The sequence below is a fragment of the Leptotrichia sp. oral taxon 417 genome (genome assembly GCF_013394865.1).
Lineage (GTDB): Bacteria > Fusobacteriota > Fusobacteriia > Fusobacteriales > Leptotrichiaceae > Leptotrichia > Leptotrichia wadei_A.
Genome location: NZ_JABXYV010000001.1, coordinates 980,416 through 1,095,758, shown reverse-complemented (window position 1 = coordinate 1,095,758; position 115,343 = coordinate 980,416). Strand labels below are relative to the sequence as shown.

Below are 115,343 nucleotides of genomic sequence, written 5' to 3'. Positions count from 1 at the left end.
CAACACATCAATATCTATTTTTTCACGAGTATCTTCCTTTTCCACATAAGTTGAAACTGACAAATTATAGTCATTCTCAGCTATTTCACTATTATCAACCAATCTTGCAAAATATTCTACATCAGTTTTTTCTCTAAATTCACTTACTATTTTTTCAATATTTTCAGGTTGCAAAATATTATTATTCGTTTCTTTTTTAAATTCCTTACTTGCATCAATAAATAACGTTTTATTTTCTGTCTTATTCTTTGCCATTACTAAAACACAAGTCGCTATTGATGTTCCAAAAAACAGGTTTTCTGGAAGCTGTATTACACAATCTACAAAATTGTTGTCTATTAAATATTTACGAATAATTTTTTCTGCGCCTTTTCTATAAAAAATACCTGGAAAACATACTATTGCTGCTCTTCCTTTGCTTGACAAATAACTTAATGAATGCATTATAAACGCATAATCTGCATAAGATTTTGGTGCAAGTTTTCCTGCTGGTGCAAATCGTTCATCATTAATAAGTGTCGGATCTCCGTCTCCTATCCATTTAATCGAATACGGCGGATTTGAAACAATCGCATCAAAAGGCTTTTCATCATTATGCAACGGATTAAGTAAAGTATCTCCACGTTTTATTGAAAAATTATTGTAGTTTACATTGTGTAAAAACATATTCATACGAGCCAGGTTAAAGTTAGTCATGTTTATTTCCTGCCCAAAAAATCCCTCATCAATAATATGTTCCTCAAACTGCTTTTTCATTTGTAGTAGCAACGAACCACTTCCACATGTCGGATCATAAACTTTATTTATGTTTTCTTTTCCTTCCATCACAAGCCGTGCTAAAAGTTTTGAAACAGTTTGTGGAGTAAAAAATTCTCCTCCTGACTTACCAGCATTGCTGGCATAATTTGAAATCAGATATTCATACGCATCTCCAAAAGCATCTATATCATTATGCCGAAAACTCCCAAAATTAATTTCAGAAATTCCTGTTAAAATATCTGCTAATCTTATATTTTTTTCAGCAACCGTTCCACCTAAACGATTACTCGTAGTATCGACATCTTCAAATAATCCTTTAATATCATCTTCCGACTCAAATCCAACAGCACTTGCTTCAATAGCTTTAAAAATATTTGCTAAATCTGTATTCAAATTTTCATTAACTAAATCCCTGTCAATAAAGACTTCTAGCGGTTTAACTTCAATCGCATCAATTATTTCTTTCGTAATTTCAACAGATTTTAAGTCGTAAGAAGGAAAATTCAATTCAAATAATTCTCCTTTTTTATGAACAGTTAAATCGCCACTCAATGTGTCAAATACGATTTTATCAATATTTTTTTCATAAAAATTAGTTATCACAAAAGCTGTCGCCAAAGTAGCATGTCCACAAAGGTCGATTTCTCCGCCAGGCGTGAACCAACGCAATCTATATTTTTTATTTTCCTTTACAGCAAAAGCCGTCTCTGACAAATTATTTTCTCTCGTAATCGAAAGCATTAAGTCGTCATCTATCCAAGAATCCATAATACACACAGCAGCAGGATTCCCTTTGAAAACAGTATCTGTAAAGGCATCTACAACATATTGTTTCATATTTTTCCTTTCTGTTTATTTTGAAATAAAATTTAAAAAATTAGTTTTGAATACTTCAGAATATTGTATAGTAAAATGGGAAAAAATTCAAGGTTTAAATGAATTTTCGCTTATAATATTGAATATAATAATTTATAGATAAAATATTTTAAAATAAAAATAAAATTCACTTGACAATATCACTAATTAGTTATAAAATAAATTGTTACTAATTAGTGATAAATTAGGAGGAGAAAACTATGAATACTGACTGGGAAAGGAATTCAGATATCCATTTGCAGATTGTATTGCAGAGGGCTGTGAAAAAAATTGATGGTAAAATTGGAAAGGATTTTCGGGAAAAAGGTATTACAAGTTCGCAGTTTAGCGTTTTAGATGTACTTTATACTAAAGGTGAGATGCGTATTTGTGAATTGATTGAAAAGGTGCTTTCTACTTCGGGGAATATGACGGTTGTTGTGAAAAATATGGAGCAAAAAGGCTGGTTATACCGAAAATCTTGTCCGAAAGATAAACGTGCATTTTTGGTAGGGCTGACAGATGAAGGGAAAAAATTATTTGAGAATCTTTTACCAGAGCATCGTAAGGAAATAGAGGAAACTTACGGGATTCTTTCAGATGAGGAAAGGCGAGAGTTAATTAGAATTTTGAAAAAATTTAAAGATATTTAGAATTAATAACTTAATGGAAAAGTGAAAGTAGTTCGTTATAAAAAGAGTATAAAAAAAATAAAAATTGGAGGAAAATAAAATGTCAAAAAAAACAGTATTATTAATCGTAGGATCATTTAGAAAAAATTCATTTAATCAAACAGTTGCAGATTATATTGCGGAGGAATTGAAAAAAGATGTGAATGTGGAATTCTTAAATTATAGAGATGTGCCATTATTGGAGCAAGATACAGAATTTCCAGCACCTCAATCAATTAAAGATGTTCGTGAACAAGTTGGAAAAGTAGATGCTGTGTGGGTAGTTTCGCCAGAATATAACGGTTCTTACCCAGCTGTATTAAAAAATTTATTGGATTGGCTATCTCGTCCATTAGTGGCTTTTGATAGGGAAACACCAACAGTAATAGCAGGAAAACCAGTAACTGTAAGTAGTATCGCAGGTTCAACTGAAGGAAAATTTGTAAGACAAAATCTTTCAACATTATTTTCATATATCCGTATGAATCCAATGGAAGGAACTGGAACAGGTTTAATCGCACCAGCAGAAGCATGGGAAACAGGAATATTGAACTTAACTGATGAGCATAAAGAAGCCTTGAAAAAACAAGTAAAAGAATTTTTGGAATTTATTAAATAGACTTGAATTTTAAGAAAATTAAATATTCAAATTTAGAAATTAAAATTAATAGAAAACTCCACTATGAAATGAATGGAGTTTTTTTGTTTTCTTTATTTTAAATTTATAATACAAAATGTTTCTATTAGATATCAAATTCTAAAATACCTCTATTTATCTTATCTCGATTTACAATACAAAATGTTTCTATTAAATGACAATACAAAAAAATAAATGTTACAGAACTTTACGAATTTACAATACAAAATGTTCCTATTAAATAATACAGCAAACTCAGCAAGGCTCAAAGCTATATGGATTTACAATACAAAATGTTCCTATTAAATAGGAATAACAGTTGTTTGTATTTTATTGTTTATATAATTTACAATACAAAATGTTCCTATTAAATGTGGTCTGCTTCTATTACGTGTACTTTAAATGGTACATTTACAATACAAAATGTTCCTATTAAATGAAGTTAAATGTAGTAGCTTTCTTAACTACAAATGCATTTACAATACAAAATGTTCCTATTAAATTCGGATTTTTTTTAAATTCCTCTGCTGTTGTAACTGTATTTACAATACAAAATGTTCCTATTAAATTAGAAGATTTCTACATCGAAGAAGAATCTGAAGATTATTTACAATACAAAATGTTCCTATTAAATCAATCAATCAAGGAAAGTTTGGAAGTAACTAAAAAATTTACAATACAAAATGTTCCTATTAAATCTAAAATATTCAATTAAAATTGCAAATAAATTAAGAGATTTACAATACAAAATGTTCCTATTAAATCAAGATATAATTGAAATTGCTGACATGGCAGAGCAAAATTTACAATACAAAATGTTCCTATTAAATACATAAATGAAACAGATACTAGCTTATCTGAGATGAATTTACAATACAAAATGTTCCTATTAAATTTTTCTTTCGGAATGTATTCTAACGTAGATATTACAATTTACAATACAAAATGTTCCTATTAAATACATAAATGAAACAGATACTAGCTTATCTGAGATGAATTTACAATACAAAATGTTCCTATTAAATGATGAAAATGGTATGTTTATTTTAGATACAATAAATATTTACAATACAAAATGTTCCTATTAAATGATTAAGTTAGGGCATTGCAACCGTGCCATATTTAATTTACAATACAAAATGTTCCTATTAAATTGCATCAGATGAATTTAAAAAAATAGAAGAATAGAGATTTACAATACAAAATGTTCCTATTAAATCTTAAAAAATAAAATGGTTGCAATGTATGATAAGACATTTACAATACAAAATGTTCCTATTAAATCGTTCAAAATTATTTGATACCCACTCTTATTAACTGCATTTACAATACAAAATGTTCCTATTAAATAGCAATCAATAAATGTTAGTGCTAACAAAATATAAATTTACAATACAAAATGTTCCTATTAAATCATAAGCACCATTTCTACATCTTACATCAAATGTTATTTACAATACAAAATGTTCCTATTAAATTATAAAATCTTAGTCCAAATATGAACGCAATATTTGGATTTACAATACAAAATGTTCCTATTAAATCTTATCTTCCTCAAACTACCTATATAGTATACCATTTTTCCTCATTTTTGTCGATACCAATATTTATATATATTTTTATCAAGAATTTCTTTTTATCTTTTTATAAAGCAATCAAAAAAACCAATAAAAATCGATATTACAAGAAATCTGTCGGTGTTCCAACTTTTTAGTGTTATTACAGGTCGACAGATTTTGTTTAAAAGAAGTTTGAAGTTTTATTATCTTCGATTTCCTAAAATTCTTTTTTTAGTTATTTTTCTTGGCCTAATTTAAAAATTATTAAAAAATCTTGTTTTTGAAGATAAATTTTCCTGACTTTATATTTAATTTTTTAATAATAATGGTGTTACCTAGTCTTGAAATAATAAGTTTTGAATATTTATTAAATATCTTTTAATTTTAAAATATGTTTTTTATATGGTATAATTAAAATATAGAAATATGAGTTTTAAAGAGTATGTTTCACTTAAATAAAATAAAAATTGTTGTTGAAAAATAAGATTTTAGAAAAGATGCTAGAAAAGAGGTGAGAAATAATAAGTTTTTGATGGAAAGTATCAGTATCTTATTGAATAAATAAAATTTTGAAAAGAAGTTGGATGAGGAGAGCAGTATGAAAGATATTTATAATATAAGTTCTGTTGAAGATTTGAAAAAAGAATTTAAAATATTTAAAGAAGCTAAAGAGAATGTTGCGAAGATTTTAAATAAAAAAAAAGTAACTGCACGTTCTTGGAAAATTTTGTATGAAAAATATATTTTACCAAAGGTACAGGAGGATATGTATTTTAAAGATGAAATTTCAAAATATATTTTTTATCTTGTAGAATTGAATGGGAAATTACAGATGGATTTTTTAGAGGTGTCTTATGATCTTTATACTAATGAAAAAAAAGCTAACAAATGGTATAAACAAATTGTAAAAAAAATACATCCTGATATTTGTAGACACCCTAAAGCAGCAGAAGCAATGCAATCGTTAGAAAATTTATACAAAGGGATGACTAGAAAATGAAATATGAAATTAGTAAAAGTTTAATAAAACTTGATGAATTAGAATATATTATAAGAGAAATTAATTATGGAGAATTGAATAAAACATGGGTTAATTCTATTGAAAATGCTTGGATTAGAGGTGCTTTTCTTGATAAGAGAGGAATAGTTTGGATTAAATATCAATATTTACCTAAATTAGCACGTATAAAAAAAGAATTGGTAAATTATTATCTTGCTTTGATAGGTCTTCCTGTTTCAGATTATATATCAGGAACTGATTTTGTCAATCTTATATCCGTTGTTTTTAATGCTACTCCGACATTTAGAAAAAGGGATTATATTAGATATTCTGAGAAGTTGTATTGTTTTATTAGAGATTCAAATAAAGCTGAAGTATTAAGAGCAAGATATTATGAAAATATTGAAGATCAAAGAAAAAAATTGAAAAAACGAAGAATAAAAAAATACAATATAACAGTTGATGAATTAACTCGAAAACCATTAAATTTAAAGACTGCAGAATTTTCACATATCCGAAGTGTTGCTATTTATCCAGATTTACAGCTAGAAGAAGATAACGGACTTATTATAAATAAAGAAACTCATGACATTATTACAAAAAATAATATTCAGGATGAAGAAGATTTAGTTAGATTATGTGTACAAAAAAGATGGGAAACTGGATGGTTTGTGTATTATAAAAAAATAATTGAAAAAGATCTTGAAAATATTTGAAAAATTAAAAAAAATTATAATAAATATAAGAGAAAACTACAACAATATTGACAATAGAAAAAATAACCTAGATCATACAGAGCTCTACCCCCACATATCTCAGCAACAATATTGACAATAGAAAAAATAACGGTATACTTTTAATAAATAATATAAAAGATTAGTAAACGAAGGTGATACAAAATGAAAATAACAGGATTAATGATAAACTATTATTTTGTTTGCAAACGAAAGTTGTGGTATAACTCACGAAATATTAATCTTGAAGAAGACAATGAAAATGTTCAAATGGGGAAATTGATTGATGAAAATAGTTATAACTTGGAAACGAAACAAATAATGATAGAAGAAACTGTAAATATCGATTTTATTAGGCATTGGAAAGTTATTCATGAGGTTAAAAAAAGTAAATCTATTGAAGAAGCAGCTATTTGGCAAGTAAAGTATTATATTTATTTTTTAAAGCAGAGAGGAATTGATATTGAAAAAGGAATCATTGATTATCCTGTGGTTAAAGAGCGTAAAGAGGTGTTTTTGACATCAGAAGATGAAAAAATATTAAAGGATATTTTAAAAGATATTGAAAAAATTTGTTTAGATGAAAAAATTCCTCCTGTAATTAATGAAAAAATGTGTAAACAATGTTCCTATTATGAGTTTTGCTATATTTGATAATTCTTTAAAAATAAAATTTATTTAAAAATATTTTTAAAATTGTTTAAAGACATATATAAATTGCTTAAGATTATAAGTTATTGCAATATTATTAACAATATTTTTAGTATTTGGCTATATAAAAATTACTTAAAATTATAAGTCACCAAAAAAATCAAATTATAAATATTAGTGGAAAGGAGGATTCATAATGTCAGAAAGTTATTTCATTTTTTCAAATGGAGAATTAAAACGAAAAGATAATGTTATTAGAATTACTGCAGCGGATGGAAGATTTAAAGATATAAAAATTGAAGTTACTCGTGATATTTATCTATTTGGAGAAATTTCATTGAATACAAAAGCTCTAAATTATTTGGCGCAAAATAAGATTCCAGTTCATATTTTTAATTACTATGGCTTTTATACAGGAACATTTTATCCAAAAGAATCAAATGTTTCTGGAAAACTTTTTGTAAAACAAGTTGAAAATTATACGGATAATAAAAAAAGAATTGAATTGGCACAATTAATAATTGATGCAGCAAGTACAAACATTTTGCGAAATTTGAGATATTATCAAGAGCGTGGAAAAGAATTGGAATCAGAAATAACAGATATTAAAGCACTTAGAAAAGGGATTTTTCGAACAGAAAATGTTGAAGAATTAATGGGAATAGAAGGAAGTATTCGCCGTATTTACTATACTGCATGGAATACTATTGTGAATCAAGAAATAAATTTTGAAAAAAGAGTAAAAAGACCGCCTGATAATATGATTAATACAATGATTTCTTTTTTGAATACATTGGTTTATACAGCTTGTTTGTCAGAAATTTATGTGAGCCAACTGAATCCAACAATAAGTTATTTACATAGCGTTGGTGAAAGGAGATTTTCTTTATCACTTGATATTTCCGAAGTGTTTAAACCACTTCTAGCAGATAGAATTATTTTTTCATTATTGAATAAAAAAATGATAACAGAAAAAGATTTTGTAAAAGATTCAAACTATTTCTACATGAAAAAAAATGCTCAAAAATTAATTTTGAAAACTTTTAACGAAAGATTAGAAACAACGATAAAACACAGAGATTTGAATCGAAAAGTTTCTTATCGTCATTTAATGAGGTTGGAAGCATACAAATTAGTAAAACATTTATTAGAAGATAAAAAATATGAAGGATTCAAAATATGGTGGTAATATGTATATAATTTTAGTTTATGATATTCTTTCTGATGAAAATGGAGCCAGAATTTCCAGAAATATATTTAAAACTTGTAAAAAATATTTAACAAATGTTCAAAAATCAGTATTTGAAGGCGAAATAACACCAGTATTATTAAAAAAATTAAATATAGAACTAGGAAAATTTATTCGCAAAGATAAGGACTCCCTAATAATTTTTAAATCTCGTCAAGAAAAATGGTTAGAAAAAGAATTTTGGGGGATCGAAGATGATAAAACTTCAAATTTCTTTTAAACAAAATCTGTCGACCTGTAATAACACTAAAAAGCTAATACATCGACAGATTTTCGGTAATATCGATTTTTATTGGATTTTTTGATTGTTTTATAAAAATATAAAAAGAAATTCTTTATAAAAATATATAAAAATATTGGTATCGACAAAAATGAGGAAAAGTGGTATACTATATTGGTAGTTTGAGGAAGATAAGATTTAATAGAAACATTTTGTATTGTAAATCCTGCTGGAATTCTGTTTTCAATTTTTTTAATTGTTATTTAATAGAAACATTTTGTATTGTAAATACTCAAGTCTAATATTTAAATTATCAAAATAGTTTTATTTAATAGAAACATTTTGTATTGTAAATTAAATTTAGTATGCACATCCATAAGGGATTTAGTCAATTTAATAGAAACATTTTGTATTGTAAATATAAGACTACACGAACAGCAAAATGCTATATCAGTTATTTAATAGAAACATTTTGTATTGTAAATTTTTATAATCATACTGTTATAAGATTGAAATACTTTAATTTAATAGAAACATTTTGTATTGTAAATTTTAATGCTTCTGCACTTTTTTTACCAAATACATTGATTTAATAGAAACATTTTGTATTGTAAATATTCTTTCATTTGTGTTAAAGTTTTTCTTAGCATGTATTTAATAGAAACATTTTGTATTGTAAATAAAAAAAAAGACTCTCCCTTATTCGGGGAGAGTTAAATTTAATAGAAACATTTTGTATTGTAAATAGTAAACAGTTTTGTACCTAATTCTGGAAAGGCTTATTTAATAGAAACATTTTGTATTGTAAATCCACTTCCTTATCTATTTTATACCTATTTTGGATATAATTTAATAGAAACATTTTGTATTGTAAATATATACACTCCATAAGCCATTCGTTGAGCCATTTTTATTTAATAGAAACATTTTGTATTGTAAATTAGTTTGCATTAGAGAATTAAAAACTAAACTGATTCATTTAATAGAAACATTTTGTATTGTAAATAAAAAACAGACTAAAAAAACTGAAAAGAAAGTTAGATTTAATAGAAACATTTTGTATTGTAAATACCTAATGTCTTTTTAATTTCGTTACCGTTTTCTTCATTTAATAGAAACATTTTGTATTGTAAATCTCTATGAGTGCATACTACATTATTCCAGACCCATCAATTTAATAGAAACATTTTGTATTGTAAATGAAATTAAAAAGACATTAGGTTGGATACTTCCAGAATTTAATAGAAACATTTTGTATTGTAAATTACTTATAGGGATGACTTATTTGTAATTGTTACAATATTTAATAGAAACATTTTGTATTGTAAATATCTTTTTTATAATTCAATTTTTAATTTATATACTTATTTAATAGAAACATTTTGTATTGTAAATATTTCTTTTGATGGCTCATCACGGTATTTTAATAAAATTTAATAGAAACATTTTGTATTGTAAATTTTAAAAATTTGTTTAAAATGGCAGAACCTTCAACATTTAATAGAAACATTTTGTATTGTAAATTAATTTTTCTTTATTTTCTTTAATAGTTTTATAAATATTTAATAGAAACATTTTGTATTGTAAATTTATCTTTTATTTACAAAAAAATTATACAAAAGTTGATTTAATAGAAACATTTTGTATTGTAAATTTTGAAATATAACTAGCTGTCTGCACTTTATATTTAATTTAATAGAAACATTTTGTATTGTAAATTTAAGTCCGGTTTTTGGATTTTTCGGTGAGGCTTTATTTAATAGAAACATTTTGTATTGTAAATGACTACTCAAAAGGATTTGATGACTGGAATTAGTGCATTTAATAGGAACATTTTGTATTGTAAATGTTATTATTCCATTTTCCAAGTCAATATTCCCCAATATTTAATAGGAACATTTTGTATTGTAAATGACTACTCAAAAGGATTTGATGACTGGAATTAGTGCATTTAATAGGAACATTTTGTATTGTAAATTTCAGAAATATGGAAAGCAAGCTGAAAGACAGAATCATTTAATAGGAACATTTTGTATTGTAAATAGCGAAATGTGTTTTTAATTTTGCAGTAAAATATTAATTTAATAGGAACATTTTGTATTGTAAATACGATAGAGCTATTTACAGTACCAATATTAAAAGTATATTTAATAGGAACATTTTGTATTGTAAATCTAAAAAAGATTTTAAAAGATTTTCCTAGTGAAATTGATTTAATAGGAACATTTTGTATTGTAAATGCCTTTCGTTCAAGTAAACAGGCTCTAAATGAAAAGTCCTGACTTTTAATATTAAAGTATAGTATACTTATATCAAGAAAGGAGTTGAAAAGGTTGTAATGGCAAAGAAAAATAAAAAAATGCTGGAAATAAAAGAAGTAACAATTACAATCAACTTGTTTATTTTCAGCATTATAATAAAGTTTTCCAAATAGAAAACAGGTTTGAGGGATAGTCACCCTCCACCCACAACCATTATAACATAAAAATATGAAAAAAGAAATAAAAATCGGGAAATCAAAAATAAGTTTTGAAATCAGAAAAACGACCTTAAAAGAAAAAATATCAGCTTTGATTGTAATTTTAATTATCGTACTGCTGATATACATATTTAAAAAATAAAATTTAGAGGAAATAAAAATGATGAAAAAATTAAATTATTGGAATATGAAAGAATATGAGTCAGAATGAAGATAAAAAAGCGTGTGAGGATGCTTGGGATAAAGATATTGAATTGAGAGAGTTGACGAGTATGGAAGAGTTTATAATGAAGCTGATACATACATTGCAGATGTAATGTATCAAGAAAGTTCAGAATATTAAAAATAACAGTTTTAAATTTAAAAAATTGAAAAATAAAGGGCAGACCAAAAATCTTTTTCTTTATTATCAATTTCAATTTTAATTTTTAGAACTCTAAGATCTTGAATTTTCAATTCTTTAAGTTCTGAGATTTTAATTTCTCTTAAATTTTCAATATTTTTTTATATAAATTTTTGATTTTTATTTCTTTTATTTTGCTCCATTGGGTTTTAAGAATAATTGTGCAAAATATCTCACAGATTGTTAAAAATCGCTTGCGTAATTTACACATAATACATAAGCGATTAATGGAAGTGTTGTATTTATTGCAATTTACAAAAACAAACATAATATATTGTAAAGCTGTGATTAGCAAATGCACTCGCTAAATCAATTTCAGATTTAATAGAAACATTTTTTTTAATATATTTTTGTAACAAATGTTTGACATCTATCATTATTCATTTAAAAAATAAATAACTGATATTGACAAATTTAAAGTGTGGGTTATACTAATATTAATACAAAAAAGGAATTCTAAAAATGAGATTTGGAAATACAAAAATAAAATTTAAATTTAGAATTGGTTGGAAGGAAGCAACTAGAAAAGAAAAGTTTTATGGGATTTTAACTTGGATTGTCATTTTGATTGCAGTGATATATTTTTTTAGATAGTTGTAAATTAATAAAAAAGGGTGAATGAAATATGAGATTTAGAATTAATGTTGAATTAATTGAAGGAAACACATTTCCAGTTAATTTTAGGGTTAAAATTTTGCATATGTTGAAAGTTGGGTTGAAAGAATATGATAGGGAGATTTTTGAAGAACTTTTTGACTCAACGAAGCAAAAAAATTATACTTGGGCTGTTTATTTTCATGCGATTAAGTTTGAGAAAGAACGAATTTTATTTTTAAATGAGAATGATAAAAGATTTATAATTAATTTTTCTATTTTTGATAATGTAGATAGCTTAAATATTTATAATGCTTTTTCTAGTATTAGATTTAAAGAATTTAAAATATCAGATGAAACTAAAGTTAGAATTACTAATATTTCAGTTGTTCAAAGAAAATTTGTAAAAAATAATGTGTTGAATGTGAAAACATTGTCACCAGTGGTTTGTAGGGATCATAATAGAGAAACTGGGAAAGATAAGTATTATGTGGGTACTGATAAGGAATTTCCTGTGATTATAAAAAGAAATCTTTATTTGAGATTGAAAGAAATAATGGGGGAATATGTAGAAAAAGATATTGAAGATTTAGTGATAGATGCGAGTAAAACTAAAAAAGTAGTTGTTAAGCATTATGACAAAAGAAGTGCTGCTCAGAAGGAAAGTTCAGAAAAAGAATTTAAGGGAATACTTATTGATGCTTCAGTAGGAACAATAAAATTTGAAGGGAAAAGTTATCTTTTAGATTATATTTATAGTGCAGGACTTGGAAGTGTGACTGGAAGTGGATTTGGGATGCTTGAAATAATTTAGTGTGAGAAGGAAGAGAAATGAGTGACGGGAAAATAGAATTAAAATTAAAAGATTGGGCATATAACGCAGGGTTATTGGGATTTATTAATATACTTGAAACATCGGATGGAGAAGAAAAAGTAAGAAAATTTATTGATGATCAAAATAGATGTTTAAAATTTTCAAAAGAAGAATTGTTGGAACTTTTAGAAGATTTTGAATATAAATATTTTGATTTTTTTATAAAAAGATATGGGAAAACTTTAACTTATGGGAAAATTTTAGAGTTTGAGGAGTATATTGATAATTTTGAAAATGAGAATCGAAAGATTGAAGAAATTGAAGAATTGAAAAGAATAAACGAAAAAATTGGGTTTTTTAAAGAAAAATTAAAATCAAATAGTTATAAAGCGGCGTATGATTTTATAAAAAAAGATGGTAAAAGTGAGATTGAAAAACTTGAAAAAGCGTTGAAGAAAGTAAAAGAACCGAAGAAAAATGAAGAAATAAGCGATAGCATAAATCAAGATATAAAAGATAATTTTAAAATTATGAAGGAAATTATTAATTTTTTTAAATTAAAGATTTCAAATAAAAGAGGTTATAGCAAAAATTATTTGGCTGCAAAAAATATTGCGTATATTTTAGTAAATAATGCTTGGAATAGTGTTTCATTTTTGAATAGAGGAAATGCTGCTAAAGATATTTATGAAGAATATAAATCATATTTTGTTGATACTGCGAAAGAATATATTGAAATGGATAAATCAAAATTTAAATATAAATGTGCAGTTACAAATATGCTGATGAAAGATTTTAAAAATACTTTAGGATTTTTGAATAATACAGGATTTGATGTGAATAGGAAACCTTCGCATGTTTGGAATTTTGTAAATGATATTGCAGTTACTCCGTTGGCTATATTAATTTATTCGTGTGTTCCAGCAGGATTTGTGTATGGAGCAAGTAAGGGAATGTTTGTTAATGCTAATCACAGTATAGAACAGTTGGAGAGTATTAATAATGGTATGGCTAGTGAAATTTATAATGAAAATTTTAATGAAAAGAATATTAGTTTGTATAAAAATTTATTGAGAGAAATGCAAAAGAGAACGAATGAATCTAAATATGAATTATCTGATATACAGGTTGTTAAGTATGAAAATGAAACATATAGATTTACTTTACTGTCAAAAAATATTTTGCAGTTGTTAAATAAAAATAAGTTAAGATTGGATAGATTGCTAGATAAATGGTATATTTTAGATAGAAGATATTTTTATTTATATGATGTTACAATTTCGGAATTATTAAATAATGAAAATTTGTTTTCTTTAATTAATAAATTGTGTCATTATAAAATTTCTAAAGTTAAAAGAAATTATAATTTAAGAAATCTTGAGGATTTGTTGCTGGTGAATCTTGAATATATTAGGAGGTTGAAAGAAATGGAGAAGGCTGAAAAAGAAGTCAAGAATAAAAAAGTTTCGCAAGAATTGGAAGAAAAGGATGTTTATTCTATTAGAAGAGATGGGATAGAATTTAGAAAAGCGTATCTTGGAAAAAGTGGAAACGATAAGAAATTAGGAAGTTTGTTATATAGATTACAAAATTCATTGAGAATAAAAGATGTGAATATGTTTATGGATACTTTGATTTCAGGACATTCTTATGCAGGAAGAAATGTTCACTATTTATTTGGGAAAATTTTTACTGATGATGAAAATTTTCAAACATTGGGTCATGCTTTTTTGATAGGACTTTTGGGTGAAGATAAATTTGAAAAAACAGGTGAAGAAAAAAATACGACAAAGGGAGATGAATAAATCATGGATAAAAAAGGATTGACATTTACAGCGATTTTTTTAGCGGAAAGTGCGAATTATGGTGAAGGAATTGGAAATGTTGCTACATTGAAGAAAATATCGAGAAATAGAGGAGAACAGTATACATATATTTCGAGACAGGCTATTAGATATAATATTGTTGAACAATTGGGTGAAAATAAAGCGAATGTGAAAGCTGAAGGTAGTGGAGATAAAAAAGTTGTTCAGTTTTCTGCAGAAACTACGATAAAAGATTATCCAGAATTGGATTTTTTTGGGTATATGAAAACTGTTAAAGGTGATAATTCTAAAAATAGATCAGCGATAGTGAGACTTTCTAACGCAGTTTCGTTGGAAACATTTAAGGGAGATTTGGAATTTTTGACTAATAAAGGATTAGTGGATAGAATTGATAGAAATGAAAAGGTTTTTCCGAATATTGCACAGGCGGAAATTCATAAGTCGTATTATAAATATACTGTTACGATTGATTTAGACAAAATAGGTATTGATGAATTGGATGAAATTGAAATAAAAAAAGAAGAAAAAGCTAGAAGAGTAAATAAATTATTGGATACAATTTCATTACTTTATAGAGATATTCGTGGAAGAAGAGAAGACCTAAAGCCATTATTTATAATTGGTGGAGTTTATGATATAAAAAATCCATTTTTTGAAAATGTGGTTGATGTGAGAAATAATAAAATTTTGGTTGAAAAATTGACAAGTGGAATTTATGATTTTATTGAAAATGATACGGCTATTGGAATTGTGAAAGAACAATTTGAAAATGATACAGAAATTGAAACAGAATTAGCTAAAAGAAATATCAAAGTTTTAAATGTTCCAGAATTTTTTAAACAGTTGAAAAATAAAATTGGCGAATATTATACAAAATAGGAAAAAAGGAGGGAAAGTGTTTGAAATTTTAAAAAATAAATTAAAATTGTCATGCACTAAAAATCTTTATGAAAGCAATAAAATTAAGACTATATCAAAATATGGCAAATTACAAAGTTGCAACCAGTTTTCAGCTAAAAGAAACTTATCCTCTTCCTCCTTATTCGACAGTTATCGGTATGGTTCATTCGCTTTGTGATTTTAAAGAGTATCATCCAATGAAAATAAGTATTAGTGGAAATTATTTTTCAAAAGTGAATGATTTATACACAAGATATGAGTTTAAAAATGGGAATTCTTTTGAAAAAGGAAGACATCAGATTGATGTGAATGGATTGGGTGTGAATAGAGGAGTTGCAACAGCAGAATTATTAGTGGATGTAAATTTAATAATTCATATTATTCCAGAAAATCAATCTGAAGAATTTTTAAATTTAATTTTTGAGGCTTTTAAATATCCTAGAGAGTATCCAAGTTTGGGGAGAAGAGAGGATATTGTTGTAATTGATGAAGTTAAAATTGTAGAAATTGAAAAAAAGGAATTGGAAGAGGATATTGAGCTTAAAAAGGATATTTTTGCATATATTCCAGTAAATTTTATTTCTAATTCTTCAGTAGAAGTAGGAAATTCAAGAATCTTCGGAACAAGATATGAATTAACTAAAAATTATGTTTCTGAAAATATTGGAAATAAGAAATCACCTAAAATGGTAAGAATTTGGAATAAGGAAGAAGTAATTTATTCTTCAAATATTACGGCTTTAGAAGGAGAAATAGTTCCTGTTGATGAAGAAAATGATGTTGTATTTTGTGAAATGTGATTTAAATGTCAGAAGAGAGGGAATTTTTAGATGGGAAATATTTTTTTAGCTAAGTCTAATGGGGAAAGAGTAGTTGAGCATACAAAAAAATTAATACAGAATTTTGAAAAATTAATAGAGTTGTATCCGAATATAGAAGTTAATAAAAGATTGTTACTTTTAGCTTGTATTTATCACGATTTAGGAAAAATCAATGCAAAATTTCAATATAAAGTTTCAAATGAAAAACGAAAGAATCTTTTAAAAGAAAAATATGAGATAGATTTAAAAAAGAATGAAATTCCACATGGTATCTTGAGCACAGCATTCATTAATAGTAACGAATTGTTGAAAGAAAATTTTGATAAAGAGGATATAAAGATTTTGGCATATTCTGTTGCATTGCATCACGAAAGAGATATTTCTGAAATAGAAGATGAAGATTTTAAGGAAGAAATAAAAAAAATGGAGTTTGAACTTAATGATTTTGAAACAGAATTGACTAGTTTGGAAAATATTTATTTTGATATTATTAAAGAAATTTATGGAGAAATAAAAAAATATTCGATTTTTAAAAGAGAAGATGATAATTTTAAAATAAAAAAATTGAGTAAGAAATATTATAAATTAAATGACAGAATTTATTCAGAAAAAATGTATATGAAAAAAGAGGAAGCTCTTGAAATTTTTAAGAAATATGTTTTGTTAAAAGGATTGTTAAATAAAATAGATTACGCAGCAAGTTCGTATACGACTATTGAAGAAAAAAATGATTTTTTAGAAATTGAGATGGAAAAATTTTTGGAAGATGTGTTGAGAAAAGACAATCCTAAAAATGACTGGAATGCTTTGCAGAAATTTATGAAACAGCATAAAGATGAGAATGTGGTAGTTGTGGCGCAGACGGGATATGGAAAAACAGAGGCTGGATTACTTTGGATAGGAAATAATAAGGGATTTTTTACATTGCCTTTGAGAGTGGCAATTAATGCAATTTATGACAGGGTTGTGAAAAATATTGTAAGAGAAAATGTAGAAAAGAGAATTGGTTTGCTTCATTCTGATTTTAGAGAATATTATACAGAAAAAAATTCTAAAGAAAATAAATTACTAAAAAATGAAGAATTATCAGAATATATAAATAAAACGAAGCAATTTTCACTTCCACTTACAATTTGTACAATAGACCAATTATTTGATTTTGTGTTTAGAGCTCCAGGATTTGAGTTGAAGGTAGCGACATTGTCTTATTCTAAGGTAGTTATTGATGAAATTCAAATGTATTCAGCTGATTTGTTGGCTTATTTGATTTATGGATTGAAGTATATTACTGATTTTGGAGGGAAATTTGCGATAATGACTGCGACTCTTCCTGGGATTGTTACTTATTTGCTTGAAAAAGAAGGTGTAAAATTTGTTACGACAGAACCGTTTACGAATGATAAGAAGAGACATAGTTTAAAAGTGATGGAAGAAAGTATAAATGCAGAATTTATAAAAGGAAAATATAGAAATAATAAAATTTTGGTTATTTGTAATACAGTTAAAAAAGCAAAAGAGATTTATGAAAATTTGAATATTCCAAAAGAGGAATTGAATTTGATACATAGTAGATTTATAAAAAGAGATCGAACAAATAAAGAAAAGGAAATCACTGAATTTGCGAATCCAAAGAGATTTAGAGGAGATGTTAAAAATAAAAGAGAAAAAGAGGGATTTCAAGAAAATGGAGTTTGGATTGGAACTCAAGTTTTAGAAGCTTCTCTTGATTTAGATTTTGATATTTTGATTACAGAATTGTCAGATTTGAATGGACTTTTTCAGAGAATGGGGAGATGTTTTCGTAATAGGGAAAAAGTTGATGAAGGATATAATTGCTTTGTTTTTACAAAAGAATGTTCTGGAATTAAAGGAGCGAAAGCTATTATAGATAAAGAAATTCACGAAAAATCTAAAAGTGTACTATTAAAAGTTGATGGAATTATTTCTGAAGTTCAAAAATTAGATTTGATTAATAGTGTTTATTCTTATGAAAGTTTAAAAGATACAAAATATTTTAATAAAGTGACGGATAATATAAAATATTTAAAAGAGTATGTTGTTGAGTATGAAAAAACAAAATCTGAAGTTCAAAGAATATTTAGAAATATTGCTTCATATGATGTGATTCCAAGAATAATTTACGAAGAGAATTTTGAAGAAATAAATAGAAATATTGAAATTTTAAGAGAAAAAATGAAAGGATTATCAGAAGACGACAGGAAAAAATTGCGAATAAGGAAAATAGAAGCTAGGGGAGAATTGAATAAATTTAAAGTGACGATTCCTGATTTTGAATATAGAAAATTGGAGAAAAGTAAAAAGAATGAGATTGAAAAGATTAAAGTAAATGATTATGAGGAATTGGTAGTTGTGAATTGTGGATATTCTTATGAAAAGGGATTTGAAGTTGTTCGGGGGAAGAAGAAGATAATTTCTTTTAAGAGAGTGTCCATGATTTTGTATAAATATTCAAAATACAATATATGATGTAGGCATCTTATTTACACATTTTATCATATCTAAATTTTCATAAAAAGATGTATTTAGTTAATTCTTCTGAAGATATGGTTAAATTGTTTGTCTAATACTATTCTTCGTTTAAAAAGCGAATATTTATTTAATTATTTGAAAGTAAATATTAGGTTTAATCTACTAAAAAGATTTATAATGTATTCGTTATTCAAATAGGGTTTAGTATAATTAGTAAATAGACTTGAATTTTGAGAAAATTAAATATTTAAATTCGGAATTAATATGAATAGAAAACTCCACTCTAAAACGAATGGAGTTTTTTTGTAAATTACAACAATTTTTTATAAAGTTCTTTTATTTCTTCCAAGTTTGTATCTCGTGGATTTCCGCCAGTACAAACATCATTCAAAGCTGATTCAGCGATAAAATCTAAATCTTTTATATCCATTATTCCCTTTAAATTTTCAGGAATATTTACGTCATGTGCCAATTGTCTTACAGCCTCTACTGCTGCTTTTCTATATTCTTCGGGAGCCATTTTTTTAGTATGTTTTATTCCAAAAGCTTTTGCTATTTCTCTAAATTTTTCCCCTGTATATTCAGCATTGTATTCCATTACAGTTGGTAAAATTATAGCGTTTGCAACACCGTGCGGAGTTCCGTAAAATGCTCCTAGAGGATGAGCCATTGAGTGTACAATTCCAAGTCCTACATTTGAGAATCCCATTCCTGCTAAATATGAGGCAAGAGCCATTTTTTCTTTAGCTTCTTCGTCATTTTCCACAGCTTTTCTCAAATATTTTGCTATTAATTCAATTGCTTTTAAATGGAACATGTCAGTCATTTCCCAAGCAGCTTTTGTTGTAAATCCTTCGATTGCGTGAGTTAGTGCATCAAGTCCAGTTGCAGCTGTCAATTCTTTTGGCATTGTCATCATCATTCCTGGATCAACTATCGCAACTATTGGCATATCGTGTGGGTCAACACAGACAAATTTTCTATTTTTTTCAACATCAGTTATAACATAATTTATTGTAACTTCGGCAGCTGTTCCAGCTGTAGTTGCAACTGCGATTATTGGAATGCATTTATTTTTTGTATCTGCAACTCCTTCAAGACTTCGAACATCAGAAAATTCAGGATTATTTATAATAATTGCTACAGCTTTGGCACAATCCATAGCAGAACCTCCACCAATTGCAATAATATAATCTGCACCACTTTCTTTAAATTTTTCAACTCCAGCTTTTACATTTTCAATCGTAGGATTTTGTTGAACATCAGAAAATATTAAATATTCCAAATTAGCTTTATCAAGTATATCAGTAATTTTTTTAGCTGCTCCAGCTTTAATTAATCCAGGATCTGTACAAATAAAAGCCTTTTTGAATTTATTTTTTTCCACTTCACCTGGAATAGATTCAATTGCTCCAAATCCATGATAAGATACTTCATTTAAAATGATACGGTTTACCATAATAAGTCACTTCCTTTTATTATAGAAATATTAATTATTTTTTTCTCTTTCTGATATAATTGTATCTCGAAAATTGTTGTTGTCAAGATGAAAAAATGTTGCATTTGATATTGTAGTTATAAAATTTTAAAAAAATAAATTTTTATTCTAAAGGGACAAAATATGTCTCATATAAAAAGTATAATTAGATAACAAAAATAAAGTTGAGGAGATGGGGAAAATGAGTAATGTAAAATTAGTTAAAAATGATGCTTTTTATAACGCTGAGTTTGATACCGATATTTTTTTATATTGGATGATAAAATGGTTAAATGTTGAGACTACAAATAATAGCAGTAAGGTGGCTTTAAAAAATATGGCAAAAAAATTTATTGAGGAAATTTTAGGAGAAAAGTTAACTACAGAAGATATTGAGATACATTTTTCAAATAAAAATTATTATTCTGAAAATAGAACTTTTATTGATAGAATTTTAGATAATTGTCCGATTTTATTAATTTTAAATAGGAATCAAAATGGAAACAGAAAATATATATATTTCAGAGATTTTAGTTATTACGAATATTCAAAAGATTTTAATGAATACAATGGGAAATTAATTAAATTATTAAAAAAATATGAGAATTTAAAAGAAAACGAAGAGAATAATGTAAAAATTGTTCATTTTTCATCTGATTTAATTTCTAGGTATGAAAAGGAAGAAGTAGAAGAAATAAGTATTTTATACGATAAAGAAAAATTTTTAACTTTATTTGAAAATTCAAAAAAATATATAGATGACAGTATTTTTGACAGTTATTACAATCAAATTAATCAGGAAAATAAGAAAAATTTTGGTGTAAGTATTAACGAAAATTTATCTTTATATTTAGTTTTAGAAAGTTATATAAATAAAAAATTTGAAGATTATGATGTATATCGTTGTTTTGATTATATAAAATGGTTGAAACATGAATTTTTTATAGAATGTTTTTGTGTAAATTTAATTGCAGAAGATAAAAAAACAAATAATTATTTTTTGTTAAAATGGTTTAATGATAATAAAATCGAAGAAAAGACAATAAAATTAATTCAGAAAGAATTAAAAGATATATTTCCTAATTTTAAGGAAGTTAATTATGAAGATATTGATTGTGAAAATAATGAAATTCCATTAATGTGTTTTACAGTAAATCTAGATAGTTCATTAAAAGATATAAAAAAAATGGTTGATAAAATAACGGAAAAAATTGAGAAATTTAATAAAATGAAAAATTGTAGAGACATAAGAGAGGAATATGTAGAATATTTTGAAGAAAAGAGATTAAAGAAAAGATTTCGAAGTAATAGAAAAATTAGGAAAAAGTTTTAAATTTTGAAAAAGTGATAAATCAAGGTATAATTAAAACGTTGAGAAGAATTTTTTAGAAAGGCTTAATCTTAATCATGAAAAATGAAAATTCTGAGGAAAAATCGATTAGAATATTAAAAATAATGAAAAGGTTGAATCAAAAAGAGATAGTGAATAGAAGTGATTTAGCTAATGAATTTAAAGTTGATAAAAAAACGATACAACGAGATATAGCTACTTTGAGGAATTATTTTTTTGAAGAAGGTGAATCGGATATAAAATATTCTAGTTCAAAAAAAGGTTATTATCTTGAAAAGAATGACAAGATAGCTTTTACAAACGAAGAACTTTTGGCTATAAGTAAAATTATCCTTGAAAGTCGGGCTTTTAATAAAGAAGAAACTGAAAAATTAATAACGAAACTAGTTAACAATTCCTCAATAAACGATAGGGAGATAATAAAAAATTTGATAAATAGTGAAAAGGTGAATTATATTCCTTTACAACATGGACAGAAACTACTCGAAAGCATTTGGAAATTAGCGCAATGTATAAAAAACCAAGAATGGGTGCATTTAAATTATACAAAAAAAGATAAACAATACAAGGAATATAAAATAAAACCACTGTCAATAATGTTTTCTGAATATTATTTTTATTTAATTGGATATATTGAAAATAAAGAAGAATATCCTGCAATTTTTAGAATTGATAGAATGAAAAAGATAGAAAATACAGGCAAGAAGTTTAAAATCCTAAATTATTCTGACAAATTTAAAGATGGAGAATTTAGAAAATACATACACTTTATGCATTCTGGACCTCTTACAAGAATAGAATTTAAATACAGAGGCTATATCGAGTATGTGCTTGATAAATTTCCAACTGCAGAAATATTGGATGAAAAAATAGTTAAAGAAAATAATCGGGAAACTACAGTTTATACTGTAAAAATCGAAGTTTATGGAAGTTTTGGAGCGGAAATGTGGCTACGAAGTCAGGGAGATTACATTATTGAATACAAAATTTTAAAATAAATTTCTATAAAAAGGAGAAAATTTATGGAAAAAATGCCAAAAATAAAAATTATAAGTTTAGGAGAAACAGCTCTAAGCACTATTGAGAAAGAAATAATTACACATGAAAATATAAGCATTATTACAATTAAAAATGACTACAAAGATTTAAAAATAAATTTTCAAGATACAGATGTAATTTTGATAATTTTAAATACATATTTTGAAAATGATAAAAATTTTGCCTTAGAAATAATCAGAAACACTGAAAAAAACGACATTTTTACTGGCATTTACGATATTGAAAATGGCTATACTGACCTATTTGATTCAAAAACAGACTTTATCATAAAATGCAAATCTTCAGAAGATTTAAAAAATGGAATCAACGGAATAACAAAAACTTTAACAGCAAAAGGAATGGTTACTCTTGATTTAGCGGACTTAAAAACTGTATTTCAAAAAACCTCAAAATCTTTCGTAATTTTTGAAAAAGGAAATTTAGAAACTTTTGATGATTTCTTGCAAAACCTAAAACTAAAGCTGGAAACTTTTGATAAAAATAAAACTTATAAAATATTTTTGAATATAACAGCAGGAAAAAATATTGAATTGACTCAGATAAAAGATATTGCTAAAATAATGACTAATATTCTTAATGAGTGGGCATTTCTTTGGGGACTGCAAATATATCCAGAAAATGAAAATTTCATAAATATTATTGCTTACATTGTGGAAGATTCAGTTAAATAAATAAATTAATTAATATTATAGAAAGAAGGGATTTAAAATGGAAAGAAACAATATTTTTAATTTTGCAACGTCAGAGCTGTCACAGGATGCTTTTATATGTTGGTTATGTAACTGGGTAAATTTTGATGACAATATTTTATCAGAAGATGAAAAAAAATTAAAATTACTTGCAACTGAATTTATTGAAAAAATGTTAGGTGAAAAGCTCGAAGATAGGAAAGTAAATATAAAAAGACAATATCAGAAAATAGACGTACTATTGGAAATTCAGAATAAAACAGAATTTATAACTAATGAAAACGAGAAAAATCCTGTAGTAGATATATATGTAATAATAGAAGATAAAGTTGGAACAGGTTTACATAGCAATCAGATTGAAATATATACAAAATTAATATCTGAAAAAAATAAAAATATAAACAAAGGGAAGGCTCTAATAAAAACAGTATATTATAAAATATATGATGAAGATAATATGGAAAGATTAAAAGAGAATGGTGTGAATGTAATATTAGGAAGAGAAAACATCCTAGAATTATTAAAAGAATACAAGGATAAGATTAATAATTCAATATTTGAAAATTATCATAATTATTTGAGCAATATAGAAACAGATGTAAATTCATATGAAAAAAAGAACTTGGAAGACTGGAATTCAAACTGTTATATCGGATTTTTTAAAGAATTAAAAAACGAAAAAAATTTATTAGAACATGCTATTGGAAGACAAAAAGATTGTAGTTGGGGTTATGTGAATAACTCATCAGGTGGATTTATGGGAATGTGGTGGTTTCCTTTAAGTGAAGAAAAAATTAATAAATTAACAGAAACTTCTGATGAAGATATTTATTTACAAATAGAACAATATAATCAGAAAAATATAATTGCAATAAAATATTCAGTTCCTAAAAAAAATAAAAATAATAAAGAACTTTCAAAAGAAGATTTCGAAAAGAAAGTAACAATTGCTTCCGAAAAACGTAAGGAACTTTTTTCTAAATTAAAAAATAAATTAGAAAATGAGTTGAAAGATATACTAAAATGCGAAAATAAACCAGAAAATATAAAAAAATTCGAAAATATACTAAAAAATGAAAAGTTTCAGAAAAAATATTTTAGAGCAGGTCAGTATATGACAGTAGGATATTTAGAATTTGAAAATATTGATGATTGTAAAGATAAAATAAAAATCCTTCAATATGCTTTAAATCTTTTGTTAAAAGGGTGTGTAAAAATTTTTGTGTAAATCTCTAAATAATATATGATAAAATAACTATATAATATTTGGAGGTTTTTGTTATGGCTAAAAAGAAAATTGACAATAAAATTTTGACTTCTTTTCTTAACAGCAAATGAATAAAATTTAGTTTCTGTTTTTTAAAAGAAAGTTTACCTTTTACAAGTAAAAAATAAATAATAAAACCTGCTTTAGAATTTTTTTTAATAAAAGCAGGCTTTTTATTTTTGATATATCTAAATGTTTAGAAGAATGTTGCTAACAAATAGTTCCACCAGTTTCTTTAATATCTTTATCATTTTTTACGATAGCTTCAATTGCGGCAATTAAACCTTTTACAATAGCATTTAATTCCATTGATGGTGTATTTTTTTTATTAATAACTTGTTCTGGTAAAAATGGAATATGAATAAATCCAGATTTTTTGTTTTTGTATTTTTTATTTATTAAATAAAGTGTACCGTAAAGAACGTGATTACAGATGAAAGTTCCTGCAGTGTATGAAACTGAAGCTGGAATTTTATTTTTTTGTATGTTTTTTACCATAGCTTTTACAGGAAGATCTACAAAATATGCATTTTCTCCATCTGGAAAAATTGGCTCATCAATAGTTTGGTTTCCTTCGTTGTCAGGTATTCGGAAATCATCAAGATTTATTCCAACACGTTCAACGGAAATATCAAATCTTCCGCCTGCTTGTCCAATTGACAAGATGACATCTGGATTGTGCTCTTCAATAGCTTTTTCAATTTTTTTAATAGATTTTCCTTTTACTGTCGGAATTTCCAATTTGATAATTTGTGCTCCTGCAATATTATCAGGCAATTTTTTAACTGATTCGATGGCAGGATTTATGGGCTCACCTCCAAAAGGGTCAAAGCCAGTAACTAATATTTTCATAGTATTTTTTATATGATTTTATAAAAATAGATTTAATTTATAATTTCATACTCTCCTTTCTAGATTTTTTTTTAATTTACTTGTTTGTAAAAATTTAGAAATCTCAATAAACATAGTATTTTCAGTTTTATTTTACTCCAAATAACAGCAGCATAAGTATAATATGTGTTACAAGCAGTAATAAAGCCATTGGAGCTTGGACTTTTATAATTCCATATTTATCTTTTATTTCCAGAATTGAAGCAGGGACAATATTAAAGTTTGCTGCCATTGGAGTCATAAGAGTTCCGCAATAGCCAGCGGTCATTCCCAAAGCACCAATAACAGCTGGATTTCCACCGTTTTTGATAATAAATGGGATTCCAATTCCTGCAGTTATTACTGAAAATGCAGCAAAGGCATTTCCCATAATCATAGTGAATATAACCATTCCAATAGCATAAATAACGATTCCTATAAAGATATTTCCAGTTGGAACAACAGATGAAATGCTGGCAGCTATTACTTTTCCAACTCCAGCTTTAGTAAATACAGCACCTAATGCAGCAAGAAGCTGTGGCAAAATGGCAGTTGCACCAATTTGCATAAGGAGTTTTGAAGTATCTTCGTTTGTTTCGCTGAATTTTGGTTTTATGATAATTGCAGCTGCCAGAAGGGCGACAAGCGAACCTCCACCGATACCTAATGCAGGTGGTATAGCAGTTTTTCCAATTTTAAATTGAAGTATCAGAAAAGCGGCAATTCCAATTAATACAGCTGGGATGAAAATTTTATTTTTTAATTTTTCACTTTGTGCGATTTTGAATTGTGAAGAAATATTTTCAAATTTTCCAATATGTAATTGTTTTGTTACAGTAATTATGGCAAGAATTACAAGAAGTCCGCCAGTAACCTTATATGGAATAGCTTCTCCAAAAATAAATATTATCCCAAGAATAGTCCAAAACAAAAATGTTCCTATTTTTGCCTTTTCATTTTTCAATCCTCTAATTCCAGTACTTATACTGACAAGTCCGCAAAGAATATAAATAATTTGTGTCAAAAGTTTTAAAAGAGCTTTTATTTCCATTATTTTTTACCTCCTTTGCTCAAAATTATTTTTTTATCATAAATATATACTTGAATAAAAGTAAAAATTATTGCAATTATCCCAATTGGTATTGAAGATAGCGCCAATTGCTTCAAAGATACAGCATATCCATTTTCCTTCAGTGTAGTCTGAATCAAAAGAAGTCCCGATGCACCGACAAATATGTTTTGTGAAAAGAAATTTCCATAATTTTCAATTGCGGCACTTAAACTTTTTAACTCTTCAGTTTGCTTTTCTGTTAAATCCTTATTTTTATGAGTTTTTGCAGCAGCTTCAGACATTGGGTAAATAAGAGGACGTATAAACTGAATGTGTCCACCAATTCTAATTGACAATGCACTCGCAATCGAACGGATTACCATATAAAGTCCTAAGATTCTACCAGCAGTTGCATTTTTTAATTTTTCAATTAAAGCTGCACTTCTTTCTCTAAGTCCATATCTTTCAAGGACTGCAATAACTGGCAAGCTAATCAAAAAAATTGACATAAGCCTATTATCCACAAAAGCCTTTCCAATAATTCCAAGAATTTCAAAAAAATTCATTTTTGCAGCAATTCCAGTAGCTATACCAGCAGTAAGTACCACAGCCAGCACATCTAGCTTCAAAGAAAATCCCACTACAATAATAACAATACCAATAAGTATCCATAAATTCATAAGTATTCCTCCTAATAAAGTTTATTATTTTTTTAAAATTATCATATAATCCTAATATGATTTTACCTTGAAATAGTGAAAATGCAATAGTTTTAGAGAAAAAATAGATTTCTAATTTTATACTGCTTTTTAAGTTTTGAAAAATAGACAATAAAATTAGTTTTAAATATTTTAAAGGATTGCATAGTAAAATGGGGAAAAAAATCAATATTTAAAAAAAGTTTTGTACTGAAAATAAATTTTATGTGAAACTATGGTATAATATTAACAAAAAATAAATTATGAATAGATATAAGGAGAAAGAAGTGGCAAATACAAAAGAATCAAATGAAACGGTACAAAGAGCAGAATTGCATCGTAAAATTTGGGCAATTGCAGATAATGTGCGTGGAGCGGTGGATGGTTGGGATTTTAAGCAATATATTTTGGGAATATTATTTTATAGATTTATTTCAGAAAATATGACAGAATTTTTCAATAAAGCAGAACATGAAGCTGGAGATTTGAAATTTAATTATGCGGATATTTCTGATGAAGAAGCCAAAGAAGATTTTAGAGCTGGTACCGTGGAAGATAAAGGATTTTTTATTTTACCAAGTCAACTTTTTGAAAATGTAGTAAAAACAGCGAGAACCTGTGTTTTGGAAAATTCGGAACTTGTGGAAAAGTTTGAACCAAATTTGGAAAAAATTAAATTGCTTGATGGACTTCTTTTACACATTACGGCTAAAGCTGATGAAAACTCAGAATTTGATTGTATTTCTCGTTCCTTTGCACCAAAATTGGATGTTGCCGAAGATCCTGTTTGTGGCTCTGGACATTGTCATCTTGTACCACTTTGGTCAGATAAATTGGGAAAAAATGAAATTGTCGCATTTCAAGCTTCCAAACGGACAGGAATTCTTTATTGCAAATTAGATAAAGAAAAAAATCGAGTTTCATTGAGTGGAAAAGCTGTTTTATTTGCAGTTTCAGAAATTTTTATTTAAAAAATTTTATTTTTCAAAACTTAAAAAGGCAATATAAAATTAAAGATCTATTTTTTCTCTAAAACTATTGCATTTTCACTATTTCAAGGTAAAATCATATTAGGATTATATGATAATTAAAAAAAATAATAAACTTTATTAGGAGGAATACTTATGAATTTATGGATACTTATTGGTATTGTTATTATTGTAGTGGGATTTTCTTTGAAGCTAGATGTGCTGGCTGTGGTACTTACTGCTGGTATAGCTACTGGAATTGCTGCAAAAATGAATTTTTTTGAAATTCTTGGAATTATTGGAAAGGCTTTTGTGGATAATAGGCTTATGTCAATTTTTTTGATTAGCTTGCCAGTTATTGCAGTCCTTGAAAGATATGGACTTAGAGAAAGAAGTGCAGCTTTAATTGAAAAATTAAAAAATGCAACTGCTGGTAGAATCTTAGGACTTTATATGGTAATCCGTTCGATTGCGAGTGCATTGTCAATTAGAATTGGTGGACACATTCAGTTTATACGTCCTCTTATTTACCCAATGTCTGAAGCTGCTGCAAAAACTCATAAAAATAAGGATTTAACAGAAAAGCAAACTGAAGAGTTAAAAAGTTTAAGTGCCGCAATTGAAAATTATGGAAATTTCTTTTCACAAAACATATTTGTCGGTGCATCGGGACTTCTTTTGATTCAGACTACACTGAAGGAAAATGGATATGCTGTATCTTTGAAGCAATTGGCGCTATCTTCAATACCAATTGGGATAATTGCAATAATTTTTACTTTTATTCAAGTATATATTTATGATAAAAAAATAATTTTGAGCAAAGGAGGTAAAAAATAATGGAAATAAAAGCTCTTTTAAAACTTTTGACACAAATTATTTATATTCTTTGCGGACTTGTCAGTATAAGTACTGGAATTAGAGGATTGAAAAATGAAAAGGCAAAAATAGGAACATTTTTGTTTTGGACTATTCTTGGGATAATATTTATTTTTGGAGAAGCTATTCCATATAAGGTTACTGGCGGACTTCTTGTAATTCTTGCCATAATTACTGTAACAAAACAATTACATATTGGAAAATTTGAAAATATTTCTTCACAATTCAAAATCGCACAAAGTGAAAAATTAAAAAATAAAATTTTCATCCCAGCTGTATTAATTGGAATTGCCGCTTTTCTGATACTTCAATTTAAAATTGGAAAAACTGCTATACCACCTGCATTAGGTATCGGTGGAGGTTCGCTTGTCGCCCTTCTGGCAGCTGCAATTATCATAAAACCAAAATTCAGCGAAACAAACGAAGATACTTCAAAACTCCTTATGCAAATTGGTGCAACTGCCATTTTGCCACAGCTTCTTGCTGCATTAGGTGCTGTATTTACTAAAGCTGGAGTTGGAAAAGTAATAGCTGCCAGCATTTCATCGGTTGTCCCAACTGGAAATATCTTTATAGGAATCGTTATTTATGCTATTGGAATGGTTATATTCACTATGATTATGGGGAATGCCTTTGCTGCATTTTCAGTAATAACTGCAGGAATTGGAATCCCATTTATTATCAAAAACGGTGGAAATCCAGCTGTTATTGGTGCTTTGGGAATGACCGCCGGCTATTGCGGAACTCTTATGACTCCAATGGCAGCAAACTTTAATATTGTCCCTGCTTCAATTCTGGAAATAAAAGATAAATATGGAATTATAAAAGTCCAAGCTCCAATGGCTTTATTACTGCTTGTAACACATATTATACTTATGCTGCTGTTATTTGGAGTAAAATAAAACTGAAAATACTATATTTCTAAATTTTTACAAACAAGTAAATTAAAAAAAATCTAGAAAGGAGAGTATGAAATTATAAATTAAATCTATTTTTATAAAATCATACAAAAAATACTATGAAAATATTAGTTACTGGCTTTGACCCTTTTGGAGGTGAGCCCATAAATCCTGCCATCGAATCAGTTAAAAAATTGCCTGATAATATTGCAGGAGCACAAATTATCAAATTGGAAATTCCGACAGTAAAAGGAAAATCTATTAAAAAAATTGAAAAAGCTATTGAAGAGCATAATCCAGATGTTATCTTGTCAATCGGACAAGCAGGCGGAAGATTTGATATTTCCGTTGAACGTGTTGGAATAAATCTTGATGATTTCCGAATACCTGACAACGAAGGAAACCAAACTATTGATGAGCCAATTTTTCCAGATGGAGAAAATGCATATTTTGTAGATCTTCCTGTAAAAGCTATGGTAAAAAACATACAAAAAAATAAAATTCCAGCTTCAGTTTCATACACTGCAGGAACTTTCATCTGTAATCACGTTCTTTACGGTACACTTTATTTAATAAATAAAAAATACAAAAACAAAAAATCTGGATTTATTCATATTCCATTTTTACCAGAACAAGTTATTAATAAAAAAAATACACCATCAATGGAATTAAATACTATTGTAAAAGGTTTAATTGCCGCAATTGAAGCTATTGTAAAAAATGATAAAGATATTAAAGAAACTGGTGGAACTATTTGCTAGTAACATTTTTCTAAACATTTAGATATATCAAAAATAAAAAGCCTGCTTTTATTAAAAAAAATTCTAAAGCAGGTTTTATTATTTATTTTTTACTTGTAAAAGGTAAACTTTCTTTTAAAAAATAAAAACTAGATTTTATTTATTTGTACCATTTAAATAAAAATTCTATTTAATCTCTTCCATTAACAAATCAACAATTGTACCATTCACAATTCCAACTAATTTTTCAGTTTCCACTTCCATCTGCAATCCTCTTCTGCCAGCTGAAACCATTATTTTTTCAAATTTCTCCACTTCCTTATCAAAAAAAGTTCTATACAGCTTTTTCATTCCTACAGGAGAACATCCTCCACGAATATATCCTGTTTCCTTCTCAAGCTCTGAAAGCGGCAGCAAATCAATATTTTTTTCCCCGCAAGCCTTCGCCACCTTTTTCAAATCCAAATGAGCTGCTCCATGAATAACACAGACATACAAATTTTTACTTTTCCCCTTCAACACAATTGTCTTAAAGACTCTCTCTGCAAGTTCAGGAAATTTTTCAGCAACTCCAAGCCCTCCGCTTTTATCTTCACTCCATTCATAAGTATGAATAATGTATGGAATTTTTTGTTTATCCAGCTGTCTTAAAGCATTTGTTTTTGCTATTTTATCTTTCTTATGTTTCATAATTACCCCTTCGCTTTACAAATCATTTGATAATACCCAATCACATACTCTGCGCATTTTATCCCATCAACCGCCGCCGACATAATCCCGCCAGCATATCCTGCACCTTCTCCACAAGGCATAAGACCTTCAATATTCGAGAAAAATTTTTCATTTCTAGGAATTTTCACTGGAGATGAACTGCGGCTTTCCACTCCTGATAAAACTGCATCATAACTGGCAAATCCCTTTATTTTTCTATCCATCAAATTAATTCCCTCTTTTAGAGAATCATTTATGTATTGCGGAAAAATTTCATTTAAATTTGCAAATTTATAGCCTGCCAAATAACTTGGTTTTACTTTTCCTAATTCTGTCGAAATTTTATTATTTACAAAATCCCCAAACAGCTGGACTGGAGCCTTATAATTCTTTCCGCCAAGTTCAAAAGCCTTTTCCTCCAATCTTCTTTGAAATTCCACTCCAGCCAGAACGCTTTCTCCAGGAAAATCTTCAGGAAATACATTTACTAAAATCGCCGAATTTGCATTTTCCAAATCCCTTTGAGAATAACTCATCCCATTTACAACAAGACGGCCTTCCTCGCTTGAAGACGGCACAACAACTCCGCCTGGACACATGCAAAACGTATAAACTCCCCGCCCATTGCTTGTCTTAACATTCAATTTATATTCTGCAGCCGGCAATTTATTGGCAAATTTTCCATATTGAGAATGGTTTATCATACTTTGAAGATGCTCAATCCTAACTCCAACTGAAAAAATTTTTCGTTCCATCGCAACATTTTCTTCATTTAACATAAAGAAAGTATCTCTCGCACTGTGCCCAATTGCAAGAACTACAATATTAGCTGGAATTTCATAAGTTTTATTTTCATCGGAACTTTCAACATTCTCAACTAAGATACTTTTTATTTTTTTCTTTTCTGAATCAGATTTTTCATAATTTACTTTTATTAATTTTGTACTAAATCTATATTCTCCACCAAGACTCTCAATCTTATGTCTGATTTTACGCATTATTTCAATTAATTTATCAGTTCCAATATGCGGCTTTGACATATAGTTAATTTTTGGATCAGCTCCAGCAAGAATTAATTCATCATAAACCTTTTGAATCCTAAAATTATTTGTATTCGTATTCAATTTTCCATCTGAAAACGTTCCAGCACCGCCTTCCCCAAACTGCACATTTGAATACTTATCTAATTTCCCGGTTTTAAAAAAATTATAGACATCCTTTTCCCGTTCATCCACACTTTTCCCCTGCTCAATAATAATTGGCTTTAATCCCGCTTCAGCAAGCACAAGCCCAGCAAAAATTCCCGCAGGCCCGCTTCCAACGACAACAGGACGCTTTACACTTTCATTTTCTGTAAAATTCTCAATTTTCTCTGTAAAATAAGGCTTTTTCTCAATTTTTCTAACATTCTTTACATTTTCAAATCTTTTCTTTTCCTTCTCTTCATCAAATTTAAAGGAAATATCCACTGCATAAACAAATACAACATTATCCTTTTTTCTCGCATCAATTGCCTGTCCTGCAATTTCAAAGGACTTTACTTCTTTTTCATTAATTCTGTAAAGTTTATAGACTGTTTTTTTTAAATCATTCTCGGTATGTTTCACAGGCATTTTTATATTATTTATTCTAATCATTTTTTCTCCTTTATATCTCCTGTTAAATAAAAATTTTGTAAAAAAGAATATTTGGTTAAATATTTTTCCCTAAAAAATATCCAGATGTCCAAGCCCACTGCAAGTTAAATCCTCCACATTCACCATAAACATCCAGTATTTCCCCAGCAAAGTAAAGATTTTTAACTTTTTTAGACTCTAACTTTTCTAAATTTACTTCACTTAACGGAATTCCGCCAGCAGTAACTTGAGCCGCCTTAAAGCCATTTGTATCAATAATTTTTATTTTATATTTTTTCAAAGCCGTACAAATTTTACGAATTTCATTATCTGTCAAATCATTTATGCTTTTCGACAATTTCTCTATTCCAGCCGATTTTGTCAAAAACTGCCCCAATTTCTTATTAACAGCTCCATTAAAAAACTGCTCCATTGTAAAATTCTTCAATATTTTTCTACGTTTTTTCAATATTTCAAATATTTCATTATATGTAAACTTAGGCATAAAATCAATTTCAAATTCTACATTTTTATAAATTGGAAAAACATAGGAAATATTAAAAACAACATTTCCAGAAATCCCAAAATCTGTAAACAGCAGTTCTCCATCATAAGTACATATTTTTATTTTCTCTCCATCTTCATTTTCTCCAAAAGCCGTAACTTCCACATCCGACTTAATCCCCTTCAATCCCCTTATTTTCTCCTTTTCCGCCTTCAACTGCACAATAACAGGCGTTAATTTTGTAACAGTATGCCCAAACTTTTTCGCCAGTTCATACCCACTTCCATTAGATCCCAGCTCAGGATAAGATTTACCGCCAGTGGCAAGTACAATCTTTTTTGCAGTAATTTGCCTTTTATCTTCTGAAATTATCTTAAAATCAAACATTTCCTTTTCAATTTTCACAACATAAAAATCTGTAATTATCTCTATCCCAAGGCTTTGTGCATAAAATCTAAGCCCATCCACAATCGAAGTTGCCTGTCCGCTAAGCGGATAAACCTTTCCTCGATTCTCCTCGTTGCAAATAATTCCAACTTCATCTTCAAAAAATCTCATTGCATCCTGCGAAGTAAAACTTCCTAAAATTTCCTCAATCGGCTGCTTCATTTTCTCGATCCCAAAATAATTTTGATTAGAAGCATTCACATTTGTCAAATTGCACCGACCATTCCCAGTAGTCAAAACTTTTTTTAAAACCCTGTCCTTTCTTTCCAAAATGACAACATCTTTTCCATTCTTCTTGGCAGTAATCGCTGTTAAAAATCCCGAAGCGCCGCCACCAATTATTGCTATTTCTCTTTTCATCTTATAATCTCATTCTCCTAAATTTTATCCCAGTAATAACATTTCAACAATATTTTTCATTTTTTCATTTATCTAAACCATAAAATAAAAACGAGCCGTGTGCTCGTCTTTTTGTATGAAAGAAGTCTAAACACAGAGATGGGGCATCTCTATTAGACAATTTATTTATATCATATAAATACATTTTTGTCAAGATAGAGTAAATTTAAAATATTCAAAATAAAAATTTATCCCCTCTCTCCACTTTAACAGTTAGAATTTTTTTAACGAGCATCCATGATTAAGCAAGCAAAAAATAATTTCCCTTCATCAATCTTCCTTAATTTCCATCGCCTGCGGATAAATTTCCTTAATTTCATCTGCAATTTTATCAATTTCGGCAGTCAAATAGTCTAAACTTCCACGATCCCCCTTCATTGCGATTCTAACTTGAACACACCCTTCCTTCGCATAAGGAGCAACAGTCGGATTCGACATTTCAAAATAATCCTTTAACCTGTCATCAATTCTTCCTTCTGGGACTCCCTTTATTTCAAGAGTCTTCATTAATAAAACATCATTTGAATATTGCTTCAAAAGTGGCAAAACTTGATTGTCAACCATCCATGTCATTTCTCTTGGAGGTCCTGGCAAAACTATTATTTTTTTATTATCCTTTTCATAAAAAAATCCAGGTGCAAGCCCAACTTCATTTTCTAATAATTTTGAATTTTTTAAAATTGAAGCCTCCTTTCTTCCGCCAGAAGCCACTTCTCCAAAACCTCTCTCATTATATCTTTTCACAATCAAATCATAATATCTCTCAATAACTTCCAGCTCTTCTCCAAAATAATCAGCCACAACTTCCTTCGTAATATCATCAACCGTAGGTCCAAGCCCTCCAGTAGTAATTACCAGATTAACCCTTTTAAAAGCATTTTCCAAACATTCCTTAAGCCTTCCGTAATTATCTCCAACAGTAGTTTGATAATACAAATCAATCCCAATATTTGTAAACTTTGCTGAGATATATTGCGCATTTGTATTTACAATATCTCCAACCAGCAATTCTGTTCCAATGCATATAATTTCTGTTTTCATCTCAGTTTCCTTTCTTTTTTGTTTTTCTGCTTTTTTTATTTAAAATACCGCCAAATAAGTTTTAAAGCTAAAAATCCTATTCAACGGTAAATTTATATTTTCAATATTTAACTATTTTTTAAAAATAATACTTTCATAAGGTTTTAAAATAATTTTATCATTTGAAATTTTAGGCCCTTCAATGTAATTTGACAATAAAATTGACGCATTTTCTAAATTCAATTCTTTAACATCAAACTCACAAGTTTCATCATAGAAATTAGAAATTACTATTAATTCAGCATTTTCTCCAACTCTCTTATAAGCATAAACCTTTTCATTTTCAATATCAAAATCTTCATATCTTCCAGTTATCAACAATTCTTCATTTCTTCTCAATTTAATCAAATTTTGATAATGATAGAATACAGAATTTGAATCTTCCAATGCTTTTTTCACATTAATTTCTTTGTAATTTTCTGGAACTGAAATCCAAGGTGTTCCTTCCGTAAATCCTGCATTTTTAGAGTCATCCCATTGAACAGGCGTTCTTGAGTTATCTCTTGATTTCTGCATTAAAATTTCAATAGCTTCTTCTTCAGAACATCCTCTATCCAACAAAATTTTATAAATGTTAGTCGATTCAACATCACGATATTTCTCAATTTTATCAAAATATGGATTTGTCATTCCAAACTCTTCACCTTGATAAACATAAGGTGTTCCTTGTAATCCATGAAGAACTGTCGCTAACATTTTTGCTGATTCATCGTGGTATTCCTTATCATTTCCAAATCTTGACAATGCTCTTGGCTGATCGTGATTATTCCAGAAAGTTGCATTCCATCCGTTCCCTTCATACATCCCAATTTGCCATTTAGATAATATTTTCTTCAATTGTACAAAATCAAACGGTGCTTTTACCCATTTTTCACCATTTGGATAATCAACTTTTAAATGATGGAATGAAAATGTCATAGTAAGTTCTTTTTCATCAGGATTTGAGTATTTTATACAATTTTCAATGGCAGTAGATGACATTTCTCCAACTGTCAATAAATCACTTTCTCCAAATGCCTCTTTATGTAATTCTTTCAAGAACTCATGAATTCTAGGTCCATCTGTGTAATATCTTCTTCCATCAGGCACAAATCTAGTATCAGTTCCATCATCATCCAAGAATCTTTGGTCTTTTGAAATCAAGTTAATTACATCAAATCTGAATCCATCTACTCCTTTATTTAACCAATATCTAATCATTTCATACAATTTTTTTCTAACATTTTCATTTTCCCAATTCAAGTCAGCTTGAGTAACATCGAATAGATGTAAATAATACTGTCCTCTCTTTTCACTCCATTGCCAAGCATTTCCACCGAATTTTGATTCCCAATTTGTAGGTTCTTTTCCATCAACTGGATCTTTCCAAATGTAAAAATCTTCGAATTCTGGATCTCTAGCTTCAGATTTTTTAAACCATTCATTTTCAGTCGAAGAATGATTTATAACAATATCCATCACTATTTTCAATCCTCTTTTGTGAGCTTCGTTCAACATTTCCTCAAAATCTTCCATTGTCCCATAACTCTCATCAATATTGTAATAATCACTAATATCGTATCCGTTATCATTTTGAGGCGATTTATACATCGGTGTTAGCCATAAAACTTCCACTCCAAGTTTCTTCAAATAATCTAATTTTTGTGTAATTCCTTTTATATCTCCTTGACCGGTCCCAGTCGTATCTTTAAAACTCTTTGGATAAATCTGGTACACCACCGATTTATGCCACCATTTTTGCTCAAAATCTTTTTTCATAAATGCACCTCTCCTAAATATTTGTTTATTTTCTATTTTTTTTATAACTTCAACTTTATTATACCCTATTATTTTCGTATATACAAAAAAATTTTTATTTTTAAAATTTTTAAATATTTCTAAACTTCTATTTAACGTTAAGATTTAACATCTCTCTAAAATTTGCTATTAGATACGTTTGATAACCTAAATTTTTTTTACTTCTACAAAAGGTAAGACCTTTGCTTCAAGATATTTATTTTATAAAAATTAAGAACAGCTAATAACTGTTCTAACATTTATTTATCTTTATTTACATTACCGCCTGTATATCCAAAAACATAATCCAAATTTATATTTCTCATTGAATTGAACACACTTTGCTTTACTCCTGGATTCTTTTCTTCAAGTTCAGCCAGCAGATTTTTCACTTCCCTACGTTTGCTTGAAGTTTTTCCGGCTTCAATTGTACATCCGCAGTTCATTGCACGAATCCCGTTTGTTTTTGTATAATCAATTATATCTGCTTCCTTTACGTAAATTAACGGACGAATCAATTCTAATTTTCCAGAAGTTGAGGGAACTTTTGGAGTCATTGTTTTCATTGTCCCAGCATAAAGCATATTTATAAGAGTCGTTTCAATTACGTCATCAAAATGATGCCCAAGCGTCAGTTTATTAAATCCAAGTTCTTCCACTTGCGTATACAAAATTCCACGTCGCATTTTAGCGCACAAAAAGCACGGATAATCTTTAGCCTTTTCATTTGCAATTTCCCAAATATTTGTATCAATAATATCACAGTCAATATTTAACTTATCCAAATTATTTTTAAAATTATCTAAATCAGAATTTCTAAATCCCGGATTCAGACTAACTGCCTTAAATTCAAAATTTTTCCGCCTGTCTTTTTTTAATTCCTGAAATAATTTTACCAAAAGTAAACTGTCCTTCCCTCCAGAAACACCAATCGCAATTTTATCCCCATCTTGGATCATATCAAAATCACTGATTGCCTTCAAGAATTTTGACCAGATACTTTTTTTATAAGTTGTCACTATACTTTTTTCAATTTCCTCCACATCCTTCATTGGACAATCTGGAAGTATCGCTTCACATACTAAATTTACCACTTTCCTTCTCCTTATACTTTTTTTATTTTTAAATAATAAACCAGAATCCTCGTCAAATTTTTATATTTTCAATTTTAAGCAAAAATAATAAAAAGCTGTCATAGATAAGAATTTCACTCCTTATTTTAAGACAACTTTTATACTAAAGATTTCATTTCTTATTCACTTAAATTCCCAAACTAATTTTTATATGTTTTACTGGCTACATATTCAATTTTTACTATTTTATCTAATGACCTGTTTGATGACTGCAAATATAATTAAATAATCATTATATAACAAAAGGGGGAAAATTTCTTGTAAAAAATAAAAATATTAAATTGCCAAACATATCTAAATTATTTATTTAATACTAAATAACTTCTGCATTTGTAGCTTTAAGATTTAATTTTTTATTTTCTTCCTTGATTATATTTCCATATTTATCTTCTATATAATGTATTTTTTCAATAAGTCCTTCATCTCGTGAATCAATTCTAAATGCCGCCTTATATTCTTCCAAAGCCTTTTTGTGCCGCCCCATGTGCTCATACTTTCTAGCAAAGTCAATATGTGCAATATACATATCAAAATCAAGGAATATCGCAAGGTCATAACAGTCAACCGCCTCCGATATTTTACCCTTTCTTGAATAAATATTTCCCAAAAGGAACAAAATAAACGGTTCATCCTTTGTACTTACATCAAGTGCCCTGTTAAAGTTTTCTTCAGCCTTGTCAAGCTCTTCATTTTCATAGTACAAATAACCCAAAAAAGCTCGTATTTCAATTTCATTTGGCTGCAACTTTGTTAATTTTTCATAAATTTCAATTGCCTTGTCATTTTCCCTTAGTGCATGATAAATAGAAGCCAATGTTTTTAATACTTCCACATCATCTGGATTATTTTTTATTTTTCCTAAATTTTCTTTAAGAAGCTGTTCATTATTTTCGTTGTATCTTATCTCTCTAAAAATCAATGTTTCTAACATTATTTCCCATTGCTACCATATCTACTTTTAATTAAAATGCCAGTTTTTCTTAATTAAATAGTCTGTTAATGTAGCATCTCCTTTCTTTTTCTTAATTTTATAAAAATTTCAAAAATTATCTAAAATCTAATAAAAAATCTATAATTTGGAGAATTTATAATTTTAGGTTATCTCTGGGATGAATATTGTAGTTATAATTTATGAAGTATTTAAAATTATAAAATTAATAATTAAATTTTTAAAACTATAGAATTTAGATTTAATTAAAATAAAAATTATAGAATTGCATAAATATATTTAAATTTCTTAACTTATTTTATCACAAATAATGATTTTAGTAAATAACATTATTCATAAATTTTTTTCAATTCTTTTAAAATTAAGATTAGAAAGTCAGACAAAATGGGAATTTCAAACATTATTTCAATTTAGCCAATTTATTTGTCGCCTCTTGACTTCCAGATTTTACAGCCTTTTCATAATATTCCTTAGCTTCCTTCGTACTTTTTTCTACACCTTTTCCATCTGCATACAGATCTCCAAGCGCTTCATACATTGGGGCCGTAGTCTTATCCATTCTGCCTTCGGCTTTTTTATAAAACTCTATTGATTTTGCATAATCTCCAACTTTTTCATAAAGTTTTCCAAGTTTATAACTTGAAACTAAATCTCCGCTGCTATCCCCAATTTCATAATAAAATTCTGCATCATCCAGGCTTTTTTTCACTCCAAGCCCATTTTCAGACATTATTCCCAAATATCTAGGCCCTTGGGCATCTCCGCCATCAACAGAACTTGAAAATGATGCAAATGCCTTTTTATAATCTTTTTTTACCCCCAAGCCTTCCAAATAAAGAATTCCAATATTTCTCATTGCGCGATAATTCTTATTTTCAGCGGCTTTTTTACTCCATTCCATAGATTTTTTATAATCTGCCTTAATTCCATCTCCCTGAAGATATATTTCCCCAAGTTCCGCCTGCGCCTCCACATCCCCCTTTTTAGCCTTTTCTGTCAATTCCTTAATTTTATCATTCATTTTATTTTCCACAGTTACATTATTTTTGGAATTCCTTGTTCCTTTATTTTTTTTCCCGCAACTAAACACCAGAATTAATATTAATATTGCAATAATATATATTTTTTTCATAATTTCCTTCTTTCTATTTCTATTATTACTTCTTTGCTAAACTTTTTAATTTTTAATTCAATAACTTGTTTTTTTACTTTAACAAAAAATTTTAATAAATTATAATTCCCACAATAGCCGCAATTACTGTCAGCAATATTGGACTCATCTTCCACTTTAGCACAAGTGCCATTGACACAACAAATATCACAACACTTTTCCAGTCAATGAAATTATTTTTATCGATCAATAGCATTGCAGCCGCCAAAATTAGTCCAACAACAACAATTTTTAAACCAGCAAATGCATTGTCTATATATTTATTATCTTGAAATTTTAAATAAAATTTACTGAAAAAGGACATTACAATAACTGACGGAAGAATCAGCCCTATTGTTGCAACTGTTCCAGTCAGAACTCCGTGCCAAATTCCTGCTTTGTTCCCAACTAAATATCCAACATAAGTTGCCGAATTTAGTGAAATTGGACCTGGAGTAACTTGAGAAATTGCTACAATATCTGTAAACTGCTGTACATTTACCCATTTATGAAAATCTACAACATCAGCCTGAATAAGCGGTAAAATCGCATATCCTCCACCAAAACTGAATAATCCTATCTTAAAAAATATAGAAAATAATAGTATCAATAACATCATTTATTTTTCCTCCAAATCATCCAAACATTACCTAAAACAGCACCTAAAACAATCATCGCAATAGGCGGAAATTTCAAAAATGCAACCATTACCGCTACTAAAAGCACAATCCACAATGTCTTACGGTTAATTTTAGCTGACTTTCCAATTGTATAAACACTCGCTGCAATTAATGCAACTACCATTGGTCTTATAGCTTTAAAAGCCTTTATCACATAAACATTATCCTGTATATTGCTAAACAATGAAGCTATAAGGAGAATTACTATAAATGACGGTAACGTCGAAGCTATAACTGTAACTGCCACGCCTAACATCTTTTTTATTTTATATCCCACAAAAACTGATATATTTACTGCCAACGCTCCTGGCGAAGACTGTGCAAGAGCCAAAAGCTTTATAAATTCCTCTTCTTCAATCCACTTCTTCTTAGCCACAATCTCATCTTGAATAAGCGGAACCATAGCATATCCACCACCAAGAGTGAAAGCGCCAATTTTAAAGAAAATCCAGAATAATTCCAAATAAACTTTCATTTTACCTACTACCTTTCTAAATCATTTATTTTTTATTTTATCACAAATATCATAATATTACAAATTTAGATATTTTTAAATAACTGAATACAAAAAAAGACAGCCAGATTCTGACTATCTCCTTAAAAATGACATATCCTACTCTTTTGAAAAAAATTCCTTTGCCAATTCCTTTAAATAAAACACATCAAAAATTCCACATAATTCCCGTACCGAATGCATTGCAAGCATCGGAACTCCCAGATCCACTCCATCTATATCCAGATGCGTCGATGAAATCGGACCAATCGTGCTTCCACCAAGTTCATTTGATTCATTTACAAATGGCTGAATTTGTATTTCAGTGCCTTCAATAAGCTGTTTAATTACTGCAATCGAATATCCGTCAGAAGTATATTTTTGCTTTGCACTTATTTTTATAGAAATCCCTTCGTTTATTTTCCCACGATTTGTAGGATCTGTTTTGCCTAAATGTGCAGGATGTGCCGCATGTGCCGCATCAGCTGATAAAATATATGAACTTTCCAGCATTTGCAAAAAATCCCCTCGGCTAAGCCCAAGAGCCAGCGAAATTCTTTCCAGCGTATTTAACAAATAATTAGAATCTGCCCCTTGCTTTGTAGCACTTCCTATTTCTTCATTATCAAACGCCACAAAAATATTAATTCTATCCTGATTTTCTTCGGCTTCCAAAAGTCCAATCAGCCCTGTATAAACAGAAGCAAGATTATCAATTTTTGGTGATGACATAAATTCTTCATTTGCCCCCAAAAGACATCCTTTTTCAGTCGCATACAAATACAAGTCAAAATCAATTATATCTTCCTTTTTTATTCCAGTTTTCTCTAAAATAACTCTTTCAAGATAACCTTCCCTTTCAAAATTTTTGTTAATAAGTGAAATTACAGGCAAAACATCATTCTGCTTATCAATTTTTACACCATTATTTACTTCCCTGTTTTGATGAATTGCCAGATTTGGTATTGTCAAAAGTGGCTCATCTATCTTAATTTTCACAGTTCTTGGAAAAAATGAATTTTCCCCCTTCACAATAACACGTCCAGCAATAGAAAGCGGTCTATCAAACCAAGTGCTTAAAATAGGCCCTCCATAAACTTCCGTATTCAATCTCACTACATTTTCTGTGACTATTTCAGGACTAGGCTTTATTCTAAAACAAGGAGAATCTGTATGTGCCCCAAATATTTTAAATCCATTTTTCACATCAAAATCCTCTCCAACCGTAAAGGCAATTATAGTGGAACTAGATTTTTTTAAAAAATACTTTCCACCCTTTTTAATTTCCCATTTTTCACGTGGCATAATTCTTTCAAACCCATTTTCATCCAAAATATCCGAACAGTTTTTCACAACGTGATAAGTACTTGGACTTTCATCGATAAATTCGATAACTTCCCTTGCAAAACTTTTCACTTCCATCTCAATAAAATTTTTCTGTATCTCTTCCAGCTCTCTCGTTGTGTGTATCATCTCTATTCATTCCTCTCAAATACAAATTTAAATTATTTAAAAATATTTCCCTATTAACAATATTGTACCCCATAATTTCAGATAATCAAAAAAAATTTTGATATTTTTTTAAATTTTTTTCTTTTTGCGTTATACTATTTCCCATTAAAATAATATAATTGGTGTACCTTCTGTTACTCAAAGGGTCAAGACCCCTTGCTTCAAGATATTTATTTTATTAAATTCTAAGTTTGTATAATTATCGAACAGGTCTAATGTATTCTCACTTTATCCTATTATTAAAACAATAAATTTGATATATCTTCTACAAGGAATTAAGACTCCTTGTCAGAAACTGTAAAATATAATTTCTATTTTTCAAATGGATTTAGCATTATTTCACTTTTGAAGAATTTCTTTTCTGTCTGAATAGCCATTCCATAGCAGGCTTCATATCATATGCATGTTGCCAAGTATAACGGTGATTCCCATTTTTGTAAACTGTATAATAAATATTATATCCTTCTTCTATTTTACTTTGAACTTCTTTATTTACTTCATCTTGATTTTGTTCAGCATCAACTGTCATTCTTTGAACTTTTGCACCATTTTTTTCCAAATAATCTGATATTTCAGTCAAACTTGGATAAGCTCCAGGATCTCCTTCTGACGCAACAAACCATATATTTTGATTTTTCATTGGTTCTGTTACATTTACATCCCATTTACTCGCAACAATATACGAACCGCCAAATAAATCAGGATATCTTGAATCCAATGAAATAGAAGACATTCCGCCCATTGATTGTCCTGTATTATAAATTCTATCTTTATCTATTGAATATTTTTCAGTTAGACTGTTTATCAATTCAACCGTTCTGTCCAGTTCAGGACCATATTCATAATTATCATTTACCGTTACTACTTCATATTGCGGTGCTAGCACAAAACTAGGATGGTTTTTCTGCCATTCAGGACTTGCCCAAACTGTAGCACCATTTCCTTGACTTAATGTGTACTTAGTTTCAGAAGATACAGCTCCTGCATCATGCATAAATACTACCATCAGATATTTTTTAGATGGATCATAATTTTTAGGCATATACAAATTATATTTCAAAGTCTTCCCATCTTTTCCAGTAAATACAAATTGCTTGAAATCTTCTATTATTAATTGTCTTGTTTTTGTTGAAACTTGTTTTTCCTCAGAATTGTAAACTTTTCCATTTACAGTTTTTACACTTCCTGTTTGAGTTACTTCCGCTGTAATTGTTTTTAAAGGTTTTGCATCACCTTTCCCACCCAACGTCGGTCCTTTTTGTCCTGTTGCTTTTTTCTTTTCCATTTCTTCTTTAGAGTGGTCACTTGCCTGAGCTACCATCGGTAGTCTTTTCAATTCCAAAATTACATATTTCCCATTTTTTGATTTTTCTCCATTTTTTTCATTCTGCTTACTTACATATGCTTTTTCAATTTCTCTGCCTTCTACTTTATAATCTGAAACAGAAACTGAATTCCCTGCAATTTCTTTGTCATATGTTAGCACAACTGCCGATAAATTTTCTCCATCTCCAAACACTTCTGTTATCGCTTCCACATTTTTAATATTCCCTGCAAAAGACAAACTTGCAATTCCTAATAATCCTATTACTATATTTTTTATCATTGCTTTCCTCCAATTTATTTTTTTGTTAAATTAATTTTATCAATTTAATGTGTCATATTTGCGACTATTTCCTTTAATTTTTCTTTGTCTATCTTTTTTTTAAAGTTTAGCAGAAAAAGCAAATATTAATAAAAAAAACTGGATTTTACTCCAGCTCTTTTCATAATTCAAAATTTTCCAGCAAATAAAAAATTAAAAAATCCCTTTTTCCTTAAATACTTTAGTTAATTTCCCGTAGGTATCCGCTTCAGCTGCAACCAATGGCAATCGCACTATATCATTATCCAATTTTCCAAGTATTTTCATAGCTGCCTTTACAGTTACAGGATTTCCTTCAACAAACATATTTCTGCTTACATCGTATAATTTCGTATGAAGTTCAAATGCCTTATCAAAATTTTTGTTTAAGAATGAACTAATCAAGTCGCTCATTTCCTGTGGCATTATATTAGCAACTACTGAAACTACTCCTTTTGCTCCAATCGAAAGCATTGGCAAGATTAGATGATCTTCTCCTGACAAGATTTCAATTTTATCTCCACATAAATCTTGGATTTTTATCATTTGTTCCAAACTTCCTGTTGCTTCCTTTACAGCCACAATTTCAGGCAGTTCAGCCAATTTTGCAATAGTTTCCGCTTCAATGTTTGTTCCTGTTCTTCCTGGCACATTATAAAGCATTACGGGAAATTTTGCCTCTTTTGCAATTGTTTTATAATGTTCGTAAAGTCCTCTTTGGCTAGGTTTGTTATAATATGGACAAGTACTTAATGCCGCATCTGCTCCCAGCTCTTTTGCATACTTTGTCAATTCTACTGCTCTTGCTGTATTATTTGAACCTGCTCCTGCAATTACTTGTATTCTTCCCTTCACTTCTTCCACAACTATTTTTATCACTTTTTCATGTTCCGCAAATGTTAGTGTTGGAGCTTCTCCAGTTGTTCCACAAGGCACAATTCCAGCTGTTCCATTTTCAATGTGATAATTTACCAGTTCTCTCAATTTATCTTCATCTAATTCCGTTCCATTATTTTTAAACGGCGTAATTAAAGCTACGTAAGATCCTTCAAATTTCATTTTTTCCTTCTTTCCTTAATTTTTACTTTAATTTTATATTCTTTTATTTTTTCAAAAATTTTAATTAATACTAAATTTAAAAAAATTATCTTTGAAATTTATACAATCCTTCAGCAATTTTTTCACTAGGCCCAGTCATAAAAGCGTTATTTTCTCCACCTTCATATTCAATAACAAGCTGTCCGCCAGGTACTTTTACATTTACCTTATTATCTACAAAACCAAAAGTTCTAGCAAGCACTGCTGAAGCTGTTGCACCTGTTCCACAAGCCAATGTTCTTCCTGCTCCACGTTCCCAAGTAATTACTTCCATTCGCTTTCTGTCATACACTTTCACAAAATTTACATTAACTTTTTTAGGAAATAAATCAGTATAATTTTCAATTTTTTTCCCAATTTCATCAATATCATAATCACTAAAGTCATTTACAAATATTACAGAATGGTCAGTTCCCATAAAGATATACGAAATTTCAATTTCTTTTCCATCAATGTTTATTTTTTCTCGCAAAAACTGCTCTTTTTCTGTATTTATCAATTCTTTTATGTTAAAAATAGGTTTTCCCATATTTACTCTTGCAGAAAAATCATCCTTTTCCTCATCATAATTCACCCTTATTGTCAAATCTCCAGGAACTGTCTTCACAACAAATTCATTTCCATCGACTAAATGATTATTTACAAGATAATGTGAAAAACATCTTATTCCATTTCCACACATAGGCGCCTGACTTCCATCTGCATTAAAGAAAAACATAAACGGCATACTTGCCACATATTTTAAAATAATCAGTCCATCTGCACCTATTCCAAAATGTCTATTGCAAACTTGGCTTGCAAACTCTCCATATTCAGGTATTCCCTTTTCAATCAGCTCTTTTTCGCTAACAATAACAAAATCATTCCCTGCACCCTGATATTTCTCAAATTTTAACATTTCAAACCTCCATTAATTTTTATTTTTCTTCTCCTGCAACTTTCCAGCCGTTTTTACAACAAATTTTCTTGATAGGAATCTAGTCCCAAAAACTGCAATCCTATTGAAAATTCCAGGAATTATAACCACTTTTCCCTTCTGAAACTCTTTATACCCAATTTCAGCCACTTTCTTCGCAGTCATAACTTTCAATCTCTCAAACAGCGAACTTTCCTCCAAATTGCTGCTCTTCTCAAAGCCAGTATCTGTCGGTCCAGGACAAAGTGCCGATATTCTAATATTTTTTCCTCGAACATCATTTCTCACTTCTTCCCTAACTGCTTCCGTAAACGACTGCACAAAGGCTTTACTTGCATAATACGTACTCATTAAAGGCCCTGGCATAAAAGCTGCAATTGAAGACACATTTAATATCCCGCCATTTCCATCCTTTAGCATATCATTTAAAAACAGTCTTGTCAATTCTACAACTGCCTTTATATTCAAGTTTATCATCGCATCATTTCTTTTCATTGTTTCTTCATCAAATTCAGAAAATTTCCCATAAATCCCAACTCCAGCATTATTCACGAGTACATTTATTTTCAATTTTTCAGATTTCACTTGATTATAAAGCCCTTTAGCCGCATTTTCCAACGACAAATCATTTTCAATTACAGTTATTTTGATATTTTTAGAAATTTCCTCAAAAATCTCTTTTTTTAAAATTTCCAGCTTATCTTTATTTCGTGCCACAACAACCAGATTATGCCCGTTTTTTGCATAAATTTTAGCAAGTTCATAGCCAATTCCGCTGCTTGCTCCTGTTATTAAAACCGTTTCCATAAAAATTCCCTTTTTTATATTAAACCCAATCCTGTAAAAAGATATTTCAGCAGACCTGCTCGACAACTAAATTTTTTCCATAAGAGTTCAAGAATCCTTGCTTCAGAATATTTATTTTATCAAATTCTAAATGCACTTAGTTTCCGAATAAGTCCAATAATTTTTATATATCAAATTCTCTAGCAAATAATTCTGCAACTTTTTTACCCATAACTTCATCCACAACCAACGAAATGCTAATTTCTGAAGTCGAAATTTGGTGAAAACTTATATCATTTTCAGATAAGATTTTAAACATTTTTGCAGCTACACCAACATTACTAATTAATCCAATTCCTACAATTGAAACTTTTGTAACATATTGGTTTATTATAAATGATGTCTTTGAAAATTCAGCTTCTATTTCTTTACCAATTTTTTCAAGTGCTACTATATCAGTTTTTGGACAAGTAAACGCAAAACTTCCATGATGGCTAGTTACATCATTTTGACTTATCATATCAATATTTATTCCATTTGCTTCAGCTTTTTCAAAAATCTCATATACATTTTGTGCATTTGTAGGAATTTCTTCCACGTTTACCATTAATATATTTTCATTTATCGACACTCCAGTTATTACTTTTTCTTCCATTTCTTTAATCTCCTTTATTTTTTGAATTGAAGTTATAATCGTTCCATTTTTTTCACCAAGTGATTTTCCAACATAGATTTCTACTCCATATTTCCCACCAAGTTCAACAGCTCTAGGCTCCATTACTCCAGCCCCTAAATAAGCCAATTCCATCATTTCATCATAAGAAATATATGGCAATTTTTTCGCATCGCTATACACTCTCGGATCAATTGAATAAATTCCGTCAACATCCGTATAAATCTCACATTTTCCTCCCAAAGCTGCCGCAAGTGCAACTGCAGAAGTATCAGAACCTCCACGCCCCAAAGTAGTTACATCTCCATCTTTATTAACTCCTTGGAATCCAGCTACAACAACAATTTTTCCTTCATTCAAGTGACCTTTTATAACATCACCATTTATATCATCTATTTTATTTTTCATATAATGCCCACTCGTTCTTATTCCTGCTTGAGCCCCTGTCAATGAAATCGCTTCATATCCCAATGTTTTCAACGCAATACTTAAAAGCGAAATTGTTTGTTGCTCTCCAGTCGACATCAATCTATCCATTTCCCTAGAATCTGGATTTTCAGTAATTTCATGAGCCAATTTAATCAACGCATCAGTTGTTTTCCCCATAGCCGAAACTACTACAACTACATCATTTCCTGAATCCTTTACGCTACCTAAATATTTAGCGATATTCATAATTTTTTCAGTTGTGGCAACCGAAGTTCCACCATATTTATGTACAATAATCACAATAAATACACCTCTATCCTTTCAATCTGTCTTTTCTTTTTATCATTACAAATTATCATTACAAAAAGAAACAAAATTATAATTCAAAAATTTCATCATTTCTCAATAAATCTTCATAAGATTCTCTTCTAACAGCAACTTTTGCTTTACCGTCTTTTACAAATACAACTCCTGGCGTAACCATTCTATTGTAGTGGCTTGACATTGTATAACAATAAGCTCCTGTCGTACCAACTGCAACTATATCCCCAACTTTAGTCGATTTTGGCAATTTACCATTTTGAATAATAATATCTCCTGATTCACACAATTTCCCAGCTAATGTAACATCTCTTGTGTCAGTATCTTCCATTTTATTAACAACACCAGCCTCATATTCAGCTTGATAAAGTGCAGTTCTTATATTATCTGACATTCCTCCATCAATAAATACATAAGTTTTTCCACCAACAGTTTCTTTAATTCCACCAACTTCATACAAAGTAGTTCCCGCATTTCCGACAATACTTCTTCCTGGCTCAATGCAAAGTTCTTTAAATCCAATTTGATATTTAATTTCCATTGCTTCAGTATAAGTTATAATTTCGCTAAGCACTTCTTCAATTGGTTTAGGATCATCTCCATTTTTGTAATAAACTCCGAATCCTCCACCCATATTTACTGTGTGAACTACAATTCCCAATTCTTTTTTCAATCTATCCAAATATTTGAAAATTTCATCTAACGCAAAAATAAAGAATGCAGATTGGAATATTTGCGAACCAATATGCGTATGGAACCCTTTAAATTCAATATATGGACTATCATTCAATCTTTTTACAATATCAATCAAATTTTCTTGGAAAAGTGAAATCCCAAATTTTGATGTAAGTCCTGAAGTTTTTATATAATGATGTGTATGTGCCTCAATCCCTGGATCAATTCTCACTAAAACCGCTTGTTTCTTACCTTTTTCCTTACAAACTTTTTCAATCTTAGCAATTTCATCTTCATTATCTACAACAATCGTATCAATCCCATATTCAACAGCCATTTCAATCTCATTCACCAATTTATTATTCCCATGCAAATGCACTCTTTTCATTGGAAATCCTGCCTTATGTGCCGTATACAATTCTCCACCAGACACAACATCTAAATCCAATCCTTTAGATTCAACCAATTTAATCATTCCAGTTGTCAAAAATGCTTTCCCTGCATAAGCTATTCTCGTTTTAAATCTTGTAGACTGAAAAGCCTCTTTCATTTTATCAATAGTCGTTTCAATCAATTCCTGATCCATTACATAAAGTGGCGTTTTAAACTCTTTTGCCAATTCAATCGTATCAACTCCTCCTATTGATAAATTCCCTTTTTCATTAATTTTTGCCGTTCCAAATAATTTCATATTTTCACAAATTTTCCTTTCCTAAAAATTTCTTTTGTAAATTTTTCTACAAATAAAAAATGCTGACAACGAACATCAGCATATAAAATTATATAATCTAAAATCAAAATCACATTTATATATCTGACAGCTCACCATTACACATTATAATGACAGTCCTATAGATATTCTCCATAGACCCAGTAGCAAAGTTCGTCACTCTTTGTACTTCGGCGATTTCCCCTTTCAAGTTATTTCATCGAATTGACCTTCTCCATAAATCTACTCTTAAAAACCGCACCTCTATCTTGTTTTACATTATACTAAATTTTTCTTGATTTGTAAACACCTTTAAAAAATTTTTTATATTATTTTAGATCTTTTTGTTGAACTCCACTTGATAATACACCTATCTTAACTTTATCCGTAAGACACCTCCCAGAATTTTAATATACAATTTTATGTTTTTATTATTTTTTTAATAAATATTCTTCTATTAAACTGTCACACTCTTTCCTTTTTCTCTCCATTTTATTGCTAAGTTCCTTTTTATTGTATTCCAATTCTTTTAAATCTACCTTTTCTTTTGTTTTATAAACATAACTTAAAATAGATAACCTACATTTTTCAAGTAATATCTTTTCATTCGGTACAACTTTTGAGATTCCATTAATTTCTTTCCTTTCTTTAAATATTTCTAGTAATCTCTCATAATTTTCTGGTTTTATCTTATTATTTCTTTCAAAAAAAGTTTCCGTTCTAATAAACAAAATATTATCTTTTTTTGATTCTCTTTTTTTATTTAATATAACTGTTTCCAAAGAAGGTATCCAGTCGCCACAAGGTATAGCTATTATCGTTTCTATCCAATTATTTCTAACCGCTTCTTCTCTTACTTCTAAAGGTAAATAACTAAAAGAGTTTCTATCCACTATTATCTTATCATTTTCATTAAATAATTTTAAAATCATCTCCCTTGCTTGAAATCTTCCAGCTCCTAAACTCATTACTATTTTACCATTATTAGAATTAGTCATTGAAAAAAGTATTTTTAAAATTTCTCTTTTTTCATTTTCGTGAATTACCACATCCCCAAAGTGATTAAATATAAAAAATTCAACATTATATAAAATTTTATTATTTTTTTCATTAAATATTTCTAATAAAAAATCACCTGTTTCTTCTCGTATAATAGGTAAATTTATCACTTTACTTATAAAATTTTGTGTAATTTTTACATATTTCCCTCTTAAAATATCAAGCTTTAAATCTAATTCCATATTCCTCAAACTATTTAAAATCTCTTCAGATTCTTTAGTTTGAAATATAAAATTATAAGATCCGTTAAATAATTCTATCTTATCGGATAATATTTTCATATTTTCTGAATAACTTTTTTCCAAATCATACTCAAATCCATTTTGTTTTAAATATTCTAAAAATAAATAATTATCATCTCTTAAATTTTCTATCTCTTCAAAAACCACTTTACTTATACAAACTACATATGAAAAAAGACAAGCTTTAAGAATTTCTATTACATTATCACTCTCTCTAAAACGTCCTCTTCGAAAACGACCTATTTTTTCAAAAAAAATATCAAACAAATCACTCTTCATTTATTTTCACCCCATTTTTAGAAATTATACTTTCTTCAATATATTGTTTTTTAGTTTTTAAATATTGCAACGTCATATCTTCTTCTTCTTCAAAACTTTTTATTATTTCAACCATCCTATCTTGTTCTTCCCTTTCTGGCAATTCAATATCTAATTCAACAAGATAACTTTTATTTATGGCTCTAACAATACTTATTCTTCTAAATTTTTTTTCAAAATATAATAAAAGCAATTCTGTTTTTAATAACCAGCAAAGGTATTCTGGATTTATTTTTTCATTTGTTCTCAAAATAAAATAAAGAGTTGATGGCAACACATTTTCATAATCTTTTTCTACATACACAACTTCTATCTTACTTCCTTTTGCTTGAAATAATACATCGCCTTTTTTAATAAAATATTTATCATCAATCTTATTTTCTCCACTTTTATACCTGTCTGGCACTTCTGCATTTTCAAAGCCTGTTATCTTGCCGTTAGTTATAAGAGTAGGATTTAACAGTAAATAACCTGTTTCTTTCTCCGCTGTTTTCACATTTAACGGTGCAACCACATCTACATTCTCTCCCAATTTCATTATTTCACATCCTTTTTTTTCTATAATTTAATTTATATTTAAATAATAATTCACATTTTTTAACTACAATAATTTGCAATTTATGTATATTTTACTGCCAAAAGTATAGAATATTTTTTATTTTTTATTAAGTTATTACATGTTTTTCCTAAAATTTATCTATATTCAATTACCGTTTTAAATTACAGAATTATTATACTATTAATTTTAACAGAAGTCAATTTTTATTATTTTTAATTGAATTTTTTACTGTTATTTGCATTAATTTTCCTAAATTTAATACACACAAAAAATTTAAAAATATTAATTTTATACTAAACCCCATTTAAATAATAATTTTAGCAATATTTATTTTAAATTAATTAAAATATAACTTTTCCTTTTTAAACAGGGAATAGTATTATTTATCAGTCTTTTTTATACTATGCAAAAATTTTTGAATAAATTTGTTCATAATTTTCCACAAGTTCTATTTCTATATCATTTAATATTGTTTTATTTATTAAATTTATACTGCTTTCATTTTCTTTTGGAATAAAAAATCTTTTTATTCCAGATTTATAGGCTCCTTCTATCTTTCTAGCCACTCCTCCTACAGGGAGCACTTTTCCCAAAATTGTGATTTCTCCAGTAAAAGCCACATTATGTTTCATTTCTTTTTCATTCAATGCTGAAAGTATTGATGTTACAATAGCGATTCCAGCAGAAGGTCCATCTTTTGGAATAGAATTTTCGCTAAAATGTATGTGTATGTCATTTTTTTCAAAAAAATCAGGATTTTTCAAATTAAATTCTTTACTTTTACTTCTTATGTATGTTATAGCTACATCTATTCCTTCTTTCATAATATCTGAAAGATTTCCTGTAATTTTTGTCTTGCCATTTCCTGGTACAATAACTGTCTGAATTGGCATAGCTCTTCCTCCAAAAGAAGTTACTGCCATTCCCATTACTTCTCCTACACTTTCTTCATCAGCATTTATCTTTAATGATACATCAGGGATTTTATCTGCACAAATAAATGAATCGATGTTTTCTAGAGAAATTTGAGGAATTTCTTTCTTTTCCAATGCATCTTTAGCAATTTTTCCATAAATTTTCATCAAAATTGTCTTTAATTTTCTGACTCCATCTTCATTTGTATAATTTTCAATTATGTATCTCAAAATATCATCTTCAAAAACTAACTTGGAAGCAATTTTTTTATTTATACTTGGAATTATATATTTTTTTGCAATTTCAACCTTTTGCTCCAAACTATAACTTTCTAGATGAATAATTTCCATTCTGCTTTTTAATGGTTCTGAAATCTTGCCTAGATCATTAGCAGTGGCTAAAAATATAATATTTGATAAATCATACTCTATTTCTAAATATTCATCTCTAAATCGTTTATTTTGGTCTGGATCTAGTATTTCAAGCAAAACTCCTTCAATATCTCCATCATAATTTTTTTTATTGATCTTATCAATTTCATCTAGTAAAATTACAGGGGTATCACTTTCAAACTTTGCTAAAGTTTTTATAATTCTTCCTGGAGCAGCTGATGTATAACCTTTTGTAAGCCCTGTTAATTCAAATACTGTCGTCACACTACTCATAGAGATCTTTTCAAATTCTCTCCCCAGAGCTTCTGATACTGCTTCTGCTATTGAAGTTTTTCCTATCCCTGCTGAACCTGCCAAGCATATTATCATAGGCATTTTTTCCCCTGAATTTCGCATATAATATCTTAATGCTAAACTTTCTAAAATTGTTTCCTTTACTTTTTCCATTCCATAATGTTTTTTATTTAAAAACTCTCTCATTTTAGAAATATTAATTTTTTCTTCTTTTAGAGTTCTCTTCCAATCAAGTTTACTAATAATTTCAAGACATTTTTTTGTTTTTATAAAATCTGAATCTGTAGAACCCATATTTTCATCATAGTAATCTTTATACTCTTTTATTTTTATTCTATTTACTTTACTTATGTTTAATTCTTCCATATTTTCAGTTACTAACTCAATTTTTTTTTCAAAATCTGATTCACTTTCAGATATTTTTAAAAAGTCTTTTTCCATAATTCTACTCCTTCAATTTTTTATTTTATAATTTTTTACTTATTTTTGTTTACCGTAAATATCTTACATAATTATTATATCAATTTTTTAAAAAATGTCAAGTTTTATTTATTTTTGTTTACCGTTATAAAAAACAGTATTTTTATATATAAAAAACAAAATCCAAGTTATAGAAACAGAAAATTCCCAAAAAAATAAATTTTTTTTATATTTGAATTCAAATTTTACTAACCAAACTAAACAAAAAAAATCATAAGAAAAAAAATATTTTAAAATTTCTCAAAAAAGTGCTATAATAATAAGATACGATAAATTTTTAAAGAAAGGAGAAAAAAAATGAAAACAATATTCAAAACCCAATCTAATGAAGAACGCCGTGAAATGATCTTAAACGGAAAAGTTATAAATACTCTGCTTTTCCTATCCATCCCAACATTGCTGGTTGGAATCATTCAGGCACTTATTCCGCTTTCTGACAGCTTATTCCTAAATAGGCTTACAAGCGTTGAAGTGGCTAGTTCTGTTACATTTAGCCAGCCTGTACTGAATATTATGATTGCATTGTCGCAAGGGCTTGGAGTGGCTACTCTTGTTATGCTTGGAAGGCTTTATGGGAAAGGAAGAATGCTGGCTGTAAAGGAAACGATGCTGCAGATTTTTGTTTTCAGCTTTGTTATTGGACTTTTTATAATTCCAGTCTGTATATTTTCAGCCTTTATAATTTCCAAATATACAACCGCTGAAATTCGTGACAATGTCTATATTTACATTGCCCTGTATTCACTTGTAATGCCCTTCGTATTTTTGGCTGCAATTTATAATTCATCGAAAAATGCGATTGGTCGTCCTGAAGTTACATTTATTAGAATTTTTTTATTGTTAATTTTAAAAATAATTTTTAATTCAATTTTTCTATATGTTTTAAAAATGGGAATTGTGGGTGCAGTAATGGCTTCGCTTTTTTCCTATATTGTTGTTACAATCTGGATGTTTTACGATTTATTTTTAAAAAGTGGAGATGTCAAGCTGGATTTAAGAAATTATTCAATGAAACTGCCTATAATAAAAAGACTTCTAAATATCGGCTTTCCAGCAATGCTAAACTATGCCTTCCTGTATCTTGGATTTTTCCTTATAAACAAGGAAATGGAAAAATTCGGCGCAATCGCCCTAAATGCACAAGGAATTGCCTCTAACATCAATGCAATCTGCTTTATTTTGCCATCTTCAATCGGAACTACAGTTTCCTCAATGATTAGCATAAATATGGGAACTGGGAATGTGAAGAAGTCTAAAGATGTGTTCAAAATTGGCTGGAGAACAGGAGTCATACTTTCCATTTTAACAATTATCTTAATTTTACCAATTTCAATGCCTCTTGTGCTCACTTTTACAAAAGTTTCAAAAGTTATTGAGATTGCCGACAAGGCTTTGCACATTTATACATATTCGGTAATTGGATTTAGCATTTTTATGATCTCACAAGGAGTTTTTATAGCACTTGGAAGAACAAAAGTGCCTTTAATTATGTCTATTTTAAGAATATGGCTATTAAGGTACATTTTTATCCTGGTAACTCAAAAATATCTTGGACTTTACTCAATTTTCTGGGGAAATTTATTTTCAAATACACTGGCAGGATTAATCTTCTTTATTTCTGTAAAAAGCATTGACTGGACAAAAGATTTTAAAAATAAAGGAAGCAATAATTATATAAATTCACAAAAAAAATCTCTAGATAAGTAAGAATTTTCTTGCTTAAATAGAGATTTTTTATTAATCTGAGATTAAAACTATTTTACAACATTCAATACAAGTGTTTCTCCAACTACTGCTTTTCCAGATTCAACTGGATTTAATGAACTGTAGTCATCACTATTTGAAATTATTACTGGTGTAATAATTGATTGTGCATTTGCTTTTAAGAAGTCGTAATCATATTTAACAATTGGATCTCCTGCTTTTACTACTGCTCCTTCTTCTGCAATTCTTTCAAATCCTTTTCCTTCAAGTTTAACTGTGTCCATTCCAAGGTGCACGAAAATTTCGATTCCAGCAGGCGTTACAATACTAAAAGCATGGTTAGTATCAAATATTTTTTCTATTCTTCCAGAAGCTGGTGCAACCATTACACCTGATGCAGTTGGTTCAATTGCAATTCCATCTCCTATCATTTTTTGTGCAAAAACTTCATCAGGCACTTCTGACAAAGGCATTAAATTTCCTGAAATAGGAGCTATTACTTTCCCATCAAATTCTTTTTTAACTTCTTCACCTTTGTTACCTTTTTTGAATAAATCAAATAATCCCATTTTAATTCCTCCAATTTATTTATTTATATTTTAATTATCTCATTTTAATGTTACCACATATAATCAAATTAGTCAAATTTTTCTTTTAATAATAAAGAAAAAATTTAGAAATAATTATTAAATATTACAATAATGTTTCTTCAACTATTATTTTTACAGTAATTTACCTATAACTTACTCTTTCAAAATAATTAATCAACTAATACTGGATTAAAATCTTCAACCCAAGGCAATCCAAATTTATTTAATGCATCCATAAATGGATCTGGATTCATTTCTTCTACATTAAACACTCCTGGTTTTTTCCATTCTCCAGTAAGCACCATTGCAGCCCCAATCATCGCTGGAACGCCTGTTGTATAGGAAATCGCTTGTGAACTGACTTCCTTATAGCATTCTTGATGGTCACACACATTATAAACATAGTAAGTTTTTTCAACCCCATCTTTTTTACCTCTAAAAATATTTCCGATATTAGTTTTACCTTTTGTTCTAGGCCCAAGCGAAGCTGGATCAGGCAATACTGCCGTCAAAAATTGTAGTGGTACAATTTGCTTTCCTTCAAATTCTATCGGTTCAATCGAAGTCATTCCAACATTTTCTAGCACTTTCAAATGAGTTAGGTAACTTTGTCCAAAAGTCATAAAAAATCTGATTCTTTTAATTCCTTTAATATTTACAGCAAGTGATTCTAATTCTTCATGGTGCAATAAATACATATCTTTTTCACCAATTTGCGGAAAATTATATACTCTTTTAATTTCCATAGGTTCTGTTTCCACCCATTTTCCATCTTCCCAGTAGCTTCCGTTAGCAGTAACTTCCCTAATATTAATTTCAGGATTAAAATTTGTAGCAAATGGATAACCGTGATCCCCAGCATTCGCATCAAGAATATCAATATAATTTATTTCATCAAAATAATGCTTTTGCGCGTAAGCTGAAAACACTCCTGTAACACCTGGATCAAATCCGCTTCCCAAAATAGCCGTAATTCCAGCCTTTTCAAATTTTTCCTTATAAGCCCATTGCCATTTATACTCAAACTTGGCAGTATCCAATGGCTCATAATTCGCTGTATCCAAATAATCAGTCTTAGTCTCCAGACAAGCATCCATAATTGTCAAGTCTTGATATGGCAAAGCTACATTTATCACAATGTCAGGCTTATATTCATTAATCAGTGCCACCAGTTCAGGCACATTATTAGCATCCACCTGTGCAGTCTGAATCTCAATCCTTCCAGCATACTTACTTTTTTCAATTCTTTCCTTAATTTCATCACATTTCGCCTTCGTACGGCTAGCTATCATAATCGAACTAAATACTTCTGAATTTTGTGCACATTTATGGCAAACTACATTCGATACTCCTCCAGCTCCAATTACTAATGCTTTTTTTCCCATTATTTCCGCCTCCTCAAATTTATTTTATTTTTTACTTTAAATATTGCCTTCAATCCTTTTTTTACTAACATACTCAAACTCATTCAAAATTAAACCGTTAAAAATCATACAAATTTAAGATTTGAGTAAAATAGTTACAACTTTTGTTTCTGATTTTAGATTAGTTTCACTATGTTTATTATAGTATAAAATATTTATTCTGTAAATTCTTTTTTTCAATTAATTTTTACTTTTACAATAATATTATATCACATCTGATAATTTTTTCAATCTGAATTTTTAAAATTAGATTAATATTTATATGTGTCTAAAATTTTAGCAATAAAATAAAAAATACTCAACTAGCAAACTATATCGCCATTTGAGTATTTTTCTCTCTTAAAATTTTTCTATTTTTTCACAATAAAAAGTTTTCCATCACCGCTATATTCAACAATGAAAAGTTCACCAAGATCAGTAACGTTATATTTTTCCAATTCTTCCTTCAACCAATTATCATCTTTTCCAATATGTTTCAAGTTATCCTCTTGTATATTCCCTTCAGAAACTAATAAATTTGAATAACCGTCTTCACCTTTTTTTATAACGATAAGTTGTCCATTTGATTCCATAAAAGCTTCTTCTATATCTGATATTTGCGTAACACCTTTTGTTCTCAATTTTGTGTAAAAATCAGGAATTGAAAGTGTCGCTTGTGCAAAATTTTCTGTTAGCATTTTTCCATCTCTTATTAAGTACACAACTTGTCCATCTATCATTTTTTTTACGCTTTTATTTGTATTTTTTAGAAAATCAGTTACTGTCATTAAAAGTCCCCATATTAAAAGAACTATTAAAAATTGAATTATTGATATATTTGGACTATAAATTACACCACCGATAATTCCCCCAAGGACATAATTACCTATTTGATCTTCTGTTGATGTTGGTGCCAATTGACTGCGTCCATTTAAATTCATAAACAAAACTAATGCAATAAATCCAATTGTAAGTTTTATTGCAACAAGAATTATAAAATCCAAAATTACATCATCTTCCTTTCTTTTATATTTTTTCAGCTTAAATGCTATTATTCTTTAATTGTTTTAACTTCATCCACATAAGGTACTGTCATTTGTTCAACTAATATATTGTTTCCTACCCAGTGAATTTGATAAAATTTATCTTTTATCTTATAAACAGTATCCTCTGTTATTTCAGGCGTATTTATAAAAATATCATTTTCATTAACTTTAAATTTTTCAGACAATTTTTTAATTACACTCGCTGAATTTTTATAAACTTTTTCTTCGTTATTTTTCGCTCTATAATTATCATAATGATATAATGCAAATAAGAAAATAAACATCAATCCAAGTAAACTAAGCTGTTTATCTCTAAGCGAAATGCTTCCTTTAAACCATTTCCAAAATGCAAATAATATAAACGCTATCACTAAAATTATTACAACAAGAAAAAATTTATCTGTTACAAATTTTTGGTTTTCTAAATAATTAAAATTATAAAATTCCATATTTTTAGTATTTCTCTCCTTTCTAATAATTTTTATTTAGTCATTTGTAAAAGTCTGAAAAGTACGATAAATACAGTATTTTTACATTTAATTTTCTTCTTTTCTCCACTTTTGGACAAGGGGCTTAACCATAAATACTACTGTTATTCAATTTTACTTTTACAACTGCCTAGATAATTTTTATTATTTATCTTAAATAAATCAAATGACTTTTTTAAATTTATCACAATTAATCAAACTTGTCAAACCTTTTTTAATCTTTAAATCAAATTTACACAATTAAATATTTATGTTTGTAAAATTTTTTTTTATTTCTACAATTGACAAAAAAATTGAATATGGTATATTTATTTTAAAGAATTAAATAATTTAAAAAGGAAAAATGAATGGAGGAAATGAAATGTTTTTTAAAAATAAATCTTTTTCACCATATATGACAATATTATTATCATTTGTAATAGTGACAGTTTTAGGCGGAATTTTATTATCTTTGCCGATTTCTGTGAATTATGGAAAAAGTGTAAAGTTGATTGATGGATTTTTTATAGCAACTTCAGCTATTTGTGTGACAGGGCTTTCTAGTATTGATATTGGCAGTGTTTACAATACTTTCGGGCAAATTATAATTTTGATTTTGATACAGCTTGGAGGACTTGGGGTTATAACGTTCACATCAGTTATAATTATTATGATTTCAAAGAAAATTGGATATTATACCAAAAAAATAGTTCAAGAAGATATAAACATTGACACAACTTTTAGAATTGAAGAATATGTGAAAAAAGTTATTTTTTCTGTAATCTTGATTGAATTTATTGGAGCTGTTGTTTTATTTTTTGAATTTATAAAAAGGTTTAGTTTTTTTAAAGCAGTTTATTATTCACTTTTCCATTCTGTGTCAGCATTTTGCAATGCTGGATTTGCATTATTTTCAGACAATTTATACGGATTTAAAAACAGTTTTTTGATAAATATTACAATTCCACTTCTAATATTTCTAGGCGGAATCGGATTTTCAACAATTTTAAATTGCTACAATGTTTTTACGAAAAAGGAGAAAAGACTGACTTTGACAACTAAATTGAGCATTAAAATATCCATTTTTTTAATAATTGCTGGAACATTTGCAATGTTTATCTTGGAATATTCCAATAAAAGCACGATTGGAAACTTATCTTTTGTGCAAAAATTAGAAGCATCATTTTTTCAAAGTGTATCAACGAGAACCGCTGGATTTAACACAATTTCAATTTTAGGTCTAAAAAGGTCAACTTCACTTTTATTTATTATTTTAATGTTTATCGGCGCTTCTCCAGGCTCAACTGGTGGCGGAATAAAGACTACGACGCTTGGGCTTATAGTCTTAGGAACTTTGGCAACACTTAAAAATAAGGATGCAGTCGAATATGACAAGAGAAGTATTAGCTGGAGAATTTATAGCAAAGCAATCGCTATATTATTTATTTCACTTATTTATACGGTAATTTGTGTATTTTTATTAATTTTATTTGAAAGAAATAAAAATTTTCTGGATTTGGCATTTGAAGTATATTCAGCATTTGGAACAGTTGGACTTTCTAGAGATTTGACACCAAGTCTTTCGGATATTTCAAAATTTATACTTATTGTTACAATGTTCGTTGGAAGAGTTGGACCGCTCACAATCACTTTGGCATTGTCAAAGTCAAATTTAAAAAAAGGACATTATACCTATCCACAAGAAAATATTTTGATAGGATAATTTTGAGGAGGAAAAATGGCAGGATATTTAGTTATAGGAGCAGGAAAATTCGGAAGAAGTATTGCAAGAACACTTTATAGACACAATGAAACTGTACTTGTAATCGACAAAAATGAGGAACTTATACAGCAAATAATAGACGATGGTACCGTCGGAGAAGCAGTTTCTTTTGATGTAACAGAAGAAAATTCACTAAAGAAAATGGTAAATAGCGATGATTTTGAGGTAGCATTTATTTGTATTGAGGGCAGTTTGCAAACAAGTGCATTAGTCACGGTTATGTTAAAAGAATTAGGAATAAAAACTATTATTTGTAAAGCTATTACAAAAATTGAAGGAAAGGTTTTGGAAAAAATTGGAGCAACTAAAGTTGCATTTCCTGATGAAACAGTTGGAATAGATTTAGCTTTTGAATTTTTAAAGCCAGATGTCACAGAACATTTAAAATTTTCTGAAAAATACAGGATTTTTGAATTTAAAGTTCCGAAAAGAATTATAGGCAAAAATCTCATTGAACTGAATTTGAGAAAAAAATACGAAATGAATGTAATTGGGATAAAAAGGGAAAGCGAAGAACTTAGAATATCGCTTTTACCAGATGAAAAAATTTTAGAAAATGATATGCTTTTAGTTATTGCAAATGTCGAAAAAATGATACAATTTAATAAAGAATACTTGGAAAATTAATACTATTATTTTGAAATAGCAAATTTATAATTTAAATATATTTTATTTACTTTCTGTCAAGGAGAATCAGAATCTCTTGTTAAAAAAATTTAAAACAAATACATTATTATATTTGACCCTATTCAAAATCATATAAACTTAGGATTTGAGCAAAGCAATCATAACTTTTAAGTTAAATTTTAAATCAGTTTTGCTGTATAACGGAAAATAGTCTTAAATACAAAAATTTTAAGTAAAAAAAGGATTGACAACTGTGTAACAAACAGAAGTTAATCCTCTTATTTTTTTATTATTACCAAAATATGAAATTCCTAATTTTAAATCTTTCAATGTAAAAACTATTTTACTTTTTCAAATTTTCTTCCAATACTTTCAAATTATTCTTTGCATGCTCATCTCCCAATGCTGCAGCCTTTAAGAACCACTTTTTTGATTCCTTAAAATTTCCTTCGTTTCCAAAAATTATTCCTAACCGATTCATTGCATCAGTATCATTTTTCCAGGCTAAATGCATATACAAATCCTTAGCTTTTTCAATCTGATCCGTACTATTGTAAAACATAAGCAGATTCTTTTCTGCACCTTCACAATTTTTCTCAACCGACTCCAAATAATATTTTTCCGCCTCTTCAATTTTCCCATATTGCTCATACAAAATTGCCAAATTATTCAAGGCATCATAATCATTATTTTCAATTGCAATCAAATAATACTTTTCTGCATTTTCAAAATCGTGCCGATTGGCATATAAATATCCCAAATTATTAGCATATTCATAATCTCCTGCCTCAATTGCCTTTAAAAACCACTTTTCTGCATTTTCATCTTCATAGTTATTTTGAAAAATAAGGGCAATTTCATTCATAGCCTTTGTATCTCCAGACTGAATCCTCTTTACATATTTATCAAATAACTTATCCATTCCAGTTTTTTTCATATTTTCTTCACCTTCTTGCCTTTATGACTTTTTAGTTGTTTTCTTCTTTTTTGCTGTCGCTGTCTTTTTAGTTTTTGCTTTGGAAGTTGATTTTTTAGCTGTTTTTTTAGAAACCGCCTTTTTAGTTTTTGTTTTTTCTTCCTTTTCAGTCACTCTTGTCACTTTCCCAGTTTTTATATTCTTTATTGTCTTGCATTCTGGGTAACCTGTACAGGCAAGAAATTTTCCAAATCTTCCAGTTTTTATTTCATAAGGTCTTCCACAAAACTCGCAAACTCCAGCTTCTTCTATTATTTTCCTGTCAATTTCAGAAATCCGTTTCATTTCCTCATTTATTTGCAAAAGGCCATCCAGCTCAATTACAGAACCTTTTCTATATTTTTGCTTCAATTCCAGTGGCAGCGACATTCTTTTTTCATCATTTTCATAATTTTCACTTTCAAGATATTCTCCATATCTTCCAACTTTTAATACATATTTAACTCCATTTTCATCAAAATAATCAGTCGGGATTCCCTTTTTATTATTTTGAAGTTTTTCAACCGCTTCCTTTACGAAGATTTCTCCCTTTCTAATCTCTTCAGGCGATACAGGAATTCCCTTTAATGAAATTTTTTCCTTTTCATTTGTTTCACTTATCAAATATTTTCCATACAATCCAGTTTTTAAAACCATTGGATTCCCTTCAGAATCCATCACATCCGCCACAACTCTACGATTTTTTATTTCATCAATTTCCTTTTCAAACTTGACAATATCCTTTTCCAGCGAACTATAAAAATCCCTTAAAAGCTGAACCCATTCAACAGTCCCTTCTTCAACTTTGTCCAAATCCTTTTCCATATTCGCAGTAAACTTTACATTCATAATATCTTTAAAATTCTTCACAAGCTCATCTTTAACTTCATATCCCAGATACGTCGGGAAAAAACGTTTTTCAATAATTTCCACATATTCCCTTGTTTTCAAAGTTTCGACAATCGAAGCATAGGTTGATGGACGTCCGATTCCTTCAGATTCTAATTTTTTAACAAGAGTCGCTTCTGAAAATCTTGTTGGCGGCTTTGTAATTCCTTCTTCAATGTTCAATTTTTCAATTGGATGAACGCTTCCTTCCTTTAATTCTGGAAAATCTCCAGTCTTAATTTCATCTTCATCTTTAAAAATCTTGTAATATCCATCAAAAATAACTTTGTTAATTGTTCCTCTAAAACGGTAATCTTTATTTACAGCATTAATTTGCATTTGCTCATACTGCATCGCTGCAAACTGTGAAACTAAAAATCTGTCCCAAATCAATTTATACAATTTATACTGCTCATTTGTCAAATATCCCTTTATTTCATCAGGAACTAAATTTATATCCGATGGACGAATTCCTTCATGGGCATCCTGAACATTTGACTTTGAATTTTTCACCACATATTTTCCCACATATTTTTCCCCATAATTTTGGGTAATATAATCCTTTGCCATATTTATTGCATCAACGGAAATTCTTGTAGAATCAGTTCTCATATAAGTTATAAGCCCTTTGTTTTCACCATCAATCTCAAGCCCTTCATAAAGCTGCTGCGCAATTCTCATAGTTTTACTTGCACCATATCCAAGATATGAAGAAGCAAGCTGCTGCAGTGTACTCGTTTTAAACACAAGTGGCGGTCTTTGTGACTTTTTCTTAACTTCTATTTTTTCAAGTGTCAGCGATTCATTTTTCAAGTCTTTCTTTAATTTTTTTATAACTTTTTCATCAAATATTTTATCCACTTTTTCATCTGCAATTTTTACCAAATTAAGATTAATATCCTTTTCAATTAATGCACTGACTTCCCAATATTTTTGCGGCACAAATGCATTTATTTCATCTTCCAGGTCACAGATCAATTTCAGTGCAACCGACTGAACCCGCCCAGCACTTGCATTACGGTTAATTATTTTCCATAGAAGCGGACTTATTTTATATCCCACTATTCTATCCAGCAATCTTCTGGCCTGCTGTGCATTAACAAGATTATTATTAATATCTCTTGGGCTATTAATTGCGTTATTTACAGCCGTCTTAGTTATCTCATTAAATTCAATTCTCCTAGTTTTATCAGGCTGCTTAATGTAATTTGAAATGTGCCAGGCAATGGCTTCCCCTTCCCTGTCCTGATCCGAAGCCAGATAAACATTGCTTGCCTTTTTTGCCTTTTCCTTTAATTTTTTTAAAATCTCACCTTTCCCCTTTATAACCTTATACTGCGGCTCAAAATTATTTTCCACATCTATCCCAATTTTAGTTTTTGGCAAATCAATCACATGCCCATAAGATGCAACAACTTCATAATTTCTACCAAGTATTTTTTCAATGGTTTTCGCCTTTGACGGTGACTCAACAATAACTAACTTTCTAGCCAACTCTAATTTCTCCTTATTTCTTTCTCTATTTATAAATATTTTTTTATTTTTAAAATTATTTTCTAAATTCTTATAATTTCACTTTATATTTTCCATTTTCTTCAATTAAATAGACTGGTTCTATTTCCATTTTTTCCATTAATTTTTTTAAATTTTTCCTGTCTTCCTGCATTTCCTTATACTGCATCCCTTCAAAAAATACAAGTGGAGAGGCTTTTACTATCGTATTTTTTGGTAATCCAAAATCTTTTAAAAGTTTAACTTTATTTACAATTTTTAAATAGGTATAAACTTCTAACAGGCATTTTAACATAGTTTCTTTACTATCTGATTTTTTTAATTCTAAAATTCTTAAAGTGTCAGTGTCTTCATTATAAGCAAGCAAATCTATTTTACCAGCATCATCTGTTTGTATATTTTTTAAAGGTGTCTGATAATCTATAATTTTCCCAAATTTATCAAAAATTTCTCCCTTATTTTGCGAATAATCAAATAATTTCATAGCAATTTTTTCTTCTGCACGATTTGACTCTTGATTTATAATTTTTCCATCATGGCTCTCTATTCTATAACTTCCTTCTCTATTTATTAGCTTTATCTTATTAAATAAGTCAACGTGACTCAATAACCATTCTGCAATAATTTCTGTGTAATATTCTTTTGAATCTTTTGTTTTCCCTGCATAGTTTACAAAATCTTGTTTATAAAAACTTCTAATATCAAATTTTGCGTTCTCTATCATTTCTAAAATTTCATTTTTTGAAAACTTTATTGCCATATTATTCCTTCCCTAAATCTCTCATATTTTCTCACTTTAATTATACTATCCTTATATACTTTGCCCCATTTGTTTCTGTAATCAATCCTCTAATTTTTAAACTCATAATTACGGAAAATAATTTATTTTTCTCAATTTTTTCCTTCACATTTTGCAATATCTGCTCAAAACTTACTTCTTCTGTAATTACTTCAAAAACAATCTGCTCTTCCTCTGTCAATTTCTGTAATTTGCTTTTTTCCTTTTTTATATCCCACAAAAACTCAATCGCAATATCATTTCCACAAGTTGTTAATTTCGCCTTATTATTTTTAATCAAGTCATTACAGCCTTCAAAAGATGGATAATTTATAAATCCTGGAATGGCAAAAATTTCACGGTTCATACTAAATCCCAATTCCGCAGTAATTAATGCGCCGCCTTTTTTAAAACTTTCAGCCACCAAAATTCCATCTGACATTCCCGCAATAATCCGATTTCTCCTTGGAAAAGTCCATCTAGTAGGCTGTGTTCCCAACGGATATTCACTTACAATAGTTCCATTTTCCGCAATCCTTTCCCACAAGCCTCGATTGTCATAGGGATATACAATATCCAGCCCAGTCCCCACTACTGATACAACTTCTATTCCCTTATCAAGCGCAGTTTTCAAGGCAACTGTGTCAATTCCCTCTGCAAGTCCGCTAATTAAGGTCACATCATAATTTACAAGTTCATTTACAATTTTTTCACAAGCTGTTTTTCCAAATTTTGTAGCTCTTCTTGTACCTACAACTGCTATATTCCGTTTATTTTCCACTAAAATCTTATCTTTATCAATTTTTATTTTATCATAATCCTTCAGTTTTTTCCCCTTTAAGTACAAAAATACTGGATAATCTTTTATTTCCTTTAGTTTCTTTGGATATTCCTTATCATTTGCACTAATTATTCTAACTCTGTTTCGCTCGTAAAGATTGAGCCTTTCTTTCATATCAATTTTCATTGATTCATCAAGCTGATGTTTTAATTCATCATTAAATAATTTAAAATTTTCCTCATAAAATAATTCTTCAAAATCTTGAAAAATCAACATCAATTTTTTTATATGGTTATTTTTCATCCCATATTCCTTTAATCTAAGCCATTCCACAATAATCCCCCCTATTTTTTATCTTGAACCAGCTAATATTTCATTTAATATTGTAATTTCTTTTTTTACTTCATCATCGGCATGTGTAGAATTATAATCTCTTAAATATCCCAACGCCTTTGAAAAATCCCCTTTTGATTTATAGGCAATGCCTATCCCCAATTTTGCTTCAGCCTGATTTTCATCCTGCGATAAAATTCTGGCATAATAGTCAATCGATCTGTCATTATTCCCCATAAGCCGAGATCCAATCGCAATTACGTACATCACAGGAATATCAGGATTTTCATCCTTCAATGCGAGATTTACCGCCTTTTCATAAAGTCCATCACGAAAATACAGCTGAGCCATTCTAAATGTTGCTGATGAACTTTTTTTAGCAAGTGTAGCATTTTCATAATTTGCATAGGAATTATACTTTGCCTCTGTAGATATATCTTCTGTCTGTGTCGCCGGCATTGTTCCAGTATCTCTTTCCTTTGGCTTTACTGTTTCTTCCTTTGGCGGTTTAAATGCTTTTTTTGTAGTTTCATCAGCCTTAGTTGTCGGCGGGACAATACTTTCTTCTTCATTTACAGTTGTAGCATCTCCACCTTCAGTTTCTGTATTTTCTGCAATATAGTAATTTCCCTTTACAACTGTTGCAAAAGTAAAAAGAATAGCCACCATCATCATCACTCTTTTTGTTTTTCCCATTTTGTTCCTCCTAAATAATTAGAACTCTAAATTTTTAGTTGTTCTTGGGAACGGAATTACATCTCTAATATTTGTCATCCCTGTAATATACATAAGCATTCTGTCAAATCCAAGTCCGAATCCTGAATGTGGCACACTTCCATATTTTCTTAAGTCTAAGTACCACCAGTAATCTTCCTCTTTCAATCCCATTTCACGAATTTTTCCTAAAAGAACATCGTAGTCATCTTCCCTTTGACTTCCACCTACAATTTCTCCAATTCCAGGTGCCAATAAATCAACTGCTCTTACAGTTTTACCATCTTTATTTAATTTCATATAAAACGCTTTAATATCTTTAGGATAATCAGTTACAAATACTGGTTTTTTGAAATGTTCTTCAGCCAAATATCTTTCATGCTCAGTTTGTAAATCAATTCCCCATTCAACTTCATATTCAAAATCTCTTTTCGCATTTTTCAAAATTTCAATTGCTTCTGTATAAGTAATTCTATCAAATTTATTGTTTACTAATGTATCAAGTCTATTAAATAAATCCTTGTCTACAAATTTATTGAAAAATTCCATTTCTTCCTTAGCATTTTCTCTCACATAATTCACAATATATTTTATCATTTCTTCAATAACATCCATATTTACATCCAAATCAGCAAATGCAATTTCAGGCTCCATCATCCAAAATTCTGCTGCATGTTTTGGAGTATTAGACTTTTCAGCCCTGAATGTAGGCCCAAAAGTATAAGTATTTTTAAATGCTGTTGCAAATGTTTCAACATTTAACTGTCCACTCACTGTCAAATTAGCTTCTTTCCCAAAGAAATCTTGTTTAAAATCAATATCTCCCTTTTCAGTTCTAGGCACATTATTAATGTCCAATGTAGTCAATCTAAACATTTCTCCAGCACCTTCAGCATCACTTCCAGTAATTATCGGTGTTTGCACATAAACAAAGTTTTTTTCTTGGAAAAATTTATGAATTGCATAAGACAAGATTGAACGCACTCTGAATGTTGCAAAAAACGCATTGGTTCTAGGACGTAAATGTGCAATCGTTCTTAAAAACTCAAATGTATGTCTTTTATTTTGCAATGGATAATCTGAGTCAGCCTTTTGGTAAACAGAAATTTTTGTTGCCTTAATTTCATAATCCTGTCCTTTCCCCAAAGATTCTACCACAATTCCTGTAACTTTAACAGAAGTTGAAATTGTAAGTTTAGAAATTTCTTCAAAATTTTCCAACGCTTCATCAAATACAACTTGAATCCCAGTAAAAAAAGTTCCATCATTTAACTCAATAAATCCAAAATTCTTTTGACTTCTAATTTTTTTTACCCATCCGTTAATTTCAATTTCTTTTCCCAAATACTCTTTTGTATTTGTCTGAAGTTCTCTTAATTCTAATAACATATATTTTCTTCTCCTCTTCCAAAAATTATTTTATTTTTATTCAATTTTTTATTTATACTTATATTTTCACATTATACCACAATTTTTTATATATTTTAATAATAAATTCAAAAATTTATTGTAATTTCCAATAAATCTAATACTAAATCATATTATAAATTAATTATATTTCTAAAATTTCATTGACAAACACCCTCTAAATGAAGTAAAATTTTAATAATAATACTAAGTCCCTTTTGAAAGATAGCAACTATAGTTTATTTTTTTGACAAGGAGTCTTGAACTCTTGTGTAGTAAAAGTTATAACAAATCTATTATTTTATGGGAAATAGTATAAATATAGCTTCATACAAAAATAAAATTAGGAGGAAACTTAATGGCAAAAACAAAAAAAATAGTATCAAAGACTGGCAGAAGTGAAACAAATGTGACTTTTCCAGCGATTTTAACAGGAATTATCGGAGCAGTTCTGGTATCTTCAAGCTCTTTTTATATCGCACTAAAATTTGGAGCATTGCCGTGGCCGACTATAATGGTTACGCTCTTATCTATGATGACGTTAAATTTATTTAAAAAAGCGAATAACAAGGAAATTACAATTTCACATACTATTATGAGCGCTGGATCAATGGTAGCTGGAGGAGTTGCCTTTACAATGCCTGCCTACATTATTCTAGGCGGAAAATTAACGGATATTAATCAGTATCAGCTGCTTTTAACTATTTTGGGCGGAAGTGTTGCAGGAGCATTCTTATCGTACATTTTTCGTGCAAAATTGATTGAAGAGGAAAAATTGGAATTTCCAATTGGAGAAGCTGCCTATAATCTTGTAGATTCAGGAAAAAGTGTGAAAAATATCAGATATGTTGCTTTTGGAACATTATTTAGCTCAATCATTGCTTTTTTTCGTGATTTCAGCTTTACAAAGGGAAAAGCGCCTGTAATTCCAACAGTAATTACACTAAAAAATGGGCTTTTTAGCATTTATCTATCGCCACTTCTGGTTGGAATGGGATATGTGCTTGGATTTGTAAATACGTTTGTCTGGTTTTTAGGCGGAGCGATTGTCCTTTTCATTGGAGAGCCGCTTGCAAAAATGTTTAAAATTGCTGATTTTCCCATTATGAAAAATAGTTTTGGAATGGGATTTATGATTGGAATTGGAATTGCTATAGTTTTAAAAATTATTTTTGCAAATAAAATGAAAAAGGATACAGAAAATAAAAGCATTGTAGCAAAATTACTTGTTTTATCGGTTATTTCCATAATTGTTATAACTTTTATTTATAAATTACCAATTTTTCTTTCATTAGTTTTAGCACTGATTTCAATTTTATGTACAATAATCGCTGGATATTCAACTGGAAAAACTGGAGTCAACCCAATGGAAATTTACGCTATAATCACAATTTTACTAATTTCATTTTTAAATAAAATGCTAAATGGCTTAAACATTGGAGGAATAAAATTTTATACAAATTTAAATACTTTAATATTATTTATGCTGGCCTGCATTATAACAGTTGCTTGCGGACTTGCAGGCGATATTCTGAACGACTTTAAATCAGGATACAAAATGAAAGTAAAACCTTCAGAACAACTTTTTGGAGAATTAATCGGTGCAATCGTAAGTTCATTTGTAATAACGTTTTTATTTTTCGTATTTTTCAAAGTCTACAAAGTAATCGGACCTGTTGAAAATACTGAATTAATCGCATTACAGGCTTCCATTGTAGCGACAGTAATAAATGGAATCCCATTTTTAGGAATTTTCTTTATGGGCCTTGCAGCTGGGCTAATTTTAAGCCTTTTAAATTTACCAGTCTTAACTTTTGGAATTGGAATTTATGTTCCATTTTACTTGACTTCAACAGTATTTTTAGGAGGGCTTGTAAGTTTTATAGGAAATAAGGTTTCAAAGAATTCCCATTCAAAACTGCTTTTAATATCAAATGGACTAATGAGCGGAGAAGCAATTGTGGGAGTTATTTTATCAATTATGGCCTACATTGGATTATTTATGAAGTAAAATTACTAGAAATTAAATGAAATTGTTAAAAAATAAAGAAATTAAAAATAGTTTTTTATAGAAAGGAAAAAAATTATGATTTTAGGATTTGATATTGGAAATACACATATTGTACCAATTTTTTATAACGAAGATGGAAATATTTTAGAAACATTTAGAATACCGACACATTTGGAATTTACCGAAGATACTCTTTTTATAATGTTAAACGAATTTGCAAAAAGCAAAAATCTGGAAATTTCAAATATAAAAAATATTATAGTTTCATCGGTTGTTCCAAATATTAATGAAAACTTTACAAGGCTTGGAAAAAAATATTTTGAAATTGATCCAACTTTTGTAACGCTTGACAATGTAGAAAATAAAATAAAAGAAATAAAAATCTTGCCAAATATGGAACGTGGGCTTGGAGCAGACAGAATTGTCGATATTTTAGCGGTAAAAAAACTTTATCCAGAAAAGGAACTTTTAATAATTGACTTTGGAACAGCCACAACCTTTGACATGATAAAGGATTCAACTTATATGGGTGGATGCATTATTCCAGGAATTGCACTTTCGATAAATGCCCTGTTTAGCAATACTGCCGCTTTGCCTAAAATCGAATTTACAGAGCCTGAAACTGTTCTGGGAATAAATACAGCTTCTCAAATTAATGCTGGTATCTTTTATGGAAATGTTGGCTCAATAAAAGAACTAATTCTGCAATATAAAAAGTTTTTCCCAAATGCTTATGTTATCGCAACTGGCGGGCAAGGAGAAAAAATTTCAGAATATATTAAACAAATTGATGAATATGTTCCAAAACTTGGAGAAATGGGGATTTTTGAATTTTATCGACTTAATTTTTTAAAGGAAAATAGTGACGGAATATGATGAAAAGGAATAACCGTAAAAAATGAAAGAAATAATGAAAGATATATTAATTGGTTCAACATTTAAGGCAGCTGAAATTGTTATAGCAAAAAATATCATAGCAAAACTTCTCTATCACGAATATAAAGTTAAAATCTATTATAAAAAGAATGATGATTCTCGGAAAAATCAGGATTTTTTGGTACTTCTTCATGGTATTTATGGAAAAAGTTCAGATATGGAAAGCATCGCTCAAAATTTTAAGGACAATTACAGGATTATTAATATTCAGTATCCCACAACAAAAGAAACTGCTGAGGAAATTTCTGATCTTTATATAGAGCCAAATATTGAAAATATTAAAGAGCAGATTTTCTCAGAAAATTTTCATAAAAAAATAGGAAATCAATATTATGAAATAGCTGAAAACAGTAATAAAATAAACAAAAATTTTAATCAAAATATAAAAATTAATTTTGTGGCACATTCGATGGGAACTGGAATCCTTCGGTATTATTTAAAGGAAAATCCACTTGAAAATCTAGGAAAAGTCGTATTTATTTCTCCACCATCACACGGAAGTCATCTGGCAGACGTTCCTTTTGTAGATAAACTCCCATCTATGCTTGGAAAAGTCGTTCCCCAATTTAGCACAAAAAAAGACAGTTTTGTAAATCAGCTTGGCGAGCCTGATTACGACTATATGATTTTAATTGGAAATAAAACAAATAATCCGCTGTATTCGATGATAATTCGTGGAAAAGACGACGGGATGGTGCCTTTAAAAACTGCAAAAATGAAATCTGATAATTTCAAAATTATTGAAAATACGACTCACACCAGTATTCTAAAGGATAAACGAACGATGAAGGAAATTTCTGAATTTTTCAAAAGTTCAGATCTAAATAAAGAGAAGGAAAAATAATGAAAAAAACTACAACAAAACGAACAAATAATTCAACAAAAAAAACTGTAAAAACAAAAACTGAAAGAAAAAAAAGCATCCCAAAATTTGAACAATCTTTTTTAGAAGGAATTTCCTGTGATATTTATGTTGGGAAAAAGGCTGGAATTAGTGTTAGAAATGCAATACGGAAAGCTAAAAAATCAATTACGGTAATTTCTCCCTTTTTAAGCGGGGATATGATAACTGAAGATATTTTTGAGGCATTAAACAAAGATGTTCAAGTAAACATTATTTCAAAAGATAATGAAAGAATTTATCCCTTCTTAAAAAAGAATTTATATAGCCAAAATCCTATTTTAGGTTCTGAAAAATGGTTGTTTCTTTTTGGAAAATCCCTATTAATATTTTTTTATATTATTTTATCCATCGCAGCGTTAGAAATCTTTACATCCTTTATTTTCGATGTTTCCTTTACAAAAAATATACTCCCAATTTCCAAAAATAATTTTTTAGCGCTTACCATTATTTTTGGAATATTAACCCTTTTTTTAAGAAAACTAACAATAAACCACGAATTTTACTACTCAAAACGAGATAATTTCAATGTACATATTCTTGAAAAAAGCTGCAATCTTCATAGTAAAATCTACATAATCGACAGCAAAATTGCCTTTTTAGGCTCTTTAAACTTTACTACTACAGGCTTTCTCTTTAATCACGAAACTTGTATAAGAATAACCGATAAATCTGTAATCAGACATTTAAATAATGTTTATAAGGATTTGATAAAAACTTCCAAGCCTATTCTATTAGGAGAATTGAAAAAAAGAATAAATCAAAAATACAAATAATATTTTATTTTTTAAATGACAAGGGGATTTTACCCCCTTGTTAAGTAAATTTCCAACAAATCTAATATCTAGGGTGTATAATAGACAAAATCCAGAAATAGAAAGTGTCTTTTTAGGAAGTCTGTTTTCGCCTTCAAATAGAAATTTCATAAGAAGTGTGGTATACGAGGAGTATTATACACTGAATTGCAAACAGGGGTAGGAGCAAAAACATTTGCTCTTGCAGAGTCTACAAAATCTTTATTTGAAAATTCTGATGAAGGCATGATGCTAATAAAAAAAGTATAGCAAGGGAATCAGGAATACAGATGTATGATTTTACTAAAGAAACGGTAGGAAATATAGAAACTGCTGGCTTTATAAGTAAAGGAATTTTTGAAGCAGATATGTTTTTGAAAAACCAAAAACTTGATAAAAAAATTAGTCAAAATAACATAAAATTAAAAAATTTAGAAAGAATTGAAAATAATACATTTAAAGATGCTATAGTTCAAATTAAAAAATATAAAACAAATAAAAATAATGATGAATTAAGTAATAAAAAATTTAAAAACTTTACATTTATTTCAGATAGAGTTGAAGATATTGAAAAAAAAATAAATAACGATCCTAAAAATAGTGTAAAAAAAATAGTTATAAAAGAAATAAAAACTAGTATTCCTTCAGACTGGCTAAGCTACCGTTCACAGATAGAATATTCAAAACAACCATTTTTAACAGATATAGAAATAAAAGGAGTTAAATAAAATGTTTAAAATAATAATACTGATAATACTATCATTAGCAACAATAAGTTGTGAAAAACCTGAACCCCAAGAAAAAACTTATACAATAGTATTAAATAAAGAAGAATACGAAAAAAGAGTTGCTGAAATAGAAAATGAAATTAATAATAAAAACTATAAAAAAGCTGAAGAAATGCTACTGGAAATAGCCAAATATAATAAAGCGGCATATGTAAAAATAGCGACTATGTACTATGAGGCAGGAAAAACAGCTGAAAGTGAAAAATGGTTTAAAATAGCATACGATGAAGGAAATAAAGAAGTAGCAGGCAGTCTGGGAGATATTTATTCTGAAAGAAGAGAATATGGAAAAGCAGAACAATATTACCGAGAATACATTAAATTAGGAAATTTAGAAGGGTATAAGAATTTAGGATATATGTTTGAAAGACAAGGGAAAATAGATGAAGCAACAAAACTTTATATAGAAGGAGCAAAATCGAAAGATGCACATTCGATATACTCTTTAGTAAGGATATATTATTTAAAAAATGATATAAAAAATGTAAATTACTGGAAGGATAAATTATTGAATGATACTGAAGTTATTGATTTTGACTCTGATATGGAAAAATATTTGAATTATTTGAATGGAAGTGAAAAAGAAAGAAAAATAGCAGATCTGTATATGAAATCAGGAAAGAATATAATAATAAAAAATTTTTCTGAAGCTGAAAAGGAAGAAAAAGAAAGTGTAAAATATTCCCGAGATGAATTAGTGAATTTAGCAGGATTTTATAGTTTGTATGGAGATAAATTTGTTGGAAAAAGATTGTTTAAAGAAGCATATGAGAAAGGACTGAAAAATTCTATTTACTATATGGGAGTTATCGAATTTGAGGAAGGAAATATTGAAAAAGCGAATGAATATTTTAAGGAGTCGGCAATAAAGGAAAATAGGGCTGAGGCACAGATAGGCTATGCGGATAAGTTGAAGGAAGAAGGAAATATTGAGGAAGCGGTTAAATGGTATAAAAAGGCTGCTGAACAAAAGGAAGCGGGGGCATTAATAGAGTTATGTTCCTACTATTTGAACAAACGTGATATTGAAAAAGCGAATGAAATGGTAAGGAGATTAAAAACAACGAAGGGATTAAAAAATTATACTTTGGAGTATAAAAAATTTGCACATGAATATAAGGAATAAATAAATTTTTAAAAATTATATTTGAAATAAGGATGGAGAGAATGAAAGTAAATAACTATATCTACACTGATTCAGAAATAATAAAAAATAATGAAGACATCTTGAATACAAATGAAAGTACAGGATATTATGAAATATCTTTAAAAGATGATAATTCATTATTGATTTTAAAAAAAGTTGATGAGAAAGCAGAGAAAAATATTCCAGATAATAATTTTAGTATTTCTTTTTATAATAAACTTAAAGAATATTTTAATCCATTGGAAATAATACTGGAAGATAAAAAGTTTTATGTAGTAAATAAAGATGTTTTTTTAAAAAAGTTAAATGAGAAAACTTTTGATTATTTTAGAAAATATCCAACTAAAATTGAAATTGTTAATAAAATACTTTGTTCACAGATAGAATATTCAAAACAACCATTTTTTACAGATATAGAAATAAAAGGAGTTAAATAAAATGTTAAAAAAAACAATAATACTATTATTATTATCATTAACAACAATAAGTTGTGAAAAACCTGAACCCCAAGAAAAAACTTATACAATAGTATTAAATAAAGAAGAATACGAAAAAAGAGTTGCTGAAATAGAAAATGAAATTAATAATAAAAACTATAAAAAAGCTGAAGAAATGCTACTGGAAATAGCCAAATATAATAAAGCGGCATATGTAAAAATAGCGACTATGTACTATGAAGTAGGAAAAACAGCTGAAAGTGAAAAATGGTTTAAAATAGCATACGATGAAGGTAATAAAGAAGTATCAGGTAGTCTGGGAGATATTTATTCTGAAAGAAGAGAATATGAAAAAGCAGAACAATATTACAGAGAATATATTAAATTAGGAAATTTAGAAGGATATAGGAATTTAGGATATATGCTTGAAAAATTAGGGAGAACAGAGGAAGCAATAAAACTTTATACAGAAGGAGCTAAGTTAAAGAATACAGATTCGATATATTCTTTAGTAAGAATATATTATTTAAAAAATGATATGCAAAATATGAATTATTGGAAGAATAGATTATTAAATGATACTGAAGTTATTAATCTTAACTCTAATATAGAGAAATATTTGAATTATTTGAATGGAAATGAAAACGAAAGAAAAATAGCAGATTTGTATATGAAATCAGCACAAAATATGATAATGAAAAATTTTTCTGAAGCTGAAAAGGAACAAAAGAAAATGGTAGAATATTCTCAAGATGAATTAGTAACTTTGGCACGATTTTATGATGTATTTGGCGATAAAGCTGTTGGGAAAAAATTATTTAAAGAAGCGTATGATAAAGGATTGAAAGACGCTATTTATTACATGGGAGTTATCGAATTTGAGGAAGGGAATATTGAAAAAGCGAGGGAATATTTTAAAGAATCAGCAATAAAGGAAAATAGAGCTGAGGCACAGATAGAATATGCGGATAAGTTGAAGGAAGAAGGAAATATTGAAGAGGCGGTTAAATGGTATAAAAAGGCTGCTAAACAAAAGGAAGCGAAAGCATTGATAAAACTATGTTCCTATTATTTGGACAAACGTGATATTAAAAAAGCGAATGAAATGGTAAGGAGATTAAAAACAACGAAGGGATTAAAAAATTATACTTTAGAGTACAAAAAATTTGCACATGAATATAAGGAAATGAAAGAATAAATAAATTTTTTAGAAATCATAAATTATAAAAATAAGGATGGGAATAATGAAAATAAATAATTATATCTACACTGATTCAGAAATAATAAAAAATAATGAAGATATATTGAATACAAATGAAAATACAGGATATTAGAGAGTGTCCAGATAACACTATTCATCTTTTAACTGATTCAATAATTTTTCAATATCAATTTTCTTAACTTCCCCAGTTTTTAACAAAATTTCAACACGACGGTTATTGTATCTTCCAATTTCTGTATCATTCGTATCAATTGGATTTTCAGATCCTTTTCCGATCATTTTAGTAATTTTTATATCTTTTCTCAATCCATTTTGTTTCAGAAATTCTGCCATTTTTTCAGCTCTCAATAAAGATAATTTATTTTTATTATTCTCAGTTTTATCAGCATATCCAACAATTTCAAATTCTTCATTTTCAAAAAAGATATTTAAAATATATTCTATTTCTTTTCTAATTTCCTGTTTTTCTGTTTCAGTTACTTCTTCTTTATCAACAGGAAATCCGCTTATTACCATTTTTTCTATTTTTCCATCTTTCTCTACAAATCTAATCGTTGTCCAATTTTCACATATCGACCTTTCAGGACATAATTTCGGAAGTTTATTTGCTATTTCAAGATTTTTACTAGCAATTTCAGAACCATTTTTTATTGCCAATCTATAATATTCTTTTGCCTTAGGAATATTTCGAGAATTTTTATCTTTTGCATACAAATTCCCTAGATTATTAATTGCTTTTTTATCTCCATTTTTTATTTTTTCTTCCAATTTCTCCACTTTTTGAAAAAACTCATCATACGGTGTATTTGAAAATAAATTAAATTCTAAAATTATTGTGAAAAGTAAAATTATTTTTTTCATTTAAATTTATCCTTTCTTAATAGGTTAAAAATTCAACGGTTCTGTTTTCATTACCTTTCCCCATTCATTCAATCCGAGAGGCTTTTCTTTGGAATCTTTAAAAAAGGCATAGATATATTTATGTTGCTCTTCTGTTAAAAATACTAATTTCCCGTCATTTCCACCTGATATTAAATAAATTTTTTCATTTATTCCCTTTTTTTCAAGTTCTTTATTTATAGCATGTGCTATTCTCATAGGAGCTTCTCCCCATCCACTTTTTTTAAAATTTTTAAAAATTTCATACTCTGTGCCATTAATTTTAATTTGGGTGCTTAATCCTTTTTCATCATCCCATTCTTCTGAAAAACTGCCAATTTTTATTTTAACTCCAAATTTTTCAAATGAAGGTTGTAGATCATTTATCAAATCTGGTATTCCATCCCCTTCAAAAACTGTTTCCCCATCACAAAAATAAAATCTATAATCTTTTGCTACATTTGTATTTTCATCCCATAACGTAGTTAATGTTCCTTCACTTCCATATTTTCTTATCATCTCTAACATTTCTTTCTTTAAAGAAGGAGCATCTTCTTTTTTAGCATACTTAAAATATCCTAATTCATCGAGTTTATTAACAAACTCTTCAGCTGTATGTTCTGAATTTGATTTTGCCTTTATTTTGTATAATTTAACAACTATTATAATTAAAATTATAATAATTAAAACAAAAAATATTTTTTCATAAAAAATCTACTCCTTCATAATATCAAAAACTCAGAACCATACTAAAACAGTTCTGAGTGTGAACCTAAACGAGATAATGATAAAACTAAAATATCATCATAATATTTATATATTAATAACCAATCAGGTTCAATATGGCATTCTCTAAATCCTTTGTAATTACTGATTAATGCATGATCTTTATATTTAATGTCTAATACTTTCTTTTCAGCTAAAATATCAACGATTTTAAATAATTTATTAATATTTTTTCCTTGCTTTTTGGCTAATTTCAATTCTTTCTTGAATTGTCTTGTAAATTTAATTTTATACACCAAGTGCCTCTCTCAACTCCTCTATACTGTCATATCCCTTTACACTATCATCTCTTGCAATTCTATCAGCTTCTCTCATTGCTTCTAAAGTCACTTCATTTGGCTCTTCTTCCAATTTCAATTCAAAAGGAATTCTATTTTCTCTAATTGCAGTTTTTAAGAACATATTTACTGCAGTTGTCATTGTCAAGCCAAATTTGTTAAATAATTCGTTCGCTTTTTCTTTTGTTTCTTTATCAACTCTAATACTTAAATTTGTATTTGCCATAACAAATACCTCCTTTTTTATTCATTATACCATTTTTAATTACATTGTCAATACAACGTTATACAAAAAAATAAATATTTTCTTTTCTATAAATTTCATTATTTTTCTACAACTTTCCAATCTCTGCTTCCAATTTATCCAACAGCAAGTCAAACTGCCTTGCCACAGCCTCGATCGTTTCAATCTTCGACAAGTCAACTCCTGCCTTTTTAAGCTGTTCCATTGGAAAGTCATTTCCTCCTGAGCTTAATAATTGAATGTATTTGTCTAGTGTTTGTTTTTTCTCGCTTTCATCACTTGAATTTATCATTTTTTCATATAAAATCGCTGATGAGGCAAAGCAAGTTGCATATTGATACACGTAAAATGGCGAGTTGAAAAAGTGTGGAACTCTTGCCCAGAAAATATAGATTAAATCATCTTTTTCAATTATGTCGCCGTAATATTTGTCAAACAAGTCTTCCGTAATTTTGCTCAAAACTTCCGCTGTAATCGGCTCTCCAGCTTCTGCCAGCTTGTGTGCCTGATATTCATAATCTGCTAGCAATGCCTGAAAATAGAATGTCCCAACAATATTTCCAATTTCCTGCTCCAATAGTGCGATTCTTTCTTTTGGATCATTGGTATTTTCTAGCATATAGTCAAGCAGTAATCTTTCGTTAAATGTGGAAGCCACTTCCGCTACGAAAATTGTGTAGTCTGCCATCGAGAAAGGCTGATTTTCATCTGAATAAAGAGTGTGCAAGGTATGTCCCAGTTCGTGTGCCAATGTGAATACGCTGTCTAAAGTCTTGTTGTAATTCAGAAGCATATATGGATGAACTCCGTAAACTCCTGCAGAATAAGCTCCCGTTCTTTTCCCTTTCGCTTCAAATACATCCAGCCAGCCTTCTGAAATCGCTTTTTTCATTTTTTCTACATAATCTTTTCCAAGCGGAGCAACTGAATTTAACACTATTTCCTTCGCATCATCATACTCGTATTCCTTGTCAAATTCTATTAGGTTAATTGAGCCGTCAAAATTATAGTATTTTTCAAGTCCTAAAATTTTCTTTCTCAATTTTAAATATCTTTGCAACGGTTTTGTATTATTTTTCGCCGTATTGACAAGATTTAAGTAAATTTCTTCTGGAATATTGTCGCTTTCCAGATGGCTTAACAAAAATGAATCATAATTGTAGGCCTTCTTTGAAGCAATTCCTTTTTGCAAAATTGAATTATAAATTGCAGCAATTGTATTTTTTTTCTTTTCATAAATTGTATAAAACGTCTGAAACATCAGTTTTCTGTCTTCCTGATTTCTATTTGTAGACAAAATTTTAGAATAATTGGCAGGCGTTACATCCACTTTTTCTCCAGAACTAAGCGTAACTTGAGGCCATTCCACATCCGTAACCGTAACTTCCGAATAAATGCTTCTTGGTGCTGAAAAAAATGAGCTGTAGTACGATAGCAATTTGCTTTCCTTTTCCTCCAGAATATGCTTTTGCAATCTAAATAAATTTTTTAGCCCAAATCTATAATCATCAAATTCTTTTTTTTCAATCCATTTTTCAATATTCTCACGATTATCAACCAGTTCCGAATTTACCCAAGACAATTCAGTAGAAATCTCCGCAAACAAAAACTGAACTTTTTGCAAATGCTCTACAGCTTCCTTGTCTGATGAATTTAAATCTCTTGCAAGCTGTGGATATCTATACAATTTATATGAAATTTTATCCATCTCCTCCTGTTTTTGAAAAAATTCCAGCAATTTGCCTTCATTCCCAAATTGCCCTTTAAATTTAGCCAATTCCCTTTTCAATTCTCCAACTTTCTCAAAATCTTTTTCCCAAGCTGGATAATTTTCATAAATATCCGATAAATTCCATTTATATTCTTGCCCTATATTATCTCTTTTAAATTCTTTCTTTTCCATCTTATTTTTTTCCATTTCATTCTTCCTTTCAAAAAATTAATACAAACATAGTATACCTTTTTTCCAAAAATTTTAAAAGATATTTCCCCAAATTTATTCTATTTTATTTTTTTATTTTTTATTTCTATTAGACCTGTCCGATAACCTAACTTTTACTATTTAATTAGAAATCAAGATTCCTTACTTCAGAATATTTGTTTTATCAAATTCTAACGAATAATTCTAATAAATTCATTCTCTTCTAAATTTTATCTCAAATTCTTTTCCTAAAAATGCAATCCCAATTTTCAACATTCTCTCGATCCCAGCATTTTTCAAAATAGAGCCATATTCTTTCTCATCAATTTGATTCAATGCAATTTCACATTCATTTTCAAGTTTTGCTTTAATTTTATCTTTGTCTAATTTTTTTGCCACATTTAAAGCTTTTAATTCGATAATAATTCCTTCTTTTCCTTTCAAAATATTTTTAGGCTTCAAAAGCAAATCATATCGTCCTTTTCCAGCAAAACCATTCGATACGATTTCATACTCATTTTTCAACATTAAAACTAATCCAAGCATAAGTCCGTGATAAAATTGCTCTTTATAATTTCCATTAACATCAAAAACTCCAGCATTTTCTAACAAAACTTTATTCAACTCTAATTTAAATTTATCAATATCTCCTTTTTTTAATGCATTAGTCAAAGACCAAAAATTTTCATAATTTTCAAAATATATTTCAATAAACATTTCAGAGAACATTTTTAAGATTTCCTCATTTGGAATTTTCAAATATGTTTCTTCTTTATTTTCCTCGTATTCTTCTGCCAAAGTTAAATATCCACTATGAAAAAACAAATTCCAAATATTCTTTTCAAAATTAGCTTCCAAATTTCCAAAAGTCATATTATCATTAATTCGTTTGAAAATACTTTCCTTATTTAAAAGTTTTGAAAAATCTTCAAAAATTTCATTTTTTAATTTTTGTAAATACAACTTTATAAGTCCATTTCCACTTGTATTCACCCAATAGGGCTTCAATTTTCCTCTTTTTAAAAAATTAATAATCGACCAAGGATTATAAACTTTTCTGTTGCCAAATAAATAACCATTATACCACTTTTGAACATCATCCAATTCATATTCCAGCTCAAAATCTTTAAGAGAATTCTCTACTTCATTTTCCATAACTCCAAAATATTCTGTAAATTCACTATCCAAAATTGTGTGAACTTCTAAATTATTCAATCCCGAAAAAATATTCTCTTTTGCAACTCTTAATATCCCCGTCATAACTCCCATCTCTAAGTATTCATTATCTTTTAAAACTAATCCATAAAAACTTTTAAAAAAACTGATAGCCTTGTCATAATAACCTTTTACATAAGAATCTATTATTGGCTGATCATATTCATCTATTAACACCACAACTTTTTTCCCATAATATTCATATAAATATTTTGACAAATTGATAAGCGATGCCTCCCATTCTACTGAATCTAATCCCCTTCGCACAGAATTAAATTCTTCAATTTCAATCTCATCCATTTTTTCAGTTAAAAATTTATAATCTGAATATAATCTTTTTACAATTCCTTTGATAGCCTTGAATCCATTTTCCCAGTTTTCTTCTTCATAATTTCTAAATGAAATAGAAATTACTGGATAATTCCCTTGTTTTTCAAAATATTCACTTTTAGAAATTTCTAAATTTTCAAATAACTTTTTATTTTCATATTTATTTTTAACATTAAAAAAATATTTTAACATTGAAATATTTAATGTCTTTCCGAATCTTCTTGGGCGAGTAAATAATTTAACTTTAGAACCATCTTCCAAAATATTTTCTATAAATTTTGTCTTATCAAAATAATAGTAATTATTTTCAATGACATCCTTGAAATCAGATATTCCAACTGGTAATTTTACTTTCTTATTACTTCTCATATTTGATTTCCTCCCTTTTTTCTTTATACAATTATATCATATCTGTATAATAAAACAAAAACTTATATTTTTTAATTATTTAAATTTATTTTTTTAGGCTTTTAAATATTCTTCTTTTTTGTTATAATATTAGCAAAAATAACACTTTGGAAAGGAAAAAATAAAATATGAAAAAAATGTGGGAAGGACGGTTTCATAAGGAAACTAATAAATTATTAGAAAAATTTAATGCATCTATTACTTTTGACAAAAGAATGTATGAAGAGGATATTACTGGGAGCATTGCACATAGCAGAATGCTTGCTAAGCAAGGGATTATTGCAGAAGGTGAGCAAAAGGAAATTGAAAATGGGCTGCTTCAAATAAAGGATGAAATTAAAAATGGAAAATTTGAATTTAAGATTGAAGATGAAGATATTCACATGTCAATTGAAAAGAGATTGACTCAAATTATTGGGTCTGTGGCTGGAAAACTGCATACTGCCAGAAGCCGTAATGACCAAGTGGCTCTTGATGTACGTATGTATGTGCGAAAAGAAGCACGAGAAATTTCAAAATTGCTTGTGAAAATGGAAAATGTACTATTAGAACTTGCTGAAAAATATAAAAATGTTATTATTCCAGGATATACGCATTTACAAAGGGCTCAGCCTATTTTGTTCTCTCATCACTTGATGGCTTATTTTCAAATGTTTAAAAGGGATATTTCACGAATTGAAGACTTTTTAGAAAGAAGTGATGAAATGCCACTTGGAGCAGGAGCTTTGGCTGGAACTACTTTTGACTTAGACAGACATTTTGTTGCAAAAGAGCTTGGATTTTCAAAGCCAACTGAAAACAGCTTAGATTCTGTAAGCGACAGGGATTTTATAATTGAACTTGCGATGATTATTTCTGTGATTTCAATGCACTTATCAAGATTTTCAGAAGAAATTATTATTTGGTGCACTTCTGAATTTTCCTTTATAAATCTTGATGATGCCTTTGCAACTGGATCTTCGATTATGCCACAGAAAAAGAATCCTGACATTGCTGAACTTGTAAGAGGAAAAACAGGCAGAATTTATGGAAATCTTATGGGAATTCTAACTACAATGAAGGCACTTCCGCTAGCCTACAATAAAGATATGCAAGAAGATAAGGAAGGAATTTTTGATTCTATTGACAATATTAAATTATCAATTGAAATTTTTTACTTAATGCTTAACACTGTTACTGTAAATGACGAGAAGATTTACACTTCTATGAAATCTGGTTTTCTAAATGCAACAGATGTAGCCGATTATTTGGCAAAACACGATGTTCCATTTAGACAGGCTCATAAAATTGTTGGAGAAATTGTATCCTACTGTGAAGATAAGAAAATTGCAATTGATGATATGAAACTTGAAGAATTTCATAAATTTTCAGATGTTTTCAAAGATGACATCCTTTCTGAAATCACAATCGAAAATTGTGTAAACAAAAGAAATTCTTTCGGTGGAACTTCAATAAAAAATATTGAAATGCAAATTGAAAATGGGAAAAAATTTCTACAAGCTCTTTAAATTTAAAAACACATAGGAGGGAAATTTTATTGCAATGAAGGAAATTAGACCAGCACAAGAAAAAGACATTCCTAAAATTGAAAATCTGCTAGAACAAATCTTATTAGTTCATCACAAAGACCGTCCAGATATTTTCAAGGCAACTGGCAAAAAATATAATGCTCAGGAACTTACACAAATGTTAAATGATCCTAGCAGACCGATATTTGTAGCAGCAGATGAAAATGATAATGTAATCGGCTATGTTTTCTGCATTTTTAAACAGAAAATAAATCATAGTGTATTAACTGATGTAAAAACATTATTTATAGATGACCTTTGTGTTGATGAGGGTATACGTGGTCAAAATATCGGGAAAAAACTTTATGATTTTGCATTGAACTTTGCAAAAAAGGAAGGATGTTATAATTTAACATTGGATGCTTGGGCTGATAATACTGGGGCTGTTCGATTTTATGAAAAATTGGGAATGAAAGTTCAAAAATACGTTTTTGAAGAGATTTTATAATTTTATTTATTCAATATCAAAACATCTTGAATTTATGATAAATTCATAAACAAAAAAATGACAAGGGGCTAAAACCCCTTGCTAAGTAATAATTAAGAAAATTAATAATTTTAAAAATTATTTTTTTTTCTTATTTTTTTATAATTTCTACTAAAACTAAATCTATATTGAACTTACATTAAATGAAATAGATTCCAAAACTTTTAATAAGGCATCTGTTGTATCAAGTGAAGTAAGACAAGCAATTTCCTGTTCACTTGCAGCACGTCTAATTTTAAATCCATCATTTCTGGCAGTTTTCTTTTTAGCCGCTGTATTTATTACCATATCAACAAGTCCTTTATAAATCAGTCCTAGCACATCGTGTTCATATATTCCTTCTTCATCAATTTTTCCAACAGTTTCCACATGCAGACCTTTATCTTCAAAATATTTAGCAGTTCCTTTAGTAGCCATTATATGGTATCCTAAATCAGAAAATCTCTTGGCTAATCCATAAGCCTCCTCTTTAGCAGTTCCGCTAATTGTAAATAAAACACTTCCTTGATCCTTGACTTTTATTCCAGCTGAAACAAGCCCTTTGTAAAGTGATTTTTCAAGGTTTTCATCACTTCCCATAACTTCTCCAGTCGATTTCATTTCAGGTCCTAATGTTGTATCAACATCTTTTAATTTTTGGAAACTGAATACAGGAACTTTTGTATATACATTTTTACTTTCTTCAATTAATCCAGTTTCATATCCTTTGCTCTTCAATGATTCTCCAAGAATTCCCTTCATTGCAAGATTTGCCATTGGAACTCCTGTGATTTTACTCAAGAACGGAACTGTTCTCGAACTTCTCGGATTTACTTCCAGTACATAAACTTCTCCATCGCTAATTACATATTGAATATTCAAAAGACCGATAATATTAAGCCCTTTTGCAAGTCTAACTGTATAATCAATCAATGTACGCTTATGTGCTTCAGAAACATTTTGTGGAGGATAAACGGCAATAGAATCTCCAGAATGGACTCCTGCTCTTTCAATATGCTCCATAATTCCTGGAATTACAACTGTCTCCCCATCGCAAATCGCATCTACTTCGATTTCCTTTCCGACTAAATATCTGTCAGTCAATACTGGATGATCAGGTGATACTTTTACTGCATTTTCCATATATTGTCTAAGTTCTTCTTCACGATATACGATTTCCATTGCTCTTCCACCTAATACATAAGATGGACGGACTAAAACTGGATAACCAATTTCTGCCGCATTTTTTACAGCTGTTTCTGTATCAAACGCAGTTTTTCCTAATGGCTGAGGAATATTTAACTTATGTAATAATGCTTCAAATTTATCACGGTTTTCAGCATTATCAATTTCCTCAAGTGATGTTCCCAATATTTTTACGCCGTGTTTTGTCAATTTTTCAGCCAAATTAATTGCAGTTTGTCCACCAAATTGAACGACAACTCCTTCTGGATGTTCAAGTTCAATTATTGCCATAACATCTTCTTCTGTAAGCGGCTCAAAGTAAAGTTTATCTGAAATTGAAAAATCTGTAGAAACAGTTTCTGGATTGTTATTTATAATAATTGCCTCGTAACCAGACTCTTTTATAGCCTTTACCGCATGAACTGTCGCATAGTCAAATTCAACCCCTTGCCCAATTCTAATAGGCCCTGAACCAAGCACAACAATTTTTTTCTTATCTCCTATAACACTTTCATTTTCCTGCTCATAAGTCGAGTAGAAATAAGGCGTTTCCGACTTAAATTCAGCTGCACAGGTATCAACCATCTTAAACACAGGCTTAATATTGTATTTTTCACGAAGTTTATAAACTTCATCTTCTGTCGTATTCCAACGATGTGCAATAACTTTATCTGAAAATCCATATCTCTTAGCAAAAAGAAGTACATCTGGATTATTTACATTTGCCTTTAATTCCACTTCAATATCAATAATATTTTTCATTTTATCAAGGAAAAACATATCAATTTTTGTCATTTCATGTATCTGCTGCGGAGTAACTCCACGTCTTAACGCTTCTCCAATAAAGAACAGTCTTTCATCTCCAGCCTTATGGATTCTCTTTAAAATATATTCCGAATTAAATTCATCCCCATTTGGAAGCCCTAAATGATGAACTCCGTATTCAAGTGAACGAATAGCCTTTAACAAACTTTCTTCATAGGTTCTACCAATAGCCATTACTTCTCCAGTAGCCTTCATCTGTGTTCCCAAATGTCTATCCGCCTTTTCAAATTTATCAAATGGGAATCTTGGTATTTTACTTACAACATAATCAAGTGCAGGCTCAAAGCAGGCATAAGAGTTTTTCGTAACAGGATTTATAATTTCATCAAGCGTCAATCCAACTGCAATTTTTGCGGCGATTTTTGCAATTGGATAACCTGTCGCCTTTGAAGCAAGTGCCGATGAACGTGATACTCTCGGATTTACCTCAATAATATAATAATTAAATGAATGCGGATCTAATGCCAATTGAACGTTACATCCACCTTCAATTTTCAATGCTCTTATTATTTTTAGTGAAACATCCCTTAACATGTGATATTCCCTATCTGTCAATGTTTGCGATGGCGCAACTACAATCGAATCTCCAGTATGGATTCCAACTGGGTCAATATTTTCCATGTTGCAGACAACAATTGCCGTATCATTGCTGTCACGCATTACTTCATATTCAATTTCCTTATACCCTGCAATTGATTTTTCCAATAAACATTGAGTTACTGGCGAATATCTAAGTCCATTTGTAACAATATCTTCTAATTCTTCATCATTATGGCAAATTCCACCACCAGTTCCACCCATCGTAAATGCAGGTCTTACAATCACTGGATACCCAATTTTTTCCACAAATCTACGTGCTTCTTCCAAATTATGAATAATATCCGATTCAGGCACAGGTTCTCCCAGCTCATTCATCAAATCTCTAAATAATTCCCTGTCTTCAGCTTGCTTTATAGATTCAAGCTTAGTTCCCAGAAGTTCCACTCCACATTCTCTTAAAACACCAGATTCATGCAATTCCACAGCCAAATTCAGCCCAACTTGCCCTCCAAGAGTCGGAAGCAATGCATCTGGACGCTCTTTTCTTATAATTTTTGATACAAATTCAACAGTCAATGGCTCAATATAAACTTTATCTGCAATTTCCTTATCTGTCATAATAGTTGCAGGATTGGAATTTACAAGGATAACCTTATATCCTTCTTCACGCAATGAAAGACAAGCCTGTGTCCCCGCATAGTCAAATTCAGCAGCCTGTCCTATAATTATTGGACCTGATCCTATTACTAAAATCGTCTCTATATCTTTTCGTTTAGGCATTTTTCTACATCTCCTTCAGTTATTTTTATTCTTTTTGTTTGTTTTTAATTAATGTTAAAAATGTTTTTCAAAACTGCTAACTTCGATTTTTTTTCATATTTTCAATAAATATGTCGAATAAATAGTTTGGATCGTGCGGCCCTGGCGAAGCTTCTGGGTGATATTGCACTGAAAATACTGGATATTTCTTATGTCTCACACCTTCACAAGTTCTATCATTTACTGCAATATGTGTCAATTCCAGATCTGTACCCTCCAATGAATCAATATCCACTGCAAATCCGTGATTTTGTGCCGTAATGTCAACTTTTCCAGTTTGCAAGTTCAATACTGGCTGATTTGCTCCACGATGTCCGAATAATAATTTATATGTTTTTGCTCCACAAGCAAGTGAAATTAGCTGATGTCCCATACAAATTCCAAAAATTGGAACTTTACCTATCAATTCCTTAAGTGCAGCAATTGTTTCTGGAACATCTGTCGGATCTCCAGGCCCGTTACTCAACATTATTCCATCAGGTTTTTGTCTTAAAATTTCTTTAGCAGTTGCATTATGAGGCATTACAACAATATCACAATCCCTTGAATTAAGTTCCCTCATAATTCCTGATTTCATTCCCAAATCAATCAATACAACTCTCATACCTCTTCCAGATGAAAGAAATGCCTTTTTTGTCGATACTTGTTCAATTTGATTAGTCGGAAGCGAATTGCTTCTCAAATTTTCCACAACTTCTTGCGGATCTTTATCTGCACTTACAATAATTCCCTTGATTGTCCCATGCTCTCTAATTTTCTTTGTCAAGCTACGTGTATCAATCCCTGAAATTCCTGGAATATCTAAGTCTTTCAAAACTTCATCCAATGTAAATTCATTTCTAAAATTAGAAGGCTTTCTACATATTTCACGAGTTATGATCCCTTTAATACTAGGATTAATAGTTTCATAATCATCCCTATTTATCCCATAATTTCCAATTAACGGATAAGTAAATGTAATAATTTGCCCATTATATGATGGATCTGAAATAGTTTCCTGATATCCGGTCATCGCAGTATTAAAAACAACTTCTCCTGCCATCTCCACATCTGCTCCAAATCCATATCCCTTATACACGCTGCCGTCTTCCAAGACAAGCTGTTTATCCAATGCGTACATAAATACTACCTCCCTAAATTTTAAATGATTTAATATTATTTATCTTTTAATTTGTTTAATTGTCATTAATATGTCTGATTTGCAATACAGTAAAATCTTTTCAAAATAAAGTTCAAAAGTTATACTAATATCTCTAATCTCATAATTATACTATATTTTTGAAGTTTTATCAATAATGTAACAGAATTATTTTTCAATTTAAAGTAAAAATTTTGATTTTTATTCAAAAATATGCTATAATTTCAACATCTTTAGAATATTTTCAAATAATTTCAAAATTATAATAATTAAAATATATATTATTTGAAGGAATTATTTGAATCAAGGAGGAAGTTATGTTTTGTACTTTAGTTTGCTGTATGGATGGAAGATTTATCCATATCTTAAATGAATATATTAGAAGTAATTATAGATATACTTTTGTGGATACTATTACCGATGCCGGAACTGTAAATAAAATTGTTAGTGATGAAAATTTTTTAAGAAGCATTGAAGATAAGGTTGTCTTAATTTCAGTAAATAAGCATAAATCTGATCATATTTTTGTAGCAGGGCATAGTGACTGTGCAGGATGTCAAACTAGCGATGAAACTCAAAAGAAGTATATTTGCCAAGCCGCTGAAAAGATGCACACTGATTTGCCTCACGAAGCTGTTACAGGACTCTTTGTTTATGAAAATGGAGAAATTGAAGTTCTAGTTGATTATGACATGGATTTTAAATAATTAAAGAATAATTTTCGTTCTTTAGACAAGAAATAGTATAATAAAAAAAGAGGAACTTTTTCAATTAATGGACAGTTCCTTTTTATTTTTAAATTAATAATAATGTTTAGCATTTAACATTTTTTCAGCCACTTTATAATTTGGCATATACCGCTCTATATAATTATAAAAACCTTTTCCATGATTTGGATATTTCAAATGTGTCAATTCATGCAAAATGACATACTCTATTTCAAAAGGTGTCCTTTTTATAAGTTCTGTATTGAGATTTATATATTTTTTTACATAATTGCATGAACCCCATCTTGTTTTCATCGGCTTTATTGCCACCTTTTCCACATGTTCATCCAATATTTCCAGCCATTTTTCCACAAATTTCAGAAACAATTTTTTGGCATTCTCAAAATACCACTTTTCCATAACTTTTTTCTTTTCATCAATATTTTCAAAAATATTTTCATTTACAGTTAAAATCATTACATTTGATTTGGCATCATTTTTTAAACTTACACCATTAAAATTCCCTGTTCTTACAATTAAGTTATATTCTTTTCCCAAAAACTTATGAATTTCTCCATTTTTATATTCAAACCCCTTTTGCTTTTCCTTTACATCCTCAACCTTTTTCAAAACACTTTTTATCCACTCTTCTTTAGAACGAATAAAATTTTCAATATAATCACGATGCAAATTCATTGGTACAGAAATATAAATCTCCATATTAGGTTTTATCCGCAAATTTATGTTTTTTACTTTTTTCCGATGAACTTCATATCCTAAAATTTTTTCTTTATTCATTTTCTACCTAATTTATTCCCTAATTTTTTTATTCTAAATTTTTTCTTTTATCATTTTTGAACTGACAAATACCTTCCTCGCATTTTCAAGCACATCCTTTTGCAACTTATAAGTTGTCAATTTTAAAGCTTCTTCATAGGTGCACCATTGAAAAGCCTCAATTTCAGAAGTATCAATTTTAACATCCTCATCTTGAGTAATTCCCACAAAGATCGTAACTTTTTTTATAGTTTTTTCATTTGGAATATATTTTATCAAACGTTCAAAACCTGGAATAATTCTTATATTTACATTTGTTTCTTCAAAAACTTCACGAATTGCCGTTTCTTCCTTAGTTTCATTATTTTCAATATGCCCTTTTGGAAATCCCCAGTTCCCATTGTGCATTTTCACAAGCAGAATTTTCCCTGTATTTTCATTAAAAACAATCGCCCCGCAAGAATTTTCATATTCAAAATCACCCTTCAAATTGTAATGTTTCACAATATATTTTACCAGCTCTTCCTTCTCATTCTCAATTTCATCCCCAAGAACGAGTTCATACAGCCTGTTTTTCACTTCCCCGATCTCACGATTGCTAAATTTAAGATTTATCAAATCAATCCCCGTTATATCCAAATCATTAAACTGCGGAACTTCTCCCTGTTCTTTTATATTTTCAATTTTATTTCTAAAATTTTGTAAAATTTCATTATTTTCCGCACGAGTTCTTATACCCTTTGAATTTAAGTCAGCAGAAAATAAATTGAACAGCCTTTTTAAATTCCTTTCATCCATCTCAATAATCAGCTTTTTTAACGTCTTATCTGAAACATCCTGATAAATCAGCATATGATTTTTAACAATTTTTTTTACAGAATTCGTAAATTCATTTGAAGTCCTAAGCTGCCTCAATTCTTCTTCAGCAATCAATGCGCTTTCCTTTTCATGCCCATAAAAGTGGAAAACTCCCTTTGCATCAATAATTTTTACATTAATTTTCCCCAGATCATGAAAAAGTGCAGCAAATCTAGTAACAAGATCATAATCACAAAGATGAATAACTTTTATTATATGATGAAATAAATCATCTGGATTATTTGGATTATTCTGATCAAAATTATATGCATAACGAAATTCTGGAATTAACATTTCCAGGACTTTTAACTTTTTCATTTCGATAAACGCCTTTTTTACAAAATTTCCCATTAAAATTTTACTTAACTCATCAAAAACTCTTTCCTTTGATATTTTCAGCAAAAATTTTCTTTTTTTATAAATAGCCTCCGCAGTTTGCTTATCCAAACTAAATCCTAATTTAGAAACAAATCTAAAAGCCCGCAAAATTCTAAGCGCATCCTCTTCTATCCTCAATTTAGGCTTTCCAACAAATCTTATCACTTTTCGCCTAATATCCTGCTTCCCCCCATACAAATCAATTATCCCGGTCTTCTTGCTGTAAGCTAGTGAATTTATTGTAAAATCCCGTCTTGCCATATCTTCTTCAATTGTTTTTACAAATTTAATTTCCTTTGGATATCTGCTATTATAAATTCCTGTTTCTTTACGAAATTTTGCTATCTCATAATTTTTCCCATTGACCTTTATCATAAGAATCCCAAAATGCGCTCCCATTTCCTTTGGATTGTAATCTGCAAAAATTCTTTTTAATTCTGAATACTCTATATCAGTCGCAAAATCATAATCTCCTGGATCCCTATTTAGAATTTTATCTCTAATTGCTCCTCCAACAATAAATCCTTTTCCATTTTTATTTAATTGTTCCAATATGAATTTCACATCATCATCCAGATCAAATCGCATTCCAAATACGTCCTTTCAGTTATTTTTTTGACTAACCCCTGATAATTACTTGATATAACTTTAATTTTTTCTCAATTTTGCTATATAAAACCCATCCATATATTTATTTTTATACGAAATATAAGCTCCGCCAAGTTCATCCTTTACAATTTCTACACTTTCTGGAACTTCCAAATCCAAAATTTCCAAATCTTCATATTTTTTCAAAAAATATCGAATATTATTTGTATTTTCATTTTTAGAAAAAGTACAAGTGCTATAAACTATTTCTCCGCCATTTTTCAAACATTTATACGCACTTTCAAATATTCTTTTCTGAAGTTTTTTTAAATTTTTTATATCATTTGAAGTCAGTTCGTATATTTTTTCAGGCTTTTTTCTAAGCACTCCAAGTCCGCTGCACGGCATATCCAGCAATATTTTATCAAATTTAACTTCTAAATTTTCAATTTGCGCAGCATCATTTAACCTTACTCGAAAATTACCATAACCATACTTATTTTTAAGTTCATTTAACAATTTCACCTTATGTTCATGAATATCCGTAGAAATCAATTTTTCTGGATTAAATAATTGTAAAATCGCAAGAGATTTTCCACCTGGAGCAGCACAAGCATCAAGCACAGCATCCCCATCCTTCACAGCTAAATTTTTCACAGCCAAATAAGATGAAGCATCTTGAATTACAGCTTCTCCATTTCTATAAATTTCTGTATCAAAAATATTCGCATTTGACAAATAATAGACTTCATCAACTGAAAATAAAACTTCTGTATTAATTTCCTTTAACAATTTCTCAAATTTTTCTTTAGTCATTTTATTCTTATCAAATCTAACCGACAGATAACTTCTCTTTTTATATGACTCCATTATTTCCAAATAATTATCTGGATAATCAATTTTAAGTTTATTTACAAACCATTGAGGATACGATAAAGCAATACCTTCCCTTTTATCCATCGGAATCTCATTATCAAACTTTTCTTTATTTTTCAAAATTGCCTGTAAAGCCGCATTTACAAATCCAGCTTGATGTTCATTTATAATTTTTGCAACTTCTCCAGCCTCAAATATCACTCCTGCATTATCCGAGTCCATAAAAAATAACTGTGCAGCAGAAACTCTCAAAAGCTGCTTTATTTTCCGTTTTTTTACATTTCGTGTTCCTTTTTCAATTAAATAATCAATGTAAATCAGGTTTTTTATTACAGTATTCACAACACTTGTAATAAAAGTTTTTTCCTTTTGAGTATAATTTTTTTTAGAAAAATAATAATTTAACTGAATATTGCTATATTTTTTCTCATACAAAATATCGTCAATAATATTTATAATATCCAGTTTTATATTTCCTACTATTTTATTTCCTGTTAATTTTTTATTCTTTACCAATTTTTTCCCTTCTAGATTTTCTAATTAATTTTTTTATTTCCATTCCCATTTTTCAATTTTCACACTTGTATCTCCATCTGCAAATACACTTATCCCATCCGCACCTTTTTCAGGGAATATTCTCGATGAAAACACTTCCTGTCCACCGTTAATAAACACTTCCACAGAAGAATTATCTACAAATACTGTAAGTTCCATTTCTGAAATGTCACCCAAATAAACTTTTCTTAATCTCTTATCAGGCTGTTCACCCTTTGTTCTATCCAATACAAATTTTTTGTCATTGTAATCAAATTTCAAAACAGTTTCACTATTTTTGCCAGTTCTCAATTTCAATCCAAAATCAGAATTAAAATCAGCAAATTTAGCTTTTAATTCATAAGTTGTCCCAGTTCCAACCTTTACTTCTCCAGCCACTTTTTCATTAAATTCAATTTTTTCTCCACGTATACTTTCCATTTCTTTTATCGGCAATTGATAAAGTCTTCCATCAATTACTTTTAATTCTCTTGGCAATGTCAAGCAATGAATCCATTCATTTTTTACAGTTGGAAAGTCTTCTTCTTCAGGAACTCCCATCCATCCTACAATAATTCTTCTTCCTTTGTCATCCTCCATTGACTGTGGCGCATAAAAGTCATGCCCTCTGTCAATTTCCACAAAATCTGATGAAATCTCAAATTCAGGTTTTTCATAATCCAGCTTTCCAAATAAATATCCTGTCTGATATTTATTATTGTACAAATCTCCTTCCGGCTCCAGTCCTTGCGGCGAGAATACTAACAAATCCTTAATTTCTCCAGTTTTTTCATCCTTTAACTGAAAATAATCTGGACACTCCCACATAAATCCAAAATCTTTAAGTTTTCCGTGATTCGCTCCTGCAATTTCTCCTTCAAACTTCCAATCCTTTATATTTTCTGAACTGTACAAAATTACTTTTCCCTCTAAATTTTCACTTTGTACTCCAACTACTGCATAAAATTTCCCATCTTTTTTCCAAATTTTAGGATCTCTTATATCCCGAGTATACCCATCCGGCTGATTTACAATACTAGGTTCCCATCTTTCAAAATGCTCTCCATCGCTAGAAACCGCTAAACATTGGTAAGATTCTCTATTCCCTTCAGCATCCTTCACATTTCCAGTATAAAATAAATAAAGTTTTCCATCATCCGCAATTGCGCTTCCAGAATAAACTCCATCCTTAGAGTACCAAGTATCAGGCCGTAAAGCTGTTTCCAGTCTTTCCCAATGCAGTAAATCTTCACTTATACTATGAGCCCAAGTTTTATTTTTATGAACTGTCCCTAGTGGATTCCATTGATAAAACATATGATATTTCCCTTTAAACTGTGAAAATCCATTTGGATCATTAATAAGTCCTACAATTCCTTGAATATGATATTTTTGTCGCCAAAAATCCTTTTCCACAATCTCTTTTTTTTCCAAAACCGATTTTTCTTCATTTTTTTTAACATCTTTGAAATCCATGTTTTCTCCACCTTTCATATTTGCAATATTTATTTAATATAGATTAACTATTTCTTAATAAAACTTAAAATTTATCAGATTTGTCATAAATACCATTTTTACTTAGTTTTTATAACTTTCATTTTTACAATTTTTTATAGCAAATTCATTATATTTTACCACATTTTATTGCTTTTTCCAAATTTTTTGCCCCATTTAATTCTGTAATTCTATCAAATTATTAACTTTTATGATACAAAAATTATAAAATAACCTGCTTTTAATGTACTCAAAAAAATACTTTAATTTGAAAATAAATTTAATACTATTTTATAAAAACTTTTTTAAGAAAGTAAAAAAATTGAGCACCATCACAGCACTCAATAAAATTTTTCTACACTTCCTCTTCAGGATAAGTCATTCCCCAATCTTTACGCAATTTTGTCATAATATCCATGACATCCACAGTATAATTAAGTTTCATTTTATTAATTCCAGTTCTTACAGATTCTTCCATATTTTGAAGTTCGTATTGAAGTGCATTTGCTGTTATTCCTGATAGAATTTCTTGAACTTCACCTGTTTCAGTATAAACGATTTTAGCTTTATCAGCTCTTGGATATTCTGTGATTTCAATATATGCTTTTTCACAGGCGATTACGACTCTTTTTGGCTGTTTTGAATGAAGTGTAAGAGCGATTGTCGACATTTGCTGTTCTTTATTTATCATAATTATGCCTACTTGTTCGTCCACTCCTGTTGGTGCATATTTTACTTGGGAAAGTATGTTATTAGGTTTTGAAGTCATAAATAGTCTTGTAATTGAAATTGCATAAACCCCTATATCAAGCAATGCTCCTCCTGCAAGATTTCTATTGAAAAATCTGTTTGTCATATCATATTCCTTGTAACTTCCAAAATTAACCTGTATCATTTTCACATCGCCAAGTTTTCCAGAATTTACAATTTCCAAAAGTTCAGCATAAAGTGGCATATTGAAAATTGTCATTGCTTCACCTAAGATAAGATTTTTTTCTTTTGCCAATTTTACAGCTTTTTCCAATTCTTCGCTATTTAATGTAATTGATTTTTCACATAGCACATGTTTTCCATTTTTTAATGCTTCAATCATAAATTTTATGTGCGTATTATGAGGCGTAGTAATGTAGATAATATCAGTTTCATCGTCATAAAACATATCTTCTATTTTATCATAAACTTTTTCAACCCCATATTTTTTCGCAAAATCCACAGCCTTTTCATGAGTTCTGTTAGCAACTGCATAAAGCTTTTTACCCATTTTTTCAAGAGCTTGTGCCATTTCATTAGCAATTATTCCTGTTCCTAAAACTGACCATTTTAAATCTTTTTTCATAATTAATTCTCCTTCTTGAAAATATACTTTCTTGAAAATATACTTCAAATAATCTTTATTTGTATTTTATCTTATTATTTTACAAAATTCAACTGTGGTATTTTAATTTTTTTATTAAATTGTAGAGTAATATAATTTTGATAAAATTTATAAAAATGTTATATTTTATTCATATTAGAGAAAAACGGCTTTAAAACTAAACTTAAAAGTTATGGCTACTTACTTAAAATATAAATTTATACAATTTTAGTAATTTGATTTTAAATAGATTCGAGTATAAATACAAAAAAGAAGTACCATTTCTGATACTTCCTTTTCTATTTTTTAGAAAATCAATTTTTAAGAATTAATTTCAAAAGACTAATCTAAAATTATTTTCTTATTTTATTTTTCCACTTTATAAATCAAATCCTTACCATCGCTATCAACTTTAACAACACTATTTTCAGGAACTTCTCCACCTAAAATCATTTTAGATAAATTAGTTTCAATATCCTTTTGCACAAATCGTTTCAATGGTCTTGCACCGTAAGCTGGGTCGTATGCTTCGTCTACGATGTAATCCAACGCTTTGTCAGTAAATTCAACTTTGATGTATTGTTCTTTCAATCTTTCGTTAATACCTTCAAGGATAAGATTAACAATGTTTTTAACACTTTCTTTTCCTAATGCTTTAAACACAATGATATCGTCAATTCTGTTTAAGAATTCTGGTTTAAATCTATGTTTCATTTCATCTAAAACGGCTTCTTTTGTAGGTTCACTTACCATTGGGTCATTCAAGATGATTTCACTACCAATGTTTGATGTCATAATTACAATTGTGTTTTTGAAGTCAACGATTTTACCTTTACCGTCAGTAAGTCTACCGTCGTCTAATAATTGCAACAATACATTGAACACATCAGGATGTGCTTTTTCAATTTCATCAAATAGGATTACAGAATAAGGTTTTCTTCTAACAGCTTCTGTTAATTGTCCACCTTCTTCGTATCCAACATATCCTGGAGGCGCTCCTATTAATCTAGTGACGCTGAATTTATCCATATATTCCGACATATCAATTCTTACAATATTGTCTTCATCATCAAACAAGTTAAATGCTAATGTCTTAGTCAAATAAGTTTTACCAACACCAGTAGGTCCTAAGAATATGAACGAACCGATTGGTCTGTTTGGATCTTTTAATCCAGCACGAGAACGAATGATTGTATCGCTAATAGTTTTAATTGCATCATCTTGTCCAATTACTCTTTTCATCATATGTTCAGCCAAGTGTAAGATTTTTTCTCTTTCCCCTTGCAACAATTTCGCAACTGGAATTCCTGTCCATTTTCCAACAACTTCAGCAATTTCTTCACTGTCAATTTCTTGTTTCAATAATTTATTTGCGACAGAAGAATTATCTTTAGCTTTTTCTTCTTCAGCTTCTTTTTGTTTTTCTAATTCTGGCAATTTACCATATTGAAGTTCAGCCAATTTATTATAGTCATTTTTTCTTTGAGCTTCTTCAATTTGCAATTTAATTTTTTCGATTTCTTCATTAATTTTAGCAACTTTTCCAGCTTCTTGTTTTTCTCTTTCCCATTGTGATTTCAATTCTTTTTCTTCATCCTTCAAATCAGCAATTTCTTTTTCAAGAGTAGTCAATCTTTCTTTAGAAGCCTTGTCAGTTTCTTTACTCAACGCAACTTTTTCAATTTCCAATTGCATCAATCTTCTCGTAATTTCATCCAATTCAACTGGCATCGAATTAATTTCAGTTTTTACCTTCGCAGCAGCTTCATCAATTAAGTCAATCGCTTTATCTGGCAAAAATCTGTCATTAATATATCTGTCACTCATTGTTGCAGCAGTAACTATCGCATTGTCAGTTATTCTAATTCCATGGAAGATTTCAAATTTTTCCTTCAATCCACGAAGAATTGAAATTGTATCTTCAATTGTTGGCTCATTAACCATTACTGGTTGGAATCTTCTTTCAAGAGCCGCATCTTTTTCAATATATTTTCTATATTCATCAATTGTTGTTGCACCAATTACTTTTACTTCACCACGAGCAAGCATTGGCTTTAAAAGGTTTCCAGCATCCATTGAACCTTCAGTTTTTCCAGCTCCAACGATGTTATGAACTTCATCAATGAATAAAATTATTCTACCTTCACTATTTTCAATTTCTTCAAGAACCGCTTTTAATCTTTCTTCAAATTCCCCACGATATTTAGCACCAGCTACCAACGCTCCTAAATCTAATGAAAAGATTGTTTTATCCTTCAAGTTTTCAGGTACATCTCCTTTCAAGATTCTCTGAGCAATTCCTTCAGCGATAGCAGTTTTACCAACACCAGGTTCCCCAATTAAAATCGGATTATTTTTATTTCTTCTTGATAAAATTTGGATTGCACGACGAATTTCCTGGTCACGACCAATTATTGGGTCCAATTTACCTTTTCTCGCCAACTCAACCAAATCCTTACCAAACTTATCTAATGCTTCGTAAGTACTTTCAGGGTTGTCTGTCATAATTTTTCTTCCTCCTCTAACCTCATTTAAAACATTTTCAAATTGTTTTTTATTAACGCCATTTTCCTTCAAGAAAGAGTTGTTATCAAATGCCGCAAGAAACAAGTGCTCTGTACTAATGTAGCTGTCACCCATCTTTTTAGCATAATCTTCAGCACCGACAATTATTCTATTAACTTCAGCGTTCGGTCTTACTTCACCAACTCCACCTTCAATTTTCGGCATACTATTCAATTTTGCCTCAAGCTTTTTAGTCAATTCGGTAGGATTAATTCCCATCTTTTGTAGAATGTTAGGAATAAGTCCATCCATTTGATTAATCAAAGCAAGAAGTAAATGCTCCGTTTTTATCTCGGAATGTTTATATCTAATCGCAAAGTTATGAGCTTCCGAGATGGCACTCATACTTTTTTGCGTAAAGTTTTGTTCCATATATATCACCTTTTTATTACTAAATTTATTTTACTTTTTATTAGCACTCTATCTCTTTGGTTGCTAATAAATATAATATACCACTATTTGATTTTTTTGTCAACACTTTTTTTAAAATTTTTTTACATTTTTTAAAAAACTTAAAAATATTATAAAAATTTGTTCCTTTTTTTAAAAGGGGGTTAATATAAAAAAAATTCGATAGCCTTGAAAATAAATTTCACAAAGCTACCGAACTTCTTTGGAACTCCTATATTTAAAGGAGTCTTTATATAATTGTGACTAACAATTTAAAACTGTTACTATTTAAATTAGTAGATTGCTCTAAATCCAATTCCACCTCGAACATTATTTCCTTTAGTGTCATATCCAGCATTTACCGTGACACCAAATCTAGTATTGTCTACTCCGATGTTAAGGTCAAACTTACCACTTCCACGTCTGTCGTCTTTTTCGCCTCTTATTCCAAACCAGTCAGCATTTGTATATCTTACTTTTGCCTCATTGTTTACATTTCCAACTTTTCCAAGTTCGTTTTCATAAGCGGCTGTAACTCCAACAGTCAAGTTTGTTCTGACTGCAAGTGGCTGAACATATTTAAATTCTAATCCTGCTTCAGGCTTAACTGAGAAGTAATCATTACCTTTAACTTGAAGTCTCATTTCTCCCGAATCTTCCTTTATGCTGTCAAATCTTCCGTATTCCATCTTCAATGCCCCGTAAGGTCTTAGATGTGTTCTTTCGCTCATTCTTATATCATAGCCTAGTTCATTTTTTAATGCAGCTCCATAAGAATTGTAATTTGATTTTGCCTGGAATATGTCATCAACGACTAAGTATCTACGTTTCATATTGTTAATTCCTGCAAACACATCTCCGCCAATTGTCCACTGCAATGCTCCGTTATAGTCCTTCTTAGGTGACATTGTCTTGAATATTCCAGCTTTTATCATTGTCTGATCTTCTTTTGAACGTCCAATGTCCTTAAACTTGAATCTGTTTGTTACAGCTCCTGCGTACCATCCGCTAGAATTACCCATCTTGATCTTTTCATCTTCATGAACATAAGCTACTCCGTAAGCATTGCTTGTATAGTCAATAATTCCTGCTGTATCAGTATTGTACTCATCTCTTATTCCAAATGCCTTGATCTTGTTGTTTTGTTTAGATGGATTTCTCCAGTCATGTTTCAAGTATCTGAATTCCTTATCAAGCAAGTTTCCAGTTGCATTTATTCTCATTTGAGTATTTCCATATTGATGTCCCATCATTTCATCGAAAGCTTGTTGAAGTAATACTTCTTCATTATTTCCAATTCCGTTTAATTTTGTAAATATTGCACGTTCCCTAGTTCCTAAATTTTCAACTCCATATCTTTGTTCCAGACCATCTGCAAAATTATATGTATCCATATTGTTTACAGGTGTACTTTCTCTTCCAGCCCATTCTGTATACGGAATCTTAGCCATATACAAACTTGTAATTACTCCATTTGAATCCAATGTCGGAGTAGCCATCCATCCTATTGAACCTGAATATACATTCCACTTAATACTTGGATTGTTTAACATTGCTGTTCTGTATGGATTTATTATATTAGGATCATTTACGAGTATATATTTACTATTTGTCGATTCTGCTGCTTCAGATCCAATAATAAGATCTGCTTCACTTGTCAAGTTTTGCAATCCATCTATTGATTTTGTATAATCAACTCCTGATGTATTTACATAAAGACCGATGCTTGATGCTGATACAGATATTGGATTTTTCTTAACTGTATTTATAATTACCGGTGTTTGTGGAACTCCATTTAATGTAATTGTAGCACTTGTTGCTCCTGAAGGCGCATCTATATTTACTCCTCCTATACCTTTTCCTGTAGAAGGTAATTTAAATTCATAGATTGTATCTTCATCCCTTGTGCTTCCATTTACCCTAATTGTTCCATAATTGGCAATTGTTCCACCTTTCAAATAAACTCCAACACCGCTTTTTCCATTTATATCTATAACAGCACCTTTATTATTTATCAATTTTGTATCTTTTCCAAGATATACTCCAACTGTTCTCATATAGTTTCCTGAACCTGTTGTAATTGATTTGTTATTAATCGCAGTTGCACCATTGTCAACATAAATACCAGTAGTATTATTTGCATTCAACACAATATTTCCATCATTTGTCGCAGTACTTCCGTTTCCACTTGCATACATTCCAATACTGTTTTTTCCATTTACATTAATTGTACCTTTATTTACAACATTTCCTGTATCGCTATTTTCATATCCTGCACCCATACCTATTGAATAAAGTTTGTTAACAACATCTGATTCTCCAACTGTAATTGTTGCATTATTTGTTGCAGTTCCGCCTTTGATACTGTAAATTGCCACACTTCCTACACCACTTGATAAATCAATATTTGCATTATTCGTTACAGTTCCAGCTGAATAAATACCATAATTCGTCTTAGCTCCAGCTCCTGAAGTTATACTTGTATTATTTATTACAGTTCCTTTCGTATCATTTGAATAAATGTAAACATTATTATCATTAAGTCCAATATTTGAAATACTTGAAATTATTTTGTTTCCACTTCCTACATTTACAAATCCAAATGAATCTTTTCCAATATTAAATGAAGTCCCATTATTTGTAATTGTCTGTCCACTTCCTACTGTGTAAACACCAACTGCTTCATCAGTTCCAGTAGTAATAGTTCCACCTGTCAAGTTTACATCCTTGCCTTGAGAATAGATTCCAATTGCTGCATTTCCTATCTTTAGATTTCCAGAATTATTTGCACCATATCCATAAATTCCAATTGTATTATTTCCTGAATTTATTGTTCCTGTATTTTCAAGAGTGACAGCATCGTGATCTGTATAAAGTCCTACATTAGGATTCTTAATTGTTGCCGAATCTCCCAATGTTATTATTCCGCTGTTTTTAGCTGTGTAACCTGGTGTTCCTGTAGCATAAATTCCTGTATTTCTATCACCTGTCATAGTAATTTTCCCTGTATTTTCCAATACTGTTCCTGGACTAAGCGTAGCATCTGGCTTATAAGACATTGCAACTGAATCGTTTCCTGATGATTCTATTGTTCCTGAATTTTTTATGGCATGTAACTTAGACCCTTCAGAATATAATCCTGTAGCATTGGAACCTATTGTAATCTTTCCTTTATTTTCAATTATTGAATCTCCAGTTCCATATATTGCCGTTGTTTTATCTCCCATTGTCATAACACCAGTTGCCTGATTATACAGTTCTCCATATTTTCCATAAATCCCTGTAGAACCTGCACCGCTTAAATTAATCGTTCCTTCATTCGATAATGTAACTTTACTTATTGAATACAATTTGCTGTCATTTTCCTGTGCCATTGCAACTTGATTAGCTTTTGTTCCAGTTATAGTCTTCGTATTTGCATTTGTTATTGACGAATTTGAAATTTCAAGCTTATTATATGCATCCGTGCTATTATCCAAGTTTACATCCTGGTTAATTGTAAGTTTACTCAAATATAGCATAAATGTCTTATAGTCGTTCCCATTTATATGAGCTCCTGTTGCACTTGAAATAGTATTTCCTGTTGTATCAGATAAATTCATCCCAACATTTTGAGCTATAAATAATCTTGAATCTTTATTCATATTTAATGTCAAATTTCCCAAAGTTGTATTTTTTCCATCTCCAAAACTATTCTTCGCCCATCCTTCAATATCACTTTTTCCAAAATTTCCACCATTTCCTACATAGTAAAAAGCCGTTCCTCTTTCACTAGCCTTAGTTGCACCTTCAATAGTCGCTGTCATTTTTCCATCTATCGAAACTTTACCTGTACCATCTTCACCAAGATAGAATAATAATGATTTTTTACCAGTTGTCGCAGTCCCTGTTCCTTTTAAAGTAATTTTACCTTTGTCAACATCATAGTTTACTGCTCCCTCATAGGCTTTTACATCATGATCTCCAACTTCAAGTTCAGCTCCTTCTCCAGAGTACAACCCTATTGATTCTGCACCTTTTACATTAACAACCGCTTTAACATTATGAGTTCCATCACTTACAAGTTTTGAATTTTTACTTACTACAATTCCATAAGAACCTTGTTTTTTCTTGTCTGTACCTTCTATATATTCATAAATTCCAGCAGATGTTGCAGCACTTCCACCGTTTACAGTTACTGTACCATTATTTTTTACAGTTACTTCGGCTTTACCAGTTTTATTATCTCCTATAGTCATTCCAGAAATACCATTTCCTGTAACTGTTACATCTCCTCCATATTCTAAAGAAGCCACAGGACTTACTGATGCTGAACCATTAATTAATACTCCTGTTGAACTATCTCCCGATACTGTTATTGCACTATTTTGACCTAATTTACCTTTTGGATTATGCGTAGTTCCTGATAATGTATAACTATTTAAAAATGCTCCAATATTTTTAGTAACTCCATTTCCAGTTATTGTTATTGTTCCATCATTATCAAGTACTCCACCTAAAGTAGACATTCCAATAGCATTTTTTACATCACCATTAGTTATTATCTTACCGCTTGTTCTGTTTGTAGCTGTAGACAATCTTGCCAATTGTCCAATTGCAAACTTACCTTTTAAACTAATTTCACCATTAGCATCGTTTATTACTTCAGCATTTGAACCAACTGTAGTACTTCCTCCATTTCCAGTTCCATAATCAGCTCTCATTGCTATGTTCATAGGTTGATCTGTATCGACTTCATCTATCTCTGAATCTATTTGAATTTTACCTTTATTTGTCATATCTGAGTCTATATTAACAAACATTCCTAATGAGTTTTGTACATTTTCAAGTTTAATAATACCTGCTGACTCATTTATAGCTTTATTTCTATCTAACTTTACCTTTGTTGTAACACTTGTATCTTCCATAAGTGCCATTGCAGCTGAATTATCTGCTTTTGCATTTATATTTTTTCTTAAATTTATTTTTCCTTCATTGATAAATGTTACATCACTTGTGGTAGTTGCAGCTAATTTCATACCATAACTTTCTTTACCACTTAAACTAATTTCTCCTTTATTAGTCATAGGTCTATTAGATGTACGATGTACACTTCCTGCATTTGGAATATATGTATACAACCCTATAGAACGTTCTCCTTTAAAGTCTATAACTCCAGTAGCATCATTTAAGATTTTTCCACCAGCTATAGCATCTTCTTGTATTAATGCAATACCAACTTTATATCCTACATATCCATCTTCATTTCTTTTTACATAATAATCTGTTGTTGGTCCTAATATTTTTAATGAATCATTAACTCCATCACCATCAGTATCTGTATTATACGTCATATTTGCAATCCAAGGATCGTCTTTTTCTTTAATATCCGTTATTTTCCCTTGATTCAACTGTGTTGTCTTATGTCCTTGAGACACTAATGCCAGAGTTAAAATTCCTCCTAAATTTACAGTATATCCACTCGGAATAGTAATTGTATTTGTTCCAGCATCATCTGATTCAATAAATCTTGAACCTCCAACAAAGAAATGTTGATGGTTTTTATCAGGTGTACTATCTGAATTAATAATCGCTCCAAATTCTGTATTATTTCCAAAATTATATGAGTTAAAATAATATTCATTTCCACTATTTCCAGCTGCTGAAGAAGATCCCCAATTAGATTGAGACTTTGGAGTAGTAGTTCCTAATGTAAAATTATTTTTTGTATCTGCATACATTTTAAATGCAAGACCTGCTTGTTGTCGTGGTAGATTATATTGCCCTGTACCTGTTGGCCAAGTATAATGCAATATCGATTGTATATTATGTGCCGCCTGAGTTCCATTATTCAATGTAAATCCTGTTCTTTGATTTTGTCTTGGCTTCCCACTATTACACCCAACATTACAATCTGCTCCTAACACTACCGCAAATGTTGGCGGATTAGGAGTAAACGGATCTTTTGGTATACTTATAACAGGTTTCGGAGGTGTAAATTTGATTGCTTCTGGTAATTCTGGTGTAATTGCTGTCTTTGCTGCTATTGTAATTGCTGATTTGTTGATATTTCTCGGACGTATTCCTGCATTCACTTCAAACGGAATAATCGGCTCTTTAACCCTCTTAAAACTTGCTACTCCAAATCCTTTTGATGATCCTGATGCAAAGTTTGGCTTTCTGTTTCTGTGTAATAGATTGTATTGACCACTATCTGGAGAGATTGATCTTTCGTAAAGATCGTTACTTCTTTCAAAGATTCCTTGATAAGGGTATTTTTCTTCCTTATCTCCATGTCCTTTGTATCTTCCATTCCAGTTACTATAAAATCCGTTAATTCCATATTGCCAACTGCTCCATGGAGATTTTACTACGTGATCTCCCTGTTCCATAAGCTGAATTAGTTCCAGATTTGTTTTTTTCAAAAGTTTGTCATTTTCTCTTCTAGTTTGCTGAACTTTAGTATGCATATCCTTTATTGATGTTGAAATTACCTGTTTCTGACTCTCGATGCTTTTGCTCATTTCTGCAGAAAATAAGTTGTCTCTAATACTTACGACACCTGTAATCAAAAATGTAATCAATGCCGCATTTGTATATCTAAAATCTTTACATCTTTTTGCAAATGATTTTAGATCTTTTTTTAAATTTAATAAATTGCCAGTCATTTTTAATCTCCTTCTCTTTTTTGTTTTATAACTGTTTGTAAAAGTATAAAAATTTGAACTAATACAGCATTTTTAAATTTTTATCTTCATTATTTCCCTTCACTTTTACAAGGAACTTGACTTCTTACAGTTATAAATCTACTGTTATTTAATCTTTATTTCCTTTTACAATTGACTATTTGTTCGACAATCTAAAATCATCAATCTGGAAATTTTTTTCAGAAACAATAATAATCCAAAATACAAAAAAAAATGATTTCTAGGCTAAGTGATGATTATTTTATCTGTATTTAAACTGATCTATATATTTTCTCAAAAAAATAACTTCCTAATTTAATATTATAATACATTCAAAAAAAATTCAAGCATTTTTTTGAGTTTTGTTTGAAAAATAATTATTTATTAATCATTTATTAATATATATGTTTAAAATAACAAAAAAAAATACTCTCTATCTTAATCATAATAATTATAATTTAGAACGAGAGTAAAAATAGTTTATATTTATTAATTTTAATTTAATAAATTGAATATTTTATCATTTAAACAACTAATCAACTAATGCAGGATCAAAGTTTTCAATCCATGGAAGTCCAAACTTGTTTAACGCATCCATAAATGGATCTGGATTCATTTCTTCCACATTAAATACTCCTGGTTTTTTCCATTCTCCAGTAAGCACCATTGCAGCCCCAATCATCGCTGGAACGCCTGTTGTATAGGAAATCGCTTGTGAACTGACTTCCTTATAGCATTCTTGATGGTCACACACATTATAAACATAGTAAGTTTTTTCAACCCCATCTTTTTTACCTCTAAAAATATTTCCGATATTAGTTTTACCTTTTGTTCTAGGCCCAAGCGAAGCTGGATCAGGCAATACTGCCGTCAAAAATTGTAGTGGTACAATTTGCTTTCCTTCAAATTCTATCGGTTCAATCGAAGTCATTCCAACATTTTCTAGCACTTTCAAATGAGTTAGGTAACTTTGTCCAAAAGTCATAAAAAATCTGATTCTTTTAATTCCTTTAATATTTACAGCAAGTGATTCTAATTCTTCATGGTGCAATAAATACATATCTTTTTCACCAATTTGCGGAAAATTATATACTCTTTTAATTTCCATAGGTTCTGTTTCCACCCATTTTCCATCTTCCCAGTAGCTTCCGTTAGCAGTAACTTCCCTAATATTAATTTCAGGATTAAAATTTGTAGCAAATGGATAACCGTGATCCCCAGCATTCGCATCAAGAATATCAATATAATTTATTTCATCAAAATAATGCTTTTGCGCGTAAGCTGAAAACACTCCTGTAACACCTGGATCAAATCCGCTTCCCAAAATAGCCGTAATTCCAGCCTTTTCAAATTTTTCCTTATAAGCCCATTGCCATTTATACTCAAACTTGGCAGTATCCAATGGCTCATAATTCGCTGTATCCAAATAATCAGTCTTAGTCTCCAGACAAGCATCCATAATTGTCAAGTCTTGATATGGCAAAGCTACATTTATCACAATGTCAGGCTTATATTCATTAATCAGTGCCACCAGTTCAGGCACATTATTAGCATCCACCTGTGCAGTCTGAATTTCAATTCTTCCAGCATATTTGCTTTTTTTCAATCCTTTCTTTAATTTTATCACATTTTGCCTTTGTACGACTAGCTATCATAATCGAACTAAACACTTCTGAATTTTGTGCACACTTATGACAAACTACATTTGACACTCCTCCAGCTCCGATTACTAATGCCTTTTTTCCCATTAATTTTCCTCCTCAAATTTACTTTATTTTTTATTTTAAGTATCACCTTTAGTTCTCTTCTTGCTAATATACTCAAACTCATTCAAAATTAAACTGTTAAAAACTATACAAACTTAAAGTTTAAGTAAAATAGTCATAGCTTTTGTATTCGATTTTAAATCAGTTTTACTATGTTTATTAGATATGTTCGATAACCTAAGTTTTTTTATCTATACAAGGGGTCAAGACCCCTTGCTTCAAGATGTTTATTTTATTAAATTCTAAGTTTGTATAGTTATCGAACAGGTCTATTATAGTCTGAACCTCCCACGCCTAAAGTCGCAGGGCTCTAAAATCTTTAAAAATATTTAAAAATTTTCCAAAACCTATAATATTTATTCTGTAAATTATTTTTTTCAATTTTTTTATTTTATTTAAAATTTATTTCAATTCCATTATCATAACTTTTAATCCTTCTTCAGAAGTCATACTTTCCAACATCTTAAATCCAAAATTCTGATAAAATGAAATAATTTTCACTTCATTTTGACATTCAAGCCATATATATTTTACATTTATAAGTTCTTTTATTTTTAAAAAAGATTATATGCAAACGTAAGAAGTTCTCTACCTGATATCAAGTTTTTTACACCATCTGAATAATTTTTACCCAATTGACCTAATAGAAAACTGCTTGTCATCAGGTCACCATTTCTCAATATTGCAGCACTATTTCCTAATTTTTTCTGCTGAGTTTTAGATAAAACCTCAAAATTTTCTTTTGGAATAACCAAACTTCTATTTGCTATTGTAAAATATCCTAAAATTTCATTATTTTTAGAAAATACAATATATGTTGAAGAAATAGAAGATTTTTCAAATTTTATTGCTTTTTCTTGTAAAAAAACTTCTATATCATTTTTTATACCAGAAGTTCTTATACTCTTAAAATTTTTAAGCATTTCAATTATATCAATTTCTTCATACTCATCTAGTAATTTACGTAAATTCTTACTCTCCAATTATTTTTTCTCCCTTTTTCTAAGTTTAAATTTTTTCCCTATTTCTTCAATATTTGCTTCTTTATATTCCAAATCAGGTACTTTATTTACAGTAAAACCTTCTTCTGTCATCTTTATCAATTCTTCAGCCGCTTCCTTGCTTAATTCTAAATTTTTGAAAAAACTTGAAGTTGCCATTTTTATCACCTCAATTTAATTTTTATTGTATACATTTATATTATATCACATCTGATAATTTTTTCAATCTGAATTTTTTAAAATTAGATTAATATTTATATATACCTAGAATTTTAAGATAATCAAATAAAAAAGTTACTATATCTAAAATTATTATATAAATAAAAAAAGAAGAGATAGAATGTTATAAAATTAATAACAATTAATAAAAAATACTCATCTAGCAAATTCACTCGCCATTTGAGTATTTTTCTTTTTCAAAATTTTTTCTATTTTTTCACAATAAAAAGTTTTCCATCACTGCTGTATTCAACAAGAAAAATTTCGCTAAGATCAGTAACATTATATTTTTCCAATTCCTTTATTAGCCAATTGTTATCTTTTCCAATATGCTCTAAATTATCTTCCTGTATATTTCCTTCTGAAACCAATAAATTTGAATAACCATCTTCACCTTTTTGCATGACTATCAATTGTCCATTTGATTCCATGAAAGCATCTTTTATATCTGATATTTGTGAAATTCCCTTTGTTCTCAACTTAGTATAAAAATCAGGAATAGAAAGCGTTGCCTGTGCAAAATTTTCAGTTAACATTTTTCCATCTTTTATTAAATACACAACTTGTCCATCTATAAATTTTTTTACATTTTTATTTGAATTTTTTAGAAAATCTATTGCCGTCATTAAAAGACCCCATATTAAAAGAACTATTAAAAACTGAACTATTGTTATGCTTGGATTATAAATTACTCCACCTATAATTCCTCCAAGAACATAGTTACCTATCTGGTCTTCTGTAGAAGTTGGAGCCAGCTGGCTTCGCCCATTCAAGTTCATAAATACGACCAATGCAATAAATCCAATTGTAAGTTTTATTGCTACAAGAATTATTGAATCCAAAATCACATCATCTCACTTTCCTTAATATTTTCAAAAACCTCTCTATTTTTTAATCAGTTTAATTTCATCCACGTAAGGCACTGTCATCTGTTCAACCAAAATATTATTATCCACCCAATGAATCTGATAAAACTTGTCTTTTATTTTATAAACAGTATGCTCTGTTATTTCTGGAGTATTTATAAATATTTCATTTTCTCCTACTTTAAATTTTTCAGATAATTTTTTAATAACGCTTGCTGAATTTCTATAAACTTTTTCCTGATCATTTTTAGTTCTATAATTTTCATAGTGATACAGCCCAAACAAAAATATAAACGTCAGTCCAAGCATACTAAGCTGCTTATCTCTCAAAGAAATACTTCCTTTAAACCATTTCCAAAATGCAAATACCATAAATGCAATTACAAAAATAATTAAAACAAGCAAAAATTTATCAGTTATAAGTTTTTTATTTTCTAAGTAAATAAAATTATAAAATTCCATAATTTAAATGTATTCTCCTTTCTTATAAGTTATCTTTTATTTTTTTGAATTATTTACAAATTTTGATTTATTATATCATCAAACAAAATATATTTCAATTTTTTTACAAAAAAAGCAATTCATCTCCCACTTATATAAAGCTACGACTTATTGCTATCTTTTTGTTAAAATTCTTTCATTTATTTGACTAGTAAAATGAATAATTTTAATTTAATATGATAATCTTATTATTTAAACAATTCGTTAATTTTCTGAATTGTATAATTCACATCATTTTTTTTAGTAAAATCAACAATGCTTGTTCCCACAATTACTCCATCCGCATATTTTCTCATTGTATTGACATTGTCGTTATTTTTTATTCCAAATCCCAAAGAAACTGGTAAATCTGAAACTTTTCTTATTTCCTTGATAAATGTTTCCAAACGTGGTAAATCAACCTGTTTTGAACCTGTTACTCCTAACGAACCGATTGCATAAATGAAGCCATCTCCTTGGGAAACGATTTTTTTTATTCTATTTCCAGAAGTAACGCTTACAAGCGGAATAAGAGCAATTTCATTTTCCCGTAATTTTTCTGACATTTCAAAGGCTTCCTCATAAGGCAGATCTGGGATGATTAACCCTTTAATATTGGCTTTTTTACACTTTTTAATAAATTCATCAATTCCATAGGCAAATATTAGATTGTAATAAATCAGAAAGATCAAAGGCTTTGAAATATCGTCTTTTATTTCAGTTAGCAAATCAAATACGGTATCAGTAGTAACTCCAGCTTCTGAAGCTAGAAATGATGCATGCGAAATTAATTTTCCATCAGCTAACGGATCTGAATATGGAATACCAACTTCTAGCATATCAAGGGCCGTGTTATCTAAATTTTGTAAAAATTGCTTTGTAAAATCAACACTTGGAAAACCTGCAACAATATAGCCAATATTTACTTTTTCTTTTTCCTTAAAAACATCAATAATTTTTTTACTCATTTTCAAAACCTCCATTTAACTCATAAATTCCATTTTCTCCGCCACTTTCCTTATCTTTTAATACAGAAAAAACAGTATGCATATCCTTATCTCCACGTCCAGAAACGTTTACGACGATAGTTTCTCTTTTGTCTTTAGAAAGTGCAGGACATAATTTTTCAAGATATGCTAAAGCATGTGAACTTTCAATCGCTGGAATAATTCCTTCTTTTCTCGTAACGAGCATTAAGGCCTTCATCGCCTCATCATCGGTAACTGGTGCATAAGTTGCCCTTTTTGTGTCAAACAGATGCGAATGTTCAGGACCTACTCCTGGATAGTCAAGTCCAGCGGAAATTGAATGAACTGGACTTATTTGCCCATATTTATTTTGCAGCACATAAGTTTTCATTCCGTGAATAATTCCAGGTTTTCCAAGTGTCAATGTGGCAGCATGCATATCTGTGTCAATTCCATAACCTCCAGCTTCCACTCCATAAAGTTTAGTTGAATTGTCATTTATAAATGCGCTAAAAATCCCAATTGCATTACTTCCGCCACCAACACATGCAATAACATGGTCAGCATGTTTTCCAAGAGCTTCAAGCTGCGCCTTTGTTTCATAACCAATAATTGACTGAAAATCACGTACAATTGTTGGATATGGATGAGGCCCTACAACTGAACCGATTACATAAAATACAGTTTCTATTTCAGCAACCCAAGACTGAATAGCCGCTGTTGTCGCTTCTTTTAATGTTTTCAGCCCATCTTCAATTGAAATAACTCTTGCACCTAAAAGTTCCATTCTAAACACATTCAGTTTTTGCCGTTCAATATCAACAGCTCCCATATAAACATCACATTCCAAGCCTAACAAAGCAGCGGCAGTCGCAGTCGCAACTCCATGCTGTCCAGCCCCAGTTTCAGCAATTACTTTTTTCTTCCCCATTTTCTTAGCAAGCAAAACCTGCCCAAGCGCATTATTAATTTTATGAGCGCCTGTATGGTTCAAATCCTCTCTTTTCAAGTAAATATCGTGATTATAATATTCACTTAAATTTTTTGCATAATAAAGCGGAGTTTCACGCCCAACATAATTTTTTAACAAATCATCAAATTCCTCAAAAAATTCCTTATCATTCTTCAATTTTTCATACTCTGCTTCCAGTTCCGCCAAAGCGAACATAGCAGTTTCTGGCACAAATTGCCCACCAAATTGCCCAAAATATGCCTTTTCATTAAAATGTTTATTTCCCATATTTCTTTCCTTTCACATTTATTTTTTTAAATTATTATTTTCCCTTTTTTACTAAATTTACAACTTCCTCAACTAATTTTTTATTTTTTTTATTATTAACCTCAACTTTACTGTTTACATCCAAAATCGCAGGCTTGTATTCAAGCGCCTCACAAATATTTTCAGCCGAAAGCCCTCCAGCCAGCACAAATGAATATTCCTCCAAATCCTTCAAAATATCCCAGTCAAAAACAATCCCATTTCCCCCACGATTTTCTCCCTTCGCATCAAACAACGGATATTCAATATACTGCTTATAATCTGCAATATCTGGAAGTTCATCAGTTACTCCAAAAACCTTCCAAAGTTTAGTTTTAGGCGGAAAATTTTTACGCTTTCTAAAGCAGCTTTTCTCATAAAGTTTTCCCAATTTTTTCGTAAGTTCCACACAATATTCCACCGATTCATCCCCATGCAGCTGCACAACATCAATTCCAGTTTCCTCCACAATTTTCACAACATTCTCAATCATCGCATTCACAAACACTCCAACAGTTTTCTTCCCGTGCCTATGCGCAGTCCTAGCAATCTTAGCCGCAAGTTCCATATCTACCTGCCTTGCACTCTTCGCAAAAATACATCCAAAATAATCAATATCCAAAGTTTTTAATTCATTAATTTCAGTAATGCTCCTAATCCCGCAAACCTTCAATTTAGTAGCATTTTCTGTAAAATCATCAGTTGCCACATTATTTTCTTTTTTCTCCAATTTTTTTCCTTCCATAAATCTATTTTTATAACTATTTTACTAATACTATTCCATTTAATACTAAACTCCATTTGAAGAAAAGAAATAATCTCCTATTTACTTTCTGACAAGGGGTCTTGACCCCTTGCTAAACGGAATTATAAAAACTCCATTGCTTTAGTGGGGAATAGTATAAGTATCAAACATTTAATAAATTTTGATTAATTTAAATTAGTTCTATTTTCAAGAAAATTAAATTCCAAAATCATAATTATTTATTTAAATTTTTGAGTTTATTAAATAAGCCCCTTCATAAGTGCCTCTCCAATCAGCAGCCCATCCACATTCAATTTTTCTGCATATTCCACATCCTCTTTTGACAAAAATCCACTTTCACTTACAATAGTCAAATTTTTCAAAACATCTCTTGGAATTTTATTTATCAATTTTTCCGTAGTTCTAATATCAACTTCAAAAGTATTCAAATTTCGGTTATTTATCCCCAAAATCTCCAAA

93 protein-coding genes, 1 pseudogene, 2 CRISPR repeat arrays and 1 riboswitch (2 of these 97 only partly in view) are annotated in these 115,343 nt (G+C 29.3%); of the genes and pseudogenes, 35 read left to right on the top strand and 59 right to left on the bottom strand.

The window, feature by feature from the left end; genetic code table 11:
• A protein-coding gene (locus HW276_RS05185; RefSeq protein ID WP_178937676.1) for a type I restriction-modification system subunit M crosses the window boundary here: on the bottom strand, window positions 1-1,596 show its 5' portion. The gene continues 87 nt to the left of window position 1, outside the view; the window shows 1,596 of its 1,683 coding nt (coding positions 1-1,596); it begins with the start codon at window positions 1,594-1,596; the stop codon falls past the left edge of the window.
• 239 nt (window positions 1,597-1,835) lie between these two features.
• Between HW276_RS05185 and HW276_RS05180 the strand changes: the two genes are divergently transcribed.
• The 13 genes from HW276_RS05180 (at window position 1,836) to cas3 (ending at window position 18,659) form a co-directional block, all read left to right on the top strand.
• Window positions 1,836-2,267: a MarR family winged helix-turn-helix transcriptional regulator gene (locus tag HW276_RS05180; protein ID WP_178937675.1), complete on the top strand. Its 432-nt coding sequence runs from the start codon at window positions 1,836-1,838 to the stop codon at window positions 2,265-2,267.
• A 79-nt stretch (window positions 2,268-2,346) separates the two neighbouring features.
• Window positions 2,347-2,904, top strand: coding sequence for an NADPH-dependent FMN reductase (locus HW276_RS05175; RefSeq protein WP_178937674.1), 558 nt, complete (start codon window positions 2,347-2,349; stop codon window positions 2,902-2,904).
• A 101-nt stretch (window positions 2,905-3,005) separates the two neighbouring features.
• Window positions 3,006-4,466: direct repeats of the CRISPR family, unit length 29 nt; unit sequence ATTTACAATACAAAATGTTCCTATTAAAT.
• 613 nt (window positions 4,467-5,079) lie between these two features.
• Window positions 5,080-5,481 (top strand): methyltransferase, encoded by a 402-nt coding sequence (locus tag HW276_RS11760; protein WP_255460338.1) that lies wholly within the window; start codon window positions 5,080-5,082, stop codon window positions 5,479-5,481.
• Window positions 5,478-6,197 (top strand): hypothetical protein, encoded by a 720-nt coding sequence (locus tag HW276_RS05165; RefSeq protein WP_178937673.1) that lies wholly within the window; start codon window positions 5,478-5,480, stop codon window positions 6,195-6,197. Before HW276_RS11760 ends, HW276_RS05165 begins: the two co-directional genes overlap by 4 nt.
• A gap of 183 nt (window positions 6,198-6,380) precedes the next feature.
• Window positions 6,381-6,869 (top strand): CRISPR-associated protein Cas4, encoded by a 489-nt coding sequence (gene cas4 / locus HW276_RS05160; RefSeq protein ID WP_178937672.1) that lies wholly within the window; start codon window positions 6,381-6,383, stop codon window positions 6,867-6,869.
• 193 nt (window positions 6,870-7,062) lie between these two features.
• Window positions 7,063-8,055 carry a type I-B CRISPR-associated endonuclease Cas1b gene (gene cas1b, locus HW276_RS05155; RefSeq protein WP_178937671.1) on the top strand — a complete coding sequence of 331 codons (993 nt, stop codon included), beginning with the start codon at window positions 7,063-7,065 and terminating at the stop codon, window positions 8,053-8,055.
• A gap of 1 nt (window position 8,056) precedes the next feature.
• Entirely contained in the window at window positions 8,057-8,335 is a 279-nt protein-coding gene (gene cas2, locus HW276_RS05150) for a CRISPR-associated endonuclease Cas2 (RefSeq protein WP_178937670.1), read from the top strand.
• A gap of 196 nt (window positions 8,336-8,531) precedes the next feature.
• Window positions 8,532-10,575: direct repeats of the CRISPR family, unit length 29 nt; unit sequence ATTTAATAGAAACATTTTGTATTGTAAAT.
• 1,104 nt (window positions 10,576-11,679) lie between these two features.
• On the top strand, window positions 11,680-11,811 hold the full coding sequence (locus tag HW276_RS11755) for a hypothetical protein (protein ID WP_255460334.1): 132 nt from the start codon (window positions 11,680-11,682) through the stop codon (window positions 11,809-11,811).
• 31 nt (window positions 11,812-11,842) lie between these two features.
• Complete coding sequence (gene cas6 / locus HW276_RS05145) at window positions 11,843-12,625, top strand: CRISPR-associated endoribonuclease Cas6 (protein ID WP_178937669.1); 783 nt, start codon at window positions 11,843-11,845, stop codon at window positions 12,623-12,625.
• 17 nt (window positions 12,626-12,642) lie between these two features.
• The gene (locus tag HW276_RS05140) at window positions 12,643-14,430 is read left to right on the top strand and encodes a Cas8a1 family CRISPR/Cas system-associated protein (protein ID WP_178937668.1); all 1,788 of its coding nucleotides are present in this window, start codon (window positions 12,643-12,645) and stop codon (window positions 14,428-14,430) included.
• A gap of 3 nt (window positions 14,431-14,433) precedes the next feature.
• Entirely contained in the window at window positions 14,434-15,330 is an 897-nt protein-coding gene (cas7i, locus tag HW276_RS05135) for a type I-B CRISPR-associated protein Cas7/Cst2/DevR (protein WP_178937667.1), read from the top strand.
• 68 nt (window positions 15,331-15,398) lie between these two features.
• A complete protein-coding gene (gene cas5b / locus HW276_RS05130; RefSeq protein WP_146961099.1) occupies window positions 15,399-16,151 on the top strand; it encodes a type I-B CRISPR-associated protein Cas5b in 753 nt (250 codons plus the stop codon).
• A gap of 30 nt (window positions 16,152-16,181) precedes the next feature.
• Window positions 16,182-18,659, top strand: coding sequence for a CRISPR-associated helicase Cas3' (gene cas3, locus HW276_RS05125; RefSeq protein ID WP_178937666.1), 2,478 nt, complete (start codon window positions 16,182-16,184; stop codon window positions 18,657-18,659).
• Between the two features lie 313 nt (window positions 18,660-18,972).
• Here the strand turns inward: cas3 and fucO are convergent, their stop codons facing one another.
• The gene (gene fucO, locus HW276_RS05120; RefSeq protein WP_178937665.1) at window positions 18,973-20,121 is read right to left on the bottom strand and encodes a lactaldehyde reductase; all 1,149 of its coding nucleotides are present in this window, start codon (window positions 20,119-20,121) and stop codon (window positions 18,973-18,975) included.
• Between the two features lie 220 nt (window positions 20,122-20,341).
• Between fucO and HW276_RS05115 the strand changes: the two genes are divergently transcribed.
• The 4 genes from HW276_RS05115 (at window position 20,342) to HW276_RS05100 (ending at window position 24,466) form a co-directional block, all read left to right on the top strand.
• A complete protein-coding gene (locus HW276_RS05115; RefSeq protein ID WP_178937664.1) occupies window positions 20,342-21,472 on the top strand; it encodes a hypothetical protein in 1,131 nt (376 codons plus the stop codon).
• 74 nt (window positions 21,473-21,546) lie between these two features.
• Complete coding sequence (locus tag HW276_RS05110) at window positions 21,547-22,488, top strand: YafY family protein (protein WP_178937663.1); 942 nt, start codon at window positions 21,547-21,549, stop codon at window positions 22,486-22,488.
• A gap of 24 nt (window positions 22,489-22,512) precedes the next feature.
• Entirely contained in the window at window positions 22,513-23,220 is a 708-nt protein-coding gene (locus HW276_RS05105; protein WP_178937662.1) for a hypothetical protein, read from the top strand.
• 37 nt (window positions 23,221-23,257) lie between these two features.
• Complete coding sequence (locus HW276_RS05100) at window positions 23,258-24,466, top strand: hypothetical protein (RefSeq protein WP_178937661.1); 1,209 nt, start codon at window positions 23,258-23,260, stop codon at window positions 24,464-24,466.
• 249 nt (window positions 24,467-24,715) lie between these two features.
• On the opposite strand, the gene pcp (HW276_RS05095) is transcribed toward HW276_RS05100, so the two are convergent.
• From pcp (HW276_RS05095) to HW276_RS05085, 3 genes are all read right to left on the bottom strand, one after another.
• Complete coding sequence (pcp, locus tag HW276_RS05095; protein ID WP_178937660.1) at window positions 24,716-25,357, bottom strand: pyroglutamyl-peptidase I; 642 nt, start codon at window positions 25,355-25,357, stop codon at window positions 24,716-24,718.
• A 127-nt stretch (window positions 25,358-25,484) separates the two neighbouring features.
• A complete protein-coding gene (locus tag HW276_RS05090) occupies window positions 25,485-26,426 on the bottom strand; it encodes a DUF979 domain-containing protein (RefSeq protein WP_178937659.1) in 942 nt (313 codons plus the stop codon).
• Window positions 26,426-27,106, bottom strand: coding sequence for a DUF969 domain-containing protein (locus tag HW276_RS05085; RefSeq protein ID WP_147003461.1), 681 nt, complete (start codon window positions 27,104-27,106; stop codon window positions 26,426-26,428). Before HW276_RS05085 ends, HW276_RS05090 begins: the two co-directional genes overlap by 1 nt.
• Before the next feature lie 305 nt (window positions 27,107-27,411).
• Between HW276_RS05085 and HW276_RS11750 the strand changes: the two genes are divergently transcribed.
• From HW276_RS11750 to pcp (HW276_RS05060), 4 genes are all read left to right on the top strand, one after another.
• Window positions 27,412-28,095, top strand: a complete 684-nt coding sequence (locus HW276_RS11750; RefSeq protein ID WP_370464627.1) for a PhzF family phenazine biosynthesis protein — start codon at window positions 27,412-27,414, stop codon at window positions 28,093-28,095.
• Between the two features lie 153 nt (window positions 28,096-28,248).
• Complete coding sequence (locus HW276_RS05070; protein ID WP_147003461.1) at window positions 28,249-28,929, top strand: DUF969 domain-containing protein; 681 nt, start codon at window positions 28,249-28,251, stop codon at window positions 28,927-28,929.
• A complete protein-coding gene (locus HW276_RS05065) occupies window positions 28,929-29,870 on the top strand; it encodes a DUF979 domain-containing protein (protein ID WP_178937659.1) in 942 nt (313 codons plus the stop codon). The genes HW276_RS05070 and HW276_RS05065 overlap by 1 nt, the downstream gene beginning before the upstream one ends.
• 116 nt (window positions 29,871-29,986) lie before the next feature.
• The gene (gene pcp / locus HW276_RS05060) at window positions 29,987-30,628 is read left to right on the top strand and encodes a pyroglutamyl-peptidase I (RefSeq protein WP_146961140.1); all 642 of its coding nucleotides are present in this window, start codon (window positions 29,987-29,989) and stop codon (window positions 30,626-30,628) included.
• Between the two features lie 165 nt (window positions 30,629-30,793).
• Here pcp (HW276_RS05060) and ybaK read toward each other — a convergent pair whose 3' ends face one another.
• The 20 genes from ybaK to HW276_RS04960 all read right to left on the bottom strand — a co-directional run bounded on the left by ybaK (window position 30,794) and on the right by HW276_RS04960 (window position 54,509).
• Window positions 30,794-31,297: a Cys-tRNA(Pro) deacylase gene (gene ybaK / locus HW276_RS05055; RefSeq protein ID WP_021745672.1), complete on the bottom strand. Its 504-nt coding sequence runs from the start codon at window positions 31,295-31,297 to the stop codon at window positions 30,794-30,796.
• A 2-nt stretch (window positions 31,298-31,299) separates the two neighbouring features.
• Window positions 31,300-32,955, bottom strand: a complete 1,656-nt coding sequence (locus HW276_RS05050; protein ID WP_178937658.1) for an NAD(P)/FAD-dependent oxidoreductase — start codon at window positions 32,953-32,955, stop codon at window positions 31,300-31,302.
• A gap of 55 nt (window positions 32,956-33,010) precedes the next feature.
• Complete coding sequence (locus HW276_RS05045; RefSeq protein WP_178937657.1) at window positions 33,011-34,246, bottom strand: NAD(P)/FAD-dependent oxidoreductase; 1,236 nt, start codon at window positions 34,244-34,246, stop codon at window positions 33,011-33,013.
• A 309-nt stretch (window positions 34,247-34,555) separates the two neighbouring features.
• The gene (locus HW276_RS05040) at window positions 34,556-35,326 is read right to left on the bottom strand and encodes a molybdopterin-binding protein (protein WP_178937656.1); all 771 of its coding nucleotides are present in this window, start codon (window positions 35,324-35,326) and stop codon (window positions 34,556-34,558) included.
• Between the two features lie 111 nt (window positions 35,327-35,437).
• A complete protein-coding gene (gene treC, locus HW276_RS05035) occupies window positions 35,438-37,123 on the bottom strand; it encodes an alpha,alpha-phosphotrehalase (RefSeq protein ID WP_178937655.1) in 1,686 nt (561 codons plus the stop codon).
• A gap of 278 nt (window positions 37,124-37,401) precedes the next feature.
• Entirely contained in the window at window positions 37,402-38,235 is an 834-nt protein-coding gene (locus tag HW276_RS05030) for an ATP-binding protein (RefSeq protein ID WP_147003453.1), read from the bottom strand.
• 352 nt (window positions 38,236-38,587) lie between these two features.
• A complete protein-coding gene (locus HW276_RS05025) occupies window positions 38,588-39,205 on the bottom strand; it encodes a lipopolysaccharide assembly protein LapB (protein ID WP_178937654.1) in 618 nt (205 codons plus the stop codon).
• Window positions 39,206-39,623: 418 nt separating this feature from the next.
• Entirely contained in the window at window positions 39,624-40,355 is a 732-nt protein-coding gene (locus HW276_RS05020) for a tetratricopeptide repeat protein (protein ID WP_147003451.1), read from the bottom strand.
• Between the two features lie 91 nt (window positions 40,356-40,446).
• Complete coding sequence (locus HW276_RS05015) at window positions 40,447-40,989, bottom strand: chromate transporter (RefSeq protein ID WP_178938525.1); 543 nt, start codon at window positions 40,987-40,989, stop codon at window positions 40,447-40,449.
• On the bottom strand, window positions 40,989-41,528 hold the full coding sequence (locus HW276_RS05010; protein ID WP_178937653.1) for a chromate transporter: 540 nt from the start codon (window positions 41,526-41,528) through the stop codon (window positions 40,989-40,991). Before HW276_RS05010 ends, HW276_RS05015 begins: the two co-directional genes overlap by 1 nt.
• Before the next feature lie 138 nt (window positions 41,529-41,666).
• Window positions 41,667-43,019, bottom strand: coding sequence for a M18 family aminopeptidase (locus tag HW276_RS05005; RefSeq protein ID WP_147003449.1), 1,353 nt, complete (start codon window positions 43,017-43,019; stop codon window positions 41,667-41,669).
• 373 nt (window positions 43,020-43,392) lie between these two features.
• A complete protein-coding gene (locus HW276_RS05000) occupies window positions 43,393-44,664 on the bottom strand; it encodes a hypothetical protein (protein ID WP_178937652.1) in 1,272 nt (423 codons plus the stop codon).
• A gap of 192 nt (window positions 44,665-44,856) precedes the next feature.
• Window positions 44,857-45,741, bottom strand: coding sequence for a 4-hydroxy-tetrahydrodipicolinate synthase (gene dapA / locus HW276_RS04995; protein ID WP_178937651.1), 885 nt, complete (start codon window positions 45,739-45,741; stop codon window positions 44,857-44,859).
• An 85-nt stretch (window positions 45,742-45,826) separates the two neighbouring features.
• Window positions 45,827-46,678, bottom strand: coding sequence for a diaminopimelate epimerase (dapF, locus tag HW276_RS04990; RefSeq protein ID WP_178937650.1), 852 nt, complete (start codon window positions 46,676-46,678; stop codon window positions 45,827-45,829).
• Window positions 46,679-46,690: 12 nt separating this feature from the next.
• Complete coding sequence (locus tag HW276_RS04985; RefSeq protein ID WP_178937649.1) at window positions 46,691-47,503, bottom strand: SDR family oxidoreductase; 813 nt, start codon at window positions 47,501-47,503, stop codon at window positions 46,691-46,693.
• A 163-nt stretch (window positions 47,504-47,666) separates the two neighbouring features.
• On the bottom strand, window positions 47,667-48,884 hold the full coding sequence (locus HW276_RS04980; RefSeq protein WP_178937648.1) for an aspartate kinase: 1,218 nt from the start codon (window positions 48,882-48,884) through the stop codon (window positions 47,667-47,669).
• Window positions 48,885-48,960: 76 nt separating this feature from the next.
• Complete coding sequence (gene lysA / locus HW276_RS04975) at window positions 48,961-50,271, bottom strand: diaminopimelate decarboxylase (protein WP_147003444.1); 1,311 nt, start codon at window positions 50,269-50,271, stop codon at window positions 48,961-48,963.
• A gap of 119 nt (window positions 50,272-50,390) precedes the next feature.
• Window positions 50,391-50,564, bottom strand: a riboswitch (Lysine riboswitch).
• A 156-nt stretch (window positions 50,565-50,720) separates the two neighbouring features.
• A complete protein-coding gene (locus HW276_RS04970; protein WP_178937647.1) occupies window positions 50,721-51,869 on the bottom strand; it encodes an N-6 DNA methylase in 1,149 nt (382 codons plus the stop codon).
• Window positions 51,859-52,446 (bottom strand): restriction endonuclease subunit S, encoded by a 588-nt coding sequence (locus HW276_RS04965; RefSeq protein WP_178937646.1) that lies wholly within the window; start codon window positions 52,444-52,446, stop codon window positions 51,859-51,861. Before HW276_RS04965 ends, HW276_RS04970 begins: the two co-directional genes overlap by 11 nt.
• Window positions 52,447-52,868: 422 nt before the next feature.
• Window positions 52,869-54,509 carry a S16 family serine protease gene (locus tag HW276_RS04960; RefSeq protein ID WP_178937645.1) on the bottom strand — a complete coding sequence of 547 codons (1,641 nt, stop codon included), beginning with the start codon at window positions 54,507-54,509 and terminating at the stop codon, window positions 52,869-52,871.
• Window positions 54,510-54,845: 336 nt separating this feature from the next.
• Here HW276_RS04960 and HW276_RS04955 point away from each other — a divergent pair, with 336 nt between their 5' ends.
• The gene (locus HW276_RS04955) at window positions 54,846-56,255 is read left to right on the top strand and encodes an MATE family efflux transporter (protein ID WP_178937644.1); all 1,410 of its coding nucleotides are present in this window, start codon (window positions 54,846-54,848) and stop codon (window positions 56,253-56,255) included.
• Window positions 56,256-56,302: 47 nt separating this feature from the next.
• On the opposite strand, the gene HW276_RS04950 is transcribed toward HW276_RS04955, so the two are convergent.
• From HW276_RS04950 to HW276_RS04935, 4 genes are all read right to left on the bottom strand, one after another.
• Entirely contained in the window at window positions 56,303-56,821 is a 519-nt protein-coding gene (locus HW276_RS04950; protein ID WP_178937643.1) for a glucose PTS transporter subunit IIA, read from the bottom strand.
• A gap of 191 nt (window positions 56,822-57,012) precedes the next feature.
• Entirely contained in the window at window positions 57,013-58,227 is a 1,215-nt protein-coding gene (locus HW276_RS04945; protein ID WP_178937642.1) for a saccharopine dehydrogenase family protein, read from the bottom strand.
• A 389-nt stretch (window positions 58,228-58,616) separates the two neighbouring features.
• The gene (locus HW276_RS04940) at window positions 58,617-59,249 is read right to left on the bottom strand and encodes a DUF421 domain-containing protein (protein WP_178937641.1); all 633 of its coding nucleotides are present in this window, start codon (window positions 59,247-59,249) and stop codon (window positions 58,617-58,619) included.
• Window positions 59,250-59,296: 47 nt separating this feature from the next.
• Window positions 59,297-59,740 carry a DUF3290 family protein gene (locus tag HW276_RS04935; RefSeq protein WP_178937640.1) on the bottom strand — a complete coding sequence of 148 codons (444 nt, stop codon included), beginning with the start codon at window positions 59,738-59,740 and terminating at the stop codon, window positions 59,297-59,299.
• A gap of 400 nt (window positions 59,741-60,140) precedes the next feature.
• On the opposite strand from HW276_RS04935, the gene HW276_RS04930 reads away from it, so the two are divergent.
• Window positions 60,141-61,481 carry a TrkH family potassium uptake protein gene (locus tag HW276_RS04930; protein WP_178937639.1) on the top strand — a complete coding sequence of 447 codons (1,341 nt, stop codon included), beginning with the start codon at window positions 60,141-60,143 and terminating at the stop codon, window positions 61,479-61,481.
• Between the two features lie 15 nt (window positions 61,482-61,496).
• A complete protein-coding gene (locus HW276_RS04925) occupies window positions 61,497-62,168 on the top strand; it encodes a TrkA family potassium uptake protein (RefSeq protein WP_178937638.1) in 672 nt (223 codons plus the stop codon).
• A 343-nt stretch (window positions 62,169-62,511) separates the two neighbouring features.
• Here HW276_RS04925 and HW276_RS04920 read toward each other — a convergent pair whose 3' ends face one another.
• The 6 genes from HW276_RS04920 to asnS form a co-directional block, all read right to left on the bottom strand.
• Window positions 62,512-63,105: a tetratricopeptide repeat protein gene (locus tag HW276_RS04920; protein ID WP_178937637.1), complete on the bottom strand. Its 594-nt coding sequence runs from the start codon at window positions 63,103-63,105 to the stop codon at window positions 62,512-62,514.
• A gap of 21 nt (window positions 63,106-63,126) precedes the next feature.
• Complete coding sequence (gene topA, locus HW276_RS04915) at window positions 63,127-65,505, bottom strand: type I DNA topoisomerase (protein WP_178937636.1); 2,379 nt, start codon at window positions 65,503-65,505, stop codon at window positions 63,127-63,129.
• Window positions 65,506-65,575: 70 nt separating this feature from the next.
• The gene (locus tag HW276_RS04910; RefSeq protein WP_178937635.1) at window positions 65,576-66,283 is read right to left on the bottom strand and encodes a hypothetical protein; all 708 of its coding nucleotides are present in this window, start codon (window positions 66,281-66,283) and stop codon (window positions 65,576-65,578) included.
• 40 nt (window positions 66,284-66,323) lie between these two features.
• The gene (gene dprA / locus HW276_RS04905; protein ID WP_178937634.1) at window positions 66,324-67,415 is read right to left on the bottom strand and encodes a DNA-processing protein DprA; all 1,092 of its coding nucleotides are present in this window, start codon (window positions 67,413-67,415) and stop codon (window positions 66,324-66,326) included.
• An 18-nt stretch (window positions 67,416-67,433) separates the two neighbouring features.
• On the bottom strand, window positions 67,434-68,111 hold the full coding sequence (locus HW276_RS04900) for a hypothetical protein (protein WP_178937633.1): 678 nt from the start codon (window positions 68,109-68,111) through the stop codon (window positions 67,434-67,436).
• A gap of 18 nt (window positions 68,112-68,129) precedes the next feature.
• Window positions 68,130-69,518 (bottom strand): asparagine--tRNA ligase, encoded by a 1,389-nt coding sequence (gene asnS / locus HW276_RS04895; protein WP_178937632.1) that lies wholly within the window; start codon window positions 69,516-69,518, stop codon window positions 68,130-68,132.
• Window positions 69,519-69,894: 376 nt separating this feature from the next.
• Here asnS and HW276_RS04890 point away from each other — a divergent pair, with 376 nt between their 5' ends.
• The 8 genes from HW276_RS04890 (at window position 69,895) to HW276_RS04855 (ending at window position 77,748) form a co-directional block, all read left to right on the top strand.
• Window positions 69,895-71,547, top strand: coding sequence for an OPT/YSL family transporter (locus tag HW276_RS04890; RefSeq protein WP_178937631.1), 1,653 nt, complete (start codon window positions 69,895-69,897; stop codon window positions 71,545-71,547).
• A 75-nt stretch (window positions 71,548-71,622) separates the two neighbouring features.
• On the top strand, window positions 71,623-72,423 hold the full coding sequence (locus HW276_RS04885) for a type III pantothenate kinase (protein WP_178937630.1): 801 nt from the start codon (window positions 71,623-71,625) through the stop codon (window positions 72,421-72,423).
• Window positions 72,424-72,445: 22 nt separating this feature from the next.
• Window positions 72,446-73,327, top strand: a complete 882-nt coding sequence (locus HW276_RS04880; protein WP_178937629.1) for a triacylglycerol lipase — start codon at window positions 72,446-72,448, stop codon at window positions 73,325-73,327.
• Complete coding sequence (locus tag HW276_RS04875) at window positions 73,327-74,160, top strand: phospholipase D-like domain-containing protein (RefSeq protein ID WP_178937628.1); 834 nt, start codon at window positions 73,327-73,329, stop codon at window positions 74,158-74,160. Before HW276_RS04880 ends, HW276_RS04875 begins: the two co-directional genes overlap by 1 nt.
• A gap of 308 nt (window positions 74,161-74,468) precedes the next feature.
• Window positions 74,469-74,906: a hypothetical protein gene (locus tag HW276_RS04870; protein ID WP_178937627.1), complete on the top strand. Its 438-nt coding sequence runs from the start codon at window positions 74,469-74,471 to the stop codon at window positions 74,904-74,906.
• A gap of 1 nt (window position 74,907) precedes the next feature.
• Window positions 74,908-76,092: a tetratricopeptide repeat protein gene (locus HW276_RS04865; protein WP_178937626.1), complete on the top strand. Its 1,185-nt coding sequence runs from the start codon at window positions 74,908-74,910 to the stop codon at window positions 76,090-76,092.
• A gap of 41 nt (window positions 76,093-76,133) precedes the next feature.
• Entirely contained in the window at window positions 76,134-76,550 is a 417-nt protein-coding gene (locus tag HW276_RS04860; RefSeq protein ID WP_178937625.1) for a hypothetical protein, read from the top strand.
• A gap of 1 nt (window position 76,551) precedes the next feature.
• A complete protein-coding gene (locus HW276_RS04855) occupies window positions 76,552-77,748 on the top strand; it encodes a tetratricopeptide repeat protein (protein ID WP_178937624.1) in 1,197 nt (398 codons plus the stop codon).
• A gap of 153 nt (window positions 77,749-77,901) precedes the next feature.
• Here the strand turns inward: HW276_RS04855 and HW276_RS04850 are convergent, their stop codons facing one another.
• The 6 genes from HW276_RS04850 to HW276_RS04825 form a co-directional block, all read right to left on the bottom strand.
• Window positions 77,902-78,633, bottom strand: coding sequence for an OmpA family protein (locus HW276_RS04850; protein WP_178937623.1), 732 nt, complete (start codon window positions 78,631-78,633; stop codon window positions 77,902-77,904).
• 24 nt (window positions 78,634-78,657) lie between these two features.
• Window positions 78,658-79,179 carry a hypothetical protein gene (locus HW276_RS04845; RefSeq protein ID WP_178937622.1) on the bottom strand — a complete coding sequence of 174 codons (522 nt, stop codon included), beginning with the start codon at window positions 79,177-79,179 and terminating at the stop codon, window positions 78,658-78,660.
• Between the two features lie 221 nt (window positions 79,180-79,400).
• Entirely contained in the window at window positions 79,401-79,673 is a 273-nt protein-coding gene (locus tag HW276_RS04840; RefSeq protein WP_197735163.1) for a type II toxin-antitoxin system YafQ family toxin, read from the bottom strand.
• Window positions 79,666-79,941: a type II toxin-antitoxin system RelB/DinJ family antitoxin gene (locus HW276_RS04835; RefSeq protein ID WP_147003420.1), complete on the bottom strand. Its 276-nt coding sequence runs from the start codon at window positions 79,939-79,941 to the stop codon at window positions 79,666-79,668. The genes HW276_RS04840 and HW276_RS04835 overlap by 8 nt, the downstream gene beginning before the upstream one ends.
• 106 nt (window positions 79,942-80,047) lie before the next feature.
• Window positions 80,048-81,877: an oligoendopeptidase F gene (pepF, locus tag HW276_RS04830; RefSeq protein ID WP_178937621.1), complete on the bottom strand. Its 1,830-nt coding sequence runs from the start codon at window positions 81,875-81,877 to the stop codon at window positions 80,048-80,050.
• A gap of 216 nt (window positions 81,878-82,093) precedes the next feature.
• Window positions 82,094-83,794 carry an AAA family ATPase gene (locus tag HW276_RS04825; protein WP_178937620.1) on the bottom strand — a complete coding sequence of 567 codons (1,701 nt, stop codon included), beginning with the start codon at window positions 83,792-83,794 and terminating at the stop codon, window positions 82,094-82,096.
• 167 nt (window positions 83,795-83,961) lie between these two features.
• Between HW276_RS04825 and argH the strand changes: the two genes are divergently transcribed.
• On the top strand, window positions 83,962-85,341 hold the full coding sequence (gene argH, locus HW276_RS04820; protein ID WP_178937619.1) for an argininosuccinate lyase: 1,380 nt from the start codon (window positions 83,962-83,964) through the stop codon (window positions 85,339-85,341).
• A gap of 34 nt (window positions 85,342-85,375) precedes the next feature.
• A complete protein-coding gene (locus HW276_RS04815; protein WP_178937618.1) occupies window positions 85,376-85,849 on the top strand; it encodes a GNAT family N-acetyltransferase in 474 nt (157 codons plus the stop codon).
• Between the two features lie 162 nt (window positions 85,850-86,011).
• On the opposite strand, the gene carB is transcribed toward HW276_RS04815, so the two are convergent.
• Window positions 86,012-89,197 carry a carbamoyl-phosphate synthase large subunit gene (gene carB, locus HW276_RS04810; RefSeq protein ID WP_178937617.1) on the bottom strand — a complete coding sequence of 1,062 codons (3,186 nt, stop codon included), beginning with the start codon at window positions 89,195-89,197 and terminating at the stop codon, window positions 86,012-86,014.
• Between the two features lie 76 nt (window positions 89,198-89,273).
• Window positions 89,274-90,356: a glutamine-hydrolyzing carbamoyl-phosphate synthase small subunit gene (gene carA, locus HW276_RS04805; protein ID WP_178937616.1), complete on the bottom strand. Its 1,083-nt coding sequence runs from the start codon at window positions 90,354-90,356 to the stop codon at window positions 89,274-89,276.
• Between the two features lie 335 nt (window positions 90,357-90,691).
• Here carA and HW276_RS04800 point away from each other — a divergent pair, with 335 nt between their 5' ends.
• On the top strand, window positions 90,692-91,081 hold the full coding sequence (locus HW276_RS04800) for a carbonic anhydrase (RefSeq protein WP_255460329.1): 390 nt from the start codon (window positions 90,692-90,694) through the stop codon (window positions 91,079-91,081).
• A 93-nt stretch (window positions 91,082-91,174) separates the two neighbouring features.
• Here HW276_RS04800 and HW276_RS04795 read toward each other — a convergent pair whose 3' ends face one another.
• The 16 genes and pseudogenes from HW276_RS04795 to HW276_RS04720 form a co-directional block, all read right to left on the bottom strand.
• Complete coding sequence (locus tag HW276_RS04795; RefSeq protein ID WP_178937615.1) at window positions 91,175-91,879, bottom strand: M48 family metallopeptidase; 705 nt, start codon at window positions 91,877-91,879, stop codon at window positions 91,175-91,177.
• 33 nt (window positions 91,880-91,912) lie between these two features.
• Window positions 91,913-93,682 carry an NUDIX domain-containing protein gene (locus HW276_RS04790; protein ID WP_178937614.1) on the bottom strand — a complete coding sequence of 590 codons (1,770 nt, stop codon included), beginning with the start codon at window positions 93,680-93,682 and terminating at the stop codon, window positions 91,913-91,915.
• A gap of 60 nt (window positions 93,683-93,742) precedes the next feature.
• Window positions 93,743-95,074 carry a 16S rRNA (cytosine(967)-C(5))-methyltransferase RsmB gene (gene rsmB / locus HW276_RS04785; RefSeq protein ID WP_178937613.1) on the bottom strand — a complete coding sequence of 444 codons (1,332 nt, stop codon included), beginning with the start codon at window positions 95,072-95,074 and terminating at the stop codon, window positions 93,743-93,745.
• Window positions 95,075-95,107: 33 nt separating this feature from the next.
• Window positions 95,108-96,568: a sucrose-6-phosphate hydrolase gene (locus tag HW276_RS04780; RefSeq protein ID WP_178937612.1), complete on the bottom strand. Its 1,461-nt coding sequence runs from the start codon at window positions 96,566-96,568 to the stop codon at window positions 95,108-95,110.
• Between the two features lie 373 nt (window positions 96,569-96,941).
• Window positions 96,942-97,922 carry a Gfo/Idh/MocA family protein gene (locus HW276_RS04775; RefSeq protein WP_178937611.1) on the bottom strand — a complete coding sequence of 327 codons (981 nt, stop codon included), beginning with the start codon at window positions 97,920-97,922 and terminating at the stop codon, window positions 96,942-96,944.
• Between the two features lie 384 nt (window positions 97,923-98,306).
• Window positions 98,307-100,877 (bottom strand): ATP-dependent chaperone ClpB, encoded by a 2,571-nt coding sequence (gene clpB, locus HW276_RS04770; protein WP_178937610.1) that lies wholly within the window; start codon window positions 100,875-100,877, stop codon window positions 98,307-98,309.
• 311 nt (window positions 100,878-101,188) lie between these two features.
• The gene (locus HW276_RS04765; RefSeq protein WP_178937609.1) at window positions 101,189-107,542 is read right to left on the bottom strand and encodes an autotransporter-associated N-terminal domain-containing protein; all 6,354 of its coding nucleotides are present in this window, start codon (window positions 107,540-107,542) and stop codon (window positions 101,189-101,191) included.
• 550 nt (window positions 107,543-108,092) lie between these two features.
• Window positions 108,093-109,308 (bottom strand): annotated as a pseudogene (locus HW276_RS04760) (saccharopine dehydrogenase family protein).
• Between the two features lie 572 nt (window positions 109,309-109,880).
• The gene (locus HW276_RS04755; protein ID WP_255460326.1) at window positions 109,881-110,309 is read right to left on the bottom strand and encodes a GNAT family N-acetyltransferase; all 429 of its coding nucleotides are present in this window, start codon (window positions 110,307-110,309) and stop codon (window positions 109,881-109,883) included.
• On the bottom strand, window positions 110,310-110,486 hold the full coding sequence (locus tag HW276_RS04750) for a hypothetical protein (RefSeq protein ID WP_172617435.1): 177 nt from the start codon (window positions 110,484-110,486) through the stop codon (window positions 110,310-110,312).
• Window positions 110,487-110,755: 269 nt separating this feature from the next.
• Window positions 110,756-111,394, bottom strand: a complete 639-nt coding sequence (locus tag HW276_RS04745) for a DUF421 domain-containing protein (protein ID WP_370464626.1) — start codon at window positions 111,392-111,394, stop codon at window positions 110,756-110,758.
• A gap of 36 nt (window positions 111,395-111,430) precedes the next feature.
• Window positions 111,431-111,874: a DUF3290 family protein gene (locus tag HW276_RS04740; RefSeq protein ID WP_178937607.1), complete on the bottom strand. Its 444-nt coding sequence runs from the start codon at window positions 111,872-111,874 to the stop codon at window positions 111,431-111,433.
• Window positions 111,875-112,101: 227 nt separating this feature from the next.
• Window positions 112,102-112,860, bottom strand: coding sequence for a tryptophan synthase subunit alpha (trpA, locus tag HW276_RS04735; protein WP_178937606.1), 759 nt, complete (start codon window positions 112,858-112,860; stop codon window positions 112,102-112,104).
• Window positions 112,853-114,100, bottom strand: a complete 1,248-nt coding sequence (trpB, locus tag HW276_RS04730; RefSeq protein WP_021746293.1) for a tryptophan synthase subunit beta — start codon at window positions 114,098-114,100, stop codon at window positions 112,853-112,855. Before trpB ends, trpA begins: the two co-directional genes overlap by 8 nt.
• 34 nt (window positions 114,101-114,134) lie before the next feature.
• Window positions 114,135-114,863 (bottom strand): phosphoribosylanthranilate isomerase, encoded by a 729-nt coding sequence (locus HW276_RS04725; protein ID WP_178937605.1) that lies wholly within the window; start codon window positions 114,861-114,863, stop codon window positions 114,135-114,137.
• 260 nt (window positions 114,864-115,123) lie between these two features.
• Window positions 115,124-115,343, bottom strand: the end of a protein-coding gene (locus tag HW276_RS04720) for an indole-3-glycerol-phosphate synthase (protein WP_178937604.1). 506 nt of this gene lie beyond the right edge of the window; 220 of the gene's 726 nt are visible here — the last part of the coding sequence; its start codon lies off the right edge, out of view; the stop codon is at window positions 115,124-115,126.

Bases quoted from the DNA above. Each gene is read 5' to 3' on its own strand.
- HW276_RS04780 (WP_178937612.1), bottom strand. From the start codon at position 96,568: ATGGATTTCAAAGATGTTAAAAAAAATGAAGAAAAATCGGTTTTGGAA.
- HW276_RS05105 (WP_178937662.1), top strand. From the start codon at position 22,513: ATGGAAAAAATGCCAAAAATAAAAATTATAAGTTTAGGAGAAACAGCT.
- carA (WP_178937616.1), bottom strand. From the start codon at position 90,356: ATGTACGCATTGGATAAACAGCTTGTCTTGGAAGACGGCAGCGTGTAT.
- cas5b (WP_146961099.1), top strand. From the start codon at position 15,399: ATGAAAGCAATAAAATTAAGACTATATCAAAATATGGCAAATTACAAA.
- HW276_RS05010 (WP_178937653.1), bottom strand. From the start codon at position 41,528: ATGAAAGTTTATTTGGAATTATTCTGGATTTTCTTTAAAATTGGCGCT.
- argH (WP_178937619.1), top strand. From the start codon at position 83,962: ATGAAAAAAATGTGGGAAGGACGGTTTCATAAGGAAACTAATAAATTA.
- HW276_RS05040 (WP_178937656.1), bottom strand. From the start codon at position 35,326: ATGAAAACAGAAATTATATGCATTGGAACAGAATTGCTGGTTGGAGAT.
- fucO (WP_178937665.1), bottom strand. From the start codon at position 20,121: ATGGTAAACCGTATCATTTTAAATGAAGTATCTTATCATGGATTTGGA.
- HW276_RS05115 (WP_178937664.1), top strand. From the start codon at position 20,342: ATGAGTAATGTAAAATTAGTTAAAAATGATGCTTTTTATAACGCTGAG.
- HW276_RS04865 (WP_178937626.1), top strand. From the start codon at position 74,908: ATGTTTAAAATAATAATACTGATAATACTATCATTAGCAACAATAAGT.
- HW276_RS05050 (WP_178937658.1), bottom strand. From the start codon at position 32,955: ATGATTAGAATAAATAATATAAAAATGCCTGTGAAACATACCGAGAAT.
- HW276_RS04935 (WP_178937640.1), bottom strand. From the start codon at position 59,740: ATGGAATTTTATAATTTTAATTATTTAGAAAACCAAAAATTTGTAACA.
- HW276_RS04920 (WP_178937637.1), bottom strand. From the start codon at position 63,105: ATGAAAAAAACTGGAATGGATAAGTTATTTGATAAATATGTAAAGAGG.
- HW276_RS05020 (WP_147003451.1), bottom strand. From the start codon at position 40,355: ATGAAAAAAATATATATTATTGCAATATTAATATTAATTCTGGTGTTT.
- trpA (WP_178937606.1), bottom strand. From the start codon at position 112,860: ATGAGTAAAAAAATTATTGATGTTTTTAAGGAAAAAGAAAAAGTAAAT.
- HW276_RS04890 (WP_178937631.1), top strand. From the start codon at position 69,895: ATGGCAAAAACAAAAAAAATAGTATCAAAGACTGGCAGAAGTGAAACA.
- HW276_RS04910 (WP_178937635.1), bottom strand. From the start codon at position 66,283: ATGGCAATAAAGTTTTCAAAAAATGAAATTTTAGAAATGATAGAGAAC.
- HW276_RS04825 (WP_178937620.1), bottom strand. From the start codon at position 83,794: ATGAGAAGTAATAAGAAAGTAAAATTACCAGTTGGAATATCTGATTTC.
- HW276_RS05025 (WP_178937654.1), bottom strand. From the start codon at position 39,205: ATGTTAGAAACATTGATTTTTAGAGAGATAAGATACAACGAAAATAAT.
- HW276_RS04965 (WP_178937646.1), bottom strand. From the start codon at position 52,446: ATGAAATTGGGAGAGAATGTAGATGTGGTTGCACCGTTAAATGTGAAA.
- HW276_RS05070 (WP_147003461.1), top strand. From the start codon at position 28,249: ATGAATTTATGGATACTTATTGGTATTGTTATTATTGTAGTGGGATTT.
- HW276_RS04855 (WP_178937624.1), top strand. From the start codon at position 76,552: ATGTTAAAAAAAACAATAATACTATTATTATTATCATTAACAACAATA.
- HW276_RS04725 (WP_178937605.1), bottom strand. From the start codon at position 114,863: ATGGAAGGAAAAAAATTGGAGAAAAAAGAAAATAATGTGGCAACTGAT.
- HW276_RS04970 (WP_178937647.1), bottom strand. From the start codon at position 51,869: ATGAAGAGTGATTTGTTTGATATTTTTTTTGAAAAAATAGGTCGTTTT.
- cas6 (WP_178937669.1), top strand. From the start codon at position 11,843: ATGAGATTTAGAATTAATGTTGAATTAATTGAAGGAAACACATTTCCA.
- HW276_RS05090 (WP_178937659.1), bottom strand. From the start codon at position 26,426: ATGGAAATAAAAGCTCTTTTAAAACTTTTGACACAAATTATTTATATT.
- HW276_RS04860 (WP_178937625.1), top strand. From the start codon at position 76,134: ATGAAAGTAAATAACTATATCTACACTGATTCAGAAATAATAAAAAAT.
- pepF (WP_178937621.1), bottom strand. From the start codon at position 81,877: ATGGAAAAAAATAAGATGGAAAAGAAAGAATTTAAAAGAGATAATATA.
- cas4 (WP_178937672.1), top strand. From the start codon at position 6,381: ATGAAAATAACAGGATTAATGATAAACTATTATTTTGTTTGCAAACGA.
- HW276_RS11760 (WP_255460338.1), top strand. From the start codon at position 5,080: ATGAAAGATATTTATAATATAAGTTCTGTTGAAGATTTGAAAAAAGAA.
- cas2 (WP_178937670.1), top strand. From the start codon at position 8,057: ATGTATATAATTTTAGTTTATGATATTCTTTCTGATGAAAATGGAGCC.
- lysA (WP_147003444.1), bottom strand. From the start codon at position 50,271: ATGAAATTATTTGGAACGGCAAAAATTAATGAAAAAGGGAATTTATCA.
- HW276_RS04750 (WP_172617435.1), bottom strand. From the start codon at position 110,486: ATGGCAACTTCAAGTTTTTTCAAAAATTTAGAATTAAGCAAGGAAGCG.
- HW276_RS04775 (WP_178937611.1), bottom strand. From the start codon at position 97,922: ATGAAAAAAGATTTAAAATGGTCAGTTTTAGGAACAGGAATAATTGCT.
- cas7i (WP_178937667.1), top strand. From the start codon at position 14,434: ATGGATAAAAAAGGATTGACATTTACAGCGATTTTTTTAGCGGAAAGT.
- HW276_RS05175 (WP_178937674.1), top strand. From the start codon at position 2,347: ATGTCAAAAAAAACAGTATTATTAATCGTAGGATCATTTAGAAAAAAT.
- HW276_RS04885 (WP_178937630.1), top strand. From the start codon at position 71,623: ATGATTTTAGGATTTGATATTGGAAATACACATATTGTACCAATTTTT.
- HW276_RS04985 (WP_178937649.1), bottom strand. From the start codon at position 47,503: ATGGAAACGGTTTTAATAACAGGAGCAAGCAGCGGAATTGGCTATGAA.
- cas3 (WP_178937666.1), top strand. From the start codon at position 16,182: ATGGGAAATATTTTTTTAGCTAAGTCTAATGGGGAAAGAGTAGTTGAG.
- dapF (WP_178937650.1), bottom strand. From the start codon at position 46,678: ATGTTAAAATTTGAGAAATATCAGGGTGCAGGGAATGATTTTGTTATT.
- HW276_RS05065 (WP_178937659.1), top strand. From the start codon at position 28,929: ATGGAAATAAAAGCTCTTTTAAAACTTTTGACACAAATTATTTATATT.
- HW276_RS04800 (WP_255460329.1), top strand. From the start codon at position 90,692: ATGTTTTGTACTTTAGTTTGCTGTATGGATGGAAGATTTATCCATATC.
- pcp (WP_178937660.1), bottom strand. From the start codon at position 25,357: ATGAAAATATTAGTTACTGGCTTTGACCCTTTTGGAGGTGAGCCCATA.
- HW276_RS04765 (WP_178937609.1), bottom strand. From the start codon at position 107,542: ATGACTGGCAATTTATTAAATTTAAAAAAAGATCTAAAATCATTTGCA.
- HW276_RS04875 (WP_178937628.1), top strand. From the start codon at position 73,327: ATGAAAAAAACTACAACAAAACGAACAAATAATTCAACAAAAAAAACT.
- HW276_RS04925 (WP_178937638.1), top strand. From the start codon at position 61,497: ATGGCAGGATATTTAGTTATAGGAGCAGGAAAATTCGGAAGAAGTATT.
- clpB (WP_178937610.1), bottom strand. From the start codon at position 100,877: ATGGAACAAAACTTTACGCAAAAAAGTATGAGTGCCATCTCGGAAGCT.
- HW276_RS04740 (WP_178937607.1), bottom strand. From the start codon at position 111,874: ATGGAATTTTATAATTTTATTTACTTAGAAAATAAAAAACTTATAACT.
- HW276_RS05085 (WP_147003461.1), bottom strand. From the start codon at position 27,106: ATGAATTTATGGATACTTATTGGTATTGTTATTATTGTAGTGGGATTT.
- HW276_RS11755 (WP_255460334.1), top strand. From the start codon at position 11,680: ATGAGATTTGGAAATACAAAAATAAAATTTAAATTTAGAATTGGTTGG.
- ybaK (WP_021745672.1), bottom strand. From the start codon at position 31,297: ATGAAACATAAGAAAGATAAAATAGCAAAAACAAATGCTTTAAGACAG.
- carB (WP_178937617.1), bottom strand. From the start codon at position 89,197: ATGCCTAAACGAAAAGATATAGAGACGATTTTAGTAATAGGATCAGGT.
- HW276_RS04945 (WP_178937642.1), bottom strand. From the start codon at position 58,227: ATGGGAAAAAAAGCATTAGTAATTGGAGCTGGAGGAGTATCGAATGTA.
- HW276_RS04870 (WP_178937627.1), top strand. From the start codon at position 74,469: ATGTATGATTTTACTAAAGAAACGGTAGGAAATATAGAAACTGCTGGC.
- HW276_RS04790 (WP_178937614.1), bottom strand. From the start codon at position 93,682: ATGCGATTTGATCTGGATGATGATGTGAAATTCATATTGGAACAATTA.
- cas1b (WP_178937671.1), top strand. From the start codon at position 7,063: ATGTCAGAAAGTTATTTCATTTTTTCAAATGGAGAATTAAAACGAAAA.
- HW276_RS05000 (WP_178937652.1), bottom strand. From the start codon at position 44,664: ATGATAAAAAATATAGTAATAGGATTATTAGGAATTGCAAGTTTGTCT.
- HW276_RS05180 (WP_178937675.1), top strand. From the start codon at position 1,836: ATGAATACTGACTGGGAAAGGAATTCAGATATCCATTTGCAGATTGTA.
- HW276_RS05045 (WP_178937657.1), bottom strand. From the start codon at position 34,246: ATGAAAAGAGAAATAGCAATAATTGGTGGCGGCGCTTCGGGATTTTTA.
- HW276_RS04960 (WP_178937645.1), bottom strand. From the start codon at position 54,509: ATGGAAAAAGACTTTTTAAAAATATCTGAAAGTGAATCAGATTTTGAA.
- HW276_RS04815 (WP_178937618.1), top strand. From the start codon at position 85,376: ATGAAGGAAATTAGACCAGCACAAGAAAAAGACATTCCTAAAATTGAA.
- HW276_RS05165 (WP_178937673.1), top strand. From the start codon at position 5,478: ATGAAATATGAAATTAGTAAAAGTTTAATAAAACTTGATGAATTAGAA.
- dapA (WP_178937651.1), bottom strand. From the start codon at position 45,741: ATGAAATTTGAAGGATCTTACGTAGCTTTAATTACGCCGTTTAAAAAT.
- HW276_RS05100 (WP_178937661.1), top strand. From the start codon at position 23,258: ATGGAAAGAAACAATATTTTTAATTTTGCAACGTCAGAGCTGTCACAG.
- HW276_RS04950 (WP_178937643.1), bottom strand. From the start codon at position 56,821: ATGGGATTATTTGATTTATTCAAAAAAGGTAACAAAGGTGAAGAAGTT.
- HW276_RS04850 (WP_178937623.1), bottom strand. From the start codon at position 78,633: ATGAAAAAAATAATTTTACTTTTCACAATAATTTTAGAATTTAATTTA.
- treC (WP_178937655.1), bottom strand. From the start codon at position 37,123: ATGAAAAAAGATTTTGAGCAAAAATGGTGGCATAAATCGGTGGTGTAC.
- HW276_RS05110 (WP_178937663.1), top strand. From the start codon at position 21,547: ATGAAAAATGAAAATTCTGAGGAAAAATCGATTAGAATATTAAAAATA.
- HW276_RS04930 (WP_178937639.1), top strand. From the start codon at position 60,141: ATGTTTTTTAAAAATAAATCTTTTTCACCATATATGACAATATTATTA.
- trpB (WP_021746293.1), bottom strand. From the start codon at position 114,100: ATGGGAAATAAACATTTTAATGAAAAGGCATATTTTGGGCAATTTGGT.
- HW276_RS04795 (WP_178937615.1), bottom strand. From the start codon at position 91,879: ATGAATAAAGAAAAAATTTTAGGATATGAAGTTCATCGGAAAAAAGTA.
- HW276_RS04835 (WP_147003420.1), bottom strand. From the start codon at position 79,941: ATGGCAAATACAAATTTAAGTATTAGAGTTGATAAAGAAACAAAAGAA.
- HW276_RS04955 (WP_178937644.1), top strand. From the start codon at position 54,846: ATGAAAACAATATTCAAAACCCAATCTAATGAAGAACGCCGTGAAATG.
- pcp (WP_146961140.1), top strand. From the start codon at position 29,987: ATGAAAATATTAGTTACTGGCTTTGACCCTTTTGGAGGTGAGCCCATA.
- HW276_RS04880 (WP_178937629.1), top strand. From the start codon at position 72,446: ATGAAAGAAATAATGAAAGATATATTAATTGGTTCAACATTTAAGGCA.
- HW276_RS05140 (WP_178937668.1), top strand. From the start codon at position 12,643: ATGAGTGACGGGAAAATAGAATTAAAATTAAAAGATTGGGCATATAAC.
- HW276_RS04845 (WP_178937622.1), bottom strand. From the start codon at position 79,179: ATGTTAGAGATGATAAGAAAATATGGAAGTGAAGGAACATTAACTACG.
- HW276_RS05005 (WP_147003449.1), bottom strand. From the start codon at position 43,019: ATGATACACACAACGAGAGAGCTGGAAGAGATACAGAAAAATTTTATT.
- asnS (WP_178937632.1), bottom strand. From the start codon at position 69,518: ATGTTATTAGAATTAAGAGAACTTCAGACAAATACAAAAGAGTATTTG.
- HW276_RS05015 (WP_178938525.1), bottom strand. From the start codon at position 40,989: ATGTTATTGATACTATTATTTTCTATATTTTTTAAGATAGGATTATTC.
- HW276_RS04900 (WP_178937633.1), bottom strand. From the start codon at position 68,111: ATGGGAAAAACAAAAAGAGTGATGATGATGGTGGCTATTCTTTTTACT.